This is a genomic window from Pseudomonas sp. GW823-FHT05G12, from assembly GCF_058795575.1.
This window is the reverse complement of record NZ_CM179501.1, coordinates 1,992,968-2,108,310: the sequence shown is the minus strand read 5'-3', so window position 1 is coordinate 2,108,310 and position 115,343 is coordinate 1,992,968. Positions and strand designations below refer to the sequence as shown.

Genomic DNA, 115,343 nt, shown 5'->3' with positions numbered 1-115,343 from the left:
GTGCGCTGGACAACACCGGCACCGGCACCGCCTGCTCGACGGCGGCGTCGATGGTCCAGCGGCCTTCGCCACTGTCGGACACCGAGCCACTGAATTGCGACAACTGAGGGTCAGCCACCAGCGCATCGGCGGTGAGGTCGAGCAGCCACGAGGTCACCACGCTGCCGCGTCGCCACACTTCGGCAATTTCGGCAACGTTCAGGTCGAAGCGCTGGTCTTCGGGCAGCTCGTTGCCGCCTTTGCTGCGCAGCAGGTCGAAGCCTTCGGCATAGGCCTGCATCAGGCCGTACTCGATGCCGTTATGCACCATTTTCACGTAGTGCCCGGCGCCGGGTGGGCCGGCATGGATGTAGCCGTGCTCGGCACGCTGGTGCTCGCCGCTGCGGCCATGGGTACGCGGGATGTCGCCCACGCCCGGTGCCAGCGCCTTGAACAGCGGTTCGAGGCGCTCGAACACGTCCTTTTCGCCGCCGATCATCATGCAGTAGCCGCGGTCCAGGCCCCACACGCCGCCGGACGTCCCGACGTCCAGATAATGCAGGCCGCGCTTGGCCAGTTCTGCCGCGCGGCGCATGTCGTCCTTGTAGAAGGTGTTGCCGCCGTCGATGATCGCATCGCCCGGCTCCAGCATTTCGGCCAGCTGGGCGATGGTCTGCTCGGTGGCGTCACCAGCCGGCAGCATCACCCATACCGCGCGCGGCGCTTTCAGCTTTTGTACCAGTGCACCGAGGTCATGCGCGCCCTGGGCGCCTTCGCCCTCCAGGCCGGTGATGGCTTCACGGTTGCGGTCGTGCACCACGGTGCGGTGACCGGCGCGCATCAGGCGCCTTGCGATATTGCCGCCCATACGGCCCAGCCCGATGATTCCCAGTTGCATGAGCCAATGCTCCCTTTTCGAAATGGATGACGACAGTCCAGCTTTTCAGATTAGTCCAGCATGCCGCCCGAGGGTTCAGCGACGAACGGCAAGACCACAATAAACAAAAAAGTTCCCAAGCCCGGTGAAAGAATTCAGAATGCGCCCCGCGTGAAGCGTCTACGCTTTGACTTGTCACCAGCCAAAACCGCGAGGTGTGCTCATGGGTACATTGATGCCTGCAACCCCACCCCAGACCCTCTATGTCTCCGTGCGCCGTGATGAGCTGCGTAAACTGAAGGACGAACGTGACCAGCTGCGTCAGCAGGTCGCCCAGTTGAACCTGCTGTTGGCGCAACAGCGCGCTGGCGATAAAGCGGTCAGCCTCTGATCGATTCCTTTTTCGCCTGTGGGGGCTGCATGGCTCCCACCCGATCCTGAATCCAGTCGCCGTCTTTTAACCCTATCGGGCAACCGAAGCGGCTTTGTGCCCAAAAAGGGCCAGCACTGAAAGCAGAATCCTGCGCCCATACCCACCTCTTCGCAGCCTAAAGCCACGCTTACGCCTACGCACCCAAACGGTGCATTGCGCGTAACGAGCCACAATTTGGCGCAGCTCGAAACCCCTCTGCCCCACACTCGCCCACCTCTTTTCGCAACCCGTCACAAACGCCAACGTTTGCGTCTATTGCGCACATAACAATAGTGACCAGTGGGTCACCTTTTTAGCACTTTCTCTCCTACACTCAGTTTTCGGCCCGCCATTTGCTCAATGGAAGAGTGACCCCAAAAAAGTCGAACTTTCAGGAAACCCGGCAGGTCATGAACATAAGTAGGCCAGACGCATTGGGCTATTCCCGATCCTCGGCCCACACACCCCAACCAGTCCAAGCGCTTTCGGCCGGAATGCTGATCGCGTAGTGCCTGCGCGCACGACCCTGGGGCATGGAACGCACTAAGCAGATTCAAACTAGAGAGAACCAGCACGAAACATCGCCACGGGTGCCAGCACCCGACCAAGCATAGGGACGGAGAGAAGTATGATCAGTGCCGCTGTCGAGCCTCACGTAGACGCTTTCAAACCGGATAACCGCGAGCCGCTCACCCCGGACTTCGCCACGACAGGCAAGGCACCCGGCGCCCAGCGCCAGCAAAACCCGAACATGCGCAAGATTCTGTTCGTGACCTCGGAAATCGCCGACCTGGTGAAAACCGGCGGCCTGGGTGACGTGTCCGCTGCCCTGCCCCGTGCCCTGGCGCACCTGCACGATGTGCGGGTACTTATCCCCGGCTACCGCCAGGTGATGGAAAGCGACAACCCTATACATATCGTGGGTGAACTGGGTGGTCACGCGGCCCTGCCGCCCTGCAAGATCGGGCGCATGGACATGGCCGACGGCCTGGTCATCTATGTGTTGATCTGCCCCGAACTGTACCAGCGCGACGGCACACCCTATGGTGCCAACAATGGTCGCGACTGGCCTGACAACCACATTCGCTTCGCCCGCCTGGGCCTGGCTGCCGCCGAAATCGCTGCGGGCGAAGGCAAGATCCACTGGACGCCGGAAGTGGTGCACGCGCATGACTGGCCCGCCGGTCTGGCCCCGGCCTACATGCACTGGCGCGGCCTGAATACGCCCACACTGTTCACCATCCACAACCTGGCGTACCAAGGTGTGTACAGCCGCGGCTGCAGCCCGGAGCTGGCGATACCCGAACATGCCATGCAGCAAGAAGGCATGGAGTTCTACGGCAAGCTGTCGTTCCTCAAGGCCGGCCTGGCCTACTCCAGCCACATCACCACAGTCAGCGCCACCTATGCCCGGGAAATCACCACCCCGGAATTTGGCTGCGGCCTGGACGGTTTCCTCGCCAGCAAGGCCCAGCAAGGCCTGCTCGGTGGCATCCCCAACGGCATCGACGAAAGCTGGGACTCGGCTACCGACAAGCACCTGCAGCACAACTTCAGCATCAATGACTGGGAGGGCAAAGCGCGTAACACCCAGGAGGTGCGCGAGCTGTTCGGCCTGGACGATTCCGAAGGCCCGCTGTTCGCCGTGGTGTCGCGGCTGGTCTATCAAAAGGGCCTGGACCTGACCCTGGGCGTGGCCGACTACATCGTCGAGCAAGGCGGGCAGATCGCGATCATCGGCCGCGGCGAGCCGGAAGAGGAACAGGCCATGCGCGAGCTGGCGCTGCGCCACCCGGGCCGCATCGGTGTGCGTATCGGCTTCAATGAAACCGATGCCCGGCGCATGTTCGCCGGCAGCGATTTCCTGCTGATGCCATCCCGCTATGAGCCGTGCGGCCTCAGCCAGATGTACGCGCAACGCTTCGGCTCGCTGCCGGTAGCACGCAATACCGGTGGCCTGGCCGACACCATCGAATGCGGCGTAACGGGCTTCCTGTTCAACGAGTCCACCGTCGAGAGCTACCGCGAGGCACTCAGCCGCGCCTTCTATGTTTACGGCAAGAAGGACCTGCTGAACGCCATGCGCTGCCTGTCGATGACCCAGCCGTTCAACTGGTGCCAGGCGGTTGAACCCTATGCCCGCCTGTACGAGGACCTGGTCAAGCAGACACAACTGAGCCATTACTGAGCGGGGGTCGGAAGATGCACAGACATGGCGCACACTTGCTGGACGCCACGTCGGCGCGCTTCGCCCTCTGGGCGCCGGATGCGCGCAGCGTGAGCGTGGAACTGGAGCGGCAGCCGGCCATCGAACTGCTGCCGGATGATGAGGGTTGGTACAGCGGCGTGGCGCCATGCCAGGCCGGTGACCGTTACCACTACCGTATCGACGGGGAGCTGCAGGTGGCCGACCCGGCCTCGCGCTACCAGCCCGACGGCGTACACGGGCCCAGCCAGGTAGTGGATGTGGCCGGTTACGCCTGGCAACACCCGTGGCAAGGCCGGCCTTGGCATGAGGCCGTGATCCAGGAGGTGCATGTCGGCCTGCTCGGGGGTTACGCCGGGGTTGCCCGGGAACTGCCGCGCCTGGCCGAACTGGGCATCAGCGCGATCGAGCTGATGCCGCTGGGGCAGTTCCCCGGCGAACGCAACTGGGGCTACGACGGCGTACTGCCATACGCCCCACAGAATACCTACGGCAGCCCCGAGCAGCTGTGCGCACTGGTCGACCAGGCCCACGGCCACGGGCTGATGGTGCTGGTCGATGTGGTGTACAACCACTTCGGCCCCGACGGCAATTACCTGCACCAGTACGCCAGCCCTTTCTTCCGTGAAGACCGGCAGACACCTTGGGGCGCGGCCATCGACTTTCGCCGCCCGCAGGTGCGCGAGTACTTTATCCAGAACGCCCTGATGTGGCTGTGCGACTACCGCTTCGACGGCCTGCGCCTGGATGCGGTGCATGCCATCGACCAGCCCGACTTCCTGATCGAGCTGGCCCAACGGGTGCGCGCCGCCGTAGAACCGGGCCGGCACGTGTGGCTGGTGCTGGAGAACGAGCACAACCAGGCGGGCCTGCTGGAACAGGGTTACGACGCCCAGTGGAACGATGACGGCCACAATGCCCTGCACGTGCTGCTGACCGGTGAAACCGAAGGGTACTATGCCGACTTCCAGCATCGCCCCATCGACCAACTGGCACGGTGCCTTGGCGAAGGTTTCGTGTTCCAGGGCCAGGCCAACCGGCATGGCAAACCACGCGGCGAACCCAGCGGGCATTTGCCGCCCAGCGCCTTCGTGTTGTTCCTGCAGAACCACGACCAGATCGGCAACCGCGCGCTGGGTGAGCGCCTGACCCGCCTATGCCCCGCGCCAGCCCTGCGTGCAGCCACCGGCCTGTTGCTGCTGGCCCCCATGATTCCGCTGCTGTTCATGGGCGACGAAGCCGGCAGTTGCCAGCCGTTCCTGTTTTTTACCGACTTCCATGACGCGCTGGCCGACGCGGTACGCGAAGGCCGTCGTGGCGAGTTCGCCCACTTCGCCGCGTTCGCCGACCCCGAGCAGCGTGAGCACATTCCCGACCCCAACGCCGAACAGACCTTCGCCTCTTCACGCCCGCAGAACAAGGCGGTGATCGCCGGCTGGCACGGCCTTTACCAGCAACTGCTCGACCTGCGCCGCCGCCACATCATCCCGCACTTGCCCGGTAGCCGTGCGCTGGGCGCCGAGGTGCACGCTGACAAAGCGCTGACCGCGCGCTGGCAGCTGGGCAACGGCAACACTCTGCGCATCGACCTGAACCTGGCCGACACCCCGCAGGCGGTCGAACTGCCCGCGCCATCCACACGGCTGTTTGACAGCAGCGACACCCGACACCCGGATACCCACCTGGCTGCCTACAGCTGTGTGGTCAGCCTGCTTCCCCCTGCCCAGGAGCACCCATGAGCGAAACCGCCCTGCACCGTCTGGCATCCAGCGTCGGGCTGAGCCGCGACTGGATCGACGCCAATGCCAGGCCCCAGCGTGTCAGCGACGACGTGCTGCGCAACATCCTCGAAGGCCTTGGCCACCCGGCCGGCGATGACGCGGCCGTTGCCGCCAGCCTGCGTGCGGTGGAAACCGCCGAAGACAGCGAACACCTGCCGCCCTTGCTGACCGCCGACGTAGGCCAGCCGCTAGCGCTGTCGCGCTACTTCAGTGCCGCCAGCGTGGCCCACTGCACCCTGGAAGATCACACCTCTGTCACCCTCAGCCTCGATGACCAGGCGCGCCTGCCCGGCGAGCTGCCCATCGGCTATCACCAGGTGGAAATCGACAGCCGCCGCTTCACCGTGGCGGTGGCGCCAACACGCTGCCACAGCCTGGAAGACAAGGTGCAACAGCCGCCACCACGCTGCTGGGGCCTGGCAGTGCAGCTGTACAGCCTGCGCCGCCCCGGCGATGGGGGCTTCGGCGACTGCCTGGCGCTGGAGCAGTTGGCGCGCTCGGCCGCCGAGCGCGGCGCCGATGCCTTGGCTATCAGCCCGATTCACGCCCTGTCGGCCATCGACCAGGAACACTACAGCCCCTACTCACCTTCCAGTCGCCTGCTGCTCAACACCCTGTACACCAGCCCTGCGGCCCTGCTGGGTGAACGGGAGGTGCGCATGGCCATCGAAGCCTGCGGGCTGGAGCAACAACTCGAAGAGCTGGAGCAGCGCCCTCTGGTCGACTGGCCACGCGCCGCCAGCGCCCGGCTGCGTTTGCTTGAAGCGCTTTACCAAGGCTTCAGCCACGGCGACCACCCGCTACGCACAGATTTTGACAGCTTCCGCGAAGCCGGCGGCCAGACCCTGGAGCACCACTGCCGCTTCGAGGTGCTGCAGGCCCAGGCAGTGGAGCGCGGCCTCGGGGCCGACTGGCGCAACTGGCCCAAAGCCTGGCACGACCCCTACCACCCGGAAGTGGAGGCTTTAGCCAATGCCTACCCGGCCAAGGTCGAGTTCCACGCCTTCTGCCAGTGGTTGACCGAACGTGGCCTGCAACGCGCCCAGGAAGCGGCCCGCAGCAACGGCATGGCCGTGGGCCTGATCGCCGACCTGGCGGTGGGTGCCGACGGTGCCGGCAGCCAGGCCTGGAGCCGCCAGGACGAACTGCTGGCCGGTCTGAGCGTGGGTGCGCCGCCCGACATCCTCAACCACGTCGGGCAGGATTGGGGCATTTGCGCCTTCTCGCCCGAGGGCCTCAAGCGCAATGGCTATCGCGCCTTCATCGAGATGCTGCGGGCCAACCTCGCCCACGCTGGCGGCCTGCGCATCGACCATGTGATGGGCCTGCGCCGGCTATGGCTGATCCCGCAGGGGGCCAAACCCAGCGAAGGCGCCTACCTCGACTACCCGCTAGACGACCTGTTGCGCCTGCTGGCGCTGGAGTCGGTGCGTCACCAGGCGATCATCCTCGGCGAAGACCTGGGCACCGTGCCCGACAGCCTGCGCGAAAAGCTGGCCGAGAAAGCGGTGCTGGGCATGCGCGTGCTGCCGTTCGAGCAGACCCAGCCGGGCCAGTTCAAGCCCATTCTCGACTGGCCGGACAATGCCCTGGCCACCACCGGCACCCACGACCTGGCGCCACTGGCCGGCTGGCTGGCAAACCGCGACATCGACTGGAGACACCGCTTGCAACTGATTGATGCTGCTGCCGAATTGCACTGGCGACACGAGCGTCAGATAGAACGCGAAGGCCTGCGCCGCATCCTGGAGGCCAACTACGGCGAACTGAAGGACAACGACGCGCTGATCGATGCGGCCATCCGCTTCGTTGGCCATACCCGTGCGCCGCTGGTGCTGGTACCGCTGGAAGACCTGCTGGGCTGCGACGAGCAACCCAACCTGCCGGGCACCACCAATGGCCATCCCAACTGGCGGCGGCGCTTTGCCCGTCCGGTACGCGAACTGCTCGACGACGAAGATGCCGCACGGCGCCTGGAGCTGCTGGCCCAGGCCCGCGAGCAGGCGTGGGAGCGTGACCGATGAAGCCACTGACCGCGACCCTGCGCCTGCAATTCCACAGCGACTTCACCCTCGACCACGCTGTGCCGCTGGTGCCGTATTTCGCCCAGCTGGGCATCAGCCACCTGTATGCCTCGCCCATCCTCAAGGCCCGCGCTGGCTCGCGCCATGGCTACGACGTGGTCGATCCTACCTGCGTCAACCCGGAGCTGGGCGGCGAGGCCGCGCTGGAGCGCCTGGTTGCCGCCCTGCGCCAGCATGGCATGGGGCTGATCCTCGACACGGTGTCCAACCACATGGCCGTGGGCGGTGCCGACAACCCCTGGTGGCAAAGCCTGCTGGCCTGGGGACGGCGCAGCCCGTATGCAGAGTTCTTCGACATCCAGTGGCACTCCAGCGACCCACTGCTGGCCGGGCAACTGCTGTTGCCGTTCCTCGGCAGCGACTACGGCGTGGCGCTCAAGAATGGCGAGATACCGCTGCAGTTCGACAAACAGCAGGGGCTGCTGCAAGTGGCCCATTACGCGCATCGTTTCCCGATCTGCCCGGTCGATTACGGCTGGATTCTCGCGCTCAGCCCGGAACCTGCACTCAAGGTGCTGGCCGAGCGCTTCACGGCATTGGGCGACTCGTCCACCCCGCTGGCCGATAGCCTGCCGCTCCAAGCCGAACTGGCACGCCTGGTGCGCGAAGGTGCCGACCTCGAATCGGCCCTGGTGGCATTCGACAGCCGCAGCGAGGCCGGTTTCAAGCGCCTGCACCTGCTGCTGGAGCGCCAGACCTACCGCCTGGCCAGCTGGCGTACTGCTGCCGACGACATCAACTGGCGGCGCTTCTTCGACATCAACGAATTGGGCGGCCTGCGCGTGGAGCGCGCCGTGGTGTTCGAAGCCACCCATGCCAAGCTGTTCGAACTGATCGAACGCGGCCTGGTGGACGGCCTGCGCATCGACCATATCGACGGCCTTGCCGACCCGCGTGGCTACTGCCGCAAACTGCGCCGGCGGGTTGATAACCTGCTGGCGCGGCGGCCGCTGAATGCAGGGCTGGAGCACTTCCCCCTGTACGTGGAAAAGATCCTGGGTGCCGACGAGCACCTGCACCGCGACTGGCTTACCGACGGCACCACCGGCTACGAGTTCATGAACCAGGTGTCGCTGCTGCAGCATGATCCGGCCGGCGAAGCACCGCTGAGCGAACTGTGGAGCAACGTCAGCGAGCGCCCGGACTTCCCTGAAGAAGTGCGCCAGGCCCGTCACCTGGTGCTCAACGCCAGCCTGGCCGGTGACTGCGAGTCGGTGGCCCAGGCACTGTTGCAGGTGGCGCGCAACGACCTGATGACCCGTGACCTGACCCTGGGCGCGATTCGCCGGGCCTTGCAGGCGTTGGTGGCGCATTACCCGGTTTACCGAACCTACTTCAATGCCTGCGGGCGCCCGGCGCAGGACGAAACGTTCTTCCAGCAGGCCCTGACCAATGCCCGGCAAGACCTTGCCGAAGCTGACTGGCCGCTACTGGACCAACTTGAACGGTGGCTGGGCGGGCAAGCCTGGCGGCATCTGCCACCGGGGCGCGCCCGCAAGCAACTGCGCCACGCCTGCGTGCGCTTCCAGCAACTGACTGCGCCCAGCGCCGCCAAAGCCGTGGAAGACACCGCCTTCTACCGCAGCGCGCGGCTGCTGTCGCGTAACGACGTGGGTTTCGAGGCAGAGCGCTTCAGCGCACCCCCCATGCATTTCCACAACGAGGCCCAGCGGCGCCTGCGCGATTTCCCCGACAACCTGCTGACCACCGCAACCCACGACCACAAGCGCGGCGAAGACACGCGTGCACGCCTGGCCGTACTCAGCGAGCGCGGCACGTGGCTGGCCAGCCGGGTGGAGCACTGGCGTGAGCTGGCAGCCCCCCTGCGCGCGCAGTTGGACGACGGGCTGGCACCCAGCCCCGGCGACGAGTTGATGCTGCTACAAACCCTGCTCGGCAGTTGGCCCTTGGACCTCGACCTGAACGACGACAATGCCCTGCGTCAATACGCCGAGCGTGTTCGCCAGTGGCAGCAGAAGGCCCTGCGCGAGGCCAAGCTGCGCAGTAGCTGGAGCGCGCCGAACGAGGCCTACGAAGGCGCCTGCGCTCATTACCTCGACGGCCTGCTGCTGGACAGCGAGAACCAGCAACTGCGCAAGTCGCTGGCCGACGCGGCGCAGCTGCTGGCCTGCCCCGGCGCTCTCAATGGCCTGGTCCAGGCCTTGTTGCGCATGACCACACCCGGTGTGCCCGACCTGTACCAGGGTAACGAATACTGGGACTTCAGCCTGGTCGACCCGGACAACCGCCGCGCCGTGGACTACGCTTCGAGGCGTCGCACGCTGGACGACGCCACACCGGCCGCCGAGCTGCTGGCGCACTGGCGCGACGGCCGTGTCAAACAGGCCTTGATTGCCCGGGTGCTGGACTGCCGCCAGGCCCATGCCGAGCTGTTCCGCCGCGGTGCCTACCTGCCACTGACCGTACAGGGCCGGCACGCTGACAAGGTCATTGCCTTTGCTCGCCTGGGGGAAGGCGAGCACGCCATCGTCGTCGCCCCGCGCCTGGCCAGCAGCCTGCTCGGAGGTGCCGCTACACCGTTGATCCCGGCGCAGAACTGGGACGACACCCGGCTGGTATTGCCGTTTGCCTTGTCACCTGCCAACTCGACGGGACTTTTCGCCTGTGCGGCGGTCAGCTCTTCAAAGGAGTTGCCGTTGAGCGCCGTGCTGGCGGAATTTCCGGTCAACGTGTTGATACAACAATCTTGAGCATCAGGAGCGTCATGATGAGTGTCGATGAAAAGCGTATTCGCGAATTTGCCTACCAGATCTGGGAATCCGAAGGTAAGCCCGTAGGGGAAGAAGAACGCCACTGGGAAATGGCCCGCAAGCTGGCCGAGGCCGAAGCGCTGGCGCCCAAGGCAGCCCCGCGCAAGAAAGCAGCGGCCAAGCCGAAGGCACCTGCCGAACCCAAGGCGGCTGCCCTGCCGGGGGTTAAACCCGCTGTGGTGAAAAAGCCCCGGGCGGTGAAAAAGCCTACTGCCAGTTAAACCTGTCCTGGCCTCTTCGCGGGTAAACCCGCTCCTACAGGCACCTGTGATGAACCTGTAGGCGCGGGTTTACCCGCGAAGAGGCCCATGCAGGACAGCCCGATTCCCCTTCCATCACGGCCACTCGAGGATCGTCATGAGCCCCCGCACCCCAAAGAAAACCCGCTCGGTCGCACCATCGCGCATTCGCGAAGGCATGCCCTTCCCCCTCGGCGCCACCTGGGATGGCCTTGGGGTCAACTTCGCTCTCTTCTCGGCCAACGCCACCAAGGTCGAGCTGTGCCTGTTCGACTCCACCGGCGAGCAGGAACTCGAGCGCATAGAGCTGCCCGAATACACCGATGAGATCTACCATGGCTACCTCCCCGACGCTCACCCCGGCCTGGTCTATGGCTACCGGGTGTATGGCCCCTACGAGCCGGAAAACGGCCACCGCTTCAACCCCAACAAACTGCTGATCGACCCGTATGCCAAGCAACTGGTCGGCAGCCTGAAATGGTCCGAGGCACTGTTCGGCTACACCATCGGCCACCCCGATGGTGACCTTTCGTTCGACGAGCGCGACAGCGCGCCTTTCGTGCCCAAATGCAAGGTCATCGACCCGGCGTTCACCTGGGGCCGCGACCAGCGCGTGCAGATCCCATGGGAGCGCACGATCATCTATGAAGCGCATGCCCGCGGCATCAGCATGCGCCACCCGGCTGTGCCTGAAGAACTGCGCGGCACCTTCGCCGGCCTGGCCAACGACGAGTTGCTCAAACACATCAAGGACCTTGGCGTGTCGAGCATCGAGCTGCTGCCGATTCACGCCTTCGTCAACGACCAGCACCTGCTGGACAAGGGCCTGAACAACTACTGGGGCTACAACAGCATCGCCTTTTTCGCCCCGCACCCGCGCTACCTGGCCAGCGGCAAGATCGCCGAGTTCAAGGAGATGGTCGCGCACCTGCACGACGCCGGGCTTGAGGTGATCCTGGACGTGGTCTACAACCACACCGCCGAAGGCAACGAGCGCGGCCCGACCCTGTCGATGCGCGGCATCGACAACGCCTCGTACTACCGCCTGATGCCGGACGACAAGCGCTACTACATCAACGACTCCGGCACCGGCAACACCCTGGACCTGAGCCACCCCTGCGTGCTGCAGTTGGTCACCGACTCGCTTCGCTACTGGGCCGGCGAAATGCACGTGGACGGCTTTCGCTTCGACCTGGCGACCATCCTTGGCCGTTACCACGATGGCTACAGCGAGCGTCATGGCTTCCTGGTCGCCTGCCGCCAGGACCCGATGCTGAGCCAGGTCAAGCTGATTGCCGAACCGTGGGATTGCGGCCCCGGCGGCTACCAGGTGGGCAACTTCGCCCCGGGCTGGGCGGAATGGAACGACCGCTTCCGCGATACCGCACGCGCCTTCTGGAAAGGCGACGAAGGCCAGCTGGCCGATTTTGCCGCGCGCTTGACCGCCTCGGGCGACATGTTCAACAACCGCGGGCGCAGGCCCTATTCCTCGGTCAACTTCATCACCGCCCACGACGGTTTCACCCTGCGCGACCTGGTGTCCTACAACCACAAGCACAACGAAGACAACGACGAAAACAACCAGGACGGCACCGACAACAACCTGTCGTGGAACTGCGGCGTCGAAGGGCCGACCGACGACCCGGCGATCAATGCCCTGCGCATGCGCCAGATGCGCAACTACTTCGCCACCTTGCTGCTGGCCCAGGGCACGCCAATGATCGTTGCCGGCGACGAGTTCAGCCGCACCCAGCACGGCAACAACAACGCTTACTGCCAGGACAGCGAGATCGGCTGGGTGAACTGGGACCTGGACGAGGAAGGCCAAGAGCTGCTGGCCTTCGTCAAGCGCCTGACGCGCCTGCGCCTGGCCTACCCGGTGCTGCGCCGCTCGCGCTTTCTGGTGGGTGACTACAATGAGGCAATTGGGGTCAAGGACGTGACCTGGCTGGCACCCGATGGCAGCGAGATGAGCGTTGAGCAATGGGAAGACCCGCACGGGCGCTGCCTGGGCATGCTGATAGATGGCCGGGCCCAGGTCAGCGGTATCGCCCGGCCAGGTGCCGAGGCCACCGTGTTGCTGATCGTCAATGCCCACCATGACATCGTGCCATTCAAGCTACCGGCCGTGCCCGAAGGCGATTACTGGAGCTGCCTGGTCGATACCGACCGGCCGGAGTTGCGCAAGGGGCAGCACCTGCAGTTCGACAGTACGTTCGAGGTGAAGGGTCGGTCGATGCTGCTGATGGTGTTGCAGTACGACGAGGAGTGAACGGTGATAGCCCGGGCAGGTCCTACGTTGTGATCGCCACGCCAAACCCGGTGGGAACGGTGTACCGGCCCCCACAGGGTTTGGCGGCGACAGTGAGGCAGGGTTAACTTCAGGAGGAATCGTGAGCCTCGAAGCCGGCAGTAATGGTTTCGCCAGCGTCAGCCAGGCCCCGGCCGTGAAACGCCTGCGGGTACTGACGGTGAATACCCACAAGGGCTTCACCGCCTTCAACCGGCGCTTTATCTTGCCGGAGCTGCGCGAGGCGGTGCGCAGTACACAGGCCGACATTGTCTTCCTTCAGGAAGTGCTCGGCAGCCACGATCGCCACGCCGCGCGCTACCCCGGCTGGCCACAGACCTCGCAGTACGAATTCCTCGCCGACAGCATGTGGAGCGACTTTGCCTATGGCCGCAACGCGGTCTACCCTGACGGCCACCACGGCAATGCGTTGCTGTCCAAATACCCGATCATCGAGCACCGCAACCTGGACGTGTCGATCACCGGCCCCGAACGCCGCGGCCTGTTGCACTGTGTGCTGGAGGTGCCGGGGCAAGGCCAGGTGCATGCGGTCTGCGTGCACCTGTCGTTGCTGGAAAGCCACCGGCAAAAGCAGCTGCAGTTGCTGCGTAAACTGCTGGACGCCCTGCCTGCCAACGCCCCGGTGATCATCGCCGGCGACTTCAACGACTGGAAAAGCCACGGCAACCGCACCCTTGGCCTGCAACGCGACTTGCACGAAGCCTTCGAACGCCACCACGGCCACCTCGCGCGCACCTATCCTGCCCGCCTGCCGCTGCTACGCCTGGACCGCATATACCTGCGTAACGCCGAAAGCCATGGGCCGCGGATTCTGGGGCACAAACCTTGGTCGCACCTGTCAGATCACCTGCCGCTGGCCGTTGAAGTGCGACTTTAGCAATCATTCTTCATAGCCACGGCACGGCAAATAGCGATCCCCGCTATACCCTGCTGTTTTTACCGATAAAACAACAGGTTGAGCGTTACGACGCACCCTGAACACTTCCTTCACGCTTTCTTGACGCAAGCGGCGACCTCTCCTTAGCTGAACAGTACCAAGCTGTAAAAAACTTGCGCCGGGCCTCTAGCTCGCGCCTTCGTGCGCGCTTGCGATAACTGGCGTGCTGGTTTGGGTCGCCCACTGTTTTTGCCGTACAGCTCGTGACAACAGGCCAGGTTCTCGGGCTGCACCACAAAAACAAAGGAGATCCGCCATGAAAAGCACCTCGAACCCCTCGCGCTTCGACAGCATTTTCTACGCGGTTTCCACGTCGCTGCTTCTGGCAACCCCAGTGGAAACGATCGCGTACGAACTGCAGGGTGACCCCACTTCCCCCGGCTATCTGCAGCAACCCGTGGCGGCGCAACTGTCGCTCGACCCGCTCAGTGCCAGTGGGTTGAGTCTCGGCACCCTCAATGCGTTTTCGCAGCAGATGAGCGAACGCCACCAGCAGCCGGCACCGGACCTGATTGCCAGTCAGTGGGCGCAGTTCTTCCCCACCAGTGCGCGCGGCCGCGCGCTGCCCCCAGCACAGCTGGAGGCGCCCAGCCAGCAACTGATGATCGGCCCGGACCTGTTCGTGCGTGAAACTGCAGCGGGCGATGTGCACCGCGCAGGGATTTTCGTGGGGCACAACAACCTGCAAAGCAGCTTCAAAGGCGCGCGCCCTCTGCTGGGCGACAAGCAGCGCAAAGCGGTGAACTTGAGCGGTGAAAGCCTGGGGGTGTACTGGAGCATGACCCATGAACAGGGTTGGCATCTGGATGCCGTGGCCATGGGCTCGCGGATCGACGTGATGGGCCGTGGCGAAAACGGCCAGCGCCTGGACGACAGTGGCCACGCAATGACCTTCTCGGTAGAGGGCGGTTACCCGATCCGCCTGAGTGGCAACTGGGTCATCGAGCCCCAGGCACAGTTGATCAACCAGCAGTTCTTCCCTGGCAACCAGGTGCAGGAGGAGACCCTGCAAGCCTTCGACAGCCAGCCGAGCTGGAGCGGCCGGGTCGGTGCCAAGTTGTCCGGGCGCTACGAAGTGCGCGGCATGCCCATCGAACCCTATGTGCGGACCAACGTGTGGTATGACTTCAGCAATGCCGATGAGGTGAAGCTGGACCAGGTCGACAAGATCTCCAGCTCGCGCTATTCGACCACGGTGGAGTTGGGCTTGGGGCTGGTGGCGCGGGTGACGCCTTCGGTGGCGTTGTTCGTCAGCGCCGATTACAGCAGTGATGTGGATGACAATGACCTGAACGGGCTGATTGGCAGCCTTGGGGTGCGGATGCGGTGGTAGGCAGGGCCGGCCTCTTCGCGGGTAAACCCGCTCCTACACGGGCCACCGCCGGGTGCGGTAGCTGCGTAGGAGCGGGTTCACCCGCGGAAGGGCCGGGCCTGCCGGCCAATTTCCAAAGGCCATTCACGGTTGCCGCCGCTACCGGATTCGCGGGTAAACCCGCTCCTACAGGCGAAAAGGCCAGTGCGGTCAACCGATCAGGCGGGCTTCATGATCAACACCCCCAGCGGCGGCAGGTTCAGGGCCAGCGATAATGGCTGCCCGTGGCTGGCCACTTCGTCACTGGCCACCGCCCCGAGATTGCCGACATTCGACCCGGCATACAGCTCGGCATCACTGTTCAGCAGCTCCTGCCAACGCTCGCCGAACGGCACGCCAATGCGGTAGCCCTCTCGGGGTACCGGGGTGAAGTTGGCCACCACCAGCACCGGCTCGCCGCTGCTGCTCCAGCGCAGCCAGGCGTACACGCTGTTCTGCGCGTCGTCACCGATCAACCACTGGAAACCCTGCGGCTGGCAATCCTGCTCGTGCAACGCCGGCTCTTCGCGGTACAAGCGGTTGAGGTCGCCCACCAGGCGCTGCACACCCTGGTGCTCGGGATACTGCAGCAGGTACCAGTCCAGTTCGGCGTCGTGGTTCCACTCACGCCACTGGCCGAACTCGCAGCCCATGAACAGCAGCTTCTTGCCCGGGTGTGCCCACATGAAGGTGAGGTAGGCGCGCAGGTTGGCGAACTTCTGCCAGCGGTCGCCGGGCATCTTGTCGATCAGCGAGTGCTTGCCGTGTACCACTTCATCATGGGAAATGGGCAGGATGAAGTGCTCGGAATAGGCATAGATCAGCCCGAAGCTCATCTCGTTGTGGTGGTAGGTGCGGTGCACCGGGTCGTTCTGGATGTAGTGCAGGGTGTCGTGCATCCAGCCCATGTTCCACTTGTAGGCAAAACCCAGGCCGCCCTGTTGGGTAGGTTGGCTGACCCCGGGCCAGGCGGTGGACTCCTCGGCGATGATCAGCGCACCCGGGGCCTCGTGGGCAGCCACGCCGTTGAGGTGGCGGATGAAGTCGATGGCTTCCAGGTTCTCACGCCCGCCGTGGCGGTTGGGTACCCATTCGCCGGCCTTGCGCGAGTAGTCGCGGTACAGCATCGAGGCCACCGCATCGACGCGCAGGCCGTCGATGTGGAAGTGCTTCAACCAGTGCAGCGCCGAGGCCATCATGAAGCCGCGTACCTCGTTGCGGCCGAGGTTGTAGATCAGCGTGTTCCAGTCCTGGTGGTAGCCTTCCAGTGGGTTGTCGTATTCGTACAGGGCCGTGCCGTCGAAACGCGCCAGGCCATGTTCGTCAGTGGGGAAATGCGCAGGCACCCAGTCCAGCAGCACACCGATGCCCCCTTGGTGGCAGGCGTCGATGAACGCGGCGAAATCTTCGGCACTGCCGTAGCGCGAGGTGGGCGCGAACATCGACAGTGGTTGATAGCCCCAGGAGCCGCCGAACGGGTGCTCCATGATCGGCAGCAGTTCGATGTGGGTAAAGCCCAGTTCCTGCACATAGGGCACCAGCCGCTCGGCCAGTTCCCGCCAATTGTAGAAACGCCCGATTTCCCCCGCTTCGTCCAGCTCGCAGCGCCATGACCCTGGGTGCAGCTCGTAGATCGACAACGGCGCGTTGTAGGCATGGCGCTGGGCACGTTGTGCCATCCAGTCATGGTCCTGCCAGGCGTGACTGAGTTCACCGGCTACCTTGGATGCCGTGCTCGGCGGCAGCTCGGTGGCACGGGCCAGCGGGTCGGCCTTCAGCGGCAGTATGCCGTCCTTGCCGAGTACTTCGAACTTGTAGGTTTCGCCCACGCCCAGACGCGGAATGAACAGCTCCCACACCCCCGCGCCGTGCCGCAGGCGCATGGGGTGGCGGCGACCATCCCAGTTGTTGAAATCACCCACCACCGACACCCGCCGGGCATTCGGCGCCCAGACCGAGAAACACACGCCGTCGATGCCATCGACCTGAGTTGGCTGGGCACCGAAGCGCCCGGACAAATCGCGGTGATTGCCTTCCGCGAACAAGTGAAGGTCCATGTCTCCCAATTGCGGGCCGAAGCTGTAGGGGTCTTCGGTAACCTGCTCGCCGCCGGCCCAGACGATGTGAAGCTGATAGGGCTGTGCCTTATCGAGGTGCGCGCTGAACAAACCGGGCAGGCTGCCCTGCTCCATTTCGGCAAGCACCCGCCCGTCATCCCGGGCCTGAATGCGCACTTTCAGGGCATTGGGCAGAAAGGCGCGGACCACCTGCCCGCCTGCGCCGTCGCCGTGGGGGCCGAGTACCGCAAAAGGATCGGCGTGTTCGGCGCGGGCCAGGGCGTCGAGGTCCCGTTGCCGAAGGCCACCGTTTTCACGCGTTGTAACGTTCATTCTGACTCTCCCCAGGTACTGATCAGTCCATGCAGACCATGCAAAGGCACGGCCAGCCAGCTCGGACGGTTTTCGGCTTCGTATGTGATCTCGTAGGCGGCTTTTTCCAGGCAGAACAGCTCCAGCGCCGCGCGCTCGCCCTCGGCGTGCTGCCACGCGTGGGGCATGGCGGCAGTGGCCAGGCCATAGGCTTCGACAAAGGCATGCCGGGACTGGTGCAGGTACTGCCGGGCAACCCGCTGCCGGGCTTGCCGCGCCGGCTCGGAAAGGTCCACCGCAGACGCGCTGCGCAAGATCATCGCAGCAGCATAGTCGAAGGATCGCAGCACGCCGCTGACATCCTTGTAGGGGCTGTGTTTTGCCCGGCGCTCTTCAAGGGGCCGGGCGGGTTCGCCTTCAAAATCGATGAGGTAGGCATCCCCCTGCACCACCAGCACCTGGCCCAGATGCAGGTCGCCGTGCACACGCATCAGCAGGCCACCCTGAGCCTGCTCGGCGAGGTTGTCGATGTGCTGTGCCAGGCCGTCACGCTGTTGCTGCAGGTCGTCGACCAAGGCCTGGCTGTCGCCGTCCAGCGTGTCGCGATGCTGGGCCAGCAGGTCGAGGGCGTGGGTCAGTTCGGCGCTGATCTGTGCACGCCAGCGCTCGCTGTCCTGCGCATCGCTGGGGCGCGGCTGGAAGGCCGGGTCTTCGGTGGGTGCGGCCAGCAGAAGGTGCATCTCGCCCAGGCGCTGGCCAAGCAAGGCCGCAAAGCCGCTGAGTTCGGCCAATGCGTCAGTGTGCGCTTCGGTGTCGTTGCGGGTGGGCTCCATCTGGTCGCGGATGGCCCTTTCCAGCGTGTTCTGGGTCCAACCCCAGGCATCGCCCTGGTTACTCAGATAACCCTGGGCAATCATCAGCAGGTGCGGCGCGTGTTGCTCGTCCACCCGGCTGACCCAGGCCAGCAGCGGCGAGATATTGGCAAAGCCGGCGGCGGTCAGGTAGGCACTCATTTCCAGCTCTGGATGGATACCCGGGTTGACCCGGCGGATCAGCTTGAGCACCACGCGGTCGCCGATGACCACCGAGCTGTTGGACTGCTCGGCGCTGAGGTAGCGCACTTCGCTCTCCTCGTCGAGCGCCAGGCCGGCCAGCTGCTCTGTGCATTCGAAGCGCAATTCACCCTCAGCGTCGCCACACGGCAGACGCAGGCCATCCTGGCAGGCTTGTATCACGGCGTGAATGAACGGCTCGAGGACGAAGGCGTCTGTGATCAAGCCAACCTGGTGGGCACGGCGCACCCGCGACAACGCCAGCTGCTGCGGCAGCGCGGTATGGATCTGCTCCTCACGCAGCAGGCCGAACGGCAGCTGGTAGCGGGTGGCCGTGCCGTCGCTGAGTACCTCGATTTCGCTGAGCAACACCGGCGTGGTGGCGGTGCCGAAACGCACGCCGTAGCACAGGCGCACGGCATCGATCGGCCCTTCCTTGCCGGCGAACCAGCGGCGCTTGGGCAGGTACTGCGGCAGGATGGTGCTTTGCAGCGTATCGCTTGCGGGGGCTTGCAGCAGTTCTTCCATGCGCTTGCGCAGTACCAATGTGGTCAATTCGGGTAACCCCTCGGTGGGCTGGATGTGCCAGCTGGGCATGCGATCGCGGCTGGCCAGCAGGAACCAGTAGAACGCATAAGGTGGCAAGGTCAGCAGAAACGGCAGTTGGCCGATTGGCGGGAACGCGCTGCCGCCAAGCATCTCCACCGGTACTTTGTCGGCGTATTGTGACAATTCGAGTTCGGCAGCCTGGGCGGCGCGGGACACGTTGGCCACGCAGAGGATGACCTCGGTATTGCCGTCGGCGTCGGTGTACTCGCGGATATAGGCAAGGATGCGCCGGTTGCTGGGCGTGAGGGTGCGCAGGCTGCCGCGACCAAAGGCCTTCTGCTGCTTGCGCACCGCCAGCATGCGCCGGGTCCAGTTCAGCAGCGAATGCGGGTCGTGGCTTTGCGCCTCGACGTTGACGGTCTGGTAACCGTAGAGCGGGTCCATGATCGGCGGCAGCACCAGGCGCTGCGGGTCGGCGCGGGAAAAACCGCCGTTGCGGTCTGGCGACCACTGCATGGGTGTGCGAACGCCATCGCGGTCACCCAGATAGATATTGTCGCCCATGCCCAGTTCGTCGCCGTAATACAGGGTTGGCGTGCCCGGCATCGACAATAGCAGGCTGGTCAGCAGCTCTATGCGCCGACGGTCACGCTGCAGCAGGGGCGCCAGGCGCCGGCGAATGCCCAGGTTGATGCGCGCGCGGCGATCTTCGGCGTAATAGTTCCACAGGTAATCGCGCTCGCGGTCGGTGACCATTTCCAGGGTCAGTTCATCATGGTTGCGCAAAAAGATCGCCCACTGGCAGTTGGCCGGGATTTCCGGGGTCTGGCGCAGGATATCGGTGATCGGGAAGCGGTCTTCCATGGCCAGGGCCATGTACATGCGCGGCATCAACGGAAAGTGGAAAGCCATATGGCATTCGTCGCCGTCGCCTTCGCCGAAGTACGGGCGCGTGTCTTCCGGCCACTGGTTGGCTTCGGCCAGCAGCATGCGATCGGGGTAGTTGGCGTCGATCTCGGCGCGGATCGCCTTGAGCACGTCGTGGGTTTCGACGAGGTTTTCGTTGTTGGTGCCGTCGCGCTCGATCAGGTAAGGGATCGCGTCCAGCCGCAGGCCATCTACACCCAGGTCCAGCCAGAAGCGCATGACGCCGATCACCGCCTTGAGCACCTGCGGGTTGTCGAAGTTGAGGTCTGGCTGGTGGGAGTAGAACCGGTGCCAGAAGTACTGGCCGGCGACCGGGTCCCAGGTCCAGTTGGACTTTTCGGTGTCGAGGAAGATGATGCGCGTGCCGTCGTACTTCTGGTCGTCGTCCGACCACACGTAGAACTCGCGCGCCTTGCTGCCGCGCTTGGCGTGGCGGGCGCGCTGGAACCACGGGTGCTGGTCGCTGGTGTGGTTGATGACCAGCTCGGTGATCACCCGCAGGCCGCGCTTGTGGGCCTCGGCGATGAAACGGCGGGCGTCGGCCATGCTGCCGTAGTCGGGGTGCACGGCCTTGTATTCGGCGATGTCGTAGCCGTCGTCACGGCGTGGCGAGGGATAGAACGGCAGCAGCCACAGGGTGTTGACGCCCAGCTCAGCGATATAATCGAGCTTGCTGATCAGCCCGGCGAAGTCGCCGATGCCGTCATTGTTCGAGTCGAAGAACGACTTGATGTGCAGCTGGTAGATGACGGCGTCCTTGTACCACAGCGGGTCGTCGATGAAGGCTGCCGGGCGGGAACGCTTGGCCATGTGCGACTCCTTTCAATTGCATGTTTGCCCCTTCTTGCACCATCGCTGTGGGAGCGGGCGGGCCCGCGAATCAGCCACCGCGGTGCTTGGCACCGGCTCTGCCGGTGTTCGCGGGCATGCCCGCTCCCACAGGGGAAAAGGCTACAGACCGGTTTTACCCGGCTTTTTCGATGCGCCAGATGCCGAACGGCAGGTGCCAGGGCTCTATGCGCATCCATTGGGTCTTGCCGTACCACGACCAGCGGTGGCCGTTCATCAGGTCTTCACCCTGGGTTTCGGCGTTGTCGTCCAGCCCCAACTCCCACAGGGGCAACTCGAAGTGCGCCTCCTGGGCGTTGTGCGGGTCGAGGCTGACGGCCACCAGGATGTAGTTGTCCCGCTCGGGCGTACGCTTTGCGAAGTACAGGATGTTGTCGTTCCAGCAATTGAAGAAGGCCACGCCCAGGTGGGTTTGCAAGGCGCGGTTCTGCCGGCGAATTCGGTTGAGCTGGGCGATCTCGGCGATGATGTTGCCGGGCTGGGTGAAATCGCGTGGGCGGATTTCGTACTTCTCCGAATCCAGGTACTCCTCCTTGCCCGGCAACGGCGTGCCCTCGCACAGCTCGAAGCCCGAATACATGCCCCATAAGCCTGAGCCCATGGTCGCCAGCGCCGCACGGATAAGAAAACCTGCGCGGCCTGAGGTGTGCAGGAAAAACGGGTTGATATCCGGGGTATTGACGAAGAAGTTGGGCCGGTAGCACTGGCTCCACGGCGGCTGATTGAGCTGCTCGAAATATTCGCGCAGCTCCTGCTTGTGGTTGCGCCAGGTGAAATAGGTATAGCTCTGTGCGTAGCCGACCTTGCCCAGGCGCGCCATCATCGCCGGCTTGGTAAAGGCTTCGGCGAGGAAGATGACGTCGGGGTGCTGGCTGCGCACATTGGCGATCAGCCATTGCCAGAACGGCAACGGCTTGGTGTGCGGGTTGTCGACGCGGAAAGTCTTCACGCCCTCCTCGACCCAGCCGACCACCACGTCGCGCAGGGCCAGCCACAGCGAAGGCACGGCCTCTGGGGCGTAGAAATCGACGTTGACGATGTCCTGGTACTTTTTCGGCGGGTTTTCGGCGTAGCGGATGGTGCCGTCCGGGCGCCAGCTGAACCAGCCCGGGTGCTCCTTGAGCCAGGGGTGGTCCTGAGAGCACTGGATGGCGAAATCGAGGGCGATTTCCAGGCCGTGTTCCGCCGCCGCCGCCACCAGTCGACGGAAGTCATCGCGGCTGCCCAGTTGCGGGTGAATCGCCTCGTGGCCGCCCTCCGGGCTGCCAATGGCATACGGGCTACCCGGGTCGCCCGGCTCGGCCTTGAGGGCGTTGTTGCGGCCCTTGCGATGCTGCATGCCGATGGGGTGGATGGGCGGGAAGTACAGGACGTCGAAGCCCATGTCGCGGATCATCGGCAGCCGTTCGTGCACGTCGTTGAAGGTGCCGTGACGCTGCGGGTCGTCGGTAATCGAGCGCGGGAACAGCTCGTACCAGCTGGCGAACAATGCGGCCGGGCGGTCGACATCAAGGGGGAAATCAGGGCTGCGGGTCAGGTAGCTGCGGTGTTCGGCTTCGCCCATCAGGCGGGCGGTGGTCGGGTCGAGAAACACGGCCACCTGATCATCGGTACTGAGCGTGGCCAGGCGACTCTGCACAGCCTCGAGCTCCTCGCGCAGGGCGCCGCTGCACAGCTCGATGCCTTTGCCCAGCATCAAGCGGCCTTCTTCCAGTTCCAGTTTTACCTCGACGCCGGCGTGGTACTTCTTCTCCAGATCGTGGCAATAGGTGGCAAACGGGTCGATCCAGGCCTCGATACTGAACCGGTGCGGGCCCAGCTCGGTGGGGGTGAATTCGGCCTGCCACAGGTCGTTGCCCGCCGACTGCATCGGTACGCAATGCCAGCGCCGGCTGTGGGCCTGGCGCCAGTTGAGCATCACCGCCAGGCGGTCGTGGCCGTCGCTGTAGGCCTTGGTGCTGACGGCCACAGGCTGGCCGCTGACGGCCTTGGCGGCGAAGCTGCCGGCGTCGAGCACGGGTTGGGTGTCTTCGATCACGATGCGTGGCGCCAACAGCGCCTGGGCCAGGCTAATGGCCTGGTCCGGGTGATCGTTCGCCATGGGCACGCTTTCAAAGGGCTCGTTTCGTGACATCGACCTTGCTCCCTCAGGCTGGTGGCGGTAAGGGTTCAGAGCCGGGCACAGGCGGGGGGTTCAAAATAATTGAGCGAACGGCAGCTGCCAGCGGTCAGAGCCTACAGCACCTCTTCACCCACCCACGCGAGGTCAGGCCATGAACATTCCCATTCCACCGGAGACACCCGATCCCAACATCGACGACCCGAGCTTGCCGCCACCCGTACCGGAAGAAGACCCGGACGAGCTGCCGATCAAGCCGACCGTGCCGCCGACAGTGGGCGACCCGCCGAGCCAGGAGCCACCGGTGAAGGCTTAAGGGTAGACCACGGCACCAGCGTGAACAGCTGATCTCCGCTGCTTCATTGAAAGGTTGAGGATGACCGGGTGCTTGGCAAGGTGAAGATCTTGCATTGATCGGGCCGGCCTCTTCGCGGGTAAACCCGCTCCTACCAGGGACCGTGCCGGCCTTGAATGCGGCGCTGCCCCTGTGTAGGAGCGGGTTTACCCGCGAAGAGGCCGGCCGCGCCCGCACATCAACCCGCAGATGCAGCCGCAATCTCCGCCACACTGATCTCGCGCATGCGGAACTTCTGCACCTTGCCGGTCACGGTCATCGGGTACTCGTCGACAAAACGGATATACCGCGGCACCTTGAAGTGGGCAATGCGTGCCTTGCACCAGCCCTGCAGCTCCTCGACCGTGGCGCTGTGCCCCGGGTGCAGCTTGATCCAGGCGACGATCTCTTCGCCATAGCGGCTGCACGGAATGCCGATCACCTGCGCATCGGCCACCGCCGGGTGGGTGTAGAAAAACTCTTCCAGCTCACGCGGGTAAATGTTCTCGCCGCCGCGAATGATCATGTCCTTGTTGCGCCCGACGATGCGCACATAGCCCTGCTCGTCCATCACCGCCAGGTCACCCGAATGCATCCAGCCGGCCGGGTCGATGGCATCCGCCGTGGCCTGGGGGTTGTCCCAGTAGCCAAGCATCACGCTGTAGCCGCGGGTGCACAGTTCGCCAATCTCGCCGCGGGCGACGATGCAGCCGTCAGCGTCCACCAGTTTGTTTTCCAGCTGCGGCTGGGTGCGGCCGACGGTGGTCACGCGCAACTCCAGATCGTCGTCCGGGCCGGTCTGCAGCGACACGGGGCTGGTTTCGGTCATGCCGTAGGCGATCTGCACTTCTGCCATGTGCATCTGGTCGATGACCCGGCGCATCACCTCGATCGGGCAGGTAGCGCCGGCCATGATGCCGCTGCGCAGGGTCGACAGGTCCATGTGGGCACGGGACGGGTGGTCGAGCATGGCGATGAACATGGTCGGTACGCCATAGAGGATGGTGGCGCGCTCCTCGGCCACGGCGCGCAAGGTAAGTTCGGCGTCGAAAGCATCGTTGGGGTAGATCATGGTGCTGCCGTGGGTGACGCAGCCGAGGTTGGCCATGACCATGCCGAAGCAATGGTACAGCGGCACCGGGATCACCATACGGTCGCGGGCCGTCAGGCCAAGGCTTTCACCCACCATGAAACCGTTGTTGAGGATGTTGTAGTGACTGAGCGTGGCACCTTTGGGCGCACCGGTGGTGCCGGAGGTGTACTGGATGTTTACCGGCTGGTCGAACTGCAGGCTTTGCTGACGGGCTGTGCAGGCCTCAACAGACGTCTGCCCTGCCCGCTCGGCCAATGCGTGCCAGGGCAGGAAGCCGGCAGGCGGGTTGGCGGCCAGGCTGATGACGCCACGCAACTCGGGCAGGCATTCACTGGCCAGCTCACCAGGCGCGGCACTGGCCAGTTCAGGCACCAGCTCCTGCACCATGGCATGGTAATCAGACGTTTTGAAGGCTTCAGCGCAGACCAGCCAGCGGCAGCCGGACTGGCGCAACACGTATTCCAGTTCGCCCACACGGTAGGCCGGGTTGATGTTGACCAGGATGGCGCCGACCTTGGCACTGGCCAGCTGCAAGATGCACCACTGGGCGCAGTTGGGCGACCAGATGCCAACACGGTCGCCGGTGTTCACGCCCAGTGCGATCAGGGCGCGGGCGTGTATTTCGACCTGTTCGGCCAACTGCCGCCAGCTGTAACGCAGGCCCTGGTGGCGGGACACCAGGGCCTCGCTGTCGGAACAGCGGGCCACGGTGGCATCGAAGGCCTGGCCGATGGTCTGGGTCAGCAAGGGTCGGTCCTGGCGACCGCGGGTATAGCTCGGTTGACTCATGGGTGTCCCTTCTTGTGGTTGTTTTGGGCACGGCTGAAGCAAGCGGGAATACTCTGGCGCAGATTTACGTTTACGTAAAGGTGACGAGTGGATTGACAGTGACCTCATGCAGGTTTACGTTAACGTAAAGGTGATGAACGACACCCACTTGAGGCGCCACGCCGCCCTCTGTGGGAGCGGGCTTGCCCGCGAATGCGATCGATCAGGTAATGACGGTGACCCTGCTGACGTATTCGCGGGCATGCCCGCTCCCACAGGAGGCGGGGCTGGATCCAAAGCTATGGTGTAACCCAATTTCAAGAACAAGAAGGTGCCCCAGCATGCATTACCCCTCCCTGAACTTCGCCCTGGGCGAGACCATCGACATGCTCCGCGACCAGGTCCGCACCTTCGTCGCCGCTGAACTGGCCCCAAGGGCCGCGCAGATCGACCACGACAACCTGTTCCCCGCCGACATGTGGCGCAAGTTCGGTGACATGGGCCTGCTGGGCATCACCGTACCGGAAGAGTACGGCGGCGCTGGCCTGGGCTACCTGGCCCATGTGGTGTCAATGGAAGAGATCAGCCGTGGCTCCGCCTCGGTGGCGCTGTCCTACGGCGCCCATTCCAACCTGTGCGTCAACCAGATCAACCGCAACGGCACCCACGAGCAGAAGCTCAAGTACCTGCCCAAGCTGATCAGCGGCGAGCACATCGGCGCCTTGGCCATGAGCGAGCCCAATGCCGGCTCCGACGTGGTGTCGATGAAGCTGCGCGCAGAAAAACGCGGCGATCACTACGTACTCAACGGCAGCAAGACCTGGATCACCAACGGTCCCGACGCCAACACCTACGTGATTTACGCCAAGACCGACCTGGACAAGGGTGCGCACGGCATCACCGCGTTCATCGTCGAGCGTGACTGGAAAGGCTTCAGCCGCAGCAACAAGTTCGACAAGCTGGGCATGCGCGGGTCCAACACCTGCGAGCTGTTCTTCGATGGCGTGGAAGTGCCGGCAGAGAACATTCTGGGCCAGCTCAACGGCGGCGTGCGCGTCCTCATGAGCGGCCTGGACTACGAACGCGTGGTGCTGTCCGGCGGCCCGACCGGCATCATGCAAAGCTGCATGGACCTGGTGGTGCCGTATATCCACGACCGCAAGCAATTCGGCCAGAGCATCGGCGAGTTCCAGCTGATCCAGGGCAAGATTGCCGACATGTACACCCAGCTGAACGCCAGCCGCGCCTACCTGTATGCCGTGGCTCAGGCGTGCGACCGTGGCGAAACCACCCGCAAGGACGCTGCCGGCGTGATCCTGTACACCGCCGAGCGTGCCACGCAAATGGCCCTGGAGGCGATCCAGATTCTTGGCGGCAACGGCTATATCAACGAATTTCCGGCTGGCCGCCTGTTGCGCGACGCCAAGCTGTACGAAATCGGTGCCGGCACCAGTGAAATCCGCCGGATGCTGATCGGCCGCGAACTGTTCAACGAAACCCGCTGAACATAAGGGACGGGCGCACATGGCTACCTTGCACACCCAGATCAACCCGCGTTCGGCAGAATTTGCCGTCAACAGCGCGGCCATGCTCGAACAGGTCCAGGCCCTGCGCGGCTTGCTCGCCCAGGTTGCCCAGGGCGGCGGGCCCAAGGCCCAGGAACGGCATACCTCGCGTGGCAAACTGCTGCCGCGCGAGCGTATCGACCGCCTGCTGGACCCGGGCTCGCCGTTCCTCGAAATCGGCCAGTTGGCCGCCCATGAGGTGTACGGCGAAGACGTGCCAGCGGCGGGCGTGATCGCCGGCATCGGCCGCGTGGAAGGCGTGGAATGCATGATCGTGGCCAACGACGCCACGGTAAAAGGCGGTTCGTACTACCCGCTGACGGTGAAGAAGCACCTGCGTGCACAAACCATCGCCCTGCAGAACCGCCTGCCGTGCATCTATCTGGTGGACTCCGGCGGCGCCAACTTGCCACGCCAGGACGAAGTGTTCCCCGACCGCGAGCATTTCGGGCGCATCTTTTTCAACCAGGCCAACATGAGCGCGCAAGGCATCCCGCAGATCGCCGTGGTGATGGGCTCGTGCACCGCTGGCGGCGCCTACGTGCCGGCCATGGCCGACGAAGCGATCATGGTGCGCCAGCAGGCGACCATCTTCCTCGCCGGCCCGCCGCTGGTGAAAGCCGCCACCGGCGAAGTGGTGAGCGCCGAAGACCTCGGCGGCGCCGATGTGCATTGCCGCACCAGCGGCGTCGCCGACCATTATGCCGACAACGACGAACACGCCCTGGCCATCGCGCGACGCAGTGTAGCCAACCTCAACTGGCACAAGCTCGGCAAGCTGCAGCGATTGGCCCCAGTGGCGCCGCTGTATGCCGCCGACGAGCTGTACGGCGTGGTACCGGCGGATGCCAAGCAACCGTTCGACGTGCGCGAAGTGATCGCCCGCATGGTCGATGGCTCGGTGTTCGATGAATTCAAGGCGCTGTTCGGCACCACCCTGGTGTGCGGCTTCGCCCACCTGCACGGCTACCCGGTGGCGATCCTGGCCAACAACGGCATCCTGTTCGCCGAAGCCGCGCAAAAAGGCGCGCACTTCATCGAACTGGCCTGCCAGCGCGGCATCCCTTTGCTGTTCCTGCAGAACATCACCGGTTTCATGGTCGGCAAGAAATACGAAGAAGGCGGCATCGCCAAGCACGGCGCCAAACTGGTCACCGCCGTGGCCTGCGCCCAGGTGCCGAAGTTCACAGTGATCATCGGCGGCAGCTTTGGCGCCGGCAACTACGGCATGTGCGGCCGCGCCTACGACCCGCGCTTCCTGTGGATGTGGCCCAACGCGCGGATTGGCGTGATGGGCGCCGAACAGGCCGCCGGGGTGCTGGCCCAGGTCAAGCGCGAGCAGAGCGAACGCAGCGGCCAGCCATTCAACGCCGAGGATGAGGCCAGGCTCAAGCAGCCGATCCTCGACCAGTACGAACGTCAGGGCCACCCCTATTATTCCAGTGCCCGCCTGTGGGACGACGGCGTCATCGACCCGGCACAGACCCGAGACGTCCTCGGCCTGGCGTTGTCTGCCGCGCTGAACGCGCCGATCGAACCGAGCCGCTTCGGCATTTTCCGGATGTGACCCATGAGCGATTTCAGCACCCTCGAAGTGATCCGCGACCCACGCGGCTTCGCCACCCTGTGGTTAAGCCGCGAGGACAAGAACAACGCCTTCAACGCGCAGATGATCCGCGAGCTGATCGTGGCCATCGACCAGTTGGCCGAAGACGCCAGCCTGCGCTTTGTGCTGCTGCGCGGCCGTGGCCGGCACTTCAGCGCCGGTGCCGACCTGGCCTGGATGCAGCAGTCGGCACAACTGGACTTCAACACCAACCTGGATGACGCCCACGAACTGGGTGAGCTGATGTACGCCCTGCACCGCCTCAAGGCCCCGACCCTGGCCGTGGTGCAAGGCGCAGCCTTCGGCGGCGCGCTGGGTCTGATCAGCTGTTGCGACATGGCCATCGGCGCCGAAGACGCCCAGCTGTGCCTGTCGGAAGTACGCATCGGCCTGGCCCCGGCGGTGATCAGCCCGTTCGTGGTCAAGGCCATTGGCGAACGCGCCGCGCGCCGCTACGCCCTCACCGCCGAGCGTTTCACTGGCGTGCGCGCCCGCGAGCTGGGCCTGTTGGCCGAGGTATACCCGGCCAGCGAACTGGACGACCACGTCGAAGCCTGGGTAAGCAACCTGCTGCAGAACAGCCCACAAGCATTGCGCGCCACCAAGGACTTGCTGCGCGAAGTGGACGACGGCGAACTCAGCCCGGCCCTGCGCCGGTACTGCGAAAACACCATCGCCCGCATCCGCGTCAGCGCCGAAGGCCAGGAGGGCCTGCGCGCTTTCCTGGAAAAACGCCGCCCTGCCTGGCAAACCGTTGACAAGAAGGAGCCGCGCCGATGAGCCGCCCCGCTTTGACCACCCTGCTGGTCGCCAACCGCGGCGAAATCGCCTGCCGGGTGATGCGCACCGCCAAGGCCATGGGCCTGACCACTGTTGCCGTGCACAGCGCCACCGACCGTGACGCCCGGCATAGCCGCGAAGCTGATATCCGCGTGGATCTCGGTGGCACCAAGGCCGCCGAAAGCTACCTGCTGGTCGACAAGCTGCTGGCAGCAGCCAAGGCCAGCGGCGCCCAGGCTATCCACCCAGGTTATGGCTTTCTGTCCGAGAACGCAGGTTTCGCCCGCGCCATCGAGCAGGCCGGGCTGATATTCCTCGGCCCACCGGCCAGCGCCATCGACGCCATGGGCAGCAAATCGGCAGCCAAGGCACTGATGGAAGCGGCCGGCGTGCCGTTGGTGCCGGGCTACCACGGCGAGGCCCAGGACCTGGACACTTTCCTAGCCGCCGCCGAACGCATCGGCTACCCGGTGCTGCTCAAGGCCAGCGCTGGTGGCGGTGGCAAGGGCATGAAAGTGGTCGAGGAAGAAAGCCAACTGGCCGACGCCCTGGCCTCGGCCCAGCGTGAGGCACAGTCGTCGTTCGGCGATGCGCGCATGCTGGTGGAAAAGTACGTGCTCAAGCCACGCCACGTGGAGATTCAGGTGTTCGCCGACCAGCACGGCAACTGCCTGTACCTCAACGAGCGCGACTGTTCCATTCAGCGCCGCCACCAGAAGGTGGTGGAAGAGGCCCCGGCCCCCGGCCTGTCGCCCGAACTGCGCCGGGCCATGGGCGAAGCGGCGGTGCGTGCCGCTCAGGCTATCGGTTACGTGGGTGCCGGCACCGTGGAGTTTCTGCTTGATGCACGTGGCGAATTCTTCTTCATGGAGATGAACACTCGCCTGCAGGTGGAACACCCGGTCACCGAGGCCATAACCGGCCTGGACCTTGTTGCCTGGCAAATTCGCGTGGCCTGCGGCGAAGCCCTGCCGATCACACAGGAACAGGTGCCGCTGATCGGCCATGCCATCGAAGTACGCCTGTATGCCGAAGACCCGGCCAACGATTTCTTACCCGCGACCGGCAAATTGGCGCTGTACCGTGAATCGGCGCCTGGCGAAGGCCGGCGGGTGGACAGCGGGGTCAGCGAAGGCGATGTGGTGTCGCCGTTCTACGACCCGATGCTGGGCAAGCTGATTGCCTGGGGCGAAGACCGCGAGCAGGCGCGCTTGCGCTTGCTGGCCATGCTCGACGAGTTCGCCATTGGCGGGCTGAAAACCAACATTGCCTTCCTGCGGCGCATTCTCGCCCACCCGGCATTTGCTGCGGCGGAGCTGGATACCGGCTTCATTCCGCGTCATCAGGCGGTTCTGCTGCCTGCGCCGCAAGCACTGCCGGCAGCCTTCTGGGAAGCGGCGGCAGAGGCGTGGCTGCAGGGCCAGGGGGTCCATCAGCGCGAAGACGACCGCCATTCACCTTGGGGCGGGCGTAACGGCCTGCGCTTGGGCCTACCGGCACGCAGCAGCTTGCATCTGGTGAGCGCTGGGCAAGATCAGGCAGTGGCCCTGGAACGCAGCGCTGCTTCTACCTGGCAGCTGCAAGGTGAGCAGTTGGTGCATGACCAGAACGGCGTGCGTCGCCAGCATCTGGCAATCCGTCGGGGTGGCACGCTGTACCTGCACTGGGATGGTGAAATGCATGCCATCGAAGCTTTCGACCCGATTGCCGAGGCTGAAGCCAGCCACAGCCATCAGGGTGGGATGGGTGCGCCCATGAACGGCAGTATCGTGCGGGTGCTGGTCGAACCTGGCCAGGTGGTGGAAGCCGGTACTGCGCTGGTGGTACTGGAGGCCATGAAGATGGAGCACAGCATTCGTGCGCCGCATGCCGGCACGGTGAAGGCGCTGTTCTGCCTGGAGGGGGATATGGTCAGCGAAGGGACTGTGCTGGTCGAACTGGTGGAATAACGGTGCCGGAGGGCCGCTTTGCGGCCCTAACGCAACACAAGGCCGCCCCTGCAACAGCCCGTAGGAGCGGGTTCACCCGCGAAAGGGCCGGGCCTGCTGGCCAATCTCCACCCGCTGTTCACCGCTGCCGCCGCTACCGTATTCGCGGGTAAACCCGCTCCTACGCCCGATCGGGGGTGGACACACATCGGTGATTGGGCGCAGGCCGCGTGTAGGAGCGGGTTCACCCGCGAAAGGGCCGGTCCTGCCGGCCAATTTCCACCCGCCGTTCACCGTTGCCGCCGCTACCGTATTCGCGGGTAAACCCGCTCCTACACCCGATCGGGGGTGGACACACATCGGTGATTGGGCGCAGGCCGCGTGTAGGAGCGGGTTTACCCGCGAAAGGGCCGGTCCTGCCGGCCAATTTCCACCCGCCGTTCACCGTTGCTGCCGCCACCGTATTAGCGGGTAAACCCGCACCTATCGGGGGTGGACACACATTGGTGATTGGGCGCAGGCCGCGTGTAGGAGCGGGTTCACCCGCGAAAGGGCCGGTCCTGCTGGCCAATTTCCACCCGCCGTTCACCGCTGCCGCCGCCACCGTATTCGCGGGTAAACCCGCTCCTACGCCCGATCGGGGGTGGACACACATTGGTGATTGGGCGCAGGCCGCGTGTAGGAGCGGGTTTACCCGCGAAAGGGCCGGTCCTGCCGGCCAATTTCCACCCGCCGTTCACCGTTGCTGCCGCCACCGTATTAGCGGGTAAACCCGCACCTATCGGGGGTGGACACACATCGGTGATTGGGCGCAGGCCGCGTGTAGGAGCGGGTTTACCCGCGAAAGGGCCGGTCCTGCCGGCCAATTTCCACCCGCCGTTCACCGTTGCTGCCGCCACCGTATTCGCGGGTAAACCCGCACCTATCGGGGGTGGACACACATCGGTGATTGGGCGCAGGCCGCGTGTAATCGATGGACTCGCCCCCGCCGAGGCATCACAGTGCCACGGTGGTGTTCGAAGAAGCCAACGGCAGCGAGGGCGAGACCATGAAAAAGCATAGTTCGAAACACGATTCCCTGTCTTCCACTGATGTGGAGCTTTGCACAACCATCTGCGTAGACCTGGCCAAACAGGTCTTCCAATTAGCAGGCGAGGACGCTACTGGTCGGGTGATCTACGAAGATCGCATCAAATCCCGCCAAGCGTTCCACGATTTCCTGCTCAGGCTGCCAACGACCGTGGCCGTCTTGATGGAGTGCGGTCCAGGTGCACAAGCCTGGGCCAGACTGCTGCAGGCCAAAGGTAATCCGGTTCGCATCCTGCCGGCGCAACGTGTCGCCGAACATCGCAGCGGTGCAAAGAACGATCGTAACGACTGCTATGCCATTTTGCGTGCCGGTCGCGATACGAGCATCGCTTCGATACCGATCAAGAGCACCACAGCACTGGCTATTCAAGCGCTGCACCGTATCCGGCGCGGTAACATCAAGCGACATACCGCGCTGGGTAATCAGATCCGTGGTTTGCTACTTGAGCATGGCGTATCCATGCCCCAGGGCGATGCTGCGATCAATAAGCATGTGCCTCAGGCGCTTGAGGATGCTTCCTTGCCTCTACCCGACCTGTTGCGCGAGTTGCTCGATGAGTTGCTGATGGACTGGTTGTCTCTAGGTGAACGCATAGCGGCGCTGAGCCGCCGGCTCGAAGCGACTGCCCAAGAGGATAAAGTCGCTCAGCGACTGATCACCATTCGCGGCGTCGGCCCTATCATTGCCACGGCGATCGTGGCGAAACAGACCGACCCCAGCCGCTTCGCCAGTGGCCGAATGTATTCCGCCTTCTTCGGCATCGTGCCCGATCAGCACAGCAGCGGAAACAAAATCAGATTGGGCAAGATGAGCAAGCGCGGTGACGGCTACATACGCAGCCTGATGATCCAGGGCGCGCATTCCGTCTTGAGCCAGCTAAGGCCTGATTCCGATCAGCCAGATGATCGCCGCCTCTTGCGCTGGCTATCCCGCCTTGGGCGCAAGGAGGCGGCGATCAGGCTGGCTAATCGAAATCTGCGGATTATCTGGGCCCTGTTACAGAGCGATCAGGTTTACCAACGCAAACCGAACGAAAAACCGGAGGCGGCTATGAGCCTCTGACCAACCGGGTAATGCCACCGGGGCGCTAGGCGCTCCAACCCCTGCTAGTGAACATTGACCCTAGGTAAGACCGTCGCAGACCGATGCCTCCGCTCCTACAGGCCTGATAGTGGCCTCAATGTAAACGGCACACTGCGAGCTCACCACGATGTTGGCCAGAAGCAAAAAGCTTCCTCGAACAGGCCTGATACATAGATGCAACCGGGTTCCTATGTTCAAAAAAGCAGCTAGACAGTGTGGGCGAGTCCATACATAGGAGCGGGTTCACCCGCGAAAGGGCCGGCCCTGCTGGCCAACTTCCACCCGCCGTTCACCGTAGCCGCCACTCCTCAAACCCTTTCAAAAGGCCCCATGCACCCGCACGACCACCCCAAGAAATTCGCAACCCTCTTCGCACAACAGCGCCGGGTAGTTACTGTTCAATGCCTTCAGATAACGCTGCCCACCTTCCTCGGCCAGCTCGCGGAAAATCGCCGGCTTGCCCGGCTGACGAGCGATAACCAAACGCCCCGCCTCAGCCTCTACACCTGGGTCCACCAGCATCCGCATGCCCTGCGGCACACTGCGGCCACTGACAGCGCTCATGGCATCGTTTTCCACGGTTAGCCAGAACGCCTTGCCCTGTGCCAGGTAGTCAGTCTGCTCGAAAACAGCAGGCTCTACAGCCGTCGCAGCCTCTAACTCACTCCAACCCAGCACCGGGTAACGGAAGCAAACGATGTACCGCATGAGGTCGAGTTCATCATCGTCTGCTATCTCGTAAACACTACGCTCCTCGCCAACCTGCCCCTGGATACGCAGCTGCAGGCTGACGTTGTAATGAGGCATTCCAAGCTCGACGAACGTGCGGTTCATCGATTCGATTTTCGGCTGACGCCGCTTGTTCACCCAATGACCGACACTGCCTTGAGACACACCAACGCGCTCGGCAAGCTGCTCTTGAGTGAGCCCTAGCTCCTCCATCCGGTCACGGACGAGGGCAATCCATTTATCCATATTCATCGCTGGCACGATACGGACTGCCTTCAAGCGCTCAATAAACATTCAGTATTATTTATCGGGAAGAATAAAAATACTGTAGGTATTACCATCGACCTGACCCCTTCCCTACTGGCTCCGGCAGGTATCAGGATGAAACTACCGAAAAACGACGAAACAGATCTCGACAGCGAAGCAGCCCGCCGCGCGCTCGACTATTACCTCAACCCCAACCCACCGCGGCCCACCCTGGACAACAGGATCTGGACCCTGCACGAAGGCGTAACCGGCGAACAGGCCAAGGAACACGCCATCGCCCTGCTGCGCTGCGCTGCGGCCACCGCCCAGGAAACCGCCACCCACCAGCACGGCAGCCAGCGCGAACTGACGTTCGCGTTGATGCACATGATGGACATGGCTCGCGCCCTGCTGGAGCACAAACACACCGAGTGACCGGGTTTATAGACAAGAAAGGAGGGAGAGAACGTGATGGCCGCGTAACGGCAAAAGCCCCGATTGCCGGGACAAGGAAGCGCGCCGGTAAAACTTTTTTACCGGATTAGCGAAAATTCATTTGACTGCCAAATGATAACGATTATTATTGCACTCAGCTGATCGCGAGATCCGCTGGATAACCTGAAAGCTTAGGTCGCTCTCAGATTATCTCCTCATCAGGCTAATCACGGTTTTTGACCCGGCTTTTTTGCCGGGTCTTTTTTTTGGCTCTTCAGGCTAATGAAGATCGTGATGGCGCGCATGATAGCAAAGGTGTTTCAGGGCGTGAACGCTCGTTACAAAACTTTGCGGAATCAGCACTTGAGAATCAATCTCGTTTCCACTAAGCTGTTTCCGCATCAAGGAAGATGCCCCCTCCTCCCCTTTATAGAGCAAGGAGCTGTCCATGACCCGTCTGCTGCTGCCCCTTGAGCACCCCACTCCTGCTACCGAGCATGATGCCGACGATGCCCTGCTGCATGCACTGAAGCGGCTACCACGGCGCGTACAGCAAGTATTCCTGCTTAACCGCCTCGATCAGCTGGACTTCGCCAGCATTGCTGTGCGCCTTGACCTGCCACTGGCGAGTATCGAGCGCAACATGGGCCAGGCGCTGCAAGCCGGCCGCTCGCGCCGGGATGTGCTGGCGAGCGTGGCCGGGCAATGGTATGTGCGCTTGCAGAGCCCGCAGGTGACGGCGTGCGAGCGTATCGACTTCCGCCGCTGGCTGGATGCCGATACGGCGAACTTGCAGGCGTTTCACGATACGGAACTGCGGTGGCGCAGCCTGCTGGCGCCGGCACGGCAATTGGGCCATGACGGCTGGTATCGGCAAGGCCGGGCGGCGCTGTCGCTGGGTGGCTGCTCGGTTGCGGTCGGGCTGGGTGTGGCGGCGTTGGTACTGGTTGGGTTCTGGGCTTGATCAGCGCTTCAACATGCCTGTAAGTCCCTGCCCGTGCGTATGCCCGACTTCAGTTGCTCGATAGCCTGGGTACAGTAATGCCGTGCCTGGACTCGCGCTTCGTTTTGCACCACCTCCTGCTTACATGACAGGCACATCCGCCTGCTCGACCAACGCCACCCTCGCTGGCTGTTGCAACAACCCTCGGGGCAACCGAAAACCTTTGAACGGTTGTTGAGTAATTGGGTTGAAGGCTTTTTCCGCGTTCAGCCGGTAGCGCATCACACCATCACCCGTCCTGAAGCTCAGGTCCACGCTGGTTGCCGTGCGTCCATTGAGCGAACCGCGGCTCAGCAGGCGGAACATCGACCAAGGCCCTCGATACTCCAGGCTGCTGCTATTGCCGTTCTGCCTGAGCAGGGTCAGGTTGCTGCGCACGTGTTGCCCCAAGGTATTGGGCCAGACAATACCGGTGATCTGGCTTGGGCCGTGGGTGTAGGAAATCAGCTGCCCATCCAGATCCAGCAGGCTGGTGCGTTGATTTGCACTGAGCCCCAATGGCTCGATGCTGAACTGCACGCTGAGGTTACCGCGCTGATCAAAGAACGTTTCGCGGATGCGATCAGCCAGTTTCAGCTGCTCGATCACATCAGTACGGATCAGGGAACGCCCCTGCAGACCAGCCTGCAAGGCCTCCAGATTGTCCTTGAGGAAGAGCTTCAGGTATTGATCCTGGAACTGCTGCAGTCGCCCATTCGGTCCAAAGAACGCTTCAAAGTCTTCCAGCGAAGCGTCGGGTGCCCTGACGACGAATGGGTAGCGCTCGGCCAGGCGCTGCTGGAAGAAGCTGTAGACTTCAGCATCCCACCGTCGCTCCAGCTCGCGCAGCGCTTCAACGTTCAGCACTTGCGCCGTTTGCTCTGCCACCTTTCTGACGTGATGATTGATTGGCTCCGGCAAGCCAGTGGCGACGCGTTGCAAGGTGCCGATGGGGTCGTGCCCGGTCATTGAAAAGCGCTGATGCACCGCGTGCAGCGCGGCCTTGCCCCGGTCTGGGCTACCCTGTACCGCCTTGGCATAGTCGTGGACGGCGGCTATGGCTGCGTGGGTTTCATCGTAATAGCTCGGCTTTTCGCCTGCCGCGTGCAACATGGCGTTCAAGCCTGCAAACGCCCGCTGGATGGCCAGCGCCTGTTGCTGCTCGGGCTTGCTGTTGACCGAAACAAGCGAGGGGGCCTCATCCGCCACGCCAACATTCATTGGTGATAACAGCGAAAAGTTGTCGCGAACCGTCTCCAGCAATCGGTGCAACGGCGCCGCTGGCCCGGCCAACTGTTCAAGGATCGTGACGCCATGATCCAGGTCTCGAAAATCCGCCACGGAGAATGCGTTCAAGGCGCGGCGCCAGCTGTCGATGTAGTCGGCGCTGTACAGGTTGCGCAGGCGCTCGTTCAGCGCAGCCTGGTCGGCATCGGAGTAGTCCAGTTGAGCACGTTCCCCCAGTGCCCACTGGTCGATCATTGCCATTTCCGTAAAGCGCTGACTACGCGGTTCAAAATACTCCTTGAAGCCTTTGGCGGTGAGCATGGGCGCCAGCAAAACACCATTGTCGCCCTGGCTCGAGCCGGAAGACAGCTGGTAAACGACATCGAACGCAGGCCCCACCTGATGACGCAGGTCCAGACCGGTATGCAACTGCTCCTGGGCCTGCTGCTTCAGGCCTGCATACACGCGTTGTGGCAACGGCACCTTGCGCAAGGTCTGCTGCACGTCGCTGACACGCTGGCGATACTGCGGCAGGTCGGTATCCGCGTAGGCCAGGGCATACTTCAGGTGCCGCATGAGGTCACGTTGCAGCTGCCCCTGGCCGGGGAAGGCCTGTTGCCACTGTCGCGCCATCCAGTCTTCGACCCATTCCGCTCGGCGGTTCCGGCGATCCTCGATCATCCGGTAAACCCGGAGCGCGGCCATTTGCTGCTCGCTGCCGGGGGGCGCCGCATCCATGGCATCGATCACGCCGCTGGCCAACGCAGGCAAGAAACGCCTGGACAACAAACTGAGGTACGCCTCATCCACGGTCGGCCCGATGGCACGGCCCTGGTACAGCCCCAGATCAGCAACACCCGGCCACGCAGCGCGGTAGTCGCCAAACACTGCTACCGCATCGCGGATCTGGTCCAGCGGCTCCAGCAAGTTGCGCCCGGTCGGGTCCAGACGCTGATCCACTTCGTGATGGCTGTACTCCCGGCTCTTGGCCAGCACGCTGGCGGCCTTGACGCCATTGATGTCGAAGTAACGATGCCAGCTGGCGATGGCGGCACAGAAGGCCAGAACGCCTACAGAAGCACCCACCCACAGCAATTGTCGCTTGCGCCGTGCCACCCTGACGTTGTCGCCGGCAAGGCCGGCCTCCTTGTAGATGACCCGCCCAAAGGCCTGTTGAATGAAGTAGGCCAACGCCTTGCCCTGCGCCTTGCCCTCCAGCAAGGGGAGGCTGGTCTTGTAAGGCTGCGCCGCCTCACGGACAAAGGCGTTGCGCACGTCACCGTGCTGTACGACTGACGACCAATACACACCGCGCACCAGCGCCGGGGTGGTGAAACGGTCACTTGCCAAGGTCTCGCGCAGAAAGCTCAACAGTATTGGACGCAACCCGAGCAACTGCCTATGCAGTGAGTAGAGACGTGAACGCAACGCAGGGCTACCCTGCACGTCCAGACGATCGATCACCTGCTCGAACAGCTGCTCCAGCAACCGATCGTAGTGTTCGCCATACTCGCCCAGCCAAGCGTCGAAGGTGTCGACAGCATCCAGCTTGAACGTGAATCCAAACAGGCTATTGCGCTTGGCGGCCGAAAGCTTGCTGTAGAATTGGTCGAAGCCGTCCAGCAGATCGAACTTGCTCAACACGACATACAGCGGCAAGCGCGAGCCCAACTGGCTGCTCGCCTCGTAAAGACGTGTGCGCAGCAGGTGGGCAAGTGCCGTGCGTTGCTCGACGGTACCGTGCAGCAGCGCGGGCAGGTCGACAACCAGCACCAGGCCGTTTAGGGCTCTCTGGCTTCGATTGCGCTGCAGCCAATCCAACAGATGCTGCCACAGTTTGGCTTGGGTTCCAGACGGTACCGAAGACTCAACGTCAGTGGAGTCACTGCCCAGCGAATCTGCGGGGCCGTTCTGGCTGATAAAGGCACCGGGCGGGTCGATGATCACCGCGTCATTGCTGATCCACCACCCCACGGGGTAGGCGAGCGCCTGCGCTGGCCGTCCCCGTGCCTGCGCCTTGTCGATGCGGGTCAACGAGAAACTTTGATCGGTGCAGTCAATAAAGCTGCTCTTGCCGGCCTGCCTGGCGCCCAGCACGAGGTACCACGGCAATCGGTACAGCGCGCGACGCCCACCGGCATTGTCCAGGTAGCGTGCAAGCGCTTGGCTCAACGCCTTCTCTTGTGCATGAACGAACGGTTGCGCCGGATCCACCTCGGCAGCCATCGCCTGCTGACGTTCTGCTTGCAAGCGGCGAAAGCGCGTTCTCAAGACAACCAGCCAGCACAACAGCGCCACCAACACGAACACCAGGCTGGCCATACTACGATGCGCCACACTGGCCAACGGCTGCTGATCGCGCCACGTCCATTGCGGGCCGAGCCACCAGATGGCGACCAGCATCAGCACAGCGCCAAGCCCAAGTAGCAGCGGCATTGCCAGACCGATACGGGTCATCAGCGGCCAGCCCCAACGTTTGAGGTACTTCCAGAGTTGATTCATCGAGGCTCCTGCTCCTTGTTCCGATCGGCCAGCACGTGGGAGGACGCGTATTGTTGAAGCCGCTGAAATACCTCGGGCTCCCAGTCGCTGGCGGTGGTTTGCTGCATCGTGCGCGCTACCCCGGCGCACAGGTCCTGGGCCAACCAGGACACGCCTCGTGCGGCCAACAGGTCCGCTGCGATGAGGGTGGTATGGCAGCGCTCGCGAGGGGCTCGAAAATCTGCCTGCATCCCCTGCAGCCTTAGCAACACCGGTTCTACGCCGCCGCTTTCCAGCTGGCTGACCAGTTCTTCGCGAAGGCTGGTGAACTCTTGAGAAGCTCCGGTTTGCCCGGATTGCCCGTCTGCCCCTTTGAGCCAGGCCAGGCATTGGTCGTCGACAAACACCCGACCGTCGCTGAAGCACAGCTGCTGCAGCGCTGGCATGCGCAGCACGAAACGAGCGGTCGCCGCACGGATGGCCTCAGCCACTTCGCCCATCGCCAGCCGCGACGCGGCGGTTGCGGCAAGGAAGCTGCCGCGAATCCAGAAGGGCGAAGCCGACACACTTTTTTCCACCCGCTGGAGCAACGCCGCGTCGATTACGGTACCGGCGATGGCCTCCTCGTAGTCGCTGGCAATATCCCGCGGCACTGCCATCAACTCTGTACGGTTGCCCTGGCGGGTTTGCGGTGCGGCCTGGATGTGGGCCCACAGACCGAAGCGACGCAGTTGGTAGCCGGTCGGGTCGTAAGGGTCCTGCTGGTTGATCAGCTCGGCCATGCTCAGGATGGCTCGTCGCGTCTCGCGCTCGTTACCGATCGACATGCAGGGTTTCGGCGTGGCGATGACATCCACCAGCGGCGCAGGTTGGGGGCTCTCCACCGGGGCCTTGGGCGCATCGCACTCGCCAATACCGTTGGCAAGCGCCGTGTGTTTGCGCAACAGGCGCTCCAGCTCACCCAGAACAGCCGGGTCAAGCTGGGCGGCTTCCTGCTGACGTAGCAAACGGGCCAATGCACCCTTCGCCGCTGCGGCGTGAGCCGGGGTGTAGGTGAAACGATCAAGGCGCGGCAGCGCATCGATCAAGCGATTGAGCACCAGGCCAACGACCTTGCGCTTGGTCAGGAAGCCCTTCGGGCCAGGCGCTGGATGAGCGGTTTCCCAATAGCCTTCGATCATTCCGCCCAGCAACGCCAAGGTGAACCCCCAGCGCTCCCAACAACCACTGCGCAGCCACGCAACGCTCAAGTGCGCGACGATCCGCAGATGCTTGCACTGTCGCTCCAGGTACTGACCGGAGGCCTCCTCGATGTAGTCCCAGTCGATAGACGCTTCCTGCAGCCCACCCAGCTTGACCATCTCCTGGTCAATGGCCTGGTAGGTTTCGTCTTCCCCATCGAACAGCCCCGCCGGTACCTGGGCATCGATGGGTGCGAGCAACCGTGTGATTTCTTGCGCCTCGACCTCAGCTACCAGCGACATGTCTTGCGAGCCTCGTCGATAAGCGGGTCCAGCCCCTGAGCGTCAAAAACGAGTCCATCAACGGCAGGGTTGTCGCTCTCTACGTGAATGCGATGGGCCCCGATCAATTGCTTGATCTGCTCGATACCCGGCAAGCCTCTGCCGGCGTCGAGCACTTGGCCGTTTTCCATCACTTGCCACGGTGTGGGTACAGTAGCGCCCCGCTCCCCTCTCAACCGCACCTGCACTCGGCTGGCATCGACGGGTTGGGCGGTGACCAGTTGCAACCTCGAGATGTTCTGCACGCAGCTGATGATCAGGTATAGGGCGATTCACTCAGACGGATCCAATTGGCTTGGCAGGGGGAGAAAACCTCTATCAATATGCTCCCAACCCCAATTTATGGATCGACCCTTGGGGATTGACTTGCGATCCGACGGACAAAGTCAACTGGAAAAGCGTTAAACAATTTGGACATACATTTTCCGTACATGGCGCTGGAGCCAAGAACACTCAACGCTTAACTGACAGAGCACGTACCGGAAACAACCAAGGACAATGGTTAAACAATGAAGAGGCGGCCAAAATAATTGCAAAAATTAAAAGCAACGAACCAACAAAAATCAAAATCCCTGAAGGACTTGGTCAAGTAATCACGCCCCATGGAGATATCATTCCAACAAGGGCGGCGATTGTAGCACCTAAAGACGACGGAATTAGAACCGCCTACCCCATACTGGAATGACTTTATATGAAAATTAAAATAACAATCAAATCATCAAACTTTGAAAATTTCACTCTCCGCAGCTACAACCCAGAGGAAGAGGACGTCCGATCCATGTTGATGGACATATGCCAATTTATTGAAAAACAAGTAGATTTCAATATTTCCGGTTTCGGACAAGATAATTGGCCAGTGGACAGCGGAATTGATCTAGCCGTGTTCCTAGAACAACTGCCAGACGCAGTAAATTTGGTAAAAAAAAGAAATACCCTAGCCATAGACCTTTATGAGCAAGGCATTGAAAGATACTTAAAAATTTCCGCCCCAGACATTAATAGCATGCATCAAATCGCCTGTACTAGTTACACCAGTTGGAAACCCGATCCTGAAGTCGAAAAAATCCACAACTCTGAGCTATTGGAAATGCTATACATCGCCAAAAACACCTTTATCAAAATTCTCACAGAACTTTCACCAGACATAATTAATCATCCATGGATCGTGGAATGGATGCGTGATTAGAGCACCAGAGCCAAGGGATCTAATCCAGAGGATTTTCAGACAAGACAACCTCAGAGGGCACCCATGCCAAACTCGATAAAATGCATTCTCTCCAATGAGGTACCATGCATTAACGATTTAATCGACATCAATGACATCACTCACAAAATCAATGAATACATAGAAAAAATAAGACCAACCATAAATATCGAAAAACTTAATGGGTGGGGTATTTTAATCTCCGCAACCATTATAAACACCGATAAAATTGGAATTTACAAGCGCACAATCAGATACCCATCTGACAACGAATTTGAAATTTCAATCTCTGTCCCGCCCCCCAGTCTTGATGACGCATCATATGGCCTCCCCTTAAAGGAGCTCGGTTACTTCCTAGCTGTAGATGAGAAAAAATTTAGAGCAATTACACCTCTATACTCAAATTACAAAAGCCTTGGCGACTACATCACAAACAGCATCGAACTAGCAATACGCAAAACATTTGAAACCGGCATAACATGTCACGGTGTCAAAATTCAATTCAAGGAAGAAGATTAAAATCTCATTTGCCGCCCGCACCGACATATGGAGAACGGCAATAACTTCGTCACCGATGGCCTCGGCCAAAACCGTCGCTATTACTGGGGGGCGATGTATGAGGCGTACAAATACATCGAGCCCTCGAAAATTTCTGACAAGATGAAGTTATCAGCAGACAACTTGAAAAAAAGCATCGGCCCTCAGGCGGAGAATCGCGCTACAGCTACGACGATATCGGCCGCCTGATCGAAACCCGCGATCCCCTCAGCCGCAGCGAACACATCAAATACCTACGACATTGGGTGCTACCCATCCAGGTCACCGATACAGCCGGACGGACTCGGCAATACGGCTACGATAGCCACGGCAATCTGCTCTGGCAGCAGGACCCGCTGGGGCGCGAGACACAGTACCAATACGACCCGGAAGGTCGTGTTACCCAGGTCACCGATGCCCTCGAAAAGAGCAAGTGCCTGAGCTGGAACACGTGCGGTCAGTTGCTCAGCTACCGCGACTGCAGCAATGCCCAGACGCTGTATCACTACGACGCCCATGGCCGCTTGCGCGAAAGCATCAATGCCCGGGGTGAACACACCCACACAGTGATTAAAAAGGACACGGATTCAGTAATCGAGCAGAAATTAATTTCTGGAAAAGAGCGTTTCCGGCGAATCAAGCCTCTAACTATCTGCAAAATAGAATCGACGCTAAATCATCCTCACCAGCAAGGTGCCCATAATGGACAACATCCTTCAGAAAAGAATTGAAAAATTAGTTGAGAGCGATAATGCTCTCCGCGGACGACCGGCGACCGATAACGAAATAAAAGACGCAGAAATAAATTTAAATATCAAATTTGACACCCAGTACATTGATTTTATAAAAATTTTTGGCGGAGCATTTTGCGGCATTGCAATTCACGCCTTTGATAACGGTGATATGATAGGTAACGAAACAGTAACTGAGTTAACTCAGCGCTTTCGACAATACACTACCAACCTTTCTAATGAGCTCATGAACTCATATGTAATATCGGACGACGGCGCAGGCAACCCAATACTGACCAGCCGAACCGGCCATATATTAATCTATTTTCACGACAGTGGAGAAACGGAAGTTCTGCATACCACATTCAACGACTTGCTAAACCAAGCATTATCATAGAGATAACGTTATAAGCATGCGGGTCACCGTATTAGGGAAAATCCGTTGATTCGTGCGTCAATCCAGATACGCAAGACAAGGCAACAGGACCAGAGAGTAACGCTTCAGCGGCTTGCCCGATTCGCCTTGGCCTACCTGAGGAATCAAACCGTGAATCCCCTCGCCAGCAAAACCGAAGCTCAGAAAAGCTGGCTGATTGAGCAGGGCTTCCAGGTTCAGGCATGCACCTGCGCTGACGCATGCTGCCTGCAGGCCATGCGTTTAAGGGGCAGCGGGACATCGTGTGAATTTACTTCCAAACCGCCGCGGCGCCACTTCTATCGAAAGCGTTTAACCCCGCAGCGTCCATCGTTGAAACGAAAGCGGAGCCGTTGTTCCGCACCGTGCCACCCGCCGTTCATATCTGGCACTGGCGATGACGGAACCTGAAGAGCAAGCCAGCGTCATAGCCTCATGCAGCAACTCGGCATCAGTGGACTCGATGCCGCCCTCCGCATGACTCAGGATGGAAACGGCGCACCGGTTTCGAGCCGTTCGATCTGGAATTGCCAGGAGCAACAACATGCGCAAACGGATGAGTGCAACCAACCTAAAGTGGGCCTGCGGCTGGCTCGCAGCCGCGGTTTTGGCATTGTGCTGGTGGCTGCCGCTACCTTTTCGTTCCACCGCCGATGATGGCCCGCAGCAGATCTACGGCAACCCCGAAGCGCGCTTCACCATCACCCTCTACGCCGACCTCGAATGCCCGCGCTGCCAGGGCTACCTGCCGCAATTGCAACGCTGGATCGTCACCAACGATCACGTCAACCTGGCCTGGCGTCACCTGCCCCTCCCCCAGCATGAAGCGGCCGCCAGTCGGGAAGCGCGACTGATCGAATGCATGGGCCAGCGTGAGGGTCGCGAAGGCGTTTGGGGGGCCGTGCTCCGGGTCTACCTGAATACCCAACGCAACGGCCGTGGGTTGGCTGCTGGACACGACTATCCGGACATCGGCCCGTCCCTGCAACGCTGCCTGCCCGGCGAACGGGCTGCCCAAGTCGTGGACACGCAAAAAGCGCAAGCCTTGGAGAACGGATTCAACGCTACCCCCACGCTGCGCCTGACCGACAATCACACCCAGCACACGCTGATCCTGGAAGACCCAATCGATCCCGATGCCTTGCTGTCCGCAGTGGACCTGTTGAGCGCACCCGAGATTTTTGAAATGCCCGCTGACGTGATCAGCGATATGTCCAGGTAGCACACGACGTCACGGCCAGGGCGCCGCGTTGTGGTGTTTGTACTTGAATTTCGTGGAGGGCGGGTATTGAGGCAGAATGCATTCGAACGAAAAAAGGCCCCGAAGGGCCTTTTTTCAACGACTTACAGACTTCGACTGAAACCTGTAGATCTTTATTTGGAGCGGGAAACGAGACTCGAACTCGCGACCCCGACCTTGGCAAGGTCGTGCTCTACCAACTGAGCTATTCCCGCGTCGTGATGGGTGCCATTCTAGCGATTTCTAAAACAGCGTCAACCCCTTGATTCAAAAAACTTTTATTTTTTTTCCGAGCCTTCGCGCAGGTGCGGCCAGGCGGCCAGCAGGTAGTGCACCATCGACCACAGCGTCAGCCCCGCTGCCACCAGCAGCAGCCCGTAGCCCAGAATCACCCAGAAGGTCACCACCGGCGGGTTGCCCAGCAGGATCACCAGCGCCAGCATCTGCGCCGCAGTCTTCCACTTACCGAGGTTGGACACCGCCACATGCGCCCGCGCGCCTAGCTCAGCCATCCACTCGCGCAGCGCAGACACCACGATCTCGCGGCCGATGATCACCGCGGCGGGCAGGGTCAGCCAGAAGTTGGCGTGGGTCTGCACCAGCAGCACCAGGGCCACTGCCACCATCAGCTTGTCGGCCACCGGGTCGAGGAAGGCGCCGAACGGCGTGCTCTGCTGCAGTCGACGCGCCAGGTAGCCGTCCAGCCAATCGGTGGCGGCGGCAACGGCGAATACGCTGCTGGCGGCCATGTAACTCCACTGATAGGGCATGTAGAACAGCAGAATGAAGCACGGAATGAGCAGGACGCGTAGAACGGTGAGCAGGTTTGGAATATTCATCGGTACGACTGGCTGCAAGTTGAGCCGGCATTCTACTCGCTATGCAGGCTGGCATAAATTGATTCGGCAAGCTTTTTACTGATGCCGGGGGCTTTGGCGATTTCATCGATACTGGCGCGGTTGAGCTCCTGCAGGCCGCCGAAATGTTTCAGCAGGTCGCGGCGGCGCTTGGGCCCTACCCCGGCCACATCTTCAAGGCTGGAGACTCGACGGGCCTTGCCACGGCGGGCGCGGTGGCCGGTGATAGCGAAGCGGTGGGCTTCGTCGCGGATCTGCTGGATCAGGTGCAACGCTGACGAATCGCCCTTGAGGGTGAATTCGTGATGCACATCGTTCAGGTACAGGGTTTCGAAACCCGCCTTGCGTGTGACGCCCTTGGCCACACCCAGCAGGGTCAGGTCGGTGAAGCCCAGCTCCTGCATCACATCGCGGGCCATGTTCAGCTGGCCCTTGCCGCCGTCCACCAGCAGCACATCGGGCAGCTTGCCCTCGCCGTCCTTGATGCGCCCATAGCGGCGGGTCAGGGCCTGATGCATGGCCGCATAATCGTCACCTGCGGTGACGCCTTCGATGTTGAAGCGGCGGTAGTCGGACTTGATCGGCCCTTCGGGGCCGAACACCACGCAACTGGCCACGGTAGCTTCACCACTGGAGTGGCTGATGTCGTAGCATTCCAGGCGTTGCGGCACTTCATCCAGGCCCAGCACTTCGGCCAGGGCTTCGAAGCGCGCAGCCATGTGCTGGCGGTTGGCCAGGCGGGCATTCAGCGCCTGCTCGGCATTGGTCACGGCCAGTTGCTGCCAGCGGGCGCGAGTGCCACGCACCCGGTGGCTGATGGTCAGTTCGCGGCCACGCAGCGTGTGCAGCGCTTCGGTGATGGCGTTGAAATCTTCGTGAACAACATTGACGATCAACTCGCCGGGTAGCTCGCGCTCTGCGTTGCCCAGATAGTACTGGGACAGGAATGCGGCCATGACCTCGGCCACCTCCTCCTCGATGCCCACCTGCGGGAAGAAGTTCTTGCTGCCCAGTACCCGCCCGCCGCGCACGCTGATCAGGTGCACACAGGCACCACCCGGGTTGACGAAGGCGGCGATGACGTCGACATCGCCGCTGCCGCCCTCGATGTACTGTTGGTCCTGCACGCGGCGCAACAAGGCGATCTGGTCACGCAGCTCGGCGGCTTTTTCGAAATCGAGGGCCATGGCGGCCTTTTCCATCTCGGCATTCAACTCATTGCCCAGTTGCTGGCTACGCCCTTCCAGAAACATCACCGAATGACGCACGTCCTCTGCGTATTCCTCGGCAGTCACCAGGTCGGTGCAGGGCCCTTTGCAGCGTTTTATCTGGTACTGCAGGCATGGCCGGGTGCGGTTGGCGTAGTAGCTGTCTTCGCACTGACGCACAGAAAAAGCCTTTTGCAGCAGGCTGAGGCTTTCGCGAATGGCCCCGGCGCTGGGGTACGGGCCAAAGTAACGGCCCTTGGCCTTTTTCGCCCCACGGTGAATACCCAGGCGCGGGAACTCGCCATCGGACAGAAAGACGTACGGGTAGGACTTATCGTCGCGCAGCAGGATGTTGTAAGGCGGCCGCCACTCCTTGATCAGGTTCTGCTCCAGCAGCAACGCCTCGGTTTCGTTGGCGGTGATGGTGGTTTCAACCTGGGCGATGCGCGCAACCAGCGCGGCGGTCTTGGGCGCCAAGCCGGTCTTGCGGAAATAGCTGGCCAGGCGCTTCTTCAGGTTCTTGGCCTTGCCCACGTAAAGCAGCCGGGCTTCGCCGTCGAACATCCGGTAAACGCCCGGGCGACCGCTGCAGGTCGCCAGGAATGCGCTGGCATCAAAGACTTGGGACATGAGGTTTTACAGGCTTGCGTCAACCATACCGTGGCGAACGGCCAGCAAGGTCAATTCGACGTCGCTGGTGACCGAGAGTTTTTCAAAGATCCGATAACGGTAAGTATTGACGGTCTTGGGCGAGAGGCACAACTTGTCGGAGATGATCTGCACTTTCTGGCAGCCGACGATCATCAGGGCAATCTGGATTTCCCGTTCGGACAATGCGTCGAACGGAGACCCCTGCGGCTGGAACGGTTTCAGCGCCAACTGCTGGGCGATCTGCGGGCTGATATAGCGCTGGCCGGCAAAGGCCAGACGAATGGCCTGGACCATTTCGTCAAGGCCTGCACCCTTGGTCAGGTAGCCGGCAGCGCCGGCCTGCAACAAGCGTGTGGGGAACGGGTCTTCCTCGCACACCGTCACCGCCACTACCTTGATGTCAGGGTGGCTGCGCAGCAGTTTGCGGGTGGCCTCCAGGCCGCCGATGCCGGGCATTTTCACATCCATCAGCACAACGTCCGGTTTCAGCTCCCGGGCCAGCTTCAGTGCCGACTCGCCCGAGTCTCCCTCACCCACCACCTGCAGGCCGTCGATGTCGGCCAACATCCGTGTAATACCGGTTCGTACCAGATCGTGATCATCGACCACTAAGACCCTAATCAAGCACACACCTCGTCAGCAGGGCGATTGGATCCCGCCACCTTAACAAAATTTTTCACGGTGGGCCTAACGCATTGCTTCCTTCAGAAACGACTGACGTTCGACAGTAAGCGGCCGCACTATTTGCCGGGGCTTGGCGTCGTTGGCCAACCGCCCCAAAAGGTGCAAGAGCGCCGCCTGATCATCCGACCGCAATTTCCGAAAAGCCCCCAGCAAACCGGACTCATCCGTGTTCAAACCTTCGAGCGCTGCCGGGGTACGCAGGCCGCTGAGGACATACAACGCATCCACGCCCCGGGTCGCCAATGCCGCCAGGTAATCTAGCCGCGGCGTGCGTTCACCGCTTTCGTACTTACCCTGAGCGTTGGGCTCGACCCCACCGATATCGCCAAATACACGCTGGGTCATACCCAGCCGCTCACGCTCTTCCCGCAGCCGCATACCGATTCCGTTCATAGGGGCTTCTCCTTTTCCCTTATCTCCTCAAGTACGGCCTGCCCGCCTGCAGGCAGCCGTAAAGGTGTGGATCCACTATGCCCATGCTCTGCGGTCGCGACAAGCCATCATTTAGCTACTATGTTGATATCTCGCTGCATCCGTACAAAGCATTCGTCTTCACCCATTTCGACGAAGCCATGACGCTGGTACAGCAGGCGGGCCGGGTTGCTGCGGAACACCATCAGCCGCAACAGAGGAAGGCGCCGCTGCCTGGCCCACAGCGCCAGTTCTTCCAGCACCCAGCTACCGACCCCTCGCCCACGGTGCTCAGGCAACAGGTGCAACTCGCGGATGAACAGCGCCTGGCGGTCCTGGCTGAGGCTGCAAAAACCCAACAGCGTGTCGCCTTCGATCACCAGCCACTGCTCGCGCCAGCCCCAGGCCGCATCGAAGGCGTCCTCGATCCACAGCAGGTCGAATTCACGGTAGTAGGGCAACATGGCGCGGCGCGTAAGGTCGCGGGCGAAGGTGCAGTGGATGTCTTGGGCGGGAATCAACTGTAAGGGCATCGCATCGCACTCATTGGGCATAACAAACTGGCGAACTGCCAGGGCCACTCCTGTCCAGTTCGTTTTCCAACCAGTCGGCCAGCACCCGGGCATTGTTGTGCTCGCTGTCCTTGCCGGCATAAAGCAATGTCAGCGTCCCCTTCCTGGCCATGTCCAGCAGCGGATACCAATGTTCGGGGTGGGCCGCCAGCGCTTGCTGGTAACGCTGGGTAAAACCGGCGAAATCCACGTCCCCCTGGTGGAACGCCTTACGCAATTCATTCGAAGGTGCCACTTCGCGCAACCACTGACCATGGAGGTCTTCCTTGCGTTTGTTGCGCGGCCACAGGCGGTCGACCAGTACACGCTGGCCATCTTCATCTCCAACCGCATCATAGACACGCTTGCAGCGAATCATGGGCGTCTCCTGCCATTACCGTCTGTCTTGAGCCTAGATAATTCATTGACCGAGGTCACGGCCGGGTTACGAATTGTTTCTATGCTCAAGGCCTTCGGCATCATCGCCCAACGCCAACCGGAGCCCCCATGGCAACCCCGTCAGTGGCCAGCAGCCCACTACTGGCCCAACACGACGCCCGCCCGCAGCTCTCCCACAAGCCTGGGCGTGCCACCTTAACGTTGTTCTTCAGCCTGCTGCTGGCTGGTATCGCCTACACCGCCTGGAGCCTCAAGCAGGATGTGACCGCAAGCGGTACGGTCATCACCACGGCCACACCGTTTCTTCTGCTGGGCCTGGCGCTGCTGATTGCCCTGGGCTTCGAGTTCGTCAACGGCTTCCACGACACCGCCAACGCGGTAGCCACCGTGATATACACCCATTCGTTGCCGGCGCCGGTCGCAGTGGTGTGGTCTGGGCTGTGCAACTTCCTGGGCGTGCTTTTTTCCAGTGGCGCGGTGGCCTTCGGCATCATCGCATTACTACCGGTAGAACTGATTCTACAGGTGGGTTCTTCGGCCGGCTTCGCCATGGTCTTCGCCCTGCTGCTGGCGGCGATCATCTGGAACCTTGGCACTTGGTGGCTGGGCCTGCCGGCATCGTCCTCGCACACCCTGATCGGCTCGATCATAGGCGTGGGCGTGGCCAATGCGCTGATGCATGGGCGTGACGGCACCAGCGGCGTGGACTGGGCCCAGGCCAGCAAGGTGGGTTATGCCCTGCTGTTCTCACCGCTGATTGGTTTTGCTTGCGCAGCCCTGTTGCTGCTGGCCCTGCGCGCGCTGGTCAAACGCAAGGCGCTGTACCAGGCACCGGAAGGCCAGACACCTCCACCGTGGTGGATCCGCAGCCTACTGATTCTGACCTGCACCGGGGTCTCTTTTGCCCACGGCTCCAACGATGGCCAGAAAGGCATGGGGTTGATCATGCTGATTCTGGTCGGCACCCTGCCGATGGCTTATGCGCTGAACAAGACCATGCCCAACGGGCAGGCCCTGCAGTTTTCCGCTGTCGCCGAGGTGACCCGCCAGGCACTGGTACGCAGCGACCCGCAAGCGGCCCCGGCTGACCCGCGCCAGGTACTGACCCTGTTCATTGCCGCGCCCAAGGCCAGCCCGCACCTGGTACCGGCATTGGCGGCGCTGACCGGGATGATCGGCGAAGAGGTCAAAGGCTATGGCTCGCTCAAGCGCATACCGGCTGAAGCCATGGCCAACGTGCGCAATGACATGTACCTGACCAGTGAAGCCATCCGCCTCATGGAGAAAAACCACCTGGTGACATTCGATGCCGACACCCGCAGCCAAGTGCAGTTGTTCAAGGCCCAGCTGGACGACGCCACCCGCTATATTCCGTTGTGGGTGAAGGTGGCTGTAGCCATCGCGCTGGGGCTGGGGACCATGGTTGGCTGGCGACGTATTGTAGTCACCGTTGGCGAGAAGATCGGCAAGACCCACCTCAGCTATGCCCAAGGCGCATCAGCCGAAGTGGTGGCGATGTGCACCATTGGCGCGGCGGATATGTTCGGGCTGCCGGTGTCGACCACGCATGTGCTGAGTTCGGGGGTGGCCGGCGCCATGGTCGCCAATGGGTCGGGGATTCAGAAACGCACTTTGTTCAATCTGCTGATGGCCTGGGTGCTGACCCTGCCAGCGGCAATGCTGTTGGCTGGCGGCCTGTACTGGCTGCTGAACCACATCTTCTGAACCCGTACGCCGTCGGATGTAATCGATGGACTCGCCCAATCTCCGGCATGTGTCCACCACCTTGGTAGGAGCGGGTTTACCCGCGAATACGGTAGCCGCGGCAACCGTGAACGGCGGGTGGAGATTGGCCAGCAGGCCCGGCCCTTTCGCGGGTAAACCCGCTCCTACGACGACCTGAGTCCGACCCCAGATGCGTGTACACCACCGATCTGCGTAGGAGCGGGTTTACCCGCGAAGACGGGAGCGGCGGCAACCGTGAACGGCGGGTGGAGATTGGCCAGCAGGCCCGGCCCTTTCGCGGGTGAACCCGCTCCTACGACGGCCTGAGTCCGACCCTAGATGCGTGTCCACCACCGATCTGCGTAGGAGCGGGTTTACCCGCGAAGACGGGAGCGGCGGCAACCGTGAACGGCAGGTGGAGATTGGCCAGCAGGCCCGGCCCTTTCGCGGGTGAACCCGCTCCTACGGGCGACCTGAGTCCGACCCCAGATGCGTGTCCACCACCGATCTGCGTAGGAGCGGGTTTACCCGCGAATACGGGAGCGGCGGCAACCGTGAATGGCAGGTGGAGATTGGCCAGCAGGCCCGGCCCTTTCGCGGGTGAACCCGCTCCTACGACGACCTGAGTCCGACCCTAGATGCGTGTCCACCACCGATCTGCGTAGGAGCGGGTTTACCCGCGAATACGGTAGCCGCGGCAACCGTGAACGGCGGGTGGAGATTGGCCAGCAGGCCCGGCCCTTTCGCGGGTAAACCCGCGCCTACGACGACCTGAGTCCGACCCCAGATGCGTGTCCACCACCAATCTGCGTAGGAGCGGGTTTACCCGCGAAGACGGGAGCGGCGGCAACCGTGAACGGCGGGTGGAGATTGGCCAGCAGGTCCGGCCCTTTCGCGGGTGAACCCGCTCCTACGGGCGACCTGAGTCCGACCCCAGATGCGTGTCCAACACCGATCTGCGTAGGAGCGGGTTTACCCGCGAATACGGTAGCCGCGGCAACCGTGAACGGCGGGTGGAGATTGGCCAGCAGGCCCGGCCCTTTCGCGGGTGAACCCGCTCCTACGACGACCTGAGTCCGACCCCAGATGCGTGTCCACCACCGATCTGCGTAGGAGCGGGTTTACCCGCGAAGACGGGAGCGGCGGCAACCGTGAACGGCGGGTGGAGATTGGCCAGCAGGCCCGGCCCTTTCGCGGGTAAACCCGCTCCTACGGGCGACCGGCAGGCGTTTCGAAGTTTGCGCAAGGCTGTTGTCCCTGCACAGGTTGATCAGCCCGGGATTTTCAGGCCACGCTGCACAGCTGGCCGTTCCAGGAAATTCGCCAGCACGCGCTGCACTTCCTTGAACTGGTCGAAGCCCACCAGGTCACGGGCGTTGTAGCGCTCCACCAGGTTACGCACCCAAGGGAAGATGGCGATGTCGGCGATGCTGTATTCCTCAGCCATCCACTGCCGACCTTTCAAATGCCGATCCAGCACGCCCAGCAGCCGCTTGGACTCGTTGACATAGCGGTCGCGCGGGCGCTTGTCTTCATATTCCTTGCCAGCAAAGAAATGGAAGAACCCGACCTGGCCGAACATCGGCCCGATGCCGCCCATCTGGAACATCAGCCACTGCAGGGTCTGGTAGCGCTGGGCGGGGTCCTGGCTGAGCAGCTGGCCGCTCTTCTCCGCCAGGTACTGCAAGATCGCCCCCGATTCGAACAGCGCCAGCGGCTGACCGCCCGGCCCGTTCGGGTCGAGGATGGCGGGGATCTTGTTGTTCGCGCTGAGCGAGATGAACTCGGGGCTCAATTGGTCGTCATTGTCGAAGCTGACCTTGTGCGCCTCGTAAGCCAAGCCAATCTCTTCGAGCATGATCGACACCTTCACCCCGTTGGGCGTCGGCAACGAGTACAACTGCAGGCGTTCGGGGTGTTTGGCGGGCCATTTGCGGGTAATGGGGAAAGCACTGAGTTCGGTCATGATCAACCTTGCCAAGGGAATGAACCTGTCACTCTAGAGACATCCCCAGCCGCTGACCATCACCGACCACTCATCAGCGTTGGCAGCTCAGGCCTGGCCGTGGGCCTTGAGCTTGAGCTTTTCGGTATCGACGCGGACAAACACGGAGTCGGCGGTCACAGTCAGTACATCCTCTGCCCAGACTTCGCAGACTACCCGGCTCTTGCGCCCCACTTCGCCTTCGACACGCGCCTTGAGCAACAGCTCGACGCCCATCGGCGTAGGTTTCAGGTAGGTCAGGTTGAGCGTGCCGGTAACGCAGTCGATACGCGGCAAGCTGCCCGGTTCTCGGCCTTCGTTACGGTAGTGGTAGGCCATCGCCGTCCAGTTGGAGTGGCAGTCGACCAGCATCGCCAGCAGGCCACCGTAAACCAGGCCAGGCCAGCCAATGAAGGTGCTGTCGGGCGAGTGCCGGCACACCAAATGAACACCGTCGGCGTCCCAGTGGCTTTGCAGGTGCAGGCCGCTGGGGTGGGAACAGCCGCAGCCATAGCAAGTACCCTCAGGGGCCGCGAGGGCTTGAAGGGAAAGTGTGTGATCAGTCATACGCTTCCTGTGCTTGTTGGAATGGGGGCGCGCAACGCCCCCATTAAAGCAGAAACATCAGACCGTCTGGGCAACCATCTTCGTACGCCGCTGGGTCAGCGAAACCAGCAGGATGAACGCGGTCACCCCGGCAGTCATCAGCGTCTCATAGCGGTAGGCATCGCTGAACAGCATGTAGCCCAGCACCATGACGATGGTGCCGATCACCAGCCAGGTCAGCCACGGGAACAGCCACATCTTCAGTTCCAGCGGGCGCCCTTCACGCTCGGCACGGGCACGCATGCGCAGCTGCGACACGGCAATGACCAGGTACACCAGCAAAGCGATGGCGCCAGTGGTCGACAGCAGGAAGCCAAACACCTTGCCCGGGAACACATAGTTGACGAGGCAGCCAGCGAAACCCGCCAGGGTCGAGAAGATCACTGCCACGGTCGGCACGCCGGAACCGGAGATGCGCTTGGTCACGCTCAGCGCCTGGCCACGCGCGCCAAGCGAATAGAGCATGCGCGACGCCGTGTACAGCCCCGAGTTCATGCAACTTGTCACCGCCACCAGCACCACCAGGTCAACCAGCAACTTGGCGCCCGGCACGTTCAGCACTTCCAGTACACGCTGGAACGACCCTACCGCTTTGAGCCCGGGGTCGTTCCAGGCCACCAGCGACACCACCAGGAAGATCGACGCCAGGTAGAAGATGGCGATGCGGTACACCACCAGGTTGGTGGCGCGGCGAATCTTGTCTTTCGGGTTGGCAGTTTCGTCAGCCGCGATGGTGACGATTTCGGCACCGAAGAACGAGAAGATGGTGATCAGCACGCCCCCAAGCACCGTCCCGAACCCATTGGGCATGAAACCACCGCTGTCCCACAGCCGGCTCACCCCGGATACCTCTGCCAGCGGCCAGAAGCCGAACACCGCCAAGGTGCACACCCCGATGAAGCCAATGATCGCGACCACCTTGACCAACGCGAACCAGTACTCGAAAGCACCGAAGTTCTTCACGCTGACCAGGTTGGTGCCCGACAGCACCAGCATGATCAGGAAAGCGAACAGCCAGGACGGCACGCCAGGGAAGTAGGCATGCAGGATGTCAGCACCGGCAATGGCTTCCACCGGAATGATCAACACCCAGAACCACCAGTACAACCAGCCAATGGTAAAGCCCGCCCAAGGCCCGATGGCCTCCGAGGCGTAGGTGGAAAAAGAGCCGCTGTTGGGGTTTGCGATGGCCATTTCACCCAGCATGCGCATCACCAGCAAGACCAGCAGGCCAGTCATGGCGTAGGAGATGAGGATGGCCGGGCCGGCGGTGGCAATGGCGTTGGAGGACCCGATGAACAGCCCGGCGCCGATGATGCCGGCAATGGAGATCATGGAAACCTGACGGGAAGTCAGGCCGTGCTGCAGTGAGCGCTGTTTCTTGTTGTCTTGCGAAGCCATGAAGAACCCTCGAATGGGTCGGCCGCAGCAAAGCGGCTGAAGGTCTGAGCAGAATTCTTATAAATTTCTGATGTGTGTTGTTGTTGTTTTGCAGATGACCGAAGCGGGTATTGACCTCCTCTTCGCATGACCGGTTGTAATCGTTGATCCAGGTCAGTATTAATCTATAGGCCGGGGTCAACAAACGACCTTTTCGAACCACATAATTCCTTTATGGAATGAACTCCTTCCTTTTTTGCTCGGTATTCGCCCGTCATGTCCAAACGCCTGATGCCTTCGACCACCGCCCTTCAGTGCTTCGAAGCGGCCGCTCGCCACCTCAGCTTCACCCGCGCGGCCCAGGAACTGCACCTGACCCAGAGCGCCGTCAGCAAGCAGGTCGCGCAGCTTGAGGACATGCTCTCGCACTCGCTGTTCCAGCGCATTCGCCGGCGCCTGCACCTGACCCCGGCCGGCGCGCTGTACCTCACCGAAGTGAACAAGATCCTCACCCAGATCGACATATCCAGCCGCTACATCCTCAGCTACGGCGACGAAACCGAAGTGCTGCGCATCGCCACCCAGCCGACCTTCGGCGCCCGCTGGCTGGTGCCCAGGCTCAAGGGTTTTGGTGACCGCTACCCACGCATTCACCTGGATGTGCGCAACGAGCTGGAGCCATTCGACCTGGTACAGGCCAAGGCTGACGTCGCCTTTTTCTTCGGCCAGGGCACCTGGCCCGGGGCGACCTGCATCGAGTTGTTCAGCGAAGAAGTGGTGCCGGTGTGCAGCCCGCAGCTGCTGGCCAGCAACCGTTTCGACAGCGCCCAGGCGCTGACTGAGCACCGCCTGTTGCAATGCGTGTCACGGCCGGAGGCCTGGCATGAGTGGTTCCTGGGGCTTGGCTTGCATAGCCAGAACAGCTACCACGGGCCGCGCTTCGACACGTTCTACCTGTGTATCCGCGCGGCCATCTCCGGCTGCGGCATAGCCCTGATTCCCCGCTATCTGGTGGCCGAAGAGCTGAGCGAAGGCAAGCTGGTGGTGGCCTGGGACCACCCTGTGGCAAGCAACGGGAGGCACTTCATCGCGCATGCCGAGCATGCGGCCGAAGTGCCCAAGATCAGGGCCTTCGTGCAGTGGATCCGGGAGCGGGTGGCTGAAGGCGATTGATTTGACCTGCCCCGGCCTCTGGCAGGAGCGGGCTTGCCCGCGAAGAGGCCGGCACAGCCAACCCAAAAAACCGGCTAGATCACGAATCCATGGAATGATCGCAATCGAATAATTCGTTTGCGGAATAACCCGCCGACACGCTTGGATAATAAGAAACTCGAATAAGGTCCGCGTGCCCCATGAACCAGGAAAGTATCAGCCAATCCATTGCCATCGTTCACCCGATCACACTTTCCCATGGCCGTAATGCCGAAGTCTGGGACACTGACGGCAAACGTTACATCGACTTCGTCGGCGGTATCGGCGTGCTCAACCTGGGCCACTGCAACCCCGCTGTGGTCGAGGCTATCCAGGCTCAGGCCACCCGCCTGACCCACTACGCCTTCAACGCGGCCCCTCACGGCCCTTACCTGGCCCTGATGGAGCAACTGAGCCAGTTTGTGCCAGTCAGCTACCCACTGGCCGGCATGCTCACCAACAGCGGCGCGGAAGCGGCGGAAAACGCCCTGAAAGTGGCCCGCGGCGCCACCGGCAAACGCGCCATCATCGCGTTCGACGGCGGCTTCCATGGCCGCACCCTGGCCACCCTGAACCTCAATGGCAAGGTCGCCCCCTACAAGCAGCGGGTCGGCGAACTGCCCGGGCCGGTGTATCACCTGCCCTACCCCAGCGCGGATACCGGAGTTACCTGCGAGCAGGCGCTCAAGGCCATGGACCGCCTGTTCAGCGTCGAGCTGGCCGTGGAGGACGTCGCGGCGTTCATCTTCGAGCCCGTGCAGGGTGAAGGCGGCTTCCTTGCCCTGGACCCGGCCTTCGCCCAGGCCCTGCGCCGCTTCTGCGACGAGCGTGGCATCCTGATCATCATCGACGAGATCCAGTCGGGCTTCGGCCGCACCGGCCAGCGCTTCGCGTTTCCGCGCCTGGGCATCGAGCCTGACCTGCTGTTGCTGGCAAAGAGCATCGCTGGCGGTATGCCGCTGGGTGCAGTGGTCGGGCGCAAGGAATTGATGGCGGCGCTGCCCAAGGGCGGCCTGGGTGGCACCTATTCGGGCAACCCGATTGCCTGTGCGGCGGCCTTGGCCAGCCTGGCGCAGATGACCGACGAAAACCTTGCAACCTGGGGTGAACGGCAGGAACAGGCCATCGTCAGCCGCTATGAGCGCTGGAAGGCTTCGGGCCTGAGCCCGTACATCGGCCGCCTGACCGGCGTGGGCGCCATGCGAGGGATCGAGTTCGCCAATGCCGATGGCAGCCCGGCACCGGCACAGCTGGCCAAGGTGATGGAAGCAGCCCGCGCCAGGGGCCTGCTGCTGATGCCCAGCGGCAAGGCGCGGCACATCATTCGCCTGCTGGCACCGCTGACCATCGAGGCCGAGGTGCTCGAGGAAGGGCTGGATATCCTCGAGCAGTGCCTGGCAGAACTGAACTGAGGCTTACAGGCCGAGTTCTTCCGGGGTAAGCATGTCGGACTCGAAGGCGATCCAGCCGCCTTCCAGTTCGGCATGGCCGTTGACGATCGGGCCGTAATAGGTCAGGCCGTTCTCCAGGGTTACGCAAATGTGCGTGGCCGGTTTCTCAGGGGCCGCGAGCGTACCGACGAAATGCACCTTCTTCAGGGTTTCGGTCACCGCTTCCAGGCCCACGCGCATCTTGGGGTTTTCCGAGGCTTCGGTATCTCCGCCACGGTCTTCGGCGCTGATGGTCACGGTGGCGATGTACGGGTACTTGGTGCTCAAACGGGGTTACCTCGGTGGGTGTATAGGCGTACGGGCGCGTAGAGTACGGCAGGCCGTCTCTGTTGTCTCTACTGGCCTCTTCGCGGGCACGCCCGCTCCCACAGGGATCGCATGTTGCTCAGGGTATGCAGGGCACCTGTGACGGGCGGGTCTGCCTGGGAAGAGCCGGGCCTGCAACAGGTGATCTGAATGCCCCGATCTGTTAGGGTGCCCGCCGATGCACGCCCCACCACACGAGGATCCCGAGTGAGCGCCGAAGAACCCCTGATCGCCGACCTGTTCGAAGTCGACAAACGCCTGTCCCTCAAGCCCGTCGTGGACTTCAACAGCTACCTGCGCAACGCCTTCGGCGAGGGCCCATGCCGCTGCCACCGCTGCGTAGAAGGTGCCGACCAAAGCACCTACAGCCACGCGCACAACTTCACCTTCGAAGGCCGCCAGTGGCACCGCCGGTTCGCCAGCACCGCTGGCAGCGACGTCGCCCAGGTGTTGAAAAAAGCCTGGCTGTCGTACACCAAGGCTGATCTCAACCTGGTCGGCGCGCTGGACCTGACCACCCTCAAGACCTTTACCGAGGCCACCCTGCACACGCGCCTGCTGGCCTTGCTGCCGGCCAGCGGCCTGGCCCGTGAAGTGGATGGCCAGTGGATGCTGCAAGCCCAGGCCGACTGACGGCCCGGTGGCAGGGCAGGATTCCACCGGTCTGCTAACTTGGTGGAATCCGTCCACCCACAGGTAGTCCGCCATGGCCCGCACAACGCCCATCGAGCTGTACCGCAATATCGGCATCGTCGCCCACGTGGATGCCGGCAAGACCACGACCACCGAGCGGATCCTGTTCTACACCGGGGTCAACCACAAGATGGGCGAAGTGCACGATGGCGCGGCGACCATGGACTGGATGGCCCAGGAGCAGGAACGCGGCATCACCATCACCTCGGCGGCGACCACAGCGTTCTGGCAAGGCTCGACCAAGCAGTTCGCCCACAAGTACCGTTTCAACATCATCGACACCCCAGGCCACGTCGATTTCACCATCGAGGTGGAGCGTTCATTGCGCGTGCTCGATGGCGCGGTCGTGGTATTCAGCGGTGCTGACGGCGTCGAGCCGCAGTCCGAGACGGTCTGGCGCCAGGCCAACAAGTATCACGTGCCACGCTTGGCCTACATCAACAAGATGGACCGCCAGGGGGCCGACTTCCTGCGCGTGGTCAAGCAGATCGATCAGCGCCTGGGGCACCACCCGGTACCCATCCAGCTGGCCATCGGCAGCGAAGAAAACTTCATGGGCCAGATCGACCTGGTGAAGATGAAGGCCATCTACTGGAACGATGCCGACCAGGGCACCAGTTACCGCGAAGAAGATATTCCCGCCGATCTGCAGGAGCTTGCCGACGAATGGCGCGCGCACATGATCGAAGCTGCGGCCGAGGCCAATGACGAGCTGACCATGAAGTTTCTCGATGGCGAGGAGCTGAGCATCGAAGAGATCAAGGCCGGGTTGCGCCAGCGCACCATCGCCAACGAAATCGTGCCGACCATCCTCGGCTCATCGTTCAAGAACAAGGGCGTGCCGCTGATGCTCGACGCGGTGATCGACTATCTGCCCGCCCCCTCGGAAATTCCTGCCATCCGCGGCACCGACCCGGATGATGAAGAAAAGCACCTGGAACGCCACGCCGACGACAAAGAGCCGTTCTCGGCACTGGCTTTCAAGATCGCCACCGACCCGTTCGTCGGCACCCTCACCTTCGCCCGCGTTTATTCCGGCGTGCTCAGCTCAGGCAATGCGGTACTCAACTCGGTCAAAGGCAAGAAGGAACGCATCGGCCGCATGGTGCAGATGCATGCCAACCAGCGTGCCGAAATCAAGGACGTGTGTGCCGGCGACATCGCCGCACTGATCGGCATGAAGGACGTGACCACCGGCGATACCCTGTGCGACATGGACAAACCGATCATCCTCGAACGCATGGACTTCCCCGACCCGGTGATTTCCGTCGCAGTAGAGCCGAAAACCAAGGCCGACCAGGAAAAAATGGGGATCGCGCTGGGCAAGCTGGCCCAGGAAGACCCCTCATTCCGCGTGCGTACCGATGAAGAGACTGGCCAGACCATCATCTCGGGCATGGGCGAGCTGCACCTGGATATCATCGTCGACCGCATGCGCCGCGAGTTCAACGTCGAGGCCAACATCGGCAAGCCGCAGGTGGCCTACCGGGAAAAAATCCGCAATACCTGCGAGATCGAGGGGCGTTTCGTGCGCCAGTCCGGTGGCCGTGGCCAATACGGCCATTGCTGGATCCGTTTCGCCCCCGGTGATGAAGGCAAAGAAGGCCTGGAGTTCATCAACGAGATCGTCGGCGGCGTGGTACCCCGCGAGTACATCCCGGCAATCCAGAAGGGTATCGAAGAGCAAATGAAGAACGGCGTGCTTGCCGGCTACCCCCTGATCAACCTCAAGGCCGCCGTGTTCGATGGCTCGTACCACGATGTCGACTCCAACGAGATGGCCTACAAGATCGCCGCGTCAATGGCCACCAAGCAGTTGTCGCAGAAAGGCGGCGCAGTGTTGCTGGAGCCGGTGATGAAGGTAGAGGTGGTGACGCCCGAGGAATATCAGGGCGACATCCTCGGCGACTTGAGCCGACGTCGCGGCATGATCCAGGACGGTGATGAAACACCGGCTGGCAAGGTGATACGTGCCGAAGTGCCGCTGGGTGAAATGTTCGGCTACGCCACCTCGATGCGCTCGATGACCCAGGGCCGGGCCAGCTTCTCGATGGAGTTCACCCGCTATGCCGAGGCCCCGGCGAGCATTGCCGATGGCATCGTCAAGAAGAGCCGCGGGGAGTAAGCGGTTCTCCTGTACCGGCCTCTTCGCGGGTAAACCCGCTCCTACAGGATGGCCGCAGGCCCAAACATTGTGCGCCCCCCTGTAGGAGCGGGTTTACCCGCGAAGAGGCCGGCACAGGCAGCAACAGTTTTCAATGCTGCTCGCCCGCCCGCTTCAACAGCTTCTTGCACCGCTCCGACAAATGCACCACGCGCAAATGCTTGCCCGCCTTGGCATAGCGCTCGCGCAGGGTTTTCAGCGCCGCAACGGCCGAATAATCGACAAAGCTCAAATGCTGGCAATCCAGCGTGACCTGGGCCGGGTCCCCGGCCGTGTCGAACTGGTTGAGGAACGAGGTGGTCGAGGCAAAGAACAGCGTGCCATGCAGTTGATAACGCTTGCCGCCCTCCGCGTCCTCATGGGTGTCGGCATACAGCTCCCGCGCATGCTGCCAGGCAAAGTTAAGCGCCGCGATGATGATACCGAACAGCACTGCCATGGCCAGGTCGGTCAGCACCGTGACCACAGTCACCGCAACGATCGCCAGCACATCATTCACCGGCACCTTGTGCAACACCCGCAACGACGCCCAGGCAAAAGTCTGCTGGGCCACCACGAACATCACCCCAACCAGCGCCGCCAGGGGAATGCGCTCGATCAGCGGCGACAGGAACAGCACGAACAGCAGAATCATTACCCCGGCCACTACCCCCGACAACCGGCCCCGGCCATTGGAGCTGAGGTTGATCACCGTCTGCCCGATCATCGCGCAGCCGCCCATGCCGCCGCACAGGCCCGACACCATGTTCGCAGCGCCCAATGCCACACACTCGCGGTCCGGGAAGCCACGGCTCTCGGTGATCTCATCGGTCAGGTTGAGGGTGAGCAGGGTTTCCAGCAGGCCGACCATGGCCATCAGCACCGCGTAGGGGGCGATGATCTTCAGGGTTTCCAGATTCCAGGGCACATCCGGCAGTGCCAGCCCCGGCAGGCCACCGGCGATATGCGCCATGTCGCCCAGGGTGCGGGTAGGCAGCCCGAGCACGTACACCAGCAGGCCAACACCGAGGATCGCCACCAAGGCCGGCGGCACCGCACGGGTCAGTTTCGGCAGCACATAAACCACCGCCATGGTCAGCGCGACCAGGCCGATCATCAGGTACAGCGGCGTGCCACTGAGCCAGTGTTCGCCGTCCTTGAAATGCTCCAGCTGAGCCATGGCGATGACGATGGCCAGGCCGTTCACGAAGCCAAGCATGACCGGGTATGGCACCAGGCGCACCAGTTTGCCCAGGCGCAGCAGGCCGAACAGGATCATCACCACACCGCCCAGCAGCACCGTGGCCAGCAGGTACTGCACGCCGTGCTGCACCACCAAGGCGACGATCACCACCGCCATCGAGCCGGCAGCGCCTGAGATCATCCCCGGCCGCCCGCCGAACAGCGCCGTCAGGGTACAAATGATGAACGCGCCATACAGGCCCATCAGCGGGTTGAGATGGGCCACCAGGGCAAAGGCGATGCACTCGGGGACCAAGGCGAACGAGGTGGTGAGGCCGGCGAGCAGGTCGGCGCGTAGTCGGGCGGGCTTCATGGGCTTCCTGTGGTGCAGTCCTGACGGACGTTAGAAAAACGAGGGGCGCGATGTTACGGAATTTGTCTGACAGCGGCCACCGCTCAACGCACCCGTTCCAGGCTCTGCACGGCCAGGTCCAGCGCACGCTGCATGTCCAGGCGCGCCGAACGGCCCAGGTCCGGGTCGTTCAGGCGGCCGCCACGCTCTGAGGGCAGGATCGGCGCCGTCAGGTCTTCGGCATCCATCGCTTCAAAATCCTGTTCGGCGCCCAGGGTCAAGGCACTGCGCCGCAACAGCATGCGCACCTGTTCCGGGGTAAGTGCCGGGTTGATCGACAGCATCGTCGCCACAGTGGCAGTCACCAAGGGTGTTGCGTACGACGTGCCGCAATGCGCAGCCTCGGCAGACACCGGGCGTATGCAGGCAGCAGCACTGACATCCACGCGCATGTCGATGTTGGAACTGTGACGCTTGCGCACATGATCGTGGGCTTCAACTGCCGTAGCCTTGCCACTGCGCTGATGCCCGCCCACCACCAGCAATTGTTCGGTGATGAATGACGAAGGCAGGCGATATTCATCGGTCCCCGACCAGGACGCACCATTGCCCGCCGAATTCACCACCACCACATCAGGGTGCTCCTTGCGCAGCCAGAGGAAAAACTCCTCAAGCAACTCCTCGTAGCCACTCATTGCCAGCCCGGAACGCACCAGCGAATCGACCTCATCACCGTTGACATCGCGCGCGCCGACCCGGTGGATGCCCCAGCTCCAGTTCAGCACCCGCACGCCATCTTCGACCAGGTTCACCGAGGCAGCGATGTTGGCGGTGATACCGGCATCCGAGTTGCGCTCTACCACCACCTCGAAGCCAGGGCTGTGCTTGCCCAGCCCCGGCAAAAAGCCCTCACCCTGCGCAGCGAGAATGCCCGCAACATGGCTGCCGTGGCTGGCCGGGCGATCACCGTCGCGAGCGAAGAGGCATGTCTGGCCTCGTTCGCAGCCCCCTCGATAATCGCCGAACCCTGGGGCGTCAAAGTCCACTTCACGCTCGATTACCCCGACCCGCACGGGCTTCACCGGCAAGCCAGAGGCGGCAATCCGGCGCCGGTAGAAATACAGCGCGTCCATGAAGCGATTGGCCGCCCATTCGTCCGCCTGGTCGATGGCCCGGGTGCCGCGCCCATTGCCCTCCTCCCCGCGCTCGGGGGCGGACTCTTCGACAATCACGGCATCCACGCTGACTTCACTGCCCATGCGCAGGACCATCGCATCGCGCTGCACCAGGTTCTTTACCGGCAAGCGCAACTGGTAGACATTCAGCGGCGGTATGGCACCGACAACCTGGGCGCCGTATTTACCGGCGATGCGCCGGGCCTCGCCGAGGCCGTCGTATTTTTCTTCGATCAACAGGCTGACCAGATCGACATAAGTGGTCAGGCCGTCCATGTTCTTCGCCACTTCATCAGGCCCTGCGGCGATCACATGACTGCGCTGGCGGGTCAGCCATACCGGGTTGCTGGTGCGGCCGCCATCGGCCAGCCAGAGCGGGGCGCTGCGCTGGGCTTCTCTCGCCAGTTTCAGCGTCAGCCGGTCACCTTGCCGCCCGACATTGGCTTCTGACAGCCGCACACCGCCCAACCATACCGTTGGCAGGTTTGCCCCGAGCCCCTCGGCACGCAGGCACCATTGCTGCTGGCTATCGCTGAACAAGTCGCCGCAACGCTGCAACTGCTTGATGCGCAGCGTGTCCGCTGCAGCCTGTGCACCCAGACTGCAAAGCCATAACAGCAAGATCAGGACACCGTTCATGCAATCACCCCACGCGCTCCCTGTGAGTGCGACTTACGGGGCACCTCAAAGGTTCACCTGTGGCTGGCAACTGCCTGGTCGCGGGCGAGCCATTCGGCCATGGAAGTATCCTCCAACGCGTACTCGCCACGATTGGCCTTCCATACCAGCTCCTTGTCGCGCAGGGCGTCGAGGGCCTTCTGTACGTTTGCCGTGTTGACGTTGGCTACCGCCTGGGCCTGCTCCAGCTTGCGGCTGACCTCAACCAGGGTTTGCTCGGTAAATGGGGAAAACGGCTGCCGGCCCAGCGTGCGCTCGGCCATGACCGCTAGCACGGCCTGCTGCAACGGCGTAAGTTCGTTCCAAGCGCTTTCGTAGTCACTCCACACCCCGGCTTGATGGTTCAGCGCCCCATTGCGCAGCAGTTCACCCAGGTTGCCCGCCTCACCCAGGCCGACGCTAACTTCGGCCAACAGTTTGTTGAGCATTTCCGGGCGCCGGCCGACCAATTCGAACGCGTATGCCAGGTCCTCTACCTTGAACTGGTTACTGTCGGCCAGGCGACGGTTCCACAAGGCGGTGATGAATTCGACATATTCACGCCCCAGCAACGGAAATGGCGTGATGCTGGCACCAAAGAATGGCTGCTTGCTCTTGAGTACCAGGTTGGCCAGCTTGTCGCGACTAGAGCCCGTGAACACCAGGCGCAAGCCGTCCGGACGGTCGCCACGGTTAAGATGGTCACGCGCGGCTTTCAGCGCGAACATCGCATTGAGGCCATCTTCGCTGTTAAGGGCGTGCTGAGCCTCGTCGATGATCAGCACTACCAGCTGCCCTGACACTTGATGCAACACGGCAAGCGCCTGGGCCAGGGTAGTCCCCGCAGGCAGTTGCGGGCGGGTGAAATCCCAGCTCAGGGTGCGCAGCAGGTTGATCTTGTCGATACCGGCCTTTTTCGCCGTCCTGGCCAGCGCACCTTCGAATCTGGCCAGCGCAGTACCGATGGCGCCACTGATGAGCTGCGCAGGGGCGGCGTCACGATCCGACCACAGGTCGACGTAAACCGGTAGCCAGCCGCGCTGTACGCATTCAGGTATGAAGTCGTTGTTGAGGAAGGTGCTCTTGCCCGTACGCCGGGGCGCGGCCAGGAACATGCCCGAGCTGTAATCGACCAACGACTCGCCGGCCAAGTCTTGGGCCAGTACGTTGGCCAACTGATTACGGCGTAGGAGCGGGCGAACGGGAGACATGCAATTAACCTCAATTATCTTGCCTACTATAATTTATAGCCTACAAGATAAATCAGGATAATACGACCGACTGCAACCGTGCCTGCGTGATCCAGATCCGGCAAAAAGTCAGCAAATTTGCCATCATGTTGGTTCCACCTGCGGAGATCATGGACATGCCGCTACGCCCCCTTTTCGCCTCCCTGTTGCTGGTCGCCAGCCTCACCGCCCACGCCGCCACCGAGGTGGTGCCACTTCAGCATCGCAGCAGCGCCGAACTGCTGCCCGCCCTGCAGGCTTTCATCGGCAAGGACGGCACGGTCAGCGCCTTCGAGAACAAACTGATCGTCAACGCCAGCCCCGAGCGCATCGACGACCTGCGCGCCCTGCTGCAACAGCTGGACACCGCGCCCAAGCGCCTGCTGATCAGCGTCGACAACAACGACAGCAATTTCCAGGACAACCGCGGCAACGCACGCGTCATTCACTACGGCACCAGCAACCGCGACGGCGGCATGCAGCAGGTACAAGCCAGCGAAGGGCAACCGGCCCTGATCCAGGTGGGCCAGAGCATCCCCATTACCAGCACCAGCACAGACGGCTATGGGCGCATTCAGAGCAACACCGAATACCGCAACGTGACCCAAGGCTTCTACGTAACCCCAAGCCTGAGCGGCGAAACGGTTCGTCTGCAAATAAGCAGCAATAATGACCGTATCAGCCATGAACGTGCAGATGTAGTGAAAGTGCAAAGTACCGACACGACAGTCACTGGCAAGCTCGGCGAGTGGATCACCCTGGCGGGGTTCAACCAGCAGAGCCAAGCCGACCGCAGCGCGTCAAGCCACACGTACAGCACCCAACGGGGTGAAAACATGACATTGCGGGTCAAAGTCGACCTTGTGGACTGATCCCAGGCAATTCAAGGCTTCGACCAAAGGCCTTGAAACTGACTGCCAAGTCGCATTAGACCAAAGATGTAGTAAGGACAAAAAAGCACTACAAAACATTTGACAGGGTCTTTTTCCCAAGGGCATGATGGCCTCGCTCCCGCTAATCAGGGGCCCTGGCAAGGGCCTTCGAGGCGTACTCCTCCCACCCCTGGAGGCGCCTCGTGTCTATACGGCCCACAAGGCGGTTCGACGGGATTGCGACTGCAACGAAGAAGTTGTCCCGAGGGACGGAAGCGCATCACCGCAGTACTGGCAATCGCGTCGCACCGCAGCAAGGCAACCACGAGCCGACCTGCCGGAGCACACCTTCGCCTGGTCTGCCCACCCTTCCCCTTCGAGCCTTCGCGTTCGCCGCCGCATTCCTGCGAACAGGACAGCCGCCAGGCACCTGATCTGCTCCGAGCATCAGCACAATTAACCCAAGATCGATGCGACGAGGTTTATTTCCATGGCACTGACACGCGAACAGCAAATTGCAGCCCTCGAGAAAGACTGGGCCGAAAACCCGCGCTGGAAAGGCGTGACCCGTACCTACACCGCCGCTGATGTCGTTCGCCTGCGTGGCTCCGTGCAACCTGAGCACACCTTTGCCCGTCAGGGTGCAGAAAAACTGTGGAAGCTGGTCACCGAAGGTGCTCACCCGTCCTTCCGCCCCGACAAAGATTTCGTCAACTGCATGGGCGCCCTGACCGGCGGCCAGGCTGTACAACAAGTCAAGGCCGGCATCCAGGCCATCTACCTGTCCGGCTGGCAGGTTGCCGCCGACAACAACTCGGCCGAGTCGATGTACCCTGACCAGTCGCTGTACCCGGTCGACTCGGTACCGACCGTGGTCAAACGCATCAACAACGCGTTCCGCCGCGCCGACCAGATCCAGTGGAAAGCCGGCAAGAACCCGGGCGACGACGGCTACATCGACTACTTCGCGCCCATCGTGGCCGACGCCGAAGCCGGTTTCGGTGGCGTACTGAACGCCTACGAGCTGATGAAGAACATGATCGAAGCAGGCGCCGCCGGCGTGCACTTCGAAGACCAGCTGGCCTCGGTTAAAAAATGCGGCCACATGGGCGGCAAGGTGCTGGTACCGACCCAGGAAGCCGTACAGAAGCTGGTAGCCGCGCGCCTGGCCGCTGACGTGTCGGGTGTACCGACCATCATCCTGGCCCGCACCGATGCCAACGCCGCCGACCTGCTGACCAGCGACTGCGACCCGTACGACCAGCCGTTCGTGGTTGGCGAGCGCACCCGCGAAGGCTTCTACAAGGTCCGCGCCGGCCTCGACCAGGCCATTGCCCGCGGCCTGGCCTACGCCCCGTACGCCGACCTGATCTGGTGCGAAACGGCCAAGCCGGACCTGGACGAAGCCCGCCGTTTCGCCGAGGCGATCAAGAAGGAATACCCGGACCAGATCCTGTCGTACAACTGCTCGCCTTCCTTCAACTGGAAGAAAAACCTGGACGACGCCACCATCGCCAAGTTCCAGCGCGAGCTGTCGGCCATGGGTTACAAGCATCAGTTCATCACCCTGGCCGGCATCCACAACATGTGGCACGGCATGTTCAACCTGGCGCACGACTACGCCCGTAACGACATGACCGCCTACGTGAAGCTGCAGGAGCAGGAATTCGCTGACGCCAGCAAGGGCTACACCTTCGTGGCGCACCAGCAGGAAGTGGGCACCGGCTACTTCGACGACATGACCACCGTGATCCAGGGTGGCGCTTCGTCGGTGACTGCACTGACCGGCTCGACCGAAGAAGAGCAGTTCCACTGATAGTGGGTTGCCGTTGAACAAAGGCCCGGGGCTTGTGAAAGCTCCGGGCCTTTGTTTTTACCCGAGAAAGGGCCGGGCCTGCTGGCCAATTTTCACCAGCCGTTCACCGTTGCCGCCGCTACCGTATTCGCGGGTAAACCCGCTCCTACACTGATCGGGAGGAGACACACATCGGCGATTGGGCGCAGGCCGCTGCAGGAACGGGTTTACCCGCGAAAGGGCCGGCACGGGCCACAGCAAAACCCTGGATCAGGTCTATGCTTGTGGCAGCCCAGCAGCAGGGACCGCCCATGCCTCGTCCAAGCCACCTGATGATTCTCGCCCTGACCGCCGCTGCCCTCTATATATATGCACTGGCCAGCGACAACACCCTGCTCGCCCTGATGGCCAAACCCATCCCGGTGCTGGCCTTGATTGCCTGGCTGCGCAGCACCCCGGTTTCGCCTTATCGCACATGGATCTCGATCGGCCTGGGCTTCTCGGTACTCGGTGACATCCTGCTGGCCATCCCCGCCGACCTGTTCGTGTTCGGCTTGGCCGCCTTCCTTTGCGCTCACCTTGCTTACCTGCGCGGCTATTGCGGCATTACCCTGCGCCCCGCCCTGCCCGCACTGATCTTCAGCGCAATCACTGGCATCGCGCTGCTCGGTGTACTGGCCAGCCACGGCCTCGGCCCGTTGCTGATCCCGGTAGCGCTCTACGCCCTGGCCATCAGCGCCATGCTCTGGCGCGCACTGGCCTGCGGGGGAGTGGCAGCACTGGGTGCCGGCCTGTTCGTGTTCTCCGACAGCCTGATCGGCATCGACCGCTTTGTCAGCCCGTTCGCCGCCGCACCGTACCTGATCATCCTCGCCTACTGGCTCGGCCAATGGGCCATCGCTTCATCAGTCAGTCATCGCTCAACCGATAAAGTATTGACCCAGAGCGGTGCACGCAGGACCGAGAGCTGCTAGAACAAGGGTTTTTGGCAATTGCAAGTAGGGGGAATCGCCAGATGAACTTTACAAGGCACAGAAGAGCCAAATTCAACGGTAGCAGCTCAAATGATATTAATTATCATTACAGGGGTTGCAATTCGTTACCTGCCGCAAGAAACATAATTAACAAAACCGCGCGTAATGCCCGAATTTCAAGGCTCTCAGCCAGTTACGAACGGTTTTTGTACTTAATCCTACGAATAAATTTGCGACAGAAATTTTACTTGCACCAGGTTTACCCATAAAATCAGCGCGATTGATTCGGCTGCGACATTTGGTCACTGCATGTGCGACGCCAAGTCGCCGCTCTACACTTATTTCAGACTGCAGAGCTGGGTCTCTGTATAAGGATCTCTAGCATGTCCGATTCGGCAGGACTCATCGCCCACAACTGGGGCTTTGCCATCTTCCTCCTGGGTGTCGTCGGCCTGTGCGCCTTCATGCTCGGCCTGTCCAGCCTGCTCGGTAGCAAGGCTTGGGGCCGCGCCAAGAACGAACCCTTCGAATCCGGCATGCTGCCCGTCGGCAGCGCTCGCCTGCGCCTGTCCGCCAAATTCTATCTGGTCGCGATGCTGTTCGTGATCTTCGATATCGAAGCCCTCTTTCTCTTTGCATGGTCTGTGTCCGTCCGCGAGAGCGGCTGGACCGGATTCGTCGAAGCACTCGTTTTCATAGCAATTCTGTTGGCAGGTCTTGTCTACCTATGGCGCGTCGGGGCACTTGATTGGGCTCCCGAAGGTCGCCGCAAGCGGCAAGCGAAGCTGAAACAATGAGGCTTTGGCATGCAATACAATCTCACCAGAATCGATCCGGATGCGCCCAACGAGCAGTACCCGGTCGGTGAACGGGAAACCGTCACCGATCAACTGCTGGAGGACCAGGTCCACAAGAACATCTTCATGGGCAAACTTGAAGATGTGCTGCGTGGCGCGGTCAATTGGGGCCGCAAGAACTCCCTCTGGCCGTACAACTTCGGCCTGTCCTGCTGCTACGTGGAAATGACCACGGCCTTCACGGCACCCCACGACATCGCCCGCTTCGGCGCCGAAGTCATCCGGGCCTCGCCGCGTCAGGCCGACTTCATGGTCATTGCCGGTACCTGCTTCGTGAAGATGGCGCCGATCATCCAGCGCCTGTACGAGCAGATGCTCGAACCGAAATGGGTCATTTCCATGGGTTCGTGCGCCAACTCCGGTGGCATGTACGACATCTACTCGGTCGTTCAGGGGGTCGACAAGTTCCTCCCCGTGGACGTCTATGTGCCTGGCTGCCCGCCACGCCCTGAGGCTTTCCTGCAAGGCTTGATGCTGCTGCAGGAGTCGATCGGCCAAGAACGACGCCCGCTTTCCTGGGTTGTTGGTGATCAAGGTATTTACCGTGCCGAGATGCCAGCCCAGAAAGACCTGCGTCGTGAGCAGCGCATTGCAGTAACCAACCTGCGCAGCCCCGACGAAGTCTGATCCAGCGACCTGCCGCCCGCTCCCGAAGGAGCCGGCGGCCTGGCTTCATTCTTAACGTTGACCCAAAGCGACCGAGACCATGACAGCGGACAACGCTATTTTCATTCCGCCCTACAAGGCTGACGACCAGGATGTGGTCGTCGAACTGAACAACCGTTTTGGCGCCGAAGCATTCGTCGCCCAGGAGACCCGCACCGGCATGCCCGTGCTGTGGGTAAAACGCGCCCAGCTCAAAGAGGTGCTCAGTTTCCTGCGCGGCGTCGCCAAGCCTTACAGCATGCTGTACGACCTGCATGGCGTCGACGAGCGCCTGCGCACCCAGCGCCGTGGCCTGCCAGCCGCCGATTTCAGCGTGTTCTACCACCTGTTGTCGATCGAGCGTAACAGCGATGTGATGATCAAGGTGTCGCTCAGCGAAGGCGACCTGAACCTGCCGACCGTGACGGGCATCTGGCCAAACGCCAACTGGTACGAGCGCGAAGTCTGGGACATGTTCGGCATCGACTTTGCCGGCCACCCGCACCTCAGCCGCATCATGATGCCGCCGACCTGGGAAGGTCACCCGCTGCGCAAGGACTACCCTGCCCGTGCGACCGAGTTCGACCCCTACAGCCTGACCCTGGCCAAGCAGCAGCTTGAAGAGGAATCGGCACGCTTCAACCCGGAAGCCTGGGGCATGAAGCGTCAGGGCGCCAACGAGGACTACATGTTCCTCAACCTCGGCCCCAACCACCCTTCGGCGCACGGTGCGTTCCGTATCGTCCTGCAGCTGGACGGTGAAGAAATCGTCGACTGCGTACCGGACATCGGCTACCACCACCGTGGCGCCGAAAAAATGGCCGAGCGCCAGTCCTGGCACAGCTTCATCCCCTATACCGACCGTATCGATTACCTCGGCGGGGTGATGAACAACCTGCCGTACGTGCTTGCGGTAGAGAAGCTGGCCGGCATCAAGGTGCCGCAGAAGGTCGACGTGATTCGCATCATGCTGGCCGAGTTCTTCCGCATCACCAGCCACCTGCTGTTCCTGGGTACCTACATCCAGGACGTCGGCGCCATGACCCCGGTGTTCTTCACCTTCACCGACCGCCAGCGCGCCTACACCGTGATCGAAGCGATCACCGGTTTCCGCCTGCACCCGGCCTGGTACCGCATCGGTGGCGTCGCCCACGACCTGCCACGTGGCTGGGACAAGCTGGTCAAGGACTTTGTCGAGTGGCTGCCCAAGCGCCTCGACGAATACACCAAGGCCGCCCTGCAAAACAGCATCCTCAAGGGCCGTACCATCGGCGTTGCCGCGTACAACACCAAGGAAGCGCTGGAATGGGGCACCACCGGTGCCGGCTTGCGTGCCACCGGTTGCAACTTCGACCTGCGTAAAGCCCGTCCTTACTCCGGCTACGAAAACTTCGAGTTCGAAGTACCGCTGGCCCACAACGGCGATGCCTACGATCGCTGCATGGTCCGTGTCGAGGAGATGCGTCAGAGTATCCGCATCATCGACCAGTGCCTGCGCAACATGCCGGAAGGCCCGTACAAGGCGGATCACCCGCTGACCACGCCGCCGCCGAAAGAGCGCACCCTGCAGCACATCGAAACCCTGATCACGCACTTCCTGCAAGTCTCGTGGGGCCCGGTCATGCCGGCCAACGAGTCGTTCCAGATGATCGAAGCGACCAAGGGCATCAACAGTTACTACCTGACGAGCGATGGCGGCACCATGAGCTACCGCACCCGGATCCGCACCCCGAGCTACCCGCACCTGCAGCAGATCCCTTCGGTGATCAAAGGCAGCATGGTTGCCGACCTCATTGCGTACCTGGGCAGTATCGACTTCGTTATGGCTGACGTGGACCGCTAAGCATGAACAGCACGCTTATCCAGACAGACCGTTTCGCCCTGAGCGAAACCGAGCGCTCGGCCATCGAGCACGAAATGCATCACTACGAGGACCCGCGCGCGGCGTCCATCGAAGCCCTGAAGATCGTCCAGAAGGAGCGTGGCTGGGTGCCGGACGGCGCCATTCACGCCATCGGCGAAGTGCTGGGCATTCCGGCCAGCGACGTCGAGGGTGTCGCCACCTTCTACAGCCAGATCTTCCGCCAACCGGTCGGCCGCCACATCATCCGCGTGTGCGACAGCATGGTCTGCTACATCGGCGGCCATGAGTCGGTCGTCAGCCAGATCCAGAGCGAGCTGGGCATCGGCCTCGGCCAGACCACCGCCGACGGCCGTTTCACCCTGCTGCCCGTGTGCTGCCTGGGCAACTGCGACAAGGCCCCGGCACTGATGATCGACGACGACACCTTCGGTGACGTGCAGCCGGCTGGCGTTTCCAAACTGCTGGAGGGTTACGTATGACCATTACTTCCTTCGGCCCGGCCAACCGCATCGCGCGCTCGGCCGAAACCCACCCGCTGACCTGGCGCCTGCGTGACGACGGCGAGCCGGTCTGGCTGGCCGAGTACGAATCGAAGAACGGCTACGCCGCAGCCCGCAAGGCGCTGGCGCAAATGTCCGCCGACGACATCGTGCAAAGCGTCAAGGACTCCGGCCTCAAGGGCCGTGGCGGTGCAGGCTTCCCCACTGGCGTGAAGTGGGGCCTGATGCCCAAAGACGAATCCATGAACATCCGCTACCTGCTGTGCAACGCGGACGAAATGGAGCCGAACACCTGGAAGGACCGCATGCTGATGGAGCAACAGCCCCATCTGCTGGTCGAGGGCATGCTGATCAGCGCCCGCGCCCTCAAGGCCTACCGCGGCTACATCTTCCTGCGTGGCGAATACACCACCGCAGCGAAGAACCTCAACCGCGCCATCGATGAAGCCAAGGCCGCCGGCCTGCTGGGCAAGAACATCCTGGGCAGCGGTTTCGATTTCGAGCTGTTCGTGCACACCGGTGCCGGCCGCTACATCTGCGGTGAAGAAACCGCGCTGATCAACTCGCTGGAAGGCCGCCGCGCCAACCCGCGCTCCAAGCCGCCCTTCCCTGCCGCCGTTGGCGTGTGGGGCAAGCCGACGTGCGTGAACAACGTCGAAACCCTGTGCAACGTCCCGGCCATCGTCGCCAACGGCAACGACTGGTACAAGTCGCTGGCCCGCGAAGGCAGCGAAGACCATGGCACCAAGCTGATGGGCTTCTCCGGCAAGGTAAAGAACCCAGGCCTGTGGGAACTGCCATTCGGCGTTACCGCGCGCGAACTGTTCGAAGACTACGCCGGTGGCATGCGCGATGGCTTCAAGCTCAAGTGCTGGCAGCCAGGCGGCGCCGGTACCGGCTTCCTGCTGCCTGAGCACCTCGATGCGCAAATGTACGCCGGTGGCATCGCCAAGGTCGGCACCCGTATGGGTACTGGCCTGGCCATGGCGGTCGACGACAGCATCAACATGGTGTCGCTGCTGCGCAACATGGAAGAGTTCTTCGCCCGCGAGTCGTGCGGCTGGTGCACGCCATGCCGTGACGGCCTGCCGTGGAGCGTGAAGATGCTGCGTGCACTGGAAAGAGGCCAGGGCCGCGCCGAAGACATCGAGACGCTGCTGGGGCTGGTCAACTTCCTCGGCCCAGGCCGTACCTTCTGTGCTCACGCACCGGGTGCCGTCGAGCCGCTGGGCAGTGCCATCAAATACTTCCGCTCGGAGTTCGAGGCCGGTGTGGCGCCAGAAAGCGCTGCCACCCTGCGCCCCGACCTGGCGAAGCCGATCGTGGTCGGCGCATAACAAGATGATTAGGCGGGTGGTCCGTGCCACTCGCCAGCTTACCGGCAGGCCCGAGCAATCGAGGCGTGTCGCAAGCTCACCGATTTCCATTAGCCACGCCCGCTCACGCGGGCCAACGAAGAACTTTGAACAATGGCCACTATCCACGTAGACGGCAAAGCGCTCGAAGTCAACGGTGCAGACAACCTGTTACAGGCGTGTCTGTCGCTCGGCCTCGACATCCCTTATTTCTGCTGGCACCCGGCGCTTGGTAGCGTTGGCGCCTGCCGGCAGTGCGCAGTCAAGCAGTACACCGACGAGAACGACACCCGTGGTCGTATCGTCATGTCCTGCATGACCCCTGCTTCCGACGGCACCTGGATCTCCATCGACGACGAAGAGTCGAAGGCGTTCCGCGCCAGCGTCGTCGAATGGCTGATGACCAACCACCCGCACGACTGCCCGGTGTGCGAGGAAGGCGGTCACTGCCACCTGCAGGACATGACGGTAATGACCGGCCACAACGAGCGCCGCTACCGTTTCACCAAGCGTACCCACCAGAACCAGGACCTCGGCCCGTTCATCGCCCATGAGATGAACCGCTGCATCGCCTGCTACCGTTGCGTGCGCTACTACAAGGACTACGCCGGTGGTACCGACCTGGGCGTATACGGCGCCCACGACAACGTGTACTTCGGCCGCGTCGAAGACGGTGTGCTGGAAAGCGAGTTCTCCGGCAACCTGACCGAGGTCTGCCCGACCGGCGTATTCACCGACAAGACCCACTCCGAGCGCTACAACCGCAAGTGGGACATGCAGTTCGCCCCAAGCATCTGCCATGGCTGCTCCAGCGGCTGCAACATCAGCCCGGGTGAGCGCTACGGCGAACTGCGCCGTATCGAAAACCGCTTCAACGGTTCGGTCAACCAGTACTTCCTATGCGACCGCGGCCGCTTCGGCTACGGCTACGTCAACCGCAAGGACCGCCCACGCCAGCCACAACTGGCCGACGGCACCAAGCTGGGCCTGGACGCCGCCCTGGACAAGGCCGCCGACCTGCTGCGCGGCCGTACCATCGTCGGTATCGGCTCGCCACGCGCCAGCCTCGAAAGCAACTACGGCCTGCGTGAGCTGGTCGGCGCCGAATACTTCTACTCGGGCATGGAAGCTGGCGAACTGGCCCGCGTACGCCTGGCCCTGAACGTGCTGAACAACAGCCCGCTGCCCGTGCCGACCCTGCGCGACATCGAAGACCACGACGCCATGTTCGTGCTCGGTGAAGACCTGACCCAGACCGCTGCCCGCGTTGCCCTGGCCGTGCGCCAGGCCACCAAAGGCAAGGCCGAGGCCATGGCCGAAGCGATGAAAGTGCAGCCTTGGCTCGACGCTGCCGTGAAGAACATTGGCCAGCACGCGCTGTACCCGCTGTTCATCGCATCCCTGGCTGAAACCAAGCTCGACGACGTCGCCGAAGAGTGCGTACACGCCGCGCCGGCCGACCTGGCCCGCATCGGTTTCGCCGTGGCCCACGCCATCGACCCGAGCGCCCCTGCCGTCGCCGGCCTGGACGACGAAGCTCAGGCCCTGGCCCAGCGCATCGCCGACGCCCTGGTCGCCGCCAAGCGCCCACTGGTCGTAGCCGGTACTTCGCTGGCCGACCCGGCGCTGATCGAAGCGGCTGCCAACATCGCCAAGGCCCTGAAGCTGCGCGAGAAAAACGGCTCGCTGAGCCTGGTGGTGCCTGAGGCCAACAGCCTCGGCCTGGCCATGCTCGGTGGCGAGTCGGTCGATGCCGCCCTGGACGCGGTCATCAGCGGCAAAGCCGATGCCATCGTGGTGCTGGAAAACGACCTGTACGCCCGCGTACCGGCCGCCAAGGTCGATGCTGCCCTGGCTGCGGCCAAGGTGGTGATCGTTGCCGATCACTCCAAAACCGCCACCGTCGACCGCGCCCACCTGGTGCTGCCGGCCGCCTCGTTCGCCGAAGGCGACGGTACCCTGGTCAGCCAGGAAGGCCGTGCCCAGCGCTTCTTCCAGGTGTTCGACCCGCAGTACCTGGACAGCAGCATCCAGATCCACGAAGGCTGGCGCTGGATGCACGCCCTGCGTGCCACCCTGCTGAACAAGCCGGTCGATTGGACCCAGCTGGACCACGTCACCAGCGCCTGCGCCGAAGCCGCCCCGCAACTGGCCGGCATCGTCAACGCCGCGCCGAGCGCTGCGTTCCGCATCAAGGGCATGAAGCTGGCCCGTGAGCCGCTGCGCTACTCCGGCCGTACCGCCATGCGTGCCAACATCAGTGTGCACGAGCCGCGCACCCCGCAAGACAAGGACACCGCGTTCGCCTTCTCCATGGAAGGCTACTCGGGTTCGGCCGAACCGCGCCAGCAGGTGCCGTTCGCCTGGTCGCCGGGCTGGAACTCCCCACAAGCCTGGAACAAGTTTCAGGACGAGGTCGGTGGCCACCTGCGTGCCGGTGACCCAGGCGTACGCCTGATCGAATCGCAAGGCGACCGCCTGAACTGGTTCAACGCCATTCCGGGGGCCTTCAACCCGGCCCGTGGCACCTGGACTGCCGTGCCGTTCTTCCACCTGTTCGGCAGCGAAGAAAGCTCCTCGCGCGCTGCTCCGGTCCAAGAACGCATCCCGGCTGCCTACGTGGCCCTGGCCAAGTCCGAAGCCGACCGCCTGGGCGTCAACGAAGGCGCCCTGCTGAGCCTGAACGTCGCCGGTGTGGCCCTGCGTCTGCCGCTGCGTATCAATGAAGAGCTGGGCGCTGGCCTGGTCGCGTTGCCGAAAGGCCTGGCTGGCATTCCGCCTGCCATCTTCGGTGCATCCGTCGAAGGTCTGCAGGAGGCAGCACAATGAGCTGGTTCACCCCCGAAGTGATCGATGTGATCCTCACCGTGCTGCGGGCCATCGTGGTCCTGCTGGCGGTGGTGGTCTGCGGTGCGCTGCTCAGCTTCGTCGAGCGCCGCCTGCTGGGCTGGTGGCAGGACCGTTACGGTCCGAACCGCGTCGGCCCGTTCGGCATGTTCCAGATCGCTGCCGACATGCTGAAGATGTTCTTCAAGGAAGACTGGAACCCACCCTTCGTCGATCGCGTGATCTTCACCCTGGCACCGGTAGTGGCCATGAGCGCCCTGCTGATCGCCTTCGTGGTCATCCCGATCACCCCGACCTGGGGCGTTGCCGACCTGAACATCGGCCTGCTGTTCTTCTTCGCCATGGCCGGCCTGTCGGTCTACGCGGTGCTGTTCGCCGGCTGGTCGTCGAACAACAAGTACGCCCTGCTGGGCAGCTTGCGTGCTTCGGCACAGACCGTGTCGTACGAAGTGTTCCTGGGCCTGGCGCTGATGGGCGTGGTGGTGCAGGTGGGTTCGTTCAACATGCGCGACATCGTTGAGTACCAGGCGCAGAACCTGTGGTTCATCATTCCGCAGTTCTTCGGCTTCTGCACCTTCTTCATCGCTGGCGTCGCCGTGACTCACCGTCACCCGTTCGACCAGCCGGAAGCAGAACAGGAACTGGCCGACGGCTACCACATCGAGTATGCCGGCATGAAGTGGGGCATGTTCTTCGTCGGTGAGTACATCGGCATCATCCTCATCTCGGCGCTGCTGGTAACCCTGTTCTTCGGCGGCTGGCACGGCCCGTTCGGCATCCTGCCGCAACTGTCGTTCCTGTGGTTCGCCCTGAAGACCGCGTTCTTCATCATGCTGTTCATCCTGCTGCGCGCCTCGATCCCGCGCCCACGCTATGACCAGGTGATGGACTTCAGCTGGAAGTTCTGCCTGCCGCTGACCCTGATCAATTTGCTGGTGACCGCTGCGATCGTGCTCTACAACACGCCAGCCGTCGCGGCCCAGTGAGGATTTGACCCATGTTCAAGTATATCGGCGACATCGTTAAGGGCACCGGCACCCAGCTGCGCAGCCTGGCAATGGTGTTCTCCCACGGGTTCCGCAAGCGCGACACCCTGCAGTACCCCGAAGAACCCGTGTACCTGCCGCCGCGCTACCGCGGCCGCATCGTCCTCACCCGCGACCCCGATGGCGAGGAGCGCTGCGTAGCGTGCAACCTCTGCGCGGTGGCCTGCCCGGTTGGCTGCATTTCGCTGCAGAAGGCCGAGACAGAGGACGGCCGCTGGTACCCGGAGTTCTTCCGCATCAACTTCTCGCGTTGCATTTTCTGCGGCCTGTGTGAAGAAGCGTGCCCGACCACCGCAATCCAGCTGACTCCGGATTTCGAAATGGCCGAGTTCAAGCGTCAGGACCTGGTGTACGAGAAAGAAGATCTGCTGATCTCCGGCCCCGGCAAGAACCCTGACTACAACTTCTACCGTGTTGCGGGTATGGCAATCGCTGGCAAGCCGAAGGGCTCTGCACAGAACGAAGCCGAGCCGATCAACGTGAAGAGCTTGCTCCCATAAGGACAGAAAGATGGAATTCGCTTTCTACTTCGCATCCGGGATCGCCGTGGTCTCCACCCTTCGGGTGGTAACTGGCACCAACCCCGTGCACGCCTTGCTTTACCTGATCATTTCGCTGATTTCCGTGGCCATGATCTTCTTCGCACTGGGTGCGCCGTTTGCCGGCGCCCTGGAAGTGATCGCCTACGCCGGCGCCATCATGGTGCTGTTCGTGTTCGTGGTGATGATGCTCAACCTCGGGCCGGCTTCGGTCGCCCAGGAACGGGGCTGGCTCAAGCCCGGCATCTGGGCCGGGCCGGTAATCCTCGGCGCCCTGCTGCTGGCGGAGCTGCTGTACGTGCTGTTCGTCACCCCGAGTGGCGCCGGCATCAGCGGTACCACCGTGGGCCCGAAAGCCGTGGGCATCAGCCTGTTCGGCCCTTACCTGCTGGTGGTCGAACTGGCGTCGATGCTGCTGCTGGCTGCAGCCGTCACCGCCTTCCACCTGGGCCGCAACGAGGCGAAGGAGTAAATCATGGGTGCTATCCCTCTCGAACATGGTCTGGCGGTCGCAGGCATCCTGTTCTGCTTAGGTCTGGTTGGCCTGATGGTCCGCCGCAACATCCTCTTCGTGCTCATGAGCCTGGAAGTCATGATGAACGCCTCTGCCCTGGCGTTCGTCGTCGCCGGTGCCCGTTGGGTCCAGCCCGACGGTCAGGTGATGTTCATTCTGGTGATCAGCCTGGCAGCCGCCGAGGCCAGCATTGGCCTGGCCATCCTGCTGCAGCTGTATCGCCGCTTCCACACTCTCGACATCGATGCTGCCAGTGAGATGCGCGGATGAACCTTCTCTTCCTGACTTTCGTCTTTCCCCTCATCGGCTTCCTGCTGCTGTCGTTCTCGCGTGGACGGTTCTCGGAGAACCTGTCCGCCCTGATCGGCGTCGGCTCGGTAGGCCTGTCGGCCGCCACGGCCGCTTACGTCATCTGGCAGTTCAACGTCGCCCCGCCTGAGGGCGGCGCGTACAGCCAGCTGCTGTGGCAGTGGATGTCGGTGGACGGCTTCGCGCCGAACTTCACCCTGTACCTGGACGGCCTGTCGGTCACCATGCTCGGTGTGGTGACCGGTGTCGGCTTCCTGATCCACCTGTTCGCATCCTGGTACATGCGTGGCGAAGCCGGCTACTCGCGCTTCTTCTCGTACACCAACCTGTTCATCGCCAGCATGCTGTTCCTGGTCCTCGGCGATAACCTGCTGTTCATCTACTTCGGCTGGGAAGGCGTGGGCCTGTGCTCGTACCTGTTGATCGGTTTCTACTACAGCAACCGCAACAACGGTAACGCGGCACTCAAGGCATTCATCGTCACCCGTATCGGCGACGTGTTCATGGCCATCGGCCTGTTCATCCTGTTCGCCCAGCTGGGCACCCTGAACGTGCAGGAACTCCTGGTGCTGGCACCGCAGAAGTTCCAGGCTGGCGACACCTGGATGGTGCTGGCCACGCTGATGCTGCTGGGTGGTGCGGTCGGTAAATCGGCACAGCTGCCACTGCAGACCTGGTTGGCCGACGCCATGGCGGGCCCGACTCCGGTTTCGGCACTGATCCACGCCGCAACCATGGTGACCGCGGGCGTGTACCTGATCGCCCGTACCAACGGCCTGTTCCTTCTGGCGCCGGACATCCTGCACCTTGTAGGTGTGGTCGGCGGCGTGACCCTGGTACTGGCAGGCTTCGCTGCGCTGGTACAGACCGATATCAAGCGTATCCTCGCCTACTCGACCATGAGCCAGATCGGCTACATGTTCCTGGCCCTGGGCGTGGGTGCCTGGGACGCGGCGATCTTCCACCTGATGACCCACGCCTTCTTCAAGGCCCTGCTGTTCCTTGCCTCCGGTGCGGTGATCGTTGCCTGCCACCACGAGCAGAACATCTTCAAGATGGGCGGCCTGTGGAAGAAACTGCCGCTGGCCTACGCCAGCTTCGTGGTCGGTGGTGCGGCACTGGCGGCCCTGCCGATCGTGACCGTAGGCTTCTACTCCAAGGACGAGATCCTCTGGGAAGCCTTCGCCAGCGGCAACACCGGCCTGCTGTATGCCGGCCTGGTAGGCGCGTTCATGACCTCGCTGTACACCTTCCGCCTGATCTTCATTGCCTTCCACGGCGAAGCCAAGACCGAAGCCCACGCGGGCCACGGCATCAGCCACTGGCTGCCGCTGGGCGTGCTGATCGTGCTGTCGACCTTCGTCGGCGCCTGGATCACCCCGCCGCTGGCCGGTGTGCTGCCGGAAAGCGCCGGCCATGCCGGTGGCGAAGCCAAGCACGCGCTGGAGATCACCTCGGGTGCCATCGCCATCGCCGGTATCCTGCTGGCCGCCCTGCTGTTCCTGGGCAAGCGCCGCTTCGTCAGCGCCGTCGCCAACAGTGGCATCGGTCGCGTCCTGTCGGCCTGGTGGTTCGCTGCCTGGGGCTTCGACTGGATCTACGACAAGCTTTTCGTCAAACCGTACCTGCTGATCAGCCACATCCTGCGCAAGGACCCGGTTGACCGCACCATCGGCCTGATTCCTCGGATGGCGCGTGGTGGCCACGTGGCCATGAGCAAGACCGAGACTGGCCAACTGCGCTGGTACACCGCCTCTATCGCCGTGGGTGCCGTGCTGGTGCTCGGTGCCGTGGTAGTGGCTGCGGTATGACTATGAATCTTGCGACTTTGCCAAAGGAAACCAACCCGTCATGATTTTGCCTTGGCTGATCCTGATCCCCTTCATCGGCGGCTTCCTCTGCTGGCTGGGTGAGCGCTTCGGCGCCACCCTGCCGCGCTGGATTGCGCTGCTTACCATGTCCCTGCTGCTTGGCATCGGCCTGTGGCTGTGGGGTACCGGCGACTACACCCTTGCTCCCGCCCCGGGCGCCGAACCGGCCTGGGCTCTCGAATACAAAGTCGAGTGGATCAAGCGTTTCGGCATCAGCATCCACCTGGCCCTGGACGGCCTGTCGCTGCTGATGATCCTGCTCACCGGCCTGCTCGGTGTGCTGTCGGTCCTGTGTTCCTGGAAAGAGATCCAGCGCCACGTCGGCTTCTTCCACCTCAACCTGATGTGGATCCTCGGCGGCGTGGTCGGTGTGTTCCTGGCCCTGGACCTGTTCCTGTTCTTCTTCTTCTGGGAAATGATGCTGGTGCCGATGTACTTCCTCATCGCGCTCTGGGGTCACAGCTCGGCAGACGGCAAGAAGACCCGGATCTACGCGGCGACCAAGTTCTTCATCTTCACCCAGGCCAGCGGCCTGATCATGCTGGTGGCGATCCTGGGCCTGGTGCTGGTCAACTACAACACCACTGGCGTGCTCACCTTCAACTACAGCGACCTGCTCAAGGCCGAGTTGCCAGCCGGTATCGAGTACGTGCTGATGCTGGGCTTCTTCATCGCCTTCGCGGTGAAGCTGCCGGTGGTGCCGTTCCACTCCTGGCTGCCTGACGCTCACGCCCAGGCACCGACCGCAGGCTCGGTGGACCTGGCGGGTATCTTGCTGAAGACCGCGGCCTACGGCCTGCTACGCTTCGCCCTGCCGCTGTTCCCGAACGCCTCGGCCGAGTTCGCGCCGATCGCCATGACCCTGGGCCTGATCGGTATCTTCTACGGTGCCTTCCTGGCCTTCGCACAAACCGACATCAAGCGCCTGATCGCCTTCTCCAGCGTCTCGCACATGGGCTTCGTGCTGATCGGTATCTACTCCGGCAGCCAGCAGGCCCTGCAAGGTGCGGTGATCCAGATGCTGGCCCACGGCCTGTCGGCTGCGGCGCTGTTCATCCTGTCCGGCCAGCTGTACGAGCGCCTGCACACCCGTGACATGCGTCAGATGGGTGGCCTGTGGCACCGCATCGCCTACCTGCCGGCCATCAGCCTGTTCTTCGCAGCGGCATCGTTGGGCCTGCCAGGCACCGGCAACTTCGTCGGCGAGTTCCTGATCCTGATCGGCAGCTTCGTGCACGTGCCGTGGATCACCGTGATCGCCACTACCGGCCTGGTGTTCGGTTCTGTTTACTCGCTGATCATGATCCACCGTGCCTACTTCGGCCCGGCCAAGACCGACACCGTGCTGGCCGGCATGGACGGTCGCGAACTGATCATGGTTCTGGGTCTGGCGGTATTGCTGATCCTGCTGGGCGTGTATCCGCAGCCGTTCCTCGACACCTCTGCCGCCACCATGAGTGGTGTGCAGCAGTGGCTCGGATCCGCTTTCACTCAACTCGCTTCGGCCCGGTAAGAGCGCTATGGAATTCACCACTCAACACTTCATCGCATTGGCGCCGATGCTGATCACCACCATCACCACGGTGGTGGTGATGCTGGCGATCGCCTGGAAGCGCAACCACTCGCAGACCTTCCTGCTGTCCACCGTGGGCCTGAACCTGGCCCTGCTGTCGCTCCTGCCGGCGCTGAAGGTCGCGCCGCTGGCGGTCACCTCGCTGATCACCATCGACAAGTTCGCCTGCCTGTACATGGCGATCATCCTCGTGGCGACGCTGGCCTGCGTCACCCTCGCCCACGCCTACCTCGGCGAGGGCGCCAAGGGTTTCCCGGGCAACCGTGAAGAACTGTACCTGTTGCTGCTGATGTCGGCCCTCGGTGGCCTGGTGCTGGTCAGCGCCAACCACCTGGCCGGCCTGTTCATCGGCCTGGAGCTGTTGTCGGTACCGGTCTATGGCCTGGTGGCGTATGCCTTCTTCAACAAGCGATCGCTGGAAGCCGGCATCAAGTACATGGTGCTGTCGGCCGCAGGCTCGGCTTTCCTGCTGTTCGGCATGGCCCTGCTGTACGCCGACGCCGGCAGCCTGAGCTTCGACCAGATCGGCAAGGCCCTGGCTACCACCAGCATGCCAAGCCTGGTGGCCCAGCTGGGCCTGGGCATGATGCTGGTTGGCCTGGCCTTCAAGCTGTCGCTGGTACCGTTCCATCTGTGGACTCCGGACGTGTACGAAGGCGCTCCGGCGCCGGTCGCCGCGTTCCTGGCAACCGCCAGCAAGGTGGCAGTATTCGCCGTTGTCGTACGCCTGTTCATGCTCTCCCCTGCTGCCAGCAGCGGCGTGCTCAGCACCGTACTGGCGGTGATTGCCGTAGCCTCGATCCTGATTGGTAACCTGCTGGCGCTGACCCAGAGCAACCTCAAGCGTCTGCTGGGTTACTCGTCCATCGCCCACTTCGGTTACCTGGTCATCGCGTTGGTCGCCAGCAAGGGCCTGGCCCTGGAAGCCATGGGCGTTTACCTGGTCACCTACGTGATCACCAGCCTGGGCGCCTTCGGTGTCATCACCCTGATGTCCTCGCCGTACGGCGGCCGTGACGCCGATGCCCTGTACGAGTACCGCGGCCTGTTCTGGCGCCGCCCGTACCTGACAGCGGTACTGACCGTGATGATGCTGTCGCTGGCGGGTATCCCGCTGACCGCCGGCTTCATCGGCAAGTTCTACATCATCGCTACCGGCGTCGAATCGCACCTGTGGTGGTTGGTCGGTGCGCTGGTGATCGGTAGCGCCATCGGCGTGTACTATTACCTGCGCGTCATGGTTACCCTTTACCTGGTCGAGCCGAACCTGCGTCGTCACGACGCCCCGCTCAAGTGGGAACAGCGCACCGGCGGCGTCATGCTGCTGGCTATCGCCATTCTCGCTTTCGTACTGGGTGTGTACCCGCAGCCCCTGCTGGAAATGGTTCAGCAAGCGGGCCTGCAACTGATCGGTTGATCACCCCGGCAGCGCCGGTAACAGAAAACACCCCGCCTAGGCGGGGTGTTTTTTTATCTGCACGTTTTGCTACCTGCGCCCACGGGTGCCTCACTCACTCGGGCAGCCCTGACCTGCGCCCGGCAAGGCGGCCTTGCGCAAATCACCATTGGCCGAAGGCAGGTACACTTCCGGGTTGGGCATGCCGCTGGGGGAGAGTTCATGGGTCATTTCGAATTCGGCGCGCACTGACCAGCCACACGCCTCGGTAGTGCATTGCAAATAAGCGATTCGCAGGAAAATATGGCGCCCTTCGCTAGTACGTATGCGCATCCGGCTGTGGCAATGCGGGCAAACCAGCTTGTAAGTACTCACGGCAAGTACCTGCTAGCATTGCCCAGGCTAGTCTGTGTGTCAGTATTGGCTGCAACTGTGGGTGTATTCTTCAATTTGATGGTTCTCATTGCAGAAGTGCTCCTTAAAACGCAGGGCTGTATTCATAACGAGTAGTTTAAGCCCATGGAATATCATTAAACCAGTCATGGATATTTGTTATGAGTACTCACATACTTGCTGAGGTGCTCACGCGCCTTAAGCTTCTCACTGGCGCAAACACTGATGCCGAGCTGTCACGTGCACTGTCGGTCAGCCCGCAAACGCTGAGCAGCTGGAAGGTTCGCGAGAGCATTCCTTACTCACTTTGCATAGACATCGCCAAAAAGCATGCATGCTCATTGGACTGGCTATTGCTGGGTCAAGCCGAGCACATCGCCGCCGACCCAGGTGATGCGGGCTGGGAGTGCGAAATGCTCGAACGGCTGCGCACGCTCTCGCACAGCGATCGCCAGGCCATCCTGCTGTTCATCAAGGACAAACAGCGCATCCAGCAGTTGGAACAGCAACTGAGCGAGCTCGGCGGCGCAACCAATGGCTAACCCCGACGGCGCCAGCGCTGGATGAGCTCGCGCGGGTCGAGTGTATCCAGCCAGACCATGACCTTGAGGCTGATGGGGATCACCACCACAGCGGCCACGAATGCCGCCATGCCCCGGGTCAGCAAAGGCACCAATGACGAAACCAGTGGCTCGAACAGATGGCCCACGCCCACGGTCACGAATAGCAGCAGCAGTTTCTTGGCCAGCGTCAGGCGCCTGGCCTCACTGGTGATCAATCGATCGCGTGCCGCGCTCACCAACAATGCTCCCAGCAGCGCGGCGAACAGCACATCGCCATCCACCCCCAGGAACGTCACCAATGCCGGGGCCAGGTGGTCGAAAACAGATCGCTCAGGCATGCACTTGCCCTCCGCGCGGAACAGGCAGGCAGGCGGTTGAACCCAGGCTATACATGACCGCCGCTTCGACGAAACGGATGTAGCACACCCGCAAGGCACGCCCATGATCATGCCCGGCCACATCCTCGAGCCGCTTGTAGCCCCGCTCTCGCAGCACTGAACGCCAGCGGGCGAATTCCCGTGCTGCCTCGATGGCTGCGCAGCGCGCGGCCACTTCCAAAGCCGCGTCACTGACAGACCGCGGCAGTTGCAGGTGCTCACGCAACCTGCCCAGATCCACCCGCGGCCAGAACGGGTCATGGCAATCGGCAAAGCGCGGTAGCCGAGGATCGTTGCTCATGCGCTACCCCCTTACTGCTCGGCCAGCATGCCGTAGCGAATGGCCTTGATCACAGCAGCCACCCGGGTAGGCACTTCGAATTTGCGCAGGATGTTGGACACGTGAAAGTTCACCGTCGACTCCTTGCATTCAAGGATCTGGCCAATCTCCCACGAGCTCTTGCCATAAGCACACCACAACAGCACTTGCTGTTCACGTGGCGTCAGGCGAACCGGGGCGTCCGCCAAGGGTTGCTGCGAGTGTCGAGCGTTGTCAGTCATGTTTGAACTCCACGGGTGATTGAGCGAGGCATTGCTGCCTACTTGCAGTCACCTTACGAAGCACAGGCCACCCACCTCCACCGCCATGGTTTGTAAAGAACTTTCGTACAAGACCGCATGACGAAGGTGACGAACGATTTGCTGACTTTCTGCGTGCTCCAAGCCGCATTTCGCTCGTCTCAACGCCGTTGTCCATTCGCCTTTCGCCTGGAGTCGTACAATGCGTTCCGATTTACCCCTCTCGTCCTGCCTCGGTCTGCTGGCGGCCTTGGCTGCCACTCAGCCCGCCCTGGGGGCATCCTCGGTCGAATTGGGCCGGGTGCTGATCACCGATGAGGAGCAGAACGAGCTGACGGCAGCCAGCGAGCGCCTGCGTGAAATACCGGGGGCCAGCAACCTGGTGGACATGCAGCGCGTGGGGCAAGGCCGAGTGGCCAGCAACCAGGACGTACTGGCCTACCAGCCTGGGGTGTTCGCCCAATCGGCAGGCAACGACGGCGTCAAGCTGTCGATACGCGGCTCGGGCATCAACCGTGCGCCGGGGGCGCACGGTTCCGGTGTCTACACCATGTTCGACGGCCTGCCGTTGACCGGCCCGGGCGGTACGCCTTACGAACTGTTCGAACCGCTGTGGCTGAGCCGTGCCGAAGTGCTGCGTGGCGCCAATGGCTTTGACCAAGGCTCCCTGGCCTTGGGCGGTGCGATCAACTACGTCACCCACACCGGCTACGACGCGCCTGCACTGCAAGTACGCTACGAAGTCGGTAGCCGCGGCTACCAGCATCGGCACATCAGTTCGGGCAAGGTGCTGGGCAACCTCGACTATTACGTGGCCCTGACCGATTCGGAATATGACGGCTACCAGGCGCACAGCAGCGGCAGCGCCAAGGGCATTGCCGCCAATGCCGGTTACCGCTTCAACCCCAACCTGGAAACCCGCTTCTACCTGCGCTATCGGGAAACTGAAAACGAACTGCCCGGCCGCCTGACCAAGGACCAGATCAAGCACCACCCGCGCGCGGCCAACCCCAACTATCTGGCACGCGACGACAGCCGCCCGCAACCAGGCAGCACCTGGGTGGGCAACAAGACGACCTTCTACCTCGACGACGAGGCACGCCTGGAAGCCGGCCTGGTCTATCACGACTACCCGATGGACCTGCGCGAAGGCCCCATGCGCCTGAAGGTCGCCTACACCGATGTCAGCGGTACGCTGAACTATTTCCGCCGCGACACACTGTTCGGCCGCGAGAGCAAGACCACCGTCGGTTGGCGTACCACCAAGCACCTGCCCAACAGCGGCGCTTCGCAATTTACCCGCAATGGCGATGTGTTCGGCGAGCGCACCCGTGACTTCACCTACCAGGGCTCGGACACCGTGCTGCATGTTGGCAACGACCTGGAACTGGTCCCCAACCTGTGGCTGAGCACCGGCCTGGCCATGATCTACACGCGCCGCGAAAGTGACGTGACCTACCCCTCTGAAGGCGGCAAGGTGAGCATGCATGACTGGGACTATGCCCCCCGCTTGGGGCTACGCTACGACATTCGTCCGGACTTGCAGGTGTACGGCAACCTGAGCCGCTCGGTAGAGCCGCCACACCCGTGGTCGCTGATCTGGAGCGCGCCCAGCACCGGCGGCAAGCAGATCCAGCCGATCGAGATGCAGAACCAGACAGCCACCACCCTGGAACTGGGCGCCCGTGGCGACTCGGCCCTCGGCCGCTGGGACCTGGCCTGGTACTACTCGCAAGTACGCCACGAACTGCTGGCCGTTGAGGTAGTTCCGAACTTCACCTCGGAATTCAACGCCAGCGCTACCGTGCACCAAGGCGTGGAAGCCGGCCTCGACAGCACCCTGTGGGAGCGCGCGGGCACTGGCAAGCTGAGCTTGCGCCAGGCCTACACCTTCAGCGACTTCCACTACCGTGATGACGACACGTTTGGCGACAACCGTCTGCCCGGCATCCCCATGCACTACTACCAGGCCGAGCTGCGCTATGACTGGCCGAACGGCTTCTATGCCGGGGTCAATACACAAATGGCTTCGAAGGTGCAGGTGGACTACGCCAATAGCTACCACGCCGATGAATATGCCTTGCTCGGCGCACGCGTTGGCTGGGACTCACCGAAACAGGACTGGCAGACCTGGCTGGACCTGCGCAACCTGACCAACCAGCGCTATGCAGCGACCGTGACGCCGGCCTACAACGACGCCGGCAAGGACAATGCCCGTTCGACACCGGGCGAAGGGTTTGGCGTATACGCGGGGGTTTCCTACAGCTTCCGCTGACGGGTAGGAGCGGGTTTACCCGCGAATGCGTCGGCAAGTTCAATGACGCATTCGCGGGTAAACCCGCTCCTACGGGGGGCGCTGCACAGCATGATTAGGGGTTCAGACCGCCCTGTTCAACTTCACCCATGAAGCAAACCTGTCGACAAACGCCTGCAAGAACGGTCGCGTCTTATCGTTGAGCTTGCCCGAATCCTCGAACAAGCTCGCCGCACCGCCAAGGTAAGCCTCGGGCATCTGCATGCAGGGCATGTCGAGAAACACCAGCGACTGGCGCACCGCATGGTTGGCGCCAAAGCCACCAATCGCCCCCGGCGACACACTCACCACCGCCGTCGGCTTGCCGCTCCAGGCACTTTGCCCGTAAGGACGCGAACCCACATCGATGGCATTTTTCAGGCAGCCTGGCACCGAGCGGTTGTATTCCGGGGTGACGAACAACACCGCATCACTGCGACGGATTTCATCGCGAAAACGCTTCCAGGTTTCCGGCGGTGCCTCGGCTTCGATATCTTCGTTGTACAGCGGCAGGTCGCCAATCTCGACGATCTTCAGCGCAAGGCTGGACGGCGCCAGCTCCGAAAGTGCGCGGGCGACCTTGCGGTTGTAGGACTCCTTGCGCAAGCTGCCCACGACGACTGCTACCGAATACACCTGACTCATGGCAATTCCAACCTTTGCGGGTTAAATAGACGTTGTAGTTATAGATGACCGTTCTCCGGCGCCTGAGTTTTTTTTCCTCAGGGCGAAAACTTCCGAGTCAGTTTCACGGTCTATGCCTTCATACATTTCCTACGTAATTCAGAGGTTTCCACCCAAATGGCAGCAGTAATGGTCGGCCAATTCCACGCCCGTGACGCCGAAGGCCGCATCTACCCCGTGCACGAGTTTCAGGAATCCACCCTGCAACTCGACGGCAGCACGCTGGGCGCCCCCATCACCACCTACCGCCTGGCCATCGGCGACAAGGTCAACCACCTGGGTGAAAACCGTTTCGAACTGGCACGCTCCGGCGTCGAGATCACGCGCATTCCGTGATGCAATCCACCGTGTAGCGGCCCCCTTCGTGCTGCAGGCCGTGCACATCGGCGACAAACCCGGGAAAGCCCTGGTTGAATGCGCGGGCGAATGCCAGGTAATCAAGGATCGAGCGGGTCGCCTCGGTGAACCGCTCACCCGGCATGATCAACGGGATGCCAGGCGGGTACGGCACCAGCATCACCGCCGCCACACGGCCCAGCAGCGCCTCGATCGGTACCGCCTCCACCTCGCCACGCACCATCTTGTCATAGGCCTGGGCCGGGCTGACGGCCACCTCCGGCAAACGGGTGAACAGCCGCTTCAACTGCTTGGCCGTGGCATTGGCGCGGTAGCAGTCATGTAACTGGTCGCACAGGTCGCGCAGGCCCATGCCCTGGTAGCGCAAGGCGTCGGCAGCCCCCACACTGGGCAGGCAGCTGCTGAGTGGGGTGTTGCCGTCATAGTGGCGTTTGAACTCCAGCAGCTCGGTGAGCAGGGTGCTCCACTTGCCCTTGGTGATGCCCATGGAAAACAGTACCAGGAAGCTGTACAGGCCCGTTTTTTCCACCACCAGCCCGCGCTCCCAGAGAAACTTGCTGACTACCGCTGCCGGGATACCGCGCGCGCCCAGCACACCGTCTGCGCTCAGGCCCGGCATTACCAAGGTCACCTTCAGCGGGTCGAGCAGCACATAGTCGGTCACCACTTCACCAAACCCATGCCATTGCGCCCCCGGCTGCAGCAGCCAGTCCTGCGCGGCCAGACGGGGGATGCCCTCGGCACTTGGCGGCTGCCAGATGCTGAACCACCAGTCCGCTGTGGCAATGTGCTCACGCAGGTTGGCCAGGGCACGACGAAAACTCAACGCCTCGTCGAACATCTCCTGCAGCAGCGAGCGCCCGGCCGGCCCTTCCATCATGGTCGAAGCCACATCCAGCGAGGCGAGAATGCTGTACTGCGGCGAGGTAGAGATGTGCATCATGAACGCTTCGTTGAAACGGTCCCGGTCCAGCTGCCGCCTGGCACCGTCCTGCACATGAATCATCGAGGCCTGGCTGAACGCCGCCAGCAGCTTGTGGGTGGAGTGGGTACTGAACACCAGCGGGCTGTCTGCCGCGCAGGCGGTGCCCATGGCGTAGCGCCCGGTGAAAAAGTCGTGGAACGCGGCATAGGCAAACCAGGCCTCATCGAAGTGCAGCACCTCGACACTGGCACCCAGGGCCTGCTTGATCAGCCCGGCGTGGTAACACAGCCCGTCGTAGGTGGAGTTGGTCACTACCGCCAGCTTGATACGCTGCCCACGATCACGGGCAAGGGGGTTGGCCTGAATCTTCGCGGCGATCGCCTCGGGGCTGAACTCGCTGAGCGGGATCGGGCCAATGATGCCCAGTTCGTTGCGCTCCGGGCACAGGTACAACGGGATGGCACCCGTCATGATGATCGCGTGCACCACCGACTTGTGGCAGTTGCGGTCCACCAGCACCAGGTCGTCACGGCCGACCATGGCGTGCCAGACGATCTTGTTGGCCGTGGAGGTGCCATTGATGACAAAAAAGGTGTGGTCGGCGCCGAAGTTGCGCGCCGCCCTGGCCTCGGCTTCGGCCAGCGGGCCTGTGTGGTCGAGCAGCGAACCCAGCTCCGGCACGGAAACGGACAGGTCCGAGCGCAGGGTGTTTTCCCCGAAGAACTGGTGAAAGGCTTGGCCTACCGGGCTTTTATGATAGGCCACACCGCCACCATGGCCCGGGGTGTGCCAGGAATAGTTGGACTGCGCGGTGTGCTGTACCAGCGCCTTGAAGAACGGCGGCAGCAGGCCATCGAGGTAGGTGTGTGCGGCTCGCGCCACCTGGCGGGCGAGAAACGGCACGGTGTCTTCGAACAGGTAAAGGATGCCACGCAGCTGGTTGAGCTCGCTCATGGCTTCGGCGGGGGCATTTTCCAAGGTCACCTGCTCGCCCAGGGCGAAGATCGGCAGGTTGGGTGCGCGCAGACGGGCCAGGCGGATCAGCTCGGCCATGTTCTGCAGTAAATGGGTGTTCTCGCCAGCGCCTTCGGCGGCAATCAGCATGCAGGCCAGGCCATGGTGGGTGGCGGCGACCAGGCGCGCTTCGGCGTGGTCGGCTGCGGCGAGAATGGCAAAGCCATCCTGGCGCAGTTCCTCGGCGATACCCCGCACGCGTTCGCCGGCAACACTGTCGGCCTTGATGGCGCGGTGGACAATGAGGATCGGGAACTTGAGGTCCTTGTACATCAGGTGGCTACCTCCGAAGGACATGGCGTCCATTTCAGGGTAGTTGAGCCTTGTATTGCGTGTACTGGCCCTTTCGCGGGTAAACCCGCTCCTACGACGGCCTGTGTCCAATCACCGACCGGTGCCCAGCAGCAGCGGGTTTACCCGCGAAAGGGCCGGGCCTGCTGGCCAGTCTGCCCCCGCCATTCACCGCCGCAGCCGCCACCGTAGTCGGCGGGTAAACCCGCTCCTACAACGATCTCCACTTCTGTTGCAGGGCGAAAGATCAGCCGGCTGGTGTCTCAGTCAGGGCCTGCCACAGCGAAGGCCCACCCGCCGACTTGGCAATGGCCGCCAGCCGCTCGGCATGCGCCTCCAGCTCTTCAGCGCTGGCCATGATCACCCGCCCTGGCGCACGCCCGACAATCCGGCGGATCTCGCTGCCGCCAGCGCCCTGCCCGTCATCTTCGGCATCTGCGCCATTCCCAGCCAACGACAGGCTGGTCTGGCCACCGGTCATTGCCAGGTAAACGTCGGCCAGCAGTTCCGAGTCGAGCAGTGCGCCGTGCAACTCACGGCCCGAGTTGTCGATGTCGTAGCGTTTGCACAGCGCATCCAGGCTGTTGCGCTGCCCCGGGTGGCGCGAACGTGCCAGCAGCAGGGTGTCCAGAATGGTGCAGTGCTGCGAAATGTCAGCGCGGTCCTGCTGGCCCAGCAAGGCGAATTCGTTGTTGATGAAGCCAACGTCGAACGCCGCGTTGTGGATGACCAGCGTGGCGCCCTGGATGAACTGGAAGAACTCCTCGGCGACATCGCCAAAACGTGGCTTGCCGACCAGGAAGGCATCCGTGATGCCGTGAACGTTGATCGCGCCCTCGTCACTCTCGCGGTCGGGCTGCAGGTAGACGTGGAAGTGCCGCCCGGTCAGGCGCCGGCCGATGACCTCGACACAGCCGATCTCGATGATCCGGTGGCCTTCGCCAACCGGCATACCCGTGGTTTCGGTATCGAGAATGACGAACCGTTTATCTTGCTGCTGCTCCACGCGGGCGCTCCAACTTGCATCCGTTACAAAGGCCGCGATTGTACCCCAGCTCAACGCTGGGCGCGCACCTCATCGACCCCACGGTTGGCCAGCTGGTCGGCGCGTTCGTTGCCGGGGTGGCCAATATGGCCGCGCACCCACTTCCAGATCACCTTGTGGCGGTTGACCTGCTCATCGAGCTGCTGCCACAGGTCGGCGTTCTTCACCGGCTCCTTGGCGGCGGTCTTCCAGCCGCGCTTCTTCCAGTTGACCATCCATTCGTTGATGCCCTTCATCACGTACTGCGAGTCGGTGGTCAGCACCACCTCGCATTCACGCTTGAGCGACATCAGGCCCTGGATCGCGGCCATCAGCTCCATGCGGTTGTTGGTGGTCTCACGTTCGCCGCCCCACAGTTCCTTCTCGACGCCCTTGTAGATCATCAGCACGCCCCAGCCACCCGGGCCAGGGTTGCCCTTGCAGGCACCATCAGTAAACATCTCGACGCTATCGCTCATGTACCACTCTTGAATTCAGTGCTTGTCAGTTTCGGGGTTGGCTGCGGTGCGGTTGACCTTCGCCAGTGGCAGCGGCAGCAGCTTGCCCATTGGCTCGCGGCGTTCCGGCCGCAAAGGCCGCAGGCCTACCACCATCTTGCGCGCCACCAGCAGGTACACCCCGCCACCGGAGCCCTGCCAGCCGCCGGCCAGTCGTTCCCAGCCCTCCAGGCGTTGCTGCCAGGCTGGTGAGGCAAGCGGCGGACGATAGCACCCGAAGCGGCGTTTCTCCAGCGCGAAGCCCAGCAGGTTGAGCCAGTCGCCCACCCGTGACGGCGAGATGCAGCGCGCCTTGCGCAGAGCACCGTGACTGAAGAAATGGCGCATGCCCCAGCTGCTCCAGGGGTTGATCCCCACGATCAGCAGGTGCCCGCCCGGGCGTACGGCACTGGCGGCCTCGCGCAGCAGGCCATGGGGCGACAGGCAGAAGTCCAGGCCATGCTGCAGCACCACCACGTCGGCAGCGTGCTCGCTCAACGGCCAGGCTTGTTCTTCGCAGACAATCTCCACACCCGGCAAGGGCGCACCAAGGCGCACGTTACGCTGCACCTGGGGGGCTCTGGGCGGTGGCTCGGCGCAGGGCCCGTAATGCACGAGATAACCGCCAAAGAAGCGCCCGAGCTCTTCTTCCAGCAGTTTGTCCTCCTCCTTGAGCATCAGTTGCCCAAGTGGGCCGTTGAACCACTCACGGGCCAGGCTGATCAGCTCGACCCAGTCCGGGTCGGCCTGGGCAAAGGCTTGGTCGGTCATTGCGCTCTCCCTCGAAGGTTCTCCCACCGCGCCATCGCGGCTAAGATGCCCTCATGTGCCACGCTAGGCGAATCGGATCCGCACCATGATACAGATCGAAGCTCTCCCCGCTTTCTCCGACAACTACATCTGGTTGTTACAGGATACTGCCAAACGCCGTTGTGCGGTGGTCGACCCGGGCGATGCCGGCCCAGTGGAGCGCTGGCTGGCTGCCAACCCCGAATGGGTGCTGAGCGACATCCTCGTCACCCACCACCACAATGACCATGTCGGCGGGGTGGAACGGCTCAGGCAATTGACCGGCGCACGGGTCTGTGGCCCTGCCAACGAGCGCATTCCCGGCCGCGACCTGGCACTGGACGAAGGCGACAGGGTGGACGTGCTGGGTGTAACGTTCCAGGTAATGGCGGTACCCGGCCACACCCTGGGGCATATCGCCTTCTTCAGCGACCAGCCAGCAACGCCCATCCTGTTCAGTGGCGACACCCTGTTCGCCGCCGGTTGCGGGCGCATGTTCGAGGGTACACCCGAACAGATGCAGCCCGCCCTCGCCCGCCTGGCGGCCCTGCCAGAGCAGACACAAGTGTACTGCGCCCATGAATACACCCTCAGCAACCTGCGCTTCGCCAAGGCTGTGGAACCGACCAACCCGCACGTTCAGCAACGCTTCGAGGACGTTACCCGTTTGCGCGCCGAAAATCGCATCAGCTTGCCCTCAACGATCGGCCTGGAGCGCCTGACCAACCCCTTTCTGCGTACCGCTGAAACATTAGTTAAACAAAAAGCAGACGAATGGAAGGGACATTCAAACAACTCGCATGTCGCTGTTTTTGCTGCCTTGAGGTCTTGGAAGGACACCTTCTGATAACCGCAAGATATATCGCAAGTGAGGGCCGAAGGTTGACCCGGGCCGGAGCGGTTTCTAGAATCGCCGAAATTTTTCGCCCGGATACCTGTGTCAGCCGATGTCTTCCCGTAGCCGCAGAACCTCTCATTCCGCCGCCCTGACGCGCCTGGCCCAAATCAGCGCGCTGGCCCTGGCAGCCACGCTGGTGGGCTGCCAGAGCACCCGTCAGCTCGACGAATCCGATAGCGTTCGCGCGCACAACTACCAGGCACGGATCAAGCACAAACCTTCCCCGCTGCTGGTCAAGCCGGCCGAACAGGCGCCGCAGGATGTCTGGGAGCGCATGCGCCAGGGCTTCGCCCTGCAGGACAGCATCGATGTCAACCCGCGCATCGAGCAGCAGCGCTTGTGGTTCGCCAGCAACCCGACCTTCATCGAAAGCGCCGGGGAACGTGGCAGCCTCTACCTGCACTACATTGTCGAGCGCCTTGAAGAACGCGACATGCCGCTGGAACTGGCCCTGCTGCCAGCAATCGAAAGTGCCTACAACCCCATGGCCTACTCACGCGCCAGCGCTGCCGGCATGTGGCAGTTCATGCCGGCTACCGGTCGCCACTTCAACCTGCGCCAGACCAACTTCTATGACGGCCGCCGCGATGTCACCGCGTCGACCAACGCCGCGCTGGACTACCTGACCCGCCTGCACGACATGTTCAACGGCGACTGGCTGTTGGCCCTGGCGGCCTACAATGCCGGCGAAGGCACCGTCAGCCGAGCCATCGAGCGCAACGAAAGGCTCGGCCTGCCGACCGACTACTGGAACCTGCCGCTGCCACAGGAAACCCGCGACTACGTGCCCAAGTTGCTGGCACTGTCGCAGGTGGTGTCCACGCCAGAAGCCTATGGTGTCAATCTCACCCCGATCGCCAACGAACCGTACTTCGAAGCGGTGGCGATCAATGACCGTCTGGACCTTTCCCGGGTCGCGGCCTTTGCCAACATCGACGAGGACGAGCTGATCCAGCTCAACCCGGCATTCAAGAAGCGCATGACCGTCGATGGCCCGAAGCAGCTGCTGGTGCCCACCGCCAAGGCACAGTTGCTCAGTGCCAGCCTGTCCAACCTCAACCCGGAGCAACTGGTCAGCCTGCAACCCCCGAAAGCAGCGTTTGCCCGGGCCGTGGCCGAAGCCAAGGCACCGGTGGGGGCACGCAGCTACCGGGTCAAGCGTGGCGATAACCTGAGCGCCATCGCCAAGGCCAACCGTGTATCGGTCAAGGACATCAAGCGCTGGAACCGCTTGTCCGGCAACAGTCTGCGCGCGGGCCAGGTTCTGGCCCTGCGTGGTGGCAATGCGCCAAGCGCCGCCGGCAACCGGGTTGCCGCCTCCGGGAAGCGCTCCACGCAATACAAGGTCCGCAAGGGCGACTCCCTGTACCTGGTAGCCAAGCGTTTCAATGTGGAAATGAAGCACCTCAAGCGCTGGAACCCACGCAGCGGCCACGCCCTCAAGCCAGGCCAGACCCTGACCGTATACCTCGGGCATTGAGTCGTTACAGGGGCTGCTTTGCAGCCCATTCGCGGGCACGCCCGCTCCCAGAGGTTTTTCACAGCCCCCAAAGCCGGTGCCGTACCTGTGGGAGCGGGCGTGCCCGCGAATGGGCCTGAAAAACCAGCCACTGGAAAACCCCAGCCCCTCTCTTTTTCCAACCCCACCAAGCTGTTACTGTACTCGATCAAAGCCCAACGCCTCTGGATCGGATGCCGATTTGATACGTCCCCTCCTGCTGTCACTCAGCCTGGCCTTGAGCTTTCCCGCAGCCGCGATCGTGAGCGAAAGCCACGGATACGCGCAGTTCGGCACGCTCAAGTACCCAGCCACCTTCACCCACTTCGACTGGGTCAACCCGCAAGCGCCCAAGGGCGGCACGTTGCGGGCCATGGCTTTTGGTACCTTCGACACGCTCAACCCCTACACCTTCAAAGGGTCGAGCCCGATTACCACGCCCAATTTCCAGCAGTACGGCATCAGCGAGCTGAACGAGCCACTGATGGTCGGCACGGGCCAGTACGACCCGTCCGGTGACGAGCCAACCTCCAGCTATGGCCTGATCGCCCGCTCGGTGGAGTACAGCGAGGACCGCAGCTGGGTGGTGTTCAACCTGCGCCCCGAAGCCCGCTGGCATGACGGCCAGCCCATCACCTCGGCTGACGTGGCCTTCTCGTACCGCACGCTGCTCAAGGATGGCCACCCGATCTACCGCACCAACCTGCAGGAAGTGCAGCGGGTAGACATCCTCGGCCCGCTACGCATCCGCTTCGTGTTCAAACGCGCCGGCAACCCGCTGCTGATACTGCGTCTGGGCGAAATGCCGGTGCTGCCCAAACACTACTGGCAGAAGCGCGACTTCAAGGCCACCACCTTCGAGCCCCCCTTGGGCAGCGGCCCCTACCGCATCACCCAGGTACAACCCGGACGACGCCTGGTGTTCGAACGGGTGAAGAACTACTGGGGCAAAGACCTGGCGGTCAACCGTGGCAAGTACAATTTCAATCGGGTCGAATACGAGTTCTATCGTGACGCGACGGTGGCCTTCGAAGCCTTCAAGGCCGGCGAGTTCGACATCTATATCGAGCACCAGGCAAAAAACTGGGCCAACGGTTACAACTTCCCTGCCGTGCGCCGGGGTGAAGTGATCAAGGCACAAATCCCGCACAGCATCCCCACGCAAACACAGGGCCTGTTCATGAACAGCCGCCGGGCCGCGTTCAGTGACCCGCGGGTACGCCAGGCGCTGGGGCTGATGCTGGACTTCGAGTGGACCAACCGCGCGCTGTTCAGCAGCGCCTACCGCCGCTCGACCAGCTACTACCCAAACAGCGAGTTCGCCGCCAGCGGCCTGCCCACCGGCAAGGAGTGGCTGCTGCTGGCGCCATTCCGTGACCAGTTGCCGGCCAAGCTGTTCAGCGAACCGTACAAGGTCAGCCACACCGATGGCCGGGGTATCAGCCGCCAGACCCTGCGCCAGGCCCTGGGCCTGCTCGCCGAGGCCGGCTGGAAGCTGCACGGCCAGCGCCTGGTCGACAGCAAGGGCCAGCAGTTGCGCATGGAACTGCTGCTGGTAAACCCCAACCTTGAACGCATCCTGCAACCTTATGTCGAAAACCTGTCCAGCATCGGCATCGATGCGCGCTTGCGCACCGTGGACCGTGCCCAGTACAAACAACGCCTGGACCAGTTCGATTTCGACATGATTCTGATGACCCTGAACCAGACCCTCAGCCCCGGCCTCGAACAGTGGCTGTACTTCCATTCCAGCCAGGCCGCGACAAAGGGCAGCAAGAACTATGCTGGGGTCAAGGACCCGGTGGTCGACCACCTGCTCGACACCCTGCTCGCCGCCCGCACCCGCGATGACCAGGTCGCCGCTGCCCGCGCCCTGGACCGCGTGCTCTCATGGCACTACTACATGATCCCCAACTGGTACCTCGACAACCATCGCCTGGCCTACCGCAACCGGTTCGCCTTCGTCACCACGCCGCCCTACACCCTTGGGCTGAACAGCTGGTGGATCAAGACTTCGGAGAAAGCCCAATGACGCCAACGCACCGTCTGCGCCGGCTGGCAGGCAGCCTGTTGCTCGCCTGCCTGAGCCTTCCCGCGCTGGCCGCACCGCAGCACGCGCTCACCCTTTACGATGAGCCACCCAAGTACCCCGCCGACTTCAAGCACTTCGACTACGTCAACCCGGACGCGCCCAAGGGCGGCACCTTCCGCCAGTCCAGCTTCGGCGGCTTCGACAGCCTCAACCCGTTCATCAACAAAGGCGTGGCGGCCGAGAACATCGGCATTATCTACGACACCCTGATGCGCCAGAGCCAGGATGAACCGTTCACCGAATACGGCCTGGTTGCCGGCAAGATCGAAAAGGCCCCGGACAACAGCTGGGTGCGCTTCTACCTGCGCCCCGAAGCGCGCTTCCATGACGGCCATCCGATGCGCGCCGACGACGTGGTGTTCACGTTCAATGCCCTGATCAAGGACGGCGCCCCACTGTACCGCCAGTACTACGCCGACGTCGCCGAAGTGGTCGCCGAAGACCCGCTGAAGGTGCTGTTCAAGTTCAAGCACAAGAACAACCGCGAGCTGCCACTGATTCTCGGCCAGCTGCCGGTACTGCCCAAGCACTGGTACGAAAACCGCGAGTTCAACCGCGGCAACCTGGAAATCCCGTTGGGCAGCGGCCCGTACAAGGTCGCCGAGGTCAAGGCCGGGCGCTCGGTGCGCTACGAACGGGTCAAGGACTACTGGGCCAAGGACCTGCCCATCAACCGCGGCTTCTACAACTTCGATGCCATGACGTTCGACTCCTACCGCGATACCACCGTCGCCCTGGAGGCCCTCAAGGCCGGGGCATTCGACTATGGCCTGGAAGTCAGTGCCAAGAACTGGGCCACCGCTTACAACGTGCCCGCCGTGCGCGAAGGTCGCCTGATCAAGGAAGAGCTGCCCAACGGCAACCCCACCGGTATGCAGGGCTTCATTTTCAACATCCGCCGCCCGGTGTTCCAGGATGTGCGTGTGCGCCAGGCCCTGAGCCTGCTGCTGGACTACGAGTGGACCAACAAACAGCTGTTCAACGGCGCCTACACCCGTACCGGCAGCTACTTCGAGAACTCGGAAATGGCCGCCCGCGGCCTGCCCAGTCCCAACGAGCTGAAAATCCTCGAACCACTGCGCGGCAAAGTGCCCGAGCAAGTATTTACCGAGGTCTTCCACAACCCGGTCAGTGACGGCAGCGGCATGATCCGCGAGCAACAGCGCCAGGCCTACAAACTGTTGCAGGAAGCTGGCTGGAAAATCGTCGACGACAAGATGGTCGACGCCCAAGGCAAGCCGGCAAGCATCGAGTTCCTGCTGGCGCAGACCGAGTTCGAACGCATTCTGCTGCCGTTCAAGCGCAACCTTGCCGACCTCGGTATCGAGCTGAACATTCGCCGCGTCGACGTTTCGCAGTACATAACCCGCCTGCGCTCGCGTGACTACGACATGATCGTTGGCGGCTACCCGCAATCCAACTCGCCAGGCAACGAACAGCGCGAGTTCTGGTCCAGCGCCGCCGCCGACAACCCCGGCAGCCGCAACTTCATCGGCCTGCGCGACCCGGCCATCGACCAACTGGTGGACCAGCTGATCAACGCCGACTCTCGGCAGAGCCTGATCGACCACTGCCGCGCCCTCGACCGCGTGTTGCTGTGGGGCTACTACGTGATCCCCAACTGGCACATCAAGACCTGGCGTGTGGCCTACTGGAACCACATCGGCCACCCGAACGTGTCGCCCAAGTACGACATCGGCATCGACACCTGGTGGATCAAGCCCGATGTAACCCCGGCGGTCAGCGAAGCGCCTGCGGACGAGGCCAACTAAGATGCTGGCTTACATCCTGCGCCGCCTGCTGCTGATCATCCCGACCCTGTTCGGCATCCTCACCATCAACTTCATCATCGTCCAGGCCGCCCCCGGTGGCCCGGTCGAGCAAATGATCGCCAAGCTCGAAGGCTTCGAAGGCGCCACCAGCCGCATTGCCGGTGGCGGTGCCGAGGTTTCCGTGGCCGGCTCCAGCTACCGCGGCGCCCAGGGCCTGGACCCGGCGCTGATCGCTGAAATCGAGCGCATGTACGGCTTCGACAAGTCGCCGCCCGAGCGCCTGTGGATCATGGTCAAGAACTACGCCCAGCTGGACTTCGGCGACAGCTTCTTCCGCGACGCCAAGGTGATCGACCTGATCGCCGAGAAGATGCCGGTTTCGATCTCGCTGGGGCTGTGGAGCACGCTGATAATGTACCTGGTGTCGATCCCGCTGGGGATCGCCAAGGCCGTGCGCCACGGCAGCCACTTCGACGTGTGGACCAGCTCGGCAATCATCGTCGGCTACGCCATCCCGGCGTTCCTGTTCGCCATCCTGCTGATCGTGCTGTTCGCCGGTGGCAGCTACTTCGACTGGTTCCCGCTGCGTGGCCTCACCTCCAACAACTTCGACGAACTGAGCACCACCGGCAAGGTGCTGGACTACTTCTGGCACCTGGTGCTGCCGATCACCGCGCTGGTCATCGGCAACTTCGCCACCATGACCCTGCTGACCAAGAACAGCTTCCTCGACGAGATAAACAAACAGTACGTGGTCACCGCCAAGGCCAAGGGCCTGAGCCGATCACGGGTGCTGTACGGCCACGTGTTCCGCAACGCCATGCTGCTGGTGATCGCCGGCTTCCCTTCGGCGTTCATCGGCATCTTCTTCACAGGCTCCTTGCTGATCGAGGTGATCTTCAGCCTCGACGGCCTGGGCCTGATGAGTTTCGAAGCGGCCATCAACCGCGACTACCCGGTGGTCTTCGGCACCCTGTTCATCTTCACCCTGCTAGGGCTGGTGGTGAAACTGATCGGCGACCTGACCTACACCTTGGTCGATCCGCGCATCGACTTTGCCAGCCGGGAGCACTGACATGGCCTTGTCCCCCCTCAACCGCCGGCGCTTCGAGCGTTTCAAGGCCAACCGCCGTGGCTGGTGGTCGCTGTGGCTGTTCCTGATTCTGTTCGGGCTGAGCCTGGGCGCCGAACTGATCGCCAACGACAAACCGATCGCCGTACGTTACGACGGCCAATGGTACTTCCCGGCGTTCAAGCGTTACCCGGAAACCACCTTCGGCGGGGAATTCCCGCTGGAAGCCAACTACAAGAGCCCCTACATCCGCGAACTGCTGGCGAAGAAAGACAGCTTCGTGCTGTGGGCGCCCATCCCGTTCAGCTACCAGAGCATCAACTATGACCTGCGTGTCCCCGCCCCCGCCCCACCTTCGGCGGACAACTGGCTGGGCACCGACGACCAGGGCCGCGATGTGCTGGCGCGGGTGATCTACGGCTTCCGCATTTCGGTTCTGTTCGCCCTCACCTTGACCGTGGCCAGCTCCATTATCGGCGTCATCGCAGGCGCCCTGCAGGGGTTCTACGGTGGCTGGGTCGACCTGGCCGGGCAACGCTTTCTGGAAATCTGGTCCGGCCTGCCTGTGCTGTACCTGCTGATCATCCTGGCCAGCTTCGTGCAACCCAACTTCTGGTGGCTGCTGGGCATCATGTTGCTGTTCTCGTGGATGAGCCTGGTGGATGTGGTACGCGCCGAGTTCCTGCGCGGGCGCAACCTGGAATACGTGCGCGCCGCACGCGCCCTTGGCATGCGCAACGGCGCAATCATGTACCGGCACATCCTGCCCAACGCGATGATCTCGACCATGACCTTCATGCCGTTCATCCTCACCGGCGCCATCGGCACCCTCACCGCCCTGGACTTCCTCGGCTTCGGCCTGCCCGCCGGTTCGCCCTCGCTGGGCGAACTGGTGGCGCAGGGCAAGTCCAATCTGCAAGCGCCATGGCTGGGCATCAGCGCCTTTGCCGTGCTGGCACTGATGCTGAGCCTGCTGGTGTTCATCGGCGAATCCGCCCGCGACGCCTTCGACCCGAGGAAGTGACATGAGTGAACAGAACCTGATCGAAGTGCGGGACCTGGCCGTGGAGTTCGTGACCGGGGACCAGGTCAACCGGGTGGTTGACGGCGTCAGCTTCGATATTCGCAAAGGCGAGACACTGGCCCTGGTGGGCGAAAGTGGCTCGGGCAAATCGGTCACCGCGCACTCGATCCTGCGCCTGCTGCCCTATCCCCTGGCCCGGCACCCCAGCGGCAGCATCCGCTACGAAGGCAAGGACCTGCTGCAGCAGAACGAGAAGACCCTGGAGCGCATTCGCGGTAACCGCATCGCCATGATCTTCCAGGAGCCGATGACCTCGCTCAACCCGCTGCATTGCATCGAGAAGCAGATCAACGAAATCCTCCTGCTGCACAAGGGCCTGACCGGCAAGGAAGCGACTGCGCGCACCCTGGAGTTGCTGGATATGGTCGGCATTCCCGAGCCGCGCAAGCGCCTCAAGGCCCTGCCCCACGAGTTGTCGGGCGGGCAGCGCCAGCGGGTAATGATCGCCATGGCGCTGGCCAACGAGCCCGAGCTGCTGATTGCCGACGAGCCGACCACGGCGCTGGATGTGACCGTGCAGCTGAAGATCCTCGAGCTGCTCAAGGAATTGCAGGCGCGTATGGGCATGGCCCTGTTGCTGATCAGCCATGACCTGAACCTGGTGCGCCGCATCGCTCACCGCGTGTGCGTGATGCAGCGTGGGCAAATTGTCGAGCAAGCCGAATGCGCCACGCTGTTCAGTTCGCCACAGCACCACTACACACAGATGCTGATCAATGCCGAACCCAGCGGGCTGCCGGCACACAACCCGGTGGGTGCGCCATTGCTGGAGGTGGATGAGCTCAAGGTGTGGTTCCCGATCAAGAAGGGCTTTCTGCAGCGCACGGTCGACCATGTGAAGGCGGTGGACGGGGTCAACTTCAGCTTGCCCCAGGGCCAGACGCTGGGCATTGTTGGCGAATCCGGGTCGGGCAAGTCCACATTGGGCCTGGCCATCTTGCGGCTGATTTCCAGCCAGGGCGGCATTCGCTTTCATGGGCAGAACCTCGAAGGGCTGAACCAGAAAGCCGTGCGCCCCCTGCGGCGGGAAATGCAGGTGGTGTTCCAGGACCCGTTTGGCAGCCTGAGCCCGCGCATGTGCGTGGCGGACATTGTCGGTGAAGGGCTGCGCATTCACCGCATTGGCACCGCGCAGGAACAGGAAGCGGCGATTATCGCGGCTCTGGAGGAAGTAGGCCTGGACCCGCGCACGCGCCATCGCTACCCCCATGAGTTTTCCGGCGGGCAGCGCCAGCGCATTGCCATTGCCCGGGCGCTGGTGTTGAAGCCAGCACTGATTCTGCTGGATGAACCCACGTCCGCACTGGACCGCACCGTACAGCGCCAGGTGGTGGAATTGCTGCGTAACCTGCAGCAAAAGTACAACCTGACCTACCTGTTCATCAGCCATGACCTGGCGGTGGTGAAGGCGTTGAGTCACCAGTTGATGGTGATCAAGCATGGGCATGTGGTGGAGCAAGGGGACGCGCAGGCGATCTTCCATGCGCCGCAGCATCCGTATACCCGACAGTTGCTGGAGGCGGCGTTTTTGGAGGTTGGGGGTTAGTAGGGAAAGGGTGCGTGTTCGCCAAGCAATCATCCTTTGATCGGTCGTTTCGTTTATTGCGATTTTCGAATATTTCGAATATAACTCGAACTCAGGCTGTTGCATCGTCGCCACAGCCCCGCAATCGATACCGCTCTGGAGATGCCCATGACCACCGCCAACCTCTCTAGCCATGTGCTTCCTGACGAGAAAGAAATTGCCGTGGCAGTCGAGTCAAGCCGCACGCTGGCAGCGTTCCTCTCGACAAAATCAGATACCCAACGGATCGAACTGCTCAACGAGGAAAATCAGCGCCAGGTTGTTGAAGTACCTACTTTCGCCCTACGCCTATTCGGCGAGATTCTCAGCGAACTGGCCCTGGGTAACTCAGTCAAAGTCGTTCCAATCCACGCCGAACTGACTACCCAGGAAGCAGCAGACCTGCTTAACGTCTCCCGGCCGCACTTGGTAAAGCTGCTCGACGAAGCGGTGATTCCGCACACCAAGACAGGCCGCCATCGTCGTGTCAAATTCTCCGACCTGGTTGCCTACAAGGACAAACGTGATGGGGTGAGCCGCGCTGCGATGGATGCGCTGGCAGCCCAAGCTCAGGAATTGAAGATGGGGTACGAATGAAGCACTCGCCCTTCACGGCCATATACGACGCGAATGTACTTTACCCTGCTCCACTGCGTGATTTCCTGATGAACCTAGCGCTGACGGGCATCTACCGGGCACGTTGGTCAGCGAGCATTCATGACGAGTGGAAGCGCAATCTGCTACTCAACCGGCCTGACCTCACGCCTGAACATTTGGATCGCACGTCATCGCTGATGGATGCTGCGGTGCCTGATGCACTCGTCACTGACTACGATTCACTGGTCGAAGGGCTGGACTTGCCAGATAGGGATGATCGACATGTTCTCGCAGCTGCAATCAAGTGCAACGCTTCGGTTATCGTCACCTTCAATTTGAAGGATTTTCCCAAGGCGGTTCTCGGTGCCTTCGATATTGAACCCTTGCATCCGGACGACTTCATCGCTGACCTTTGGGACCTGGACAAGGCAGCAGTCCTCGAAGCTGCCCAGCGGCAGCGAATATCGCTGAAGAACCCACCGCACAGCGTACAGCAGTATCTCGACAGGCTGCTTCAGCAGAAGCTTCCCGAGACAGTGAAACTGCTTTCGGCATTCAAGTTCCTCCTCTGAGTATGCCCAGCAGACTTTCTTGGGCAGCAAGGGGATCATCCGGGATTGATCAGCCATGCACGTAAAACCAAGCCTATGAAAAGCCCCGCTCGTTACCACGCAAACAGAATCAAGCAGCGGTGATCAATTTTTCTGACAATAATCGTCTTCCATCATCAGCCGAATCGGGCATAAATTCTTCGCCGTCAACTCCCAGTACCCACGGTAGAGCCCATGTCCAGTCCACAACACCAGCCTGCTTCCCCTGCCCTGGCCACCCTGATCCAGCGCTCCGGCCTGCCCAGCCCAACGCTGAGCGAAGCCCAGGCACACGCCGTGCTGCAGGCCCACTATGGCCTTGCCGGCAACCTTTCGGTACTGGGCAGCCAGCAAGACTTGAACTTTCGCGTGGTCACACCGCAGGGTGGCTATGTGCTGAAGGCCTGCCACGGCAGCTACGCACAGCTGGAGCTTGAAGCCCAGCACGCCGCCCTGGCCTTCCTGCGCGATCAAGGTTTGCCGGTACCCGCCGTGCGCTCAGCCCACAACGGCATGGGGTTGCTGGAACTGGACATCGACGCGCAACCACTGCGCCTGCGCCTGCTCGATTACATCGAAGGCCAACCGCTGACCCGCCTCAAGCACATGGAGCCGCGCCTGATGGCTGAACTGGGCGGGCTCTGTGCAAAGCTGGACAAGGCGCTTGCCCATTTCGATCACCCGGGCCTTGCGCGCACCTTGCAATGGGACCCGCAGCATGCCGGGGCACTGATCGATCACCTGCTACCGGTGCTGCAGGACAGCGGGCAGCGCGCCCGCATCGAACACGCCACGCGACAGGCCAACGAGCGCCTGATGCCGCTGATCGATCAACTGCCCAGTCAGGCCGTGCACCTGGACATCACCGACGACAACACCGTGTGGGCCCGTGATGCCCAGCGTCAGTGGCAACTGCAAGGCGTGATCGATTTCGGCGACCTGCTGCGCACCTGGCGTATCGCCGACCTGTCGGTGACCTGCGCTGCGCTGTTGCACCACGCCGAGGGCGACCCCCTGCGCATCCTGCCAGCCGTGCAGGCCTACCAGGCGCTCAACCCGCTGACCGAGGCCGAACTGCGCGCCCTGTGGCCGCTGGTGCTGAACCGCGCTGCCGTGCTGGTGCTGAGCAGCGAACAACAGCTAACCGTCGACCCGGGCAACCAGTACACCCGCGACAACATTGCCCACGAATGGGAAATTTTCGACACGGCCACCGCCGTGCCTTTCGCCCTGATGGAGGCGGCCATTCTGCAGGCTGCGGGCCTGCAACCCGCGGCGCCGGACTGGAACGACTGTGCCCCCCTGCTCCCCGAGCTGGCCGGGCAGGCTGTCACACGGGTGGACCTGGGAGTACTCAGCAAACACTTCGAGGCCGGCAACTGGGAGCAACCCGGTTACGACCAGCATCTGCTGACTTCGCAAGCCGCCCCGGCCTGCAGCCTGCACGGGCAGTATCGCCTGTCGCAAACCCATATCGATCGCCCCGAGGAGCCCGCCACCTGCGCCCTTTTCGTCGAGCTGCATGTGCCCAACGGCAGCCCGGTGCAAGCGCCGGCAGCCGGCACCTGGCAGCACAGCGGCGACGGCCGGGGCTGCCTGCGCACCCCGCATTGGGCTTTGTGGCTGCAAGGCCTGGAAGACGCACCGGCAGACGGCCAGGCCGTGGAAAAAAGCCAGTCCCTGGGCAGCAGCTGCGGCTTCCTTAGCGTGCAGGTATGCCTCGACAATGGCAGCCAGCCGCCGCGCTTCGCCACGCCGTCACAAGCCGCCGCCTGGCTGGCCCTGTGCCCGTCACCAGCCGCACTGCTGGGCTTCGATTGCGATGCCGAGCCGCTACCCGATCCGCAAGCCCTGCTGGCCCGCCGCGATGCCAGCTTCGCCCGCTCGCAGAAGCACTACTACGCGCAACCGCCGCACATTGAGCGTGGCTGGCGCAACTACCTGATCGACATGCAGGGCCGTTCCTACCTGGACATGCTCAACAACGTCGCAGTGCTGGGCCATGGCCATCCACGCATGGTTGCCGAGTCGGCGCGGCAGTGGTCGCTGCTGAACACCAACTCGCGCTTCCATTACGCAGCAATCACCGAATTCTCCGAGCGCCTGCTGGACCTGGCCCCCGAAGGTTTCGACCGGGTGTTCATGGTCAACAGCGGCACCGAGGCCAACGACCTGGCGATTCGCCTGTCCTGGGCCTACAGTGGCGGGCGCGATCTGCTCAGTGTGCTGGAGGCCTACCACGGCTGGTCGGTGGCCACCGATGCCATCTCCACGTCGATCGCCGACAACCCGCAAGCCCTGGAAACCCGCCCGGACTGGGTTCACCCGGTCGAAGCACCGAACACCTTCCGCGGCCGCTTCCGCGGGGCCGACAGCGCCGCCGACTACCTGCAAGACGTCGACGCCAAGCTGGCTGACCTCGACGCCCGTGGCCGTCAGCTGGCGGGCATCATCTGCGAACCGGTGTACGGCAATGCCGGCGGTATCTCGCTACCCGCAGGCTACCTGCGCGCAGCCTATGCCAAGGTCCGCGCCCGCGGCGGGGTGTGCATCGCCGACGAAGTGCAGGTGGGCTATGGCCGCCTGGGCGAGTACTTCTGGGGCTTCGAGGAACAGGGCGTGGTGCCGGACATCATTACCATGGCCAAGGGCATGGGTAACGGCCAGCCGCTGGGCGTGGTCATCACCCGTCGCGAAATCGCCGAGGCGCTGGAGGCCGAGGGCTACTTCTTCTCCTCGGCCGGTGGCAGCCCGGTCAGTTGCCGCATCGGTATGGCGGTGCTGGATGTCATGCAGGAGGAAGGCCTGTGGGACAACGCCCGTGACACCGGGCGCTACTTCAAGGCACGCCTGCAGGCGCTGGTCGACAAGCACCCGCTGGCCGGCGCGGCACATGGCTCGGGCTTCTACCTGGGGCTGGAACTGGTGCGCGACCGCACCACCCTGGAGCCGGCCACCGAAGAAACCATGATGCTGTGCGATCGCCTGCGTGACCTGGGCATCTTCATGCAGCCGACCGGCGATTACCTGAACATCCTCAAGATCAAGCCGCCGATGTGCACCAGCCGTGCGAGCGTGGACTACTTTGTCGACAGCATTGACCGGGTGCTGGGCGAAGGCCTGTAAGTGTCAAGGCGTGGGCCCGACGGCTGCGGCCCACGCCTGTAATGCCTCACACGCGGCCATGGCCACCTGTTCATCGGTGCGCCCGGTGAACTGCCGCTCGATCGCATCGGCGGCGATCAGCCCGGCAATGGTGGGCTTGCCGACAGCATCGGTCAGGTCCAGCCATTCCCCCCAACTGGCGGGTACGTCGTACCAGCGTAGGTAGCCTGAGGGTGAACACGGCCACCATCGCTCATCGAACTGCAGAATCACTTTCTCCAGCTTGCCCATCCCCAGATGCGCCAACGCTCCCTGCTGTGTTTCAGGTAACGCAGGGGTAAAGTGCAACGTTTTCAGAACCCCCACCGGGACTGTGCAAATGCAGAAGTCGCACACCTCTTCATTCACCTTGACGCGCGCGCTCGACCAGTCGATGTGGGTGACAGGACTGTTCAGGCGGATATCCAGGTGCTTCGACAGCAAGTCGACAAGCTCGCTGTAGCCGCCTGGCAGCATACGATCACCATGCCCGACCCCCTCTTCATCCAAGGCACAGGCCGACAGTTCCTCGACGGGCAAACACGCTTCCAGTACCAGGTTGGCGTCGATGGCGAACTGCGTGGCACGCGCGAGCGCGGGGTCGAGTGTGGCCATGTAGCCATCGATCGCGTCAGACAAAGGTTGTTGCCGATCGAGACGCCTGGTCAAGGCATCCCAGGCGGCGTCGATATCCGGCAACGCCCCGCCGCGTGCCGCTGCAAGCGGGCAACTGAAATCGGTCTCGACGCAAGCCAAGCCATGTTGAAGTGCAACAGCGGCCAATGGGTTCTCGGCGAAATGCTGAAGCCATGCCGCACCTTCATCTGCTTTCACGCCGCCCAACTCGACAGTGTGCGTGCGCCCACCCGTTCGCCCACGCGCCTCCAGCACAGTGCAATCGACACCCCTTTCCCGCAAGCGTTGAGCGGCAGCCAAGCCTGCACACCCCGCACCGATCACGATCACCTTGCTCGCACCGGCACTCACGGCTGCCTCGGCGGCACGCAGCCCATCATTCCACGCACCATGAGTCATTGCCGGAGCGCTGGCATTACAAGCTTCTCCAGCGATGACCAAGCGCCCATGCAGCACTTGGCCCAGGGCGCTTCGATGCAACGGCGACCCTCCAGGCAGCAAGGCACTGTAGGCACCGAGGCTGAACGGGTCGCAACTCCAGTGGGTGACATGCCACGCGGTTGGTCTGTGCACGCTTTTCTCCATTGAGGGGACTGTCCTGCAGGTGCATTAATGTTCATAATTTTTAGCCATAAAAGATGATCATCATCAGGTTTACTGACAATGGCCTTTACCAGCGACTCCCTGGCGATTTTCCTCGCGGTGCTCGATGCCGGCTCGTTCTCCGCCGCCGCCCGCAAGCTGGGCCGTGTGCCCTCAGCCGTGAGCATGGCAATCGCCCAACTGGAAGCGGAACTGGACCTGCCCCTGTTCGACCGGGCCACGCGCAAAGCCTTGCCCACCAACGCCGCCCTGGCGCTGGAGCCCCAGGCCAGGCAGGTCATCTGCCAACTCAACCTGCTGGATGCCCAGGCCCTGCAATTGCACAAAGGCCTGGAAAAGCGCCTGACCATCGCCATGGCGCCCGAGTTGCAGACCGGCCGCTGGAGCCAGCCGCTGGAAATCCTCGCCCAGGCATTTCCCAGCCTGGAAGTCGAGGTACGTTCGGCCACCCAGACCGAAGCCATTCGCCTGCTGCATGACGGCAGTGTGCAATTGGCATTGGTGTTCGAACGGCCCGGCATCGATGAGCGCGAATCCTTCCTCGAAGCCGGCAGCCAACTGCTGGTGGCCGTTGCCTCACCACGCCATCCGGCCGGGCAGAACAGCGGTACGCCATTGCCTGAAGAGGCCTTTGCCGAACAACGGCAGATCATCGTGGCTTCGGGCAAGGCCACCGGATCGGACCCGCGCATGGTGCTGTCCCGGCGCATCTGGCTGACCGACAGCTACCTGGCCACGCTGGACCTGGTGCAGTCCGGGCTGGGCTGGGCCTACCTGCCGCAGCCATTGGTCGAACCGCTGATTGCCTCGGGCGCACTGGCCGAGGTGCGCTTCGACAACATGGCCAGCCGCCTGCGCTTGTGGGTAGACATCATCTGGATCAAGTCGCGCCCGTTGGGCCTGGGCGCGCGACGCTACCTGGAAGTCATTCGCCAGCTGTTCGAGAAGGAGCCCCCCAGGGCCTGACACCCTTGCGCACTCCAGGCCCTGCAGGCGATCGCCCAGCCCTTGGGGCTGAGGGTTATGCTGTCGGCGCTACCAGCCTGTAGCCAACCCCCGCCTCGGTAATGATGAACCGCGGCGCCGTGGGGTCATCGCCCAGCTTCTGTCGCAGATGCCCGACCACGATGCGCAGGTAGTGGGTATCCTCCGCATGGGTCGGCCCCCAGATATCCTTGAGCAGCTGCTGCTGGGTAATCACCCGCCCAGGGTGCCCGGCCAATAGCGCCAGCAAAGCATACTCCTTGCGTGTCAATGCCACCTCCACGCCGTCGAGCGTCACCCGGCGGAAGGCAAAATCCACCGTCAGCGGCCCAAAGCTGGCCGCCACTTCCGAGCCGCCGGCTTGGGGCACCTGGCGCAGCAACGCCCGCACGCGCGCGAGAAACTCCTGGATACCGAACGGCTTGGTCACATAGTCATTGGCACCACCATCCAGCGCATCGACCTTCTGCACTTCACTGGCACGCACCGACAACACCATCACCGGCACTGCACTCCATTCGCGCAACTCACGCAGTACCTGCTGGCCGTCCATGTCCGGCAGCCCCAGGTCGAGCACCACCAGGTCCGGCTTGCCCAGTGCCGCCTGGGCCAACCCTTCGGCACCGGTGGCGGCCTCCAGCACCTTGTAGCCTTGCGAGGCCAGGCTGATACGCAGGAACTTGCGGATCTGCGGTTCATCGTCGATGACCAACAGGGTGGCGGACTGGCTCATGGGGTTTCGCTTTCGGCTTCAGGTTGAGGAGGCAGCGGCAAGCATAGAGTGATGCTGGTGCCTTGGCCATCAATGCCTTCGCCCACCAGAATCTGCCCGCCATGGGCACCGATCATGCCCTGGCAGATCGCCAGGCCCAGCCCGGTACCCTGCCCGCCGCGGTCGCCACGGGCGGCGGTGTAGAACATGTCGAAGATTTTCTCGCGGTCGGCTTCGGGAATGCCGGGGCCCTGGTCGCTGACGGTCAAGCGCAGCTGGTCGTCATGCACCGCCACCTGCAGCTCAAGCCGACCATTGGCCGGCGAAAAGCGTGCGGCGTTTTCCAGCACGTTGACCAGTGCCTGCTCGATCAACGCCGCATGCACGAACAGCAATGGCAGCTCGGCCGGCACGTCCGTGTGCACACGCAGCGGCGCCAGCACCACCCGCAGGCGGTTGAGCGCACTGCCGACGATATCCGCCGGGGCCACCCAGTCGCGGGCCAGCTTGAGGCCGCCATGGCCCAGGCGGGTCATGTCCAGCAGGTTCTGGATGTAGCGATCGAGGCGTTCGGCTTCGTTACGGGTGCCCTCCAGCAGCTCGCGGCGGTCTTCAGCCGGGATCGCATCGCCCAACGCCAACAGGCTGTCGATGCTGCCACGCATGGCGGTCAACGGCGTGCGCAAGTCATGGGATACGGAAGCCAGCAGGGCGCTGCGCAGTTGCTCGGTTTCGCCGTGCAGGCGTGCGGCTTCCAGCTGTTCGGCCAGGCGTGCGCGGGCCAGGGCCTGGGCCAGGGGCTGGCCCAGGGCGGTGAGCAGGCGCCGCCGTGGGTCGCTAAGCGGCTGCCCGTTGCGCGGGCGCACGCCCAGCAGCGCCAGCGGCTGATCGTCCACCGCCAATGGCCACCACCACCAGCGGCCATTAGGCAGGGTATCGCTGCCGTGGCCGGCGGCCTGCCCGTGCTGCCAGGCCCAATCGGCAGCCGCCCGTTCGGTGTCGCTGAAGGTGCAGGCTTCCCCGCTGGCCACTTGCAACTGGCCTTCGGCGTTGCGCTCCAGCAAGCACACCTGGGCGTCCTGCCAGCCGTCCAGGTGCTGGCCGGCAGCCTTGAATATGGCTTGGCGGTCGGTGGCTACCGTCAACCGGCGAGACAGGTCGAGCAACTGGCTGGTCTGCGCCTGGGTCTCGCGCAGCGCCTGCAACTGGCGACGCTGGCGCGCGGCCAGGTTGCCGGTGAGCGCAGCCATCAACAGAAAGAACACCAGTGTCAGCACGTCTTCTTCGCGCTGGATGGTGAACGAGAAGTTGGGCGGTATGAACAGGAAGTCATAGGCCAGGAACGACAGCGCGGCGCAAGCCAGCGCAGGTCCCAGGCTACTGCGCACTGCGACCAGCAACACCGCCGCCAGGAACACCAGCGAGATATTGGGCAGCGCCAGCACACTGGCCACCGCCCAGGCCAGACCCGCAGCCATCACGGTGGCCAGCAGCGCCAGCAGGTAATGACGCCACACCCACACCCGCCGCACGGCTGAACGCGGCGCTGGCGGCTGCACGTCGCGGTCCAGCACGTTGATTTCCAGGCCACGGCTTTCGCGCAGCAGCCGCGCCGCCACACCCGCGCCGAACAAACGCCGACGCAGGCGGTTGCGGGATTGCCCGACCAGCACCAGGCTGGCCCGCCGCTCGACAGCATGCTGGATCAGCGTGCGGGCCACTTCCCCAGCCCGCAGCAGCACCACCTCCCCGCCCAGTCGCTCGGCCAGTTGCTGCGCGGCTTGCAAACGATGCCGTGCGGTTTCGTCACGCAGGCGGCCGTTGTCCACATGCACCAGGCTCCAGGGCAGGTGGCGGCGCTGGGCCACGCGGCTGGCATGGCGCACCAGGCGTTCGGCCTGGTCGTCACCGTCTATGCCCACCAGCAACCGGCCGCGCAAGGCCGGCGCCTCCTGGCCGCGCTGACGATAGCCGTGGGCCAGGTCGGCATCGACCTGAGCAGCGGCGGTCTGCATGGCCAGTTCGCGCAGGGCGGTGAGGTTGGTTTGCGAAAAGTACGCATCGATGGCCGCCCGAGCTTGCTCGGGCACGTACACCTTGCCTTCACGCAGGCGTTCGAGCAGCTCTCGCGGAGGCAGGTCGATCAGCACCAGCTCGAACGCCTCCTGCAGCACCCAGTCCGGCAGGGTCTCGCGCACTTGCACGCCGGTAATGTCACGGACCTTGTCGTTGAGGCTTTCCAGGTGCTGGACGTTGACCGTGGTGTACACGTCGATGCCCGCGGCCAAGAGTTCTTGTACGTCCTGCCAGCGTTTGGCGTGGCGGCTGCCGGGGGCGTTCGTGTGGGCCAGTTCGTCCACCAGGGCCAACGCCGGCGCGGCACGCAGCAGGCCGTCAAGGTCCATTTCCTCAAGGGTGACGCCACGGTACTGGCTGCGCAGCAAGGGCTGCTGATGCAGCCCTCCGAGCAACGCTTCGGTTTCGGCGCGGCCATGGGTTTCGACCACCCCGGCCAACACCTGCACGCCCTGGCGTTGCTGGGCGTGTGCAGCCTGGAGCATGGCGAAGGTCTTGCCGACGCCGGGGGCAGCGCCGAGGAACACCTTCAGCCGGCCCCGGCCGGTGCGTGGGAGGTTGGCCAACAGCGCATCGGCGCGGGCGGAGTCACTCATGTTTCATCCTTTGCTTTTTCCAGCAGTCGGCCACTTCAGGGAAAGCCCCCTTAACGTGTAGGAGCGGGTTTACCCGCGAATACGTCAGTGGCGCCACCACCGCATTCGCGGGTGAACCCGCTCCTACAGGCTTCCTGCCAGCGCTTCGATTACCTGACAATGGCGAGCTTTTCCAAGGCCTGGTTCAACGCCAGCACGTTGACCACCGGCGGGCCGATCAATGGGTGGAGGGTGGCCTGTTCCAGCAAGGCTTGCAAGCGCTCGACCGGCAGCTGCCGTGCCGCCGCCACCCGCGGGATCTGATAGGCCAAGGCCTCCGGTGGCAGGTGCGGGTCCAGGCCGCTGCCCGAGGTGGTCAGCAGCGCCTGCGGCACTGGCCCCTGCTGCGCCTGATACAACGTGGCCGCATCGCCCTTTACCCGCTCAGCCAGCGCTGGGTTGCTCGGCGACAGGTTGCTGGCGCCGCTGGCCACGGTCGCGTAGGCACCTGCCGAGGGCCGCGAGTGGAACCAGCCATCGCCCTGGAAGTCCTGGGCGATCAATGCCGAACCCCGCACCTGGCCTTGCGCATCGCGTACCAGGCTACCGTTGGCCTGGTTCGGGAAAGCGACTTGGGCAATACCGGTCACCGCCAGCGGATACAGGGCGCCCGTCACCAGGGTCATCAACAAAGCCAGGCTCAATGCCGGGCGTAGATAAGCAGTCATGGCGGCCTCCTCAGACCAGGTTCAGGGCGTTGAGCAGCAGGTCGATCAGCTTGATCCCGGCAAACGGCACCACAATGCCGCCCAGCCCGTAGATCAGCAGGTTGCGCCGCAACAGGTGCGCCGCACTGGCCGCCTGCACGCGCACCCCACGCAGCGCCAGCGGGATCAGCACGATGATGATCAGCGCGTTGAACACGATCGCCGACAGGATGGCGCTCTGCGGGCTGGCCAGTTGCATCAGGTTGAGCACACCCAGTTGCGGGTAGATGGCAGCGAACAGCGCCGGCAGGATGGCGAAGTATTTGGCCACGTCGTTGGCAATGGAGAACG

General features: G+C 62.7%; 92 protein-coding genes, 1 tRNA gene and 2 pseudogenes (2 of these 95 running past the window's edge). 58 read left to right on the top strand and 37 right to left on the bottom strand.

The genetic code is table 11. The features are described 5' to 3' along the window. On the bottom strand, positions 1-877 hold the 5' portion of the coding sequence (gene gnd / locus AC3RCM_RS09485; RefSeq protein ID WP_064491943.1) for a phosphogluconate dehydrogenase (NAD(+)-dependent, decarboxylating). The gene continues 107 nt to the left of window position 1, outside the view; the window shows 877 of its 984 coding nt (coding positions 1-877); its start codon is at positions 875-877; its stop codon lies beyond the left edge, outside the window. A 202-nt stretch (positions 878-1,079) separates the two neighbouring features. On the opposite strand from gnd, the gene AC3RCM_RS09480 reads away from it, so the two are divergent. From AC3RCM_RS09480 to AC3RCM_RS09440, 9 genes are all read left to right on the top strand, one after another. Further along, positions 1,080-1,247: a DUF6026 family protein gene (locus AC3RCM_RS09480; protein ID WP_003251280.1), complete on the top strand. Its 168-nt coding sequence runs from the start codon at positions 1,080-1,082 to the stop codon at positions 1,245-1,247. A gap of 649 nt (positions 1,248-1,896) precedes the next feature. After that, positions 1,897-3,456: a glycogen synthase GlgA gene (glgA, locus tag AC3RCM_RS09475; protein ID WP_012051800.1), complete on the top strand. Its 1,560-nt coding sequence runs from the start codon at positions 1,897-1,899 to the stop codon at positions 3,454-3,456. A 14-nt stretch (positions 3,457-3,470) separates the two neighbouring features. After that, positions 3,471-5,213, top strand: a complete 1,743-nt coding sequence (gene treZ, locus AC3RCM_RS09470; protein WP_064491944.1) for a malto-oligosyltrehalose trehalohydrolase — start codon at positions 3,471-3,473, stop codon at positions 5,211-5,213. Further along, positions 5,210-7,279: a 4-alpha-glucanotransferase gene (gene malQ, locus AC3RCM_RS09465; protein ID WP_336085134.1), complete on the top strand. Its 2,070-nt coding sequence runs from the start codon at positions 5,210-5,212 to the stop codon at positions 7,277-7,279. Before treZ ends, malQ begins: the two co-directional genes overlap by 4 nt. Further along, a complete protein-coding gene (locus tag AC3RCM_RS09460) occupies positions 7,276-10,050 on the top strand; it encodes a malto-oligosyltrehalose synthase (RefSeq protein ID WP_129931998.1) in 2,775 nt (924 codons plus the stop codon). Before malQ ends, AC3RCM_RS09460 begins: the two co-directional genes overlap by 4 nt. 14 nt (positions 10,051-10,064) lie before the next feature. Further along, the gene (locus AC3RCM_RS09455; protein ID WP_064491947.1) at positions 10,065-10,331 is read left to right on the top strand and encodes a DUF2934 domain-containing protein; all 267 of its coding nucleotides are present in this window, start codon (positions 10,065-10,067) and stop codon (positions 10,329-10,331) included. A gap of 136 nt (positions 10,332-10,467) precedes the next feature. Further along, positions 10,468-12,621, top strand: coding sequence for a glycogen debranching protein GlgX (gene glgX / locus AC3RCM_RS09450; protein ID WP_010954850.1), 2,154 nt, complete (start codon positions 10,468-10,470; stop codon positions 12,619-12,621). Between the two features lie 121 nt (positions 12,622-12,742). After that, positions 12,743-13,537 carry an endonuclease/exonuclease/phosphatase family protein gene (locus tag AC3RCM_RS09445; protein WP_003251297.1) on the top strand — a complete coding sequence of 265 codons (795 nt, stop codon included), beginning with the start codon at positions 12,743-12,745 and terminating at the stop codon, positions 13,535-13,537. A gap of 316 nt (positions 13,538-13,853) precedes the next feature. After that, on the top strand, positions 13,854-14,930 hold the full coding sequence (locus tag AC3RCM_RS09440; protein ID WP_064491948.1) for an autotransporter domain-containing protein: 1,077 nt from the start codon (positions 13,854-13,856) through the stop codon (positions 14,928-14,930). Positions 14,931-15,127: 197 nt separating this feature from the next. Here AC3RCM_RS09440 and glgB read toward each other — a convergent pair whose 3' ends face one another. The 3 genes from glgB to AC3RCM_RS09425 form a co-directional block, all read right to left on the bottom strand. Next, entirely contained in the window at positions 15,128-17,338 is a 2,211-nt protein-coding gene (gene glgB / locus AC3RCM_RS09435; RefSeq protein WP_010954852.1) for a 1,4-alpha-glucan branching protein GlgB, read from the bottom strand. Further along, positions 17,335-20,655 carry a maltose alpha-D-glucosyltransferase gene (gene treS, locus AC3RCM_RS09430; protein ID WP_064491950.1) on the bottom strand — a complete coding sequence of 1,107 codons (3,321 nt, stop codon included), beginning with the start codon at positions 20,653-20,655 and terminating at the stop codon, positions 17,335-17,337. Before treS ends, glgB begins: the two co-directional genes overlap by 4 nt. Positions 20,656-20,809: 154 nt before the next feature. Then, positions 20,810-22,828, bottom strand: a complete 2,019-nt coding sequence (locus tag AC3RCM_RS09425) for an alpha-1,4-glucan--maltose-1-phosphate maltosyltransferase (protein WP_198748278.1) — start codon at positions 22,826-22,828, stop codon at positions 20,810-20,812. A 139-nt stretch (positions 22,829-22,967) separates the two neighbouring features. Between AC3RCM_RS09425 and AC3RCM_RS09420 the strand changes: the two genes are divergently transcribed. After that, on the top strand, positions 22,968-23,129 hold the full coding sequence (locus tag AC3RCM_RS09420) for a hypothetical protein (protein ID WP_003251307.1): 162 nt from the start codon (positions 22,968-22,970) through the stop codon (positions 23,127-23,129). A gap of 217 nt (positions 23,130-23,346) precedes the next feature. On the opposite strand, the gene AC3RCM_RS09415 is transcribed toward AC3RCM_RS09420, so the two are convergent. Further along, positions 23,347-25,029 (bottom strand): AMP-binding protein, encoded by a 1,683-nt coding sequence (locus tag AC3RCM_RS09415; RefSeq protein ID WP_104886365.1) that lies wholly within the window; start codon positions 25,027-25,029, stop codon positions 23,347-23,349. A 320-nt stretch (positions 25,030-25,349) separates the two neighbouring features. Here AC3RCM_RS09415 and AC3RCM_RS09410 point away from each other — a divergent pair, with 320 nt between their 5' ends. The 5 genes from AC3RCM_RS09410 (at position 25,350) to AC3RCM_RS09390 (ending at position 33,039) form a co-directional block, all read left to right on the top strand. Next, a complete protein-coding gene (locus AC3RCM_RS09410; protein ID WP_003251317.1) occupies positions 25,350-26,513 on the top strand; it encodes an isovaleryl-CoA dehydrogenase in 1,164 nt (387 codons plus the stop codon). Positions 26,514-26,532: 19 nt separating this feature from the next. Beyond that, positions 26,533-28,140 carry a carboxyl transferase domain-containing protein gene (locus AC3RCM_RS09405; RefSeq protein ID WP_104886366.1) on the top strand — a complete coding sequence of 536 codons (1,608 nt, stop codon included), beginning with the start codon at positions 26,533-26,535 and terminating at the stop codon, positions 28,138-28,140. Positions 28,141-28,143: 3 nt separating this feature from the next. After that, positions 28,144-28,959 carry a gamma-carboxygeranoyl-CoA hydratase gene (locus AC3RCM_RS09400; RefSeq protein WP_064491954.1) on the top strand — a complete coding sequence of 272 codons (816 nt, stop codon included), beginning with the start codon at positions 28,144-28,146 and terminating at the stop codon, positions 28,957-28,959. Then, a complete protein-coding gene (locus AC3RCM_RS09395) occupies positions 28,956-30,908 on the top strand; it encodes an acetyl/propionyl/methylcrotonyl-CoA carboxylase subunit alpha (protein ID WP_064491955.1) in 1,953 nt (650 codons plus the stop codon). The genes AC3RCM_RS09400 and AC3RCM_RS09395 overlap by 4 nt, the downstream gene beginning before the upstream one ends. A gap of 1,072 nt (positions 30,909-31,980) precedes the next feature. Next, a complete protein-coding gene (locus AC3RCM_RS09390; protein WP_405314606.1) occupies positions 31,981-33,039 on the top strand; it encodes an IS110-like element ISPpu11 family transposase in 1,059 nt (352 codons plus the stop codon). Between the two features lie 339 nt (positions 33,040-33,378). On the opposite strand, the gene AC3RCM_RS09385 is transcribed toward AC3RCM_RS09390, so the two are convergent. Beyond that, on the bottom strand, positions 33,379-34,083 hold the full coding sequence (locus tag AC3RCM_RS09385) for a LexA family transcriptional regulator (RefSeq protein WP_010954860.1): 705 nt from the start codon (positions 34,081-34,083) through the stop codon (positions 33,379-33,381). 87 nt (positions 34,084-34,170) lie between these two features. Here AC3RCM_RS09385 and AC3RCM_RS09380 point away from each other — a divergent pair, with 87 nt between their 5' ends. Together AC3RCM_RS09380 and AC3RCM_RS09375 are read left to right on the top strand one after the other, a co-directional pair. Then, positions 34,171-34,470 carry a DUF6124 family protein gene (locus AC3RCM_RS09380; protein WP_010954861.1) on the top strand — a complete coding sequence of 100 codons (300 nt, stop codon included), beginning with the start codon at positions 34,171-34,173 and terminating at the stop codon, positions 34,468-34,470. A 448-nt stretch (positions 34,471-34,918) separates the two neighbouring features. Next, the gene (locus AC3RCM_RS09375; protein WP_064491956.1) at positions 34,919-35,434 is read left to right on the top strand and encodes a DUF4880 domain-containing protein; all 516 of its coding nucleotides are present in this window, start codon (positions 34,919-34,921) and stop codon (positions 35,432-35,434) included. 120 nt (positions 35,435-35,554) lie between these two features. On the opposite strand, the gene tssM is transcribed toward AC3RCM_RS09375, so the two are convergent. The 3 genes and pseudogenes from tssM to vasI all read right to left on the bottom strand — a co-directional run. Beyond that, complete coding sequence (gene tssM, locus AC3RCM_RS09370; RefSeq protein ID WP_492629538.1) at positions 35,555-39,181, bottom strand: type VI secretion system membrane subunit TssM; 3,627 nt, start codon at positions 39,179-39,181, stop codon at positions 35,555-35,557. Further along, entirely contained in the window at positions 39,178-40,644 is a 1,467-nt protein-coding gene (gene tssA / locus AC3RCM_RS09365; protein WP_409322336.1) for a type VI secretion system protein TssA, read from the bottom strand. Before tssA ends, tssM begins: the two co-directional genes overlap by 4 nt. Next, positions 40,632-40,946, bottom strand: a pseudogene (vasI, locus tag AC3RCM_RS09360) (type VI secretion system-associated protein VasI); the annotation flags it as partial. The pseudogene vasI and the gene tssA, both read right to left, overlap by 13 nt. On the opposite strand from vasI, the pseudogene AC3RCM_RS09355 reads away from it, so the two are divergent. From AC3RCM_RS09355 to AC3RCM_RS09330, 6 genes and pseudogenes are all read left to right on the top strand, one after another. Further along, positions 40,946-41,368: pseudogene (locus AC3RCM_RS09355) on the top strand (RHS repeat-associated core domain-containing protein); the annotation flags it as partial. The pseudogenes vasI and AC3RCM_RS09355 sit on opposite strands and share 1 nt — an antisense overlap. A gap of 6 nt (positions 41,369-41,374) precedes the next feature. After that, positions 41,375-41,869 carry a hypothetical protein gene (locus AC3RCM_RS09350; RefSeq protein WP_492629537.1) on the top strand — a complete coding sequence of 165 codons (495 nt, stop codon included), beginning with the start codon at positions 41,375-41,377 and terminating at the stop codon, positions 41,867-41,869. A gap of 63 nt (positions 41,870-41,932) precedes the next feature. Beyond that, the gene (gene imm9 / locus AC3RCM_RS09345; RefSeq protein ID WP_104886384.1) at positions 41,933-42,406 is read left to right on the top strand and encodes an Imm9 family immunity protein; all 474 of its coding nucleotides are present in this window, start codon (positions 41,933-41,935) and stop codon (positions 42,404-42,406) included. A gap of 284 nt (positions 42,407-42,690) precedes the next feature. After that, positions 42,691-43,155 carry a hypothetical protein gene (locus tag AC3RCM_RS09340; RefSeq protein WP_332874041.1) on the top strand — a complete coding sequence of 155 codons (465 nt, stop codon included), beginning with the start codon at positions 42,691-42,693 and terminating at the stop codon, positions 43,153-43,155. After that, complete coding sequence (locus AC3RCM_RS09335; protein ID WP_104886385.1) at positions 43,127-43,552, top strand: SMI1/KNR4 family protein; 426 nt, start codon at positions 43,127-43,129, stop codon at positions 43,550-43,552. The genes AC3RCM_RS09340 and AC3RCM_RS09335 overlap by 29 nt, the downstream gene beginning before the upstream one ends. 562 nt (positions 43,553-44,114) lie before the next feature. Further along, complete coding sequence (locus AC3RCM_RS09330) at positions 44,115-44,792, top strand: DsbA family protein (RefSeq protein WP_492629536.1); 678 nt, start codon at positions 44,115-44,117, stop codon at positions 44,790-44,792. Positions 44,793-44,949: 157 nt separating this feature from the next. Here the strand turns inward: AC3RCM_RS09330 and AC3RCM_RS09325 are convergent. The 7 genes from AC3RCM_RS09325 to AC3RCM_RS09295 form a co-directional block, all read right to left on the bottom strand. Beyond that, positions 44,950-45,025, bottom strand: a tRNA-Gly gene (locus AC3RCM_RS09325). Between the two features lie 63 nt (positions 45,026-45,088). Continuing rightward, positions 45,089-45,649: a CDP-diacylglycerol--glycerol-3-phosphate 3-phosphatidyltransferase gene (gene pgsA, locus AC3RCM_RS09320; protein ID WP_010954882.1), complete on the bottom strand. Its 561-nt coding sequence runs from the start codon at positions 45,647-45,649 to the stop codon at positions 45,089-45,091. A 32-nt stretch (positions 45,650-45,681) separates the two neighbouring features. Beyond that, positions 45,682-47,505, bottom strand: coding sequence for an excinuclease ABC subunit UvrC (gene uvrC / locus AC3RCM_RS09315; RefSeq protein ID WP_064493178.1), 1,824 nt, complete (start codon positions 47,503-47,505; stop codon positions 45,682-45,684). Between the two features lie 6 nt (positions 47,506-47,511). Beyond that, positions 47,512-48,150 carry a response regulator transcription factor GacA gene (gene gacA, locus AC3RCM_RS09310; protein WP_003251380.1) on the bottom strand — a complete coding sequence of 213 codons (639 nt, stop codon included), beginning with the start codon at positions 48,148-48,150 and terminating at the stop codon, positions 47,512-47,514. A 63-nt stretch (positions 48,151-48,213) separates the two neighbouring features. Next, positions 48,214-48,603 (bottom strand): helix-turn-helix domain-containing protein, encoded by a 390-nt coding sequence (locus AC3RCM_RS09305; protein WP_020192472.1) that lies wholly within the window; start codon positions 48,601-48,603, stop codon positions 48,214-48,216. 107 nt (positions 48,604-48,710) lie between these two features. Next, the gene (locus AC3RCM_RS09300; RefSeq protein ID WP_104887834.1) at positions 48,711-49,154 is read right to left on the bottom strand and encodes a GNAT family N-acetyltransferase; all 444 of its coding nucleotides are present in this window, start codon (positions 49,152-49,154) and stop codon (positions 48,711-48,713) included. A 10-nt stretch (positions 49,155-49,164) separates the two neighbouring features. Then, the gene (locus AC3RCM_RS09295) at positions 49,165-49,551 is read right to left on the bottom strand and encodes a DUF488 domain-containing protein (RefSeq protein ID WP_104886387.1); all 387 of its coding nucleotides are present in this window, start codon (positions 49,549-49,551) and stop codon (positions 49,165-49,167) included. A 128-nt stretch (positions 49,552-49,679) separates the two neighbouring features. Here AC3RCM_RS09295 and AC3RCM_RS09290 point away from each other — a divergent pair, with 128 nt between their 5' ends. Further along, complete coding sequence (locus AC3RCM_RS09290; protein WP_064493175.1) at positions 49,680-51,296, top strand: inorganic phosphate transporter; 1,617 nt, start codon at positions 49,680-49,682, stop codon at positions 51,294-51,296. A gap of 1,270 nt (positions 51,297-52,566) precedes the next feature. Here AC3RCM_RS09290 and AC3RCM_RS09285 read toward each other — a convergent pair. The 3 genes from AC3RCM_RS09285 to AC3RCM_RS09275 all read right to left on the bottom strand — a co-directional run bounded on the left by AC3RCM_RS09285 (position 52,567) and on the right by AC3RCM_RS09275 (position 55,287). After that, on the bottom strand, positions 52,567-53,262 hold the full coding sequence (locus tag AC3RCM_RS09285) for a glutathione S-transferase N-terminal domain-containing protein (protein ID WP_010954888.1): 696 nt from the start codon (positions 53,260-53,262) through the stop codon (positions 52,567-52,569). An 87-nt stretch (positions 53,263-53,349) separates the two neighbouring features. Next, complete coding sequence (locus AC3RCM_RS09280; RefSeq protein WP_198748401.1) at positions 53,350-53,847, bottom strand: PaaI family thioesterase; 498 nt, start codon at positions 53,845-53,847, stop codon at positions 53,350-53,352. 57 nt (positions 53,848-53,904) lie between these two features. Next, the gene (locus AC3RCM_RS09275) at positions 53,905-55,287 is read right to left on the bottom strand and encodes an amino acid permease (RefSeq protein ID WP_003251396.1); all 1,383 of its coding nucleotides are present in this window, start codon (positions 55,285-55,287) and stop codon (positions 53,905-53,907) included. A 255-nt stretch (positions 55,288-55,542) separates the two neighbouring features. On the opposite strand from AC3RCM_RS09275, the gene gcvA reads away from it, so the two are divergent. Together gcvA and AC3RCM_RS09265 are read left to right on the top strand one after the other, a co-directional pair. Further along, a complete protein-coding gene (gcvA, locus tag AC3RCM_RS09270) occupies positions 55,543-56,439 on the top strand; it encodes a transcriptional regulator GcvA (RefSeq protein WP_064493173.1) in 897 nt (298 codons plus the stop codon). A gap of 179 nt (positions 56,440-56,618) precedes the next feature. Next, complete coding sequence (locus tag AC3RCM_RS09265; RefSeq protein ID WP_064493172.1) at positions 56,619-57,869, top strand: 2-aminoadipate transaminase; 1,251 nt, start codon at positions 56,619-56,621, stop codon at positions 57,867-57,869. 3 nt (positions 57,870-57,872) lie between these two features. Here AC3RCM_RS09265 and AC3RCM_RS09260 read toward each other — a convergent pair whose 3' ends face one another. Then, a complete protein-coding gene (locus tag AC3RCM_RS09260) occupies positions 57,873-58,175 on the bottom strand; it encodes a hypothetical protein (RefSeq protein ID WP_012051778.1) in 303 nt (100 codons plus the stop codon). A 246-nt stretch (positions 58,176-58,421) separates the two neighbouring features. Here AC3RCM_RS09260 and AC3RCM_RS09255 point away from each other — a divergent pair, with 246 nt between their 5' ends. Together AC3RCM_RS09255 and fusA are read left to right on the top strand one after the other, a co-directional pair. Continuing rightward, positions 58,422-58,847, top strand: a complete 426-nt coding sequence (locus AC3RCM_RS09255) for a hypothetical protein (RefSeq protein WP_064493170.1) — start codon at positions 58,422-58,424, stop codon at positions 58,845-58,847. 73 nt (positions 58,848-58,920) lie between these two features. Further along, positions 58,921-61,032 (top strand): elongation factor G, encoded by a 2,112-nt coding sequence (gene fusA, locus AC3RCM_RS09250; RefSeq protein WP_064493169.1) that lies wholly within the window; start codon positions 58,921-58,923, stop codon positions 61,030-61,032. A gap of 130 nt (positions 61,033-61,162) precedes the next feature. Here the strand turns inward: fusA and AC3RCM_RS09245 are convergent, their stop codons facing one another. The 3 genes from AC3RCM_RS09245 to AC3RCM_RS09235 all read right to left on the bottom strand — a co-directional run bounded on the left by AC3RCM_RS09245 (position 61,163) and on the right by AC3RCM_RS09235 (position 65,627). After that, complete coding sequence (locus AC3RCM_RS09245) at positions 61,163-62,605, bottom strand: SulP family inorganic anion transporter (protein WP_020191995.1); 1,443 nt, start codon at positions 62,603-62,605, stop codon at positions 61,163-61,165. An 83-nt stretch (positions 62,606-62,688) separates the two neighbouring features. Continuing rightward, complete coding sequence (locus AC3RCM_RS09240) at positions 62,689-64,398, bottom strand: S8/S53 family peptidase (protein WP_012051775.1); 1,710 nt, start codon at positions 64,396-64,398, stop codon at positions 62,689-62,691. 53 nt (positions 64,399-64,451) lie between these two features. Then, complete coding sequence (locus tag AC3RCM_RS09235) at positions 64,452-65,627, bottom strand: ATP-binding protein (RefSeq protein WP_492629535.1); 1,176 nt, start codon at positions 65,625-65,627, stop codon at positions 64,452-64,454. A gap of 125 nt (positions 65,628-65,752) precedes the next feature. Between AC3RCM_RS09235 and AC3RCM_RS09230 the strand changes: the two genes are divergently transcribed. The 16 genes from AC3RCM_RS09230 (at position 65,753) to nuoN (ending at position 84,623) form a co-directional block, all read left to right on the top strand. Then, entirely contained in the window at positions 65,753-66,517 is a 765-nt protein-coding gene (locus AC3RCM_RS09230; RefSeq protein ID WP_177409986.1) for a secretin N-terminal domain-containing protein, read from the top strand. Between the two features lie 490 nt (positions 66,518-67,007). Further along, positions 67,008-68,333 carry an isocitrate lyase gene (gene aceA, locus AC3RCM_RS09225; RefSeq protein WP_010954897.1) on the top strand — a complete coding sequence of 442 codons (1,326 nt, stop codon included), beginning with the start codon at positions 67,008-67,010 and terminating at the stop codon, positions 68,331-68,333. A 290-nt stretch (positions 68,334-68,623) separates the two neighbouring features. Beyond that, positions 68,624-69,286, top strand: a complete 663-nt coding sequence (locus AC3RCM_RS09220) for a lysoplasmalogenase (protein ID WP_336093322.1) — start codon at positions 68,624-68,626, stop codon at positions 69,284-69,286. Positions 69,287-69,669: 383 nt separating this feature from the next. Then, positions 69,670-70,083: an NADH-quinone oxidoreductase subunit A gene (locus AC3RCM_RS09215; protein WP_003251427.1), complete on the top strand. Its 414-nt coding sequence runs from the start codon at positions 69,670-69,672 to the stop codon at positions 70,081-70,083. Positions 70,084-70,092: 9 nt separating this feature from the next. Beyond that, the gene (locus AC3RCM_RS09210) at positions 70,093-70,770 is read left to right on the top strand and encodes a NuoB/complex I 20 kDa subunit family protein (protein ID WP_003251429.1); all 678 of its coding nucleotides are present in this window, start codon (positions 70,093-70,095) and stop codon (positions 70,768-70,770) included. Positions 70,771-70,849: 79 nt separating this feature from the next. Further along, positions 70,850-72,631: an NADH-quinone oxidoreductase subunit C/D gene (nuoC, locus tag AC3RCM_RS09205; RefSeq protein ID WP_003251431.1), complete on the top strand. Its 1,782-nt coding sequence runs from the start codon at positions 70,850-70,852 to the stop codon at positions 72,629-72,631. A gap of 2 nt (positions 72,632-72,633) precedes the next feature. Beyond that, positions 72,634-73,131, top strand: coding sequence for an NADH-quinone oxidoreductase subunit NuoE (gene nuoE, locus AC3RCM_RS09200; protein WP_003251433.1), 498 nt, complete (start codon positions 72,634-72,636; stop codon positions 73,129-73,131). Next, positions 73,128-74,489, top strand: coding sequence for an NADH-quinone oxidoreductase subunit NuoF (gene nuoF, locus AC3RCM_RS09195; protein WP_020192000.1), 1,362 nt, complete (start codon positions 73,128-73,130; stop codon positions 74,487-74,489). The genes nuoE and nuoF overlap by 4 nt, the downstream gene beginning before the upstream one ends. Positions 74,490-74,621: 132 nt before the next feature. Further along, positions 74,622-77,336: an NADH-quinone oxidoreductase subunit NuoG gene (gene nuoG / locus AC3RCM_RS09190; RefSeq protein WP_492629534.1), complete on the top strand. Its 2,715-nt coding sequence runs from the start codon at positions 74,622-74,624 to the stop codon at positions 77,334-77,336. Next, on the top strand, positions 77,333-78,340 hold the full coding sequence (nuoH, locus tag AC3RCM_RS09185) for an NADH-quinone oxidoreductase subunit NuoH (RefSeq protein ID WP_003251440.1): 1,008 nt from the start codon (positions 77,333-77,335) through the stop codon (positions 78,338-78,340). Before nuoG ends, nuoH begins: the two co-directional genes overlap by 4 nt. Positions 78,341-78,351: 11 nt before the next feature. Next, positions 78,352-78,900 (top strand): NADH-quinone oxidoreductase subunit NuoI, encoded by a 549-nt coding sequence (nuoI, locus tag AC3RCM_RS09180; protein ID WP_003251442.1) that lies wholly within the window; start codon positions 78,352-78,354, stop codon positions 78,898-78,900. A gap of 10 nt (positions 78,901-78,910) precedes the next feature. Next, the gene (gene nuoJ, locus AC3RCM_RS09175; protein ID WP_019438098.1) at positions 78,911-79,411 is read left to right on the top strand and encodes an NADH-quinone oxidoreductase subunit J; all 501 of its coding nucleotides are present in this window, start codon (positions 78,911-78,913) and stop codon (positions 79,409-79,411) included. Positions 79,412-79,414: 3 nt separating this feature from the next. After that, positions 79,415-79,723 (top strand): NADH-quinone oxidoreductase subunit NuoK, encoded by a 309-nt coding sequence (gene nuoK, locus AC3RCM_RS09170; RefSeq protein ID WP_003251446.1) that lies wholly within the window; start codon positions 79,415-79,417, stop codon positions 79,721-79,723. Continuing rightward, entirely contained in the window at positions 79,720-81,573 is a 1,854-nt protein-coding gene (nuoL, locus tag AC3RCM_RS09165) for an NADH-quinone oxidoreductase subunit L (protein ID WP_064493165.1), read from the top strand. The genes nuoK and nuoL overlap by 4 nt, the downstream gene beginning before the upstream one ends. Positions 81,574-81,613: 40 nt before the next feature. Next, entirely contained in the window at positions 81,614-83,146 is a 1,533-nt protein-coding gene (gene nuoM / locus AC3RCM_RS09160; protein WP_010954904.1) for an NADH-quinone oxidoreductase subunit M, read from the top strand. 7 nt (positions 83,147-83,153) lie between these two features. Continuing rightward, on the top strand, positions 83,154-84,623 hold the full coding sequence (gene nuoN, locus AC3RCM_RS09155; RefSeq protein WP_010954905.1) for an NADH-quinone oxidoreductase subunit NuoN: 1,470 nt from the start codon (positions 83,154-83,156) through the stop codon (positions 84,621-84,623). Positions 84,624-84,713: 90 nt separating this feature from the next. On the opposite strand, the gene AC3RCM_RS09150 is transcribed toward nuoN, so the two are convergent. Then, a complete protein-coding gene (locus AC3RCM_RS09150) occupies positions 84,714-84,977 on the bottom strand; it encodes an Ogr/Delta-like zinc finger protein (RefSeq protein WP_004576942.1) in 264 nt (87 codons plus the stop codon). A gap of 179 nt (positions 84,978-85,156) precedes the next feature. Here AC3RCM_RS09150 and AC3RCM_RS09145 point away from each other — a divergent pair, with 179 nt between their 5' ends. Continuing rightward, positions 85,157-85,537, top strand: coding sequence for a helix-turn-helix domain-containing protein (locus AC3RCM_RS09145; RefSeq protein WP_014861245.1), 381 nt, complete (start codon positions 85,157-85,159; stop codon positions 85,535-85,537). On the opposite strand, the gene AC3RCM_RS09140 is transcribed toward AC3RCM_RS09145, so the two are convergent. The 3 genes from AC3RCM_RS09140 to AC3RCM_RS09130 are packed head-to-tail and all read right to left on the bottom strand — an operon-like array spanning position 85,534 to position 86,496. Continuing rightward, the gene (locus AC3RCM_RS09140) at positions 85,534-85,896 is read right to left on the bottom strand and encodes a hypothetical protein (protein WP_014590308.1); all 363 of its coding nucleotides are present in this window, start codon (positions 85,894-85,896) and stop codon (positions 85,534-85,536) included. The two genes, AC3RCM_RS09145 and AC3RCM_RS09140, sit on opposite strands and share 4 nt — an antisense overlap. After that, complete coding sequence (locus tag AC3RCM_RS09135) at positions 85,889-86,236, bottom strand: head completion/stabilization protein (RefSeq protein WP_064493164.1); 348 nt, start codon at positions 86,234-86,236, stop codon at positions 85,889-85,891. Before AC3RCM_RS09135 ends, AC3RCM_RS09140 begins: the two co-directional genes overlap by 8 nt. A gap of 11 nt (positions 86,237-86,247) precedes the next feature. Beyond that, positions 86,248-86,496: a helix-turn-helix domain-containing protein gene (locus tag AC3RCM_RS09130; RefSeq protein WP_003251454.1), complete on the bottom strand. Its 249-nt coding sequence runs from the start codon at positions 86,494-86,496 to the stop codon at positions 86,248-86,250. A 220-nt stretch (positions 86,497-86,716) separates the two neighbouring features. Here AC3RCM_RS09130 and AC3RCM_RS09125 point away from each other — a divergent pair, with 220 nt between their 5' ends. Beyond that, the gene (locus tag AC3RCM_RS09125) at positions 86,717-88,789 is read left to right on the top strand and encodes a TonB-dependent receptor family protein (RefSeq protein WP_064493163.1); all 2,073 of its coding nucleotides are present in this window, start codon (positions 86,717-86,719) and stop codon (positions 88,787-88,789) included. A 102-nt stretch (positions 88,790-88,891) separates the two neighbouring features. Here the strand turns inward: AC3RCM_RS09125 and chrR are convergent, their stop codons facing one another. Then, a complete protein-coding gene (gene chrR, locus AC3RCM_RS09120; protein ID WP_003251456.1) occupies positions 88,892-89,452 on the bottom strand; it encodes a class I chromate reductase ChrR in 561 nt (186 codons plus the stop codon). Between the two features lie 156 nt (positions 89,453-89,608). On the opposite strand from chrR, the gene AC3RCM_RS09115 reads away from it, so the two are divergent. Next, on the top strand, positions 89,609-89,827 hold the full coding sequence (locus AC3RCM_RS09115; RefSeq protein WP_010954911.1) for a hypothetical protein: 219 nt from the start codon (positions 89,609-89,611) through the stop codon (positions 89,825-89,827). On the opposite strand, the gene AC3RCM_RS09110 is transcribed toward AC3RCM_RS09115, so the two are convergent. The 4 genes from AC3RCM_RS09110 to AC3RCM_RS09095 all read right to left on the bottom strand — a co-directional run bounded on the left by AC3RCM_RS09110 (position 89,811) and on the right by AC3RCM_RS09095 (position 94,370). After that, entirely contained in the window at positions 89,811-92,060 is a 2,250-nt protein-coding gene (locus AC3RCM_RS09110) for an Orn/Lys/Arg family decarboxylase (protein WP_064493183.1), read from the bottom strand. The genes AC3RCM_RS09115 and AC3RCM_RS09110 overlap by 17 nt on opposite strands. Before the next feature lie 265 nt (positions 92,061-92,325). Further along, positions 92,326-93,084: a DNA polymerase III subunit epsilon gene (gene dnaQ / locus AC3RCM_RS09105; protein WP_020190375.1), complete on the bottom strand. Its 759-nt coding sequence runs from the start codon at positions 93,082-93,084 to the stop codon at positions 92,326-92,328. A gap of 50 nt (positions 93,085-93,134) precedes the next feature. Further along, a complete protein-coding gene (rnhA, locus tag AC3RCM_RS09100; RefSeq protein WP_020190374.1) occupies positions 93,135-93,581 on the bottom strand; it encodes a ribonuclease HI in 447 nt (148 codons plus the stop codon). Positions 93,582-93,596: 15 nt separating this feature from the next. After that, positions 93,597-94,370, bottom strand: a complete 774-nt coding sequence (locus AC3RCM_RS09095; protein ID WP_003251461.1) for a class I SAM-dependent methyltransferase — start codon at positions 94,368-94,370, stop codon at positions 93,597-93,599. Between the two features lie 85 nt (positions 94,371-94,455). On the opposite strand from AC3RCM_RS09095, the gene gloB reads away from it, so the two are divergent. The 10 genes from gloB to AC3RCM_RS09045 all read left to right on the top strand — a co-directional run bounded on the left by gloB (position 94,456) and on the right by AC3RCM_RS09045 (position 108,681). Next, entirely contained in the window at positions 94,456-95,235 is a 780-nt protein-coding gene (gene gloB / locus AC3RCM_RS09090) for a hydroxyacylglutathione hydrolase (protein WP_010954914.1), read from the top strand. A 100-nt stretch (positions 95,236-95,335) separates the two neighbouring features. Beyond that, positions 95,336-96,766, top strand: a complete 1,431-nt coding sequence (locus AC3RCM_RS09085; RefSeq protein ID WP_020190372.1) for a lytic transglycosylase domain-containing protein — start codon at positions 95,336-95,338, stop codon at positions 96,764-96,766. 220 nt (positions 96,767-96,986) lie between these two features. Beyond that, complete coding sequence (locus AC3RCM_RS09080) at positions 96,987-98,816, top strand: extracellular solute-binding protein (RefSeq protein ID WP_010954916.1); 1,830 nt, start codon at positions 96,987-96,989, stop codon at positions 98,814-98,816. Then, positions 98,813-100,648, top strand: coding sequence for an extracellular solute-binding protein (locus AC3RCM_RS09075; protein WP_104886396.1), 1,836 nt, complete (start codon positions 98,813-98,815; stop codon positions 100,646-100,648). Before AC3RCM_RS09080 ends, AC3RCM_RS09075 begins: the two co-directional genes overlap by 4 nt. Before the next feature lies 1 nt (position 100,649). Further along, positions 100,650-101,723, top strand: a complete 1,074-nt coding sequence (locus tag AC3RCM_RS09070; protein ID WP_492629533.1) for a microcin C ABC transporter permease YejB — start codon at positions 100,650-100,652, stop codon at positions 101,721-101,723. Between the two features lies 1 nt (position 101,724). Further along, positions 101,725-102,744, top strand: coding sequence for an ABC transporter permease (locus tag AC3RCM_RS09065; RefSeq protein WP_003251467.1), 1,020 nt, complete (start codon positions 101,725-101,727; stop codon positions 102,742-102,744). 1 nt (position 102,745) lies between these two features. Next, entirely contained in the window at positions 102,746-104,350 is a 1,605-nt protein-coding gene (locus tag AC3RCM_RS09060) for an ABC transporter ATP-binding protein (RefSeq protein ID WP_064493161.1), read from the top strand. 147 nt (positions 104,351-104,497) lie between these two features. Continuing rightward, a complete protein-coding gene (locus AC3RCM_RS09055) occupies positions 104,498-104,965 on the top strand; it encodes a helix-turn-helix domain-containing protein (protein WP_064493160.1) in 468 nt (155 codons plus the stop codon). Beyond that, on the top strand, positions 104,962-105,537 hold the full coding sequence (locus AC3RCM_RS09050) for a PIN domain-containing protein (protein ID WP_104886398.1): 576 nt from the start codon (positions 104,962-104,964) through the stop codon (positions 105,535-105,537). Before AC3RCM_RS09055 ends, AC3RCM_RS09050 begins: the two co-directional genes overlap by 4 nt. A 213-nt stretch (positions 105,538-105,750) precedes the next feature. Then, positions 105,751-108,681, top strand: coding sequence for an aminotransferase (locus tag AC3RCM_RS09045; protein ID WP_492629532.1), 2,931 nt, complete (start codon positions 105,751-105,753; stop codon positions 108,679-108,681). 3 nt (positions 108,682-108,684) lie between these two features. On the opposite strand, the gene AC3RCM_RS09040 is transcribed toward AC3RCM_RS09045, so the two are convergent. Continuing rightward, positions 108,685-109,920, bottom strand: a complete 1,236-nt coding sequence (locus AC3RCM_RS09040) for a flavin monoamine oxidase family protein (RefSeq protein ID WP_492629531.1) — start codon at positions 109,918-109,920, stop codon at positions 108,685-108,687. Between the two features lie 78 nt (positions 109,921-109,998). Between AC3RCM_RS09040 and AC3RCM_RS09035 the strand changes: the two genes are divergently transcribed. Further along, on the top strand, positions 109,999-110,904 hold the full coding sequence (locus tag AC3RCM_RS09035; protein ID WP_003251473.1) for a LysR family transcriptional regulator: 906 nt from the start codon (positions 109,999-110,001) through the stop codon (positions 110,902-110,904). Positions 110,905-110,959: 55 nt separating this feature from the next. On the opposite strand, the gene AC3RCM_RS09030 is transcribed toward AC3RCM_RS09035, so the two are convergent. From AC3RCM_RS09030 to kdpB, 4 genes are all read right to left on the bottom strand, one after another. After that, a complete protein-coding gene (locus tag AC3RCM_RS09030) occupies positions 110,960-111,655 on the bottom strand; it encodes a response regulator (RefSeq protein ID WP_104961133.1) in 696 nt (231 codons plus the stop codon). Then, the gene (locus AC3RCM_RS09025; RefSeq protein WP_012051752.1) at positions 111,652-114,306 is read right to left on the bottom strand and encodes a DUF4118 domain-containing protein; all 2,655 of its coding nucleotides are present in this window, start codon (positions 114,304-114,306) and stop codon (positions 111,652-111,654) included. Before AC3RCM_RS09025 ends, AC3RCM_RS09030 begins: the two co-directional genes overlap by 4 nt. 149 nt (positions 114,307-114,455) lie before the next feature. Beyond that, positions 114,456-115,013 carry a potassium-transporting ATPase subunit KdpC gene (gene kdpC, locus AC3RCM_RS09020; protein ID WP_003251480.1) on the bottom strand — a complete coding sequence of 186 codons (558 nt, stop codon included), beginning with the start codon at positions 115,011-115,013 and terminating at the stop codon, positions 114,456-114,458. A 10-nt stretch (positions 115,014-115,023) separates the two neighbouring features. Beyond that, positions 115,024-115,343 carry the end of a potassium-transporting ATPase subunit KdpB gene (gene kdpB, locus AC3RCM_RS09015; protein ID WP_492629530.1) on the bottom strand. Its footprint extends 1,735 nt past the window's final position, so 320 of the gene's 2,055 nt are visible here — the last part of the coding sequence; its start codon lies off the right edge, out of view; it ends in the stop codon at positions 115,024-115,026.

Bases quoted from the DNA above. Each gene is read 5' to 3' on its own strand.
- AC3RCM_RS09480 (WP_003251280.1), top strand. From the start codon at position 1,080: ATGGGTACATTGATGCCTGCAACCCCACCCCAGACCCTCTATGTCTCC.
- glgA (WP_012051800.1), top strand. From the start codon at position 1,897: ATGATCAGTGCCGCTGTCGAGCCTCACGTAGACGCTTTCAAACCGGAT.
- treZ (WP_064491944.1), top strand. From the start codon at position 3,471: ATGCACAGACATGGCGCACACTTGCTGGACGCCACGTCGGCGCGCTTC.
- malQ (WP_336085134.1), top strand. From the start codon at position 5,210: ATGAGCGAAACCGCCCTGCACCGTCTGGCATCCAGCGTCGGGCTGAGC.
- AC3RCM_RS09460 (WP_129931998.1), top strand. From the start codon at position 7,276: ATGAAGCCACTGACCGCGACCCTGCGCCTGCAATTCCACAGCGACTTC.
- AC3RCM_RS09455 (WP_064491947.1), top strand. From the start codon at position 10,065: ATGATGAGTGTCGATGAAAAGCGTATTCGCGAATTTGCCTACCAGATC.
- glgX (WP_010954850.1), top strand. From the start codon at position 10,468: ATGAGCCCCCGCACCCCAAAGAAAACCCGCTCGGTCGCACCATCGCGC.
- AC3RCM_RS09440 (WP_064491948.1), top strand. From the start codon at position 13,854: ATGAAAAGCACCTCGAACCCCTCGCGCTTCGACAGCATTTTCTACGCG.
- glgB (WP_010954852.1), bottom strand. From the start codon at position 17,338: ATGAACGTTACAACGCGTGAAAACGGTGGCCTTCGGCAACGGGACCTC.
- treS (WP_064491950.1), bottom strand. From the start codon at position 20,655: ATGGCCAAGCGTTCCCGCCCGGCAGCCTTCATCGACGACCCGCTGTGG.
- AC3RCM_RS09425 (WP_198748278.1), bottom strand. From the start codon at position 22,828: ATGTCACGAAACGAGCCCTTTGAAAGCGTGCCCATGGCGAACGATCAC.
- AC3RCM_RS09420 (WP_003251307.1), top strand. From the start codon at position 22,968: ATGAACATTCCCATTCCACCGGAGACACCCGATCCCAACATCGACGAC.
- AC3RCM_RS09415 (WP_104886365.1), bottom strand. From the start codon at position 25,029: ATGAGTCAACCGAGCTATACCCGCGGTCGCCAGGACCGACCCTTGCTG.
- AC3RCM_RS09410 (WP_003251317.1), top strand. From the start codon at position 25,350: ATGCATTACCCCTCCCTGAACTTCGCCCTGGGCGAGACCATCGACATG.
- AC3RCM_RS09405 (WP_104886366.1), top strand. From the start codon at position 26,533: ATGGCTACCTTGCACACCCAGATCAACCCGCGTTCGGCAGAATTTGCC.
- AC3RCM_RS09400 (WP_064491954.1), top strand. From the start codon at position 28,144: ATGAGCGATTTCAGCACCCTCGAAGTGATCCGCGACCCACGCGGCTTC.
- AC3RCM_RS09395 (WP_064491955.1), top strand. From the start codon at position 28,956: ATGAGCCGCCCCGCTTTGACCACCCTGCTGGTCGCCAACCGCGGCGAA.
- AC3RCM_RS09385 (WP_010954860.1), bottom strand. From the start codon at position 34,083: ATGTTTATTGAGCGCTTGAAGGCAGTCCGTATCGTGCCAGCGATGAAT.
- AC3RCM_RS09380 (WP_010954861.1), top strand. From the start codon at position 34,171: ATGAAACTACCGAAAAACGACGAAACAGATCTCGACAGCGAAGCAGCC.
- AC3RCM_RS09375 (WP_064491956.1), top strand. From the start codon at position 34,919: ATGACCCGTCTGCTGCTGCCCCTTGAGCACCCCACTCCTGCTACCGAG.
- tssM (WP_492629538.1), bottom strand. From the start codon at position 39,181: ATGAATCAACTCTGGAAGTACCTCAAACGTTGGGGCTGGCCGCTGATG.
- tssA (WP_409322336.1), bottom strand. From the start codon at position 40,644: ATGTCGCTGGTAGCTGAGGTCGAGGCGCAAGAAATCACACGGTTGCTC.
- AC3RCM_RS09350 (WP_492629537.1), top strand. From the start codon at position 41,375: ATGAAAATTAAAATAACAATCAAATCATCAAACTTTGAAAATTTCACT.
- imm9 (WP_104886384.1), top strand. From the start codon at position 41,933: ATGCCAAACTCGATAAAATGCATTCTCTCCAATGAGGTACCATGCATT.
- AC3RCM_RS09335 (WP_104886385.1), top strand. From the start codon at position 43,127: ATGGACAACATCCTTCAGAAAAGAATTGAAAAATTAGTTGAGAGCGAT.
- AC3RCM_RS09330 (WP_492629536.1), top strand. From the start codon at position 44,115: ATGCGCAAACGGATGAGTGCAACCAACCTAAAGTGGGCCTGCGGCTGG.
- pgsA (WP_010954882.1), bottom strand. From the start codon at position 45,649: ATGAATATTCCAAACCTGCTCACCGTTCTACGCGTCCTGCTCATTCCG.
- uvrC (WP_064493178.1), bottom strand. From the start codon at position 47,505: ATGTCCCAAGTCTTTGATGCCAGCGCATTCCTGGCGACCTGCAGCGGT.
- AC3RCM_RS09305 (WP_020192472.1), bottom strand. From the start codon at position 48,603: ATGAACGGAATCGGTATGCGGCTGCGGGAAGAGCGTGAGCGGCTGGGT.
- AC3RCM_RS09300 (WP_104887834.1), bottom strand. From the start codon at position 49,154: ATGCCCTTACAGTTGATTCCCGCCCAAGACATCCACTGCACCTTCGCC.
- AC3RCM_RS09295 (WP_104886387.1), bottom strand. From the start codon at position 49,551: ATGATTCGCTGCAAGCGTGTCTATGATGCGGTTGGAGATGAAGATGGC.
- AC3RCM_RS09290 (WP_064493175.1), top strand. From the start codon at position 49,680: ATGGCAACCCCGTCAGTGGCCAGCAGCCCACTACTGGCCCAACACGAC.
- AC3RCM_RS09285 (WP_010954888.1), bottom strand. From the start codon at position 53,262: ATGACCGAACTCAGTGCTTTCCCCATTACCCGCAAATGGCCCGCCAAA.
- AC3RCM_RS09280 (WP_198748401.1), bottom strand. From the start codon at position 53,847: ATGACTGATCACACACTTTCCCTTCAAGCCCTCGCGGCCCCTGAGGGT.
- AC3RCM_RS09275 (WP_003251396.1), bottom strand. From the start codon at position 55,287: ATGGCTTCGCAAGACAACAAGAAACAGCGCTCACTGCAGCACGGCCTG.
- gcvA (WP_064493173.1), top strand. From the start codon at position 55,543: ATGTCCAAACGCCTGATGCCTTCGACCACCGCCCTTCAGTGCTTCGAA.
- AC3RCM_RS09265 (WP_064493172.1), top strand. From the start codon at position 56,619: ATGAACCAGGAAAGTATCAGCCAATCCATTGCCATCGTTCACCCGATC.
- fusA (WP_064493169.1), top strand. From the start codon at position 58,921: ATGGCCCGCACAACGCCCATCGAGCTGTACCGCAATATCGGCATCGTC.
- AC3RCM_RS09245 (WP_020191995.1), bottom strand. From the start codon at position 62,605: ATGAAGCCCGCCCGACTACGCGCCGACCTGCTCGCCGGCCTCACCACC.
- AC3RCM_RS09240 (WP_012051775.1), bottom strand. From the start codon at position 64,398: ATGAACGGTGTCCTGATCTTGCTGTTATGGCTTTGCAGTCTGGGTGCA.
- AC3RCM_RS09235 (WP_492629535.1), bottom strand. From the start codon at position 65,627: ATGTCTCCCGTTCGCCCGCTCCTACGCCGTAATCAGTTGGCCAACGTA.
- AC3RCM_RS09230 (WP_177409986.1), top strand. From the start codon at position 65,753: ATGTTGGTTCCACCTGCGGAGATCATGGACATGCCGCTACGCCCCCTT.
- aceA (WP_010954897.1), top strand. From the start codon at position 67,008: ATGGCACTGACACGCGAACAGCAAATTGCAGCCCTCGAGAAAGACTGG.
- AC3RCM_RS09220 (WP_336093322.1), top strand. From the start codon at position 68,624: ATGCCTCGTCCAAGCCACCTGATGATTCTCGCCCTGACCGCCGCTGCC.
- AC3RCM_RS09215 (WP_003251427.1), top strand. From the start codon at position 69,670: ATGTCCGATTCGGCAGGACTCATCGCCCACAACTGGGGCTTTGCCATC.
- AC3RCM_RS09210 (WP_003251429.1), top strand. From the start codon at position 70,093: ATGCAATACAATCTCACCAGAATCGATCCGGATGCGCCCAACGAGCAG.
- nuoC (WP_003251431.1), top strand. From the start codon at position 70,850: ATGACAGCGGACAACGCTATTTTCATTCCGCCCTACAAGGCTGACGAC.
- nuoE (WP_003251433.1), top strand. From the start codon at position 72,634: ATGAACAGCACGCTTATCCAGACAGACCGTTTCGCCCTGAGCGAAACC.
- nuoF (WP_020192000.1), top strand. From the start codon at position 73,128: ATGACCATTACTTCCTTCGGCCCGGCCAACCGCATCGCGCGCTCGGCC.
- nuoG (WP_492629534.1), top strand. From the start codon at position 74,622: ATGGCCACTATCCACGTAGACGGCAAAGCGCTCGAAGTCAACGGTGCA.
- nuoH (WP_003251440.1), top strand. From the start codon at position 77,333: ATGAGCTGGTTCACCCCCGAAGTGATCGATGTGATCCTCACCGTGCTG.
- nuoI (WP_003251442.1), top strand. From the start codon at position 78,352: ATGTTCAAGTATATCGGCGACATCGTTAAGGGCACCGGCACCCAGCTG.
- nuoJ (WP_019438098.1), top strand. From the start codon at position 78,911: ATGGAATTCGCTTTCTACTTCGCATCCGGGATCGCCGTGGTCTCCACC.
- nuoK (WP_003251446.1), top strand. From the start codon at position 79,415: ATGGGTGCTATCCCTCTCGAACATGGTCTGGCGGTCGCAGGCATCCTG.
- nuoL (WP_064493165.1), top strand. From the start codon at position 79,720: ATGAACCTTCTCTTCCTGACTTTCGTCTTTCCCCTCATCGGCTTCCTG.
- nuoM (WP_010954904.1), top strand. From the start codon at position 81,614: ATGATTTTGCCTTGGCTGATCCTGATCCCCTTCATCGGCGGCTTCCTC.
- nuoN (WP_010954905.1), top strand. From the start codon at position 83,154: ATGGAATTCACCACTCAACACTTCATCGCATTGGCGCCGATGCTGATC.
- AC3RCM_RS09145 (WP_014861245.1), top strand. From the start codon at position 85,157: ATGAGTACTCACATACTTGCTGAGGTGCTCACGCGCCTTAAGCTTCTC.
- AC3RCM_RS09140 (WP_014590308.1), bottom strand. From the start codon at position 85,896: ATGCCTGAGCGATCTGTTTTCGACCACCTGGCCCCGGCATTGGTGACG.
- AC3RCM_RS09135 (WP_064493164.1), bottom strand. From the start codon at position 86,236: ATGAGCAACGATCCTCGGCTACCGCGCTTTGCCGATTGCCATGACCCG.
- AC3RCM_RS09130 (WP_003251454.1), bottom strand. From the start codon at position 86,496: ATGACTGACAACGCTCGACACTCGCAGCAACCCTTGGCGGACGCCCCG.
- AC3RCM_RS09125 (WP_064493163.1), top strand. From the start codon at position 86,717: ATGCGTTCCGATTTACCCCTCTCGTCCTGCCTCGGTCTGCTGGCGGCC.
- chrR (WP_003251456.1), bottom strand. From the start codon at position 89,452: ATGAGTCAGGTGTATTCGGTAGCAGTCGTCGTGGGCAGCTTGCGCAAG.
- AC3RCM_RS09115 (WP_010954911.1), top strand. From the start codon at position 89,609: ATGGCAGCAGTAATGGTCGGCCAATTCCACGCCCGTGACGCCGAAGGC.
- AC3RCM_RS09110 (WP_064493183.1), bottom strand. From the start codon at position 92,060: ATGTACAAGGACCTCAAGTTCCCGATCCTCATTGTCCACCGCGCCATC.
- rnhA (WP_020190374.1), bottom strand. From the start codon at position 93,581: ATGAGCGATAGCGTCGAGATGTTTACTGATGGTGCCTGCAAGGGCAAC.
- AC3RCM_RS09095 (WP_003251461.1), bottom strand. From the start codon at position 94,370: ATGACCGACCAAGCCTTTGCCCAGGCCGACCCGGACTGGGTCGAGCTG.
- gloB (WP_010954914.1), top strand. From the start codon at position 94,456: ATGATACAGATCGAAGCTCTCCCCGCTTTCTCCGACAACTACATCTGG.
- AC3RCM_RS09085 (WP_020190372.1), top strand. From the start codon at position 95,336: ATGTCTTCCCGTAGCCGCAGAACCTCTCATTCCGCCGCCCTGACGCGC.
- AC3RCM_RS09075 (WP_104886396.1), top strand. From the start codon at position 98,813: ATGACGCCAACGCACCGTCTGCGCCGGCTGGCAGGCAGCCTGTTGCTC.
- AC3RCM_RS09070 (WP_492629533.1), top strand. From the start codon at position 100,650: ATGCTGGCTTACATCCTGCGCCGCCTGCTGCTGATCATCCCGACCCTG.
- AC3RCM_RS09065 (WP_003251467.1), top strand. From the start codon at position 101,725: ATGGCCTTGTCCCCCCTCAACCGCCGGCGCTTCGAGCGTTTCAAGGCC.
- AC3RCM_RS09060 (WP_064493161.1), top strand. From the start codon at position 102,746: ATGAGTGAACAGAACCTGATCGAAGTGCGGGACCTGGCCGTGGAGTTC.
- AC3RCM_RS09055 (WP_064493160.1), top strand. From the start codon at position 104,498: ATGACCACCGCCAACCTCTCTAGCCATGTGCTTCCTGACGAGAAAGAA.
- AC3RCM_RS09050 (WP_104886398.1), top strand. From the start codon at position 104,962: ATGAAGCACTCGCCCTTCACGGCCATATACGACGCGAATGTACTTTAC.
- AC3RCM_RS09045 (WP_492629532.1), top strand. From the start codon at position 105,751: ATGTCCAGTCCACAACACCAGCCTGCTTCCCCTGCCCTGGCCACCCTG.
- AC3RCM_RS09040 (WP_492629531.1), bottom strand. From the start codon at position 109,920: ATGGAGAAAAGCGTGCACAGACCAACCGCGTGGCATGTCACCCACTGG.
- AC3RCM_RS09035 (WP_003251473.1), top strand. From the start codon at position 109,999: ATGGCCTTTACCAGCGACTCCCTGGCGATTTTCCTCGCGGTGCTCGAT.
- AC3RCM_RS09030 (WP_104961133.1), bottom strand. From the start codon at position 111,655: ATGAGCCAGTCCGCCACCCTGTTGGTCATCGACGATGAACCGCAGATC.
- AC3RCM_RS09025 (WP_012051752.1), bottom strand. From the start codon at position 114,306: ATGAGTGACTCCGCCCGCGCCGATGCGCTGTTGGCCAACCTCCCACGC.
- kdpC (WP_003251480.1), bottom strand. From the start codon at position 115,013: ATGACTGCTTATCTACGCCCGGCATTGAGCCTGGCTTTGTTGATGACC.